The organism is Microbacterium sp. NPDC064584 (assembly GCF_040687315.1).
In the GTDB taxonomy this organism is placed as follows: Bacteria; Actinomycetota; Actinomycetes; order Actinomycetales; family Microbacteriaceae; genus Microbacterium; species Microbacterium lacus.
In genome coordinates this window covers 56,093-166,271 of the sequence record NZ_JBFBMZ010000010.1, presented here as the reverse complement: position 1 = coordinate 166,271, position 110,179 = coordinate 56,093, and the positions used below count along the sequence as shown (strand labels likewise).

General features: G+C 69.6%; 109 protein-coding genes, 1 tRNA gene and 2 pseudogenes (2 of these 112 cut by a window edge). 49 read left to right on the top strand and 63 right to left on the bottom strand.

The genetic code is table 11. The features are described from left to right. Positions 1-47, bottom strand: partial view of a flavin reductase family protein gene (locus AB0P18_RS14500; RefSeq protein ID WP_344054831.1) — the start only. Its footprint begins 529 nt before the window's first position; only the first 47 of its 576 coding nucleotides appear in the window; its start codon is at positions 45-47; its stop codon lies off the left edge, out of view. A 145-nt stretch (positions 48-192) separates the two neighbouring features. Between AB0P18_RS14500 and AB0P18_RS14495 the strand changes: the two genes are divergently transcribed. The 5 genes from AB0P18_RS14495 to AB0P18_RS14475 are packed head-to-tail and all read left to right on the top strand — an operon-like array spanning position 193 to position 3,517. Further along, positions 193-522 (top strand): PadR family transcriptional regulator, encoded by a 330-nt coding sequence (locus AB0P18_RS14495; protein WP_363360614.1) that lies wholly within the window; start codon positions 193-195, stop codon positions 520-522. Position 523: 1 nt separating this feature from the next. Continuing rightward, positions 524-898, top strand: coding sequence for a DUF1048 domain-containing protein (locus AB0P18_RS14490; protein ID WP_344054826.1), 375 nt, complete (start codon positions 524-526; stop codon positions 896-898). After that, complete coding sequence (locus tag AB0P18_RS14485) at positions 898-1,755, top strand: ABC transporter ATP-binding protein (RefSeq protein WP_363360640.1); 858 nt, start codon at positions 898-900, stop codon at positions 1,753-1,755. The genes AB0P18_RS14490 and AB0P18_RS14485 overlap by 1 nt, the downstream gene beginning before the upstream one ends. Then, complete coding sequence (locus tag AB0P18_RS14480) at positions 1,752-2,513, top strand: ABC transporter permease (protein ID WP_363360613.1); 762 nt, start codon at positions 1,752-1,754, stop codon at positions 2,511-2,513. Before AB0P18_RS14485 ends, AB0P18_RS14480 begins: the two co-directional genes overlap by 4 nt. 35 nt (positions 2,514-2,548) lie before the next feature. Further along, positions 2,549-3,517, top strand: coding sequence for a squalene cyclase (locus AB0P18_RS14475; protein ID WP_363360612.1), 969 nt, complete (start codon positions 2,549-2,551; stop codon positions 3,515-3,517). A 19-nt stretch (positions 3,518-3,536) separates the two neighbouring features. On the opposite strand, the gene AB0P18_RS14470 is transcribed toward AB0P18_RS14475, so the two are convergent. Continuing rightward, the gene (locus AB0P18_RS14470; RefSeq protein WP_344054821.1) at positions 3,537-3,902 is read right to left on the bottom strand and encodes a hypothetical protein; all 366 of its coding nucleotides are present in this window, start codon (positions 3,900-3,902) and stop codon (positions 3,537-3,539) included. 83 nt (positions 3,903-3,985) lie between these two features. Here AB0P18_RS14470 and AB0P18_RS14465 point away from each other — a divergent pair, with 83 nt between their 5' ends. Further along, positions 3,986-4,498 carry a 2'-5' RNA ligase family protein gene (locus tag AB0P18_RS14465; protein ID WP_363360611.1) on the top strand — a complete coding sequence of 171 codons (513 nt, stop codon included), beginning with the start codon at positions 3,986-3,988 and terminating at the stop codon, positions 4,496-4,498. 65 nt (positions 4,499-4,563) lie between these two features. Next, positions 4,564-5,052, top strand: a complete 489-nt coding sequence (locus AB0P18_RS14460) for a MarR family transcriptional regulator (RefSeq protein ID WP_344054817.1) — start codon at positions 4,564-4,566, stop codon at positions 5,050-5,052. Here AB0P18_RS14460 and AB0P18_RS14455 read toward each other — a convergent pair. Further along, positions 5,049-5,360 (bottom strand): hypothetical protein, encoded by a 312-nt coding sequence (locus tag AB0P18_RS14455; protein ID WP_363360610.1) that lies wholly within the window; start codon positions 5,358-5,360, stop codon positions 5,049-5,051. The two genes, AB0P18_RS14460 and AB0P18_RS14455, sit on opposite strands and share 4 nt — an antisense overlap. Before the next feature lie 82 nt (positions 5,361-5,442). Between AB0P18_RS14455 and AB0P18_RS14450 the strand changes: the two genes are divergently transcribed. After that, the gene (locus AB0P18_RS14450; RefSeq protein WP_363360609.1) at positions 5,443-5,949 is read left to right on the top strand and encodes a flavodoxin domain-containing protein; all 507 of its coding nucleotides are present in this window, start codon (positions 5,443-5,445) and stop codon (positions 5,947-5,949) included. Between the two features lie 118 nt (positions 5,950-6,067). Then, entirely contained in the window at positions 6,068-6,934 is an 867-nt protein-coding gene (locus AB0P18_RS14445) for a hypothetical protein (RefSeq protein ID WP_363360608.1), read from the top strand. On the opposite strand, the gene AB0P18_RS14440 is transcribed toward AB0P18_RS14445, so the two are convergent. Genes AB0P18_RS14440 through AB0P18_RS14425 form a run of 4 tightly spaced genes read right to left on the bottom strand, consistent with a single transcriptional unit; the run spans position 6,922 to position 9,937 of the window. After that, entirely contained in the window at positions 6,922-7,755 is an 834-nt protein-coding gene (locus AB0P18_RS14440) for a PfkB family carbohydrate kinase (protein ID WP_363360606.1), read from the bottom strand. The genes AB0P18_RS14445 and AB0P18_RS14440 overlap by 13 nt on opposite strands. Beyond that, positions 7,748-8,656, bottom strand: coding sequence for a pseudouridine-5'-phosphate glycosidase (locus tag AB0P18_RS14435; RefSeq protein ID WP_363360605.1), 909 nt, complete (start codon positions 8,654-8,656; stop codon positions 7,748-7,750). Before AB0P18_RS14435 ends, AB0P18_RS14440 begins: the two co-directional genes overlap by 8 nt. A gap of 50 nt (positions 8,657-8,706) precedes the next feature. Continuing rightward, positions 8,707-9,054, bottom strand: a complete 348-nt coding sequence (locus AB0P18_RS14430; RefSeq protein ID WP_344054805.1) for an Lsr2 family protein — start codon at positions 9,052-9,054, stop codon at positions 8,707-8,709. A 28-nt stretch (positions 9,055-9,082) separates the two neighbouring features. Beyond that, positions 9,083-9,937 (bottom strand): LuxR C-terminal-related transcriptional regulator, encoded by an 855-nt coding sequence (locus tag AB0P18_RS14425; protein WP_363360604.1) that lies wholly within the window; start codon positions 9,935-9,937, stop codon positions 9,083-9,085. Positions 9,938-10,054: 117 nt separating this feature from the next. On the opposite strand from AB0P18_RS14425, the gene AB0P18_RS14420 reads away from it, so the two are divergent. The 3 genes from AB0P18_RS14420 (at position 10,055) to AB0P18_RS14410 (ending at position 14,032) form a co-directional block, all read left to right on the top strand. Further along, positions 10,055-11,983 carry an AMP-binding protein gene (locus tag AB0P18_RS14420; RefSeq protein WP_363360603.1) on the top strand — a complete coding sequence of 643 codons (1,929 nt, stop codon included), beginning with the start codon at positions 10,055-10,057 and terminating at the stop codon, positions 11,981-11,983. 76 nt (positions 11,984-12,059) lie between these two features. Further along, positions 12,060-12,410, top strand: coding sequence for a DUF485 domain-containing protein (locus tag AB0P18_RS14415; RefSeq protein ID WP_363360602.1), 351 nt, complete (start codon positions 12,060-12,062; stop codon positions 12,408-12,410). Continuing rightward, a complete protein-coding gene (locus AB0P18_RS14410) occupies positions 12,407-14,032 on the top strand; it encodes a cation acetate symporter (protein ID WP_344054798.1) in 1,626 nt (541 codons plus the stop codon). Before AB0P18_RS14415 ends, AB0P18_RS14410 begins: the two co-directional genes overlap by 4 nt. Positions 14,033-14,093: 61 nt before the next feature. Here AB0P18_RS14410 and AB0P18_RS14405 read toward each other — a convergent pair whose 3' ends face one another. Further along, a complete protein-coding gene (locus tag AB0P18_RS14405; RefSeq protein ID WP_363360601.1) occupies positions 14,094-14,642 on the bottom strand; it encodes a methylated-DNA--[protein]-cysteine S-methyltransferase in 549 nt (182 codons plus the stop codon). 299 nt (positions 14,643-14,941) lie between these two features. Between AB0P18_RS14405 and AB0P18_RS14400 the strand changes: the two genes are divergently transcribed. Together AB0P18_RS14400 and AB0P18_RS14395 are read left to right on the top strand one after the other, a co-directional pair. Beyond that, the gene (locus tag AB0P18_RS14400; RefSeq protein ID WP_363360600.1) at positions 14,942-18,634 is read left to right on the top strand and encodes an AAA family ATPase; all 3,693 of its coding nucleotides are present in this window, start codon (positions 14,942-14,944) and stop codon (positions 18,632-18,634) included. Continuing rightward, positions 18,621-18,830: a hypothetical protein gene (locus tag AB0P18_RS14395; RefSeq protein ID WP_363360599.1), complete on the top strand. Its 210-nt coding sequence runs from the start codon at positions 18,621-18,623 to the stop codon at positions 18,828-18,830. Before AB0P18_RS14400 ends, AB0P18_RS14395 begins: the two co-directional genes overlap by 14 nt. A gap of 22 nt (positions 18,831-18,852) precedes the next feature. Here the strand turns inward: AB0P18_RS14395 and mscL are convergent, their stop codons facing one another. Genes mscL through AB0P18_RS14380 form a run of 3 tightly spaced genes read right to left on the bottom strand, consistent with a single transcriptional unit; the run spans position 18,853 to position 20,224 of the window. Further along, on the bottom strand, positions 18,853-19,275 hold the full coding sequence (gene mscL / locus AB0P18_RS14390; protein WP_344054790.1) for a large conductance mechanosensitive channel protein MscL: 423 nt from the start codon (positions 19,273-19,275) through the stop codon (positions 18,853-18,855). Between the two features lie 33 nt (positions 19,276-19,308). Next, a complete protein-coding gene (locus AB0P18_RS14385) occupies positions 19,309-19,608 on the bottom strand; it encodes an FmdB family zinc ribbon protein (RefSeq protein WP_344054788.1) in 300 nt (99 codons plus the stop codon). Positions 19,609-19,627: 19 nt separating this feature from the next. Next, the gene (locus AB0P18_RS14380) at positions 19,628-20,224 is read right to left on the bottom strand and encodes a 5-formyltetrahydrofolate cyclo-ligase (protein ID WP_344054786.1); all 597 of its coding nucleotides are present in this window, start codon (positions 20,222-20,224) and stop codon (positions 19,628-19,630) included. Positions 20,225-20,320: 96 nt separating this feature from the next. Here AB0P18_RS14380 and galU point away from each other — a divergent pair, with 96 nt between their 5' ends. The 3 genes from galU (at position 20,321) to AB0P18_RS14365 (ending at position 22,808) form a co-directional block, all read left to right on the top strand. After that, complete coding sequence (gene galU / locus AB0P18_RS14375; RefSeq protein WP_363360598.1) at positions 20,321-21,208, top strand: UTP--glucose-1-phosphate uridylyltransferase GalU; 888 nt, start codon at positions 20,321-20,323, stop codon at positions 21,206-21,208. A gap of 23 nt (positions 21,209-21,231) precedes the next feature. Continuing rightward, entirely contained in the window at positions 21,232-21,861 is a 630-nt protein-coding gene (locus tag AB0P18_RS14370) for a GNAT family protein (protein ID WP_344054782.1), read from the top strand. 71 nt (positions 21,862-21,932) lie between these two features. After that, a complete protein-coding gene (locus AB0P18_RS14365) occupies positions 21,933-22,808 on the top strand; it encodes a large exoprotein (protein ID WP_363360597.1) in 876 nt (291 codons plus the stop codon). A gap of 7 nt (positions 22,809-22,815) precedes the next feature. On the opposite strand, the gene AB0P18_RS14360 is transcribed toward AB0P18_RS14365, so the two are convergent. Further along, on the bottom strand, positions 22,816-24,000 hold the full coding sequence (locus AB0P18_RS14360; protein WP_363360596.1) for an amidohydrolase: 1,185 nt from the start codon (positions 23,998-24,000) through the stop codon (positions 22,816-22,818). Positions 24,001-24,082: 82 nt separating this feature from the next. Here AB0P18_RS14360 and AB0P18_RS14355 point away from each other — a divergent pair. Further along, a tRNA-Ala gene (locus AB0P18_RS14355) sits at positions 24,083-24,155 on the top strand. 133 nt (positions 24,156-24,288) lie between these two features. Here the strand turns inward: AB0P18_RS14355 and AB0P18_RS14350 are convergent. Both AB0P18_RS14350 and AB0P18_RS14345 read right to left on the bottom strand, forming a co-directional pair. Next, positions 24,289-25,878: an AMP-binding protein gene (locus AB0P18_RS14350; protein ID WP_363360595.1), complete on the bottom strand. Its 1,590-nt coding sequence runs from the start codon at positions 25,876-25,878 to the stop codon at positions 24,289-24,291. An 83-nt stretch (positions 25,879-25,961) separates the two neighbouring features. Then, a complete protein-coding gene (locus AB0P18_RS14345) occupies positions 25,962-27,032 on the bottom strand; it encodes a Glu/Leu/Phe/Val dehydrogenase dimerization domain-containing protein (RefSeq protein ID WP_363360594.1) in 1,071 nt (356 codons plus the stop codon). A 433-nt stretch (positions 27,033-27,465) separates the two neighbouring features. On the opposite strand from AB0P18_RS14345, the gene AB0P18_RS14340 reads away from it, so the two are divergent. Continuing rightward, positions 27,466-28,323 carry a type IV toxin-antitoxin system AbiEi family antitoxin domain-containing protein gene (locus AB0P18_RS14340; protein ID WP_363360593.1) on the top strand — a complete coding sequence of 286 codons (858 nt, stop codon included), beginning with the start codon at positions 27,466-27,468 and terminating at the stop codon, positions 28,321-28,323. A gap of 161 nt (positions 28,324-28,484) precedes the next feature. Here AB0P18_RS14340 and AB0P18_RS14335 read toward each other — a convergent pair whose 3' ends face one another. Beyond that, entirely contained in the window at positions 28,485-30,365 is a 1,881-nt protein-coding gene (locus AB0P18_RS14335) for a heavy metal translocating P-type ATPase (RefSeq protein WP_363360591.1), read from the bottom strand. A gap of 146 nt (positions 30,366-30,511) precedes the next feature. Between AB0P18_RS14335 and AB0P18_RS14330 the strand changes: the two genes are divergently transcribed. Continuing rightward, on the top strand, positions 30,512-30,988 hold the full coding sequence (locus tag AB0P18_RS14330) for a YbaK/EbsC family protein (RefSeq protein WP_344054768.1): 477 nt from the start codon (positions 30,512-30,514) through the stop codon (positions 30,986-30,988). Here the strand turns inward: AB0P18_RS14330 and AB0P18_RS14325 are convergent. From AB0P18_RS14325 to AB0P18_RS14310, 4 genes are read right to left on the bottom strand one after another with little or no spacing between them, the layout of a single operon-like run. Beyond that, positions 30,967-32,877, bottom strand: a complete 1,911-nt coding sequence (locus AB0P18_RS14325; RefSeq protein ID WP_363360590.1) for a glycogen debranching N-terminal domain-containing protein — start codon at positions 32,875-32,877, stop codon at positions 30,967-30,969. The two genes, AB0P18_RS14330 and AB0P18_RS14325, sit on opposite strands and share 22 nt — an antisense overlap. Then, positions 32,874-33,779: a carbohydrate ABC transporter permease gene (locus AB0P18_RS14320; protein ID WP_363360589.1), complete on the bottom strand. Its 906-nt coding sequence runs from the start codon at positions 33,777-33,779 to the stop codon at positions 32,874-32,876. The genes AB0P18_RS14325 and AB0P18_RS14320 overlap by 4 nt, the downstream gene beginning before the upstream one ends. Continuing rightward, entirely contained in the window at positions 33,776-34,870 is a 1,095-nt protein-coding gene (locus tag AB0P18_RS14315) for a sugar ABC transporter permease (RefSeq protein ID WP_363360588.1), read from the bottom strand. Before AB0P18_RS14315 ends, AB0P18_RS14320 begins: the two co-directional genes overlap by 4 nt. A gap of 2 nt (positions 34,871-34,872) precedes the next feature. Beyond that, on the bottom strand, positions 34,873-36,120 hold the full coding sequence (locus tag AB0P18_RS14310) for an extracellular solute-binding protein (protein WP_363360587.1): 1,248 nt from the start codon (positions 36,118-36,120) through the stop codon (positions 34,873-34,875). Positions 36,121-36,327: 207 nt separating this feature from the next. On the opposite strand from AB0P18_RS14310, the gene AB0P18_RS14305 reads away from it, so the two are divergent. Continuing rightward, complete coding sequence (locus tag AB0P18_RS14305) at positions 36,328-37,341, top strand: LacI family DNA-binding transcriptional regulator (protein WP_344054758.1); 1,014 nt, start codon at positions 36,328-36,330, stop codon at positions 37,339-37,341. 91 nt (positions 37,342-37,432) lie between these two features. Here AB0P18_RS14305 and AB0P18_RS14300 read toward each other — a convergent pair whose 3' ends face one another. Beyond that, positions 37,433-38,206, bottom strand: a complete 774-nt coding sequence (locus tag AB0P18_RS14300; protein ID WP_363360586.1) for an IclR family transcriptional regulator — start codon at positions 38,204-38,206, stop codon at positions 37,433-37,435. Positions 38,207-38,267: 61 nt separating this feature from the next. Here AB0P18_RS14300 and hutH point away from each other — a divergent pair, with 61 nt between their 5' ends. From hutH to hutI, 3 genes are all read left to right on the top strand, one after another. Continuing rightward, positions 38,268-39,887, top strand: coding sequence for a histidine ammonia-lyase (gene hutH / locus AB0P18_RS14295; protein WP_363360585.1), 1,620 nt, complete (start codon positions 38,268-38,270; stop codon positions 39,885-39,887). Positions 39,888-39,952: 65 nt separating this feature from the next. Continuing rightward, complete coding sequence (gene hutU / locus AB0P18_RS14290; RefSeq protein WP_363360584.1) at positions 39,953-41,614, top strand: urocanate hydratase; 1,662 nt, start codon at positions 39,953-39,955, stop codon at positions 41,612-41,614. Between the two features lie 85 nt (positions 41,615-41,699). Then, a complete protein-coding gene (gene hutI / locus AB0P18_RS14285) occupies positions 41,700-42,968 on the top strand; it encodes an imidazolonepropionase (protein WP_363360583.1) in 1,269 nt (422 codons plus the stop codon). A gap of 111 nt (positions 42,969-43,079) precedes the next feature. On the opposite strand, the gene AB0P18_RS14280 is transcribed toward hutI, so the two are convergent. The 5 genes from AB0P18_RS14280 to AB0P18_RS14260 all read right to left on the bottom strand — a co-directional run bounded on the left by AB0P18_RS14280 (position 43,080) and on the right by AB0P18_RS14260 (position 47,403). Next, positions 43,080-43,550, bottom strand: a complete 471-nt coding sequence (locus AB0P18_RS14280; protein WP_363360582.1) for a histidine phosphatase family protein — start codon at positions 43,548-43,550, stop codon at positions 43,080-43,082. After that, complete coding sequence (locus AB0P18_RS14275) at positions 43,547-44,422, bottom strand: arginase family protein (RefSeq protein WP_363360639.1); 876 nt, start codon at positions 44,420-44,422, stop codon at positions 43,547-43,549. The genes AB0P18_RS14280 and AB0P18_RS14275 overlap by 4 nt, the downstream gene beginning before the upstream one ends. A 38-nt stretch (positions 44,423-44,460) precedes the next feature. Then, positions 44,461-44,805, bottom strand: a complete 345-nt coding sequence (locus tag AB0P18_RS14270; RefSeq protein WP_363360581.1) for a gamma-glutamylcyclotransferase family protein — start codon at positions 44,803-44,805, stop codon at positions 44,461-44,463. A gap of 89 nt (positions 44,806-44,894) precedes the next feature. Continuing rightward, positions 44,895-46,166 carry a DUF445 domain-containing protein gene (locus AB0P18_RS14265; protein WP_363360580.1) on the bottom strand — a complete coding sequence of 424 codons (1,272 nt, stop codon included), beginning with the start codon at positions 46,164-46,166 and terminating at the stop codon, positions 44,895-44,897. Positions 46,167-46,230: 64 nt separating this feature from the next. Next, positions 46,231-47,403, bottom strand: a complete 1,173-nt coding sequence (locus AB0P18_RS14260) for an acyl-CoA dehydrogenase family protein (protein WP_363360579.1) — start codon at positions 47,401-47,403, stop codon at positions 46,231-46,233. A 78-nt stretch (positions 47,404-47,481) separates the two neighbouring features. Between AB0P18_RS14260 and AB0P18_RS14255 the strand changes: the two genes are divergently transcribed. After that, positions 47,482-48,480, top strand: coding sequence for a TIGR00341 family protein (locus tag AB0P18_RS14255; protein ID WP_363360578.1), 999 nt, complete (start codon positions 47,482-47,484; stop codon positions 48,478-48,480). 32 nt (positions 48,481-48,512) lie between these two features. Here AB0P18_RS14255 and AB0P18_RS14250 read toward each other — a convergent pair whose 3' ends face one another. Then, positions 48,513-49,271 (bottom strand): alpha/beta hydrolase, encoded by a 759-nt coding sequence (locus AB0P18_RS14250; RefSeq protein ID WP_363360577.1) that lies wholly within the window; start codon positions 49,269-49,271, stop codon positions 48,513-48,515. Positions 49,272-49,326: 55 nt separating this feature from the next. Between AB0P18_RS14250 and AB0P18_RS14245 the strand changes: the two genes are divergently transcribed. Then, on the top strand, positions 49,327-49,731 hold the full coding sequence (locus tag AB0P18_RS14245) for a pilus assembly protein CpaE (protein WP_363360576.1): 405 nt from the start codon (positions 49,327-49,329) through the stop codon (positions 49,729-49,731). 10 nt (positions 49,732-49,741) lie between these two features. Here the strand turns inward: AB0P18_RS14245 and AB0P18_RS14240 are convergent, their stop codons facing one another. Continuing rightward, complete coding sequence (locus AB0P18_RS14240; RefSeq protein ID WP_344054720.1) at positions 49,742-50,947, bottom strand: MFS transporter; 1,206 nt, start codon at positions 50,945-50,947, stop codon at positions 49,742-49,744. A 360-nt stretch (positions 50,948-51,307) separates the two neighbouring features. On the opposite strand from AB0P18_RS14240, the gene nrdH reads away from it, so the two are divergent. From nrdH to AB0P18_RS14200, 8 genes and pseudogenes are all read left to right on the top strand, one after another. Further along, entirely contained in the window at positions 51,308-51,541 is a 234-nt protein-coding gene (gene nrdH, locus AB0P18_RS14235) for a glutaredoxin-like protein NrdH (protein ID WP_344054718.1), read from the top strand. 4 nt (positions 51,542-51,545) lie between these two features. Next, on the top strand, positions 51,546-51,980 hold the full coding sequence (nrdI, locus tag AB0P18_RS14230; protein ID WP_344054716.1) for a class Ib ribonucleoside-diphosphate reductase assembly flavoprotein NrdI: 435 nt from the start codon (positions 51,546-51,548) through the stop codon (positions 51,978-51,980). Then, positions 51,962-54,118, top strand: coding sequence for a class 1b ribonucleoside-diphosphate reductase subunit alpha (nrdE, locus tag AB0P18_RS14225; RefSeq protein ID WP_344054714.1), 2,157 nt, complete (start codon positions 51,962-51,964; stop codon positions 54,116-54,118). Before nrdI ends, nrdE begins: the two co-directional genes overlap by 19 nt. A 35-nt stretch (positions 54,119-54,153) precedes the next feature. Then, positions 54,154-55,128 carry a class 1b ribonucleoside-diphosphate reductase subunit beta gene (gene nrdF, locus AB0P18_RS14220; RefSeq protein WP_344054711.1) on the top strand — a complete coding sequence of 325 codons (975 nt, stop codon included), beginning with the start codon at positions 54,154-54,156 and terminating at the stop codon, positions 55,126-55,128. 364 nt (positions 55,129-55,492) lie between these two features. After that, positions 55,493-56,854, top strand: a complete 1,362-nt coding sequence (locus AB0P18_RS14215; RefSeq protein WP_363360575.1) for a tyrosine-type recombinase/integrase — start codon at positions 55,493-55,495, stop codon at positions 56,852-56,854. Then, the gene (locus tag AB0P18_RS14210) at positions 56,851-57,075 is read left to right on the top strand and encodes a DNA-binding protein (protein WP_363360574.1); all 225 of its coding nucleotides are present in this window, start codon (positions 56,851-56,853) and stop codon (positions 57,073-57,075) included. Before AB0P18_RS14215 ends, AB0P18_RS14210 begins: the two co-directional genes overlap by 4 nt. A gap of 173 nt (positions 57,076-57,248) precedes the next feature. After that, positions 57,249-57,710 (top strand): hypothetical protein, encoded by a 462-nt coding sequence (locus AB0P18_RS14205; RefSeq protein ID WP_363360573.1) that lies wholly within the window; start codon positions 57,249-57,251, stop codon positions 57,708-57,710. Positions 57,711-57,881: 171 nt separating this feature from the next. After that, positions 57,882-58,285, top strand: a pseudogene (locus AB0P18_RS14200) (transposase); the annotation flags it as partial. Between the two features lie 57 nt (positions 58,286-58,342). On the opposite strand, the pseudogene AB0P18_RS14195 reads toward AB0P18_RS14200, so the two are convergent. The 7 genes and pseudogenes from AB0P18_RS14195 to AB0P18_RS14165 form a co-directional block, all read right to left on the bottom strand. Beyond that, positions 58,343-59,380 (bottom strand): annotated as a pseudogene (locus tag AB0P18_RS14195) (FAD-dependent oxidoreductase); the annotation flags it as partial. A gap of 20 nt (positions 59,381-59,400) precedes the next feature. Then, positions 59,401-59,745, bottom strand: coding sequence for a non-heme iron oxygenase ferredoxin subunit (locus tag AB0P18_RS14190; RefSeq protein WP_363360572.1), 345 nt, complete (start codon positions 59,743-59,745; stop codon positions 59,401-59,403). Between the two features lie 111 nt (positions 59,746-59,856). Next, positions 59,857-60,435 carry a TetR/AcrR family transcriptional regulator C-terminal ligand-binding domain-containing protein gene (locus tag AB0P18_RS14185; RefSeq protein WP_363360571.1) on the bottom strand — a complete coding sequence of 193 codons (579 nt, stop codon included), beginning with the start codon at positions 60,433-60,435 and terminating at the stop codon, positions 59,857-59,859. 61 nt (positions 60,436-60,496) lie between these two features. Next, positions 60,497-62,479: an acetoacetate--CoA ligase gene (locus tag AB0P18_RS14180; RefSeq protein WP_363360570.1), complete on the bottom strand. Its 1,983-nt coding sequence runs from the start codon at positions 62,477-62,479 to the stop codon at positions 60,497-60,499. Then, positions 62,476-63,081, bottom strand: a complete 606-nt coding sequence (locus AB0P18_RS14175; RefSeq protein ID WP_076691780.1) for a cupin domain-containing protein — start codon at positions 63,079-63,081, stop codon at positions 62,476-62,478. Before AB0P18_RS14175 ends, AB0P18_RS14180 begins: the two co-directional genes overlap by 4 nt. Positions 63,082-63,084: 3 nt before the next feature. Continuing rightward, positions 63,085-64,092 (bottom strand): fumarylacetoacetate hydrolase family protein, encoded by a 1,008-nt coding sequence (locus AB0P18_RS14170; RefSeq protein WP_363360568.1) that lies wholly within the window; start codon positions 64,090-64,092, stop codon positions 63,085-63,087. A gap of 105 nt (positions 64,093-64,197) precedes the next feature. Then, positions 64,198-65,457, bottom strand: a complete 1,260-nt coding sequence (locus AB0P18_RS14165) for a substrate-binding domain-containing protein (protein WP_076691778.1) — start codon at positions 65,455-65,457, stop codon at positions 64,198-64,200. A 124-nt stretch (positions 65,458-65,581) separates the two neighbouring features. Between AB0P18_RS14165 and AB0P18_RS14160 the strand changes: the two genes are divergently transcribed. From AB0P18_RS14160 to AB0P18_RS14150, 3 genes are read left to right on the top strand one after another with little or no spacing between them, the layout of a single operon-like run. After that, positions 65,582-67,087: a sugar ABC transporter ATP-binding protein gene (locus tag AB0P18_RS14160; protein ID WP_363360567.1), complete on the top strand. Its 1,506-nt coding sequence runs from the start codon at positions 65,582-65,584 to the stop codon at positions 67,085-67,087. Then, positions 67,084-68,043: an ABC transporter permease gene (locus AB0P18_RS14155; protein WP_363360565.1), complete on the top strand. Its 960-nt coding sequence runs from the start codon at positions 67,084-67,086 to the stop codon at positions 68,041-68,043. The genes AB0P18_RS14160 and AB0P18_RS14155 overlap by 4 nt, the downstream gene beginning before the upstream one ends. Beyond that, a complete protein-coding gene (locus AB0P18_RS14150; RefSeq protein ID WP_363360564.1) occupies positions 68,040-69,071 on the top strand; it encodes an ABC transporter permease in 1,032 nt (343 codons plus the stop codon). The genes AB0P18_RS14155 and AB0P18_RS14150 overlap by 4 nt, the downstream gene beginning before the upstream one ends. 45 nt (positions 69,072-69,116) lie before the next feature. Here the strand turns inward: AB0P18_RS14150 and AB0P18_RS14145 are convergent, their stop codons facing one another. The 3 genes from AB0P18_RS14145 to AB0P18_RS14135 all read right to left on the bottom strand — a co-directional run bounded on the left by AB0P18_RS14145 (position 69,117) and on the right by AB0P18_RS14135 (position 72,018). After that, a complete protein-coding gene (locus AB0P18_RS14145) occupies positions 69,117-69,824 on the bottom strand; it encodes an EthD domain-containing protein (protein WP_363360563.1) in 708 nt (235 codons plus the stop codon). Positions 69,825-69,835: 11 nt separating this feature from the next. Further along, complete coding sequence (locus AB0P18_RS14140; protein ID WP_363360562.1) at positions 69,836-71,125, bottom strand: NADH:flavin oxidoreductase; 1,290 nt, start codon at positions 71,123-71,125, stop codon at positions 69,836-69,838. A gap of 74 nt (positions 71,126-71,199) precedes the next feature. Further along, positions 71,200-72,018 (bottom strand): SDR family oxidoreductase, encoded by an 819-nt coding sequence (locus AB0P18_RS14135; RefSeq protein ID WP_363360561.1) that lies wholly within the window; start codon positions 72,016-72,018, stop codon positions 71,200-71,202. Between the two features lie 160 nt (positions 72,019-72,178). On the opposite strand from AB0P18_RS14135, the gene AB0P18_RS14130 reads away from it, so the two are divergent. Then, positions 72,179-73,789, top strand: coding sequence for an FAD-binding oxidoreductase (locus tag AB0P18_RS14130; protein WP_363360560.1), 1,611 nt, complete (start codon positions 72,179-72,181; stop codon positions 73,787-73,789). Between the two features lie 39 nt (positions 73,790-73,828). Here the strand turns inward: AB0P18_RS14130 and AB0P18_RS14125 are convergent, their stop codons facing one another. The 7 genes from AB0P18_RS14125 to AB0P18_RS14095 form a co-directional block, all read right to left on the bottom strand. Beyond that, on the bottom strand, positions 73,829-74,788 hold the full coding sequence (locus AB0P18_RS14125; protein ID WP_363360559.1) for a helix-turn-helix domain-containing protein: 960 nt from the start codon (positions 74,786-74,788) through the stop codon (positions 73,829-73,831). Positions 74,789-74,796: 8 nt separating this feature from the next. Further along, positions 74,797-75,645: an ABC transporter substrate-binding protein gene (locus AB0P18_RS14120; RefSeq protein WP_363360558.1), complete on the bottom strand. Its 849-nt coding sequence runs from the start codon at positions 75,643-75,645 to the stop codon at positions 74,797-74,799. Further along, a complete protein-coding gene (locus AB0P18_RS14115) occupies positions 75,642-76,646 on the bottom strand; it encodes a fumarylacetoacetate hydrolase family protein (RefSeq protein WP_363360557.1) in 1,005 nt (334 codons plus the stop codon). The genes AB0P18_RS14120 and AB0P18_RS14115 overlap by 4 nt, the downstream gene beginning before the upstream one ends. A gap of 12 nt (positions 76,647-76,658) precedes the next feature. After that, positions 76,659-77,600: a VOC family protein gene (locus AB0P18_RS14110; RefSeq protein WP_076691768.1), complete on the bottom strand. Its 942-nt coding sequence runs from the start codon at positions 77,598-77,600 to the stop codon at positions 76,659-76,661. A 9-nt stretch (positions 77,601-77,609) separates the two neighbouring features. Further along, the gene (locus AB0P18_RS14105) at positions 77,610-79,121 is read right to left on the bottom strand and encodes a bifunctional 3-(3-hydroxy-phenyl)propionate/3-hydroxycinnamic acid hydroxylase (RefSeq protein WP_363360556.1); all 1,512 of its coding nucleotides are present in this window, start codon (positions 79,119-79,121) and stop codon (positions 77,610-77,612) included. Positions 79,122-79,241: 120 nt separating this feature from the next. Beyond that, positions 79,242-80,144 (bottom strand): LysR family transcriptional regulator, encoded by a 903-nt coding sequence (locus tag AB0P18_RS14100; protein ID WP_363360555.1) that lies wholly within the window; start codon positions 80,142-80,144, stop codon positions 79,242-79,244. A 59-nt stretch (positions 80,145-80,203) separates the two neighbouring features. Further along, positions 80,204-81,580, bottom strand: a complete 1,377-nt coding sequence (locus AB0P18_RS14095; RefSeq protein ID WP_363360554.1) for an aldehyde dehydrogenase family protein — start codon at positions 81,578-81,580, stop codon at positions 80,204-80,206. 122 nt (positions 81,581-81,702) lie between these two features. Here AB0P18_RS14095 and AB0P18_RS14090 point away from each other — a divergent pair, with 122 nt between their 5' ends. Together AB0P18_RS14090 and AB0P18_RS14085 are read left to right on the top strand one after the other, a co-directional pair. After that, positions 81,703-82,716, top strand: a complete 1,014-nt coding sequence (locus tag AB0P18_RS14090; protein ID WP_363360553.1) for an ornithine cyclodeaminase family protein — start codon at positions 81,703-81,705, stop codon at positions 82,714-82,716. Positions 82,717-82,731: 15 nt separating this feature from the next. Next, the gene (locus tag AB0P18_RS14085; protein WP_363360552.1) at positions 82,732-83,751 is read left to right on the top strand and encodes a dihydrodipicolinate synthase family protein; all 1,020 of its coding nucleotides are present in this window, start codon (positions 82,732-82,734) and stop codon (positions 83,749-83,751) included. Between the two features lie 48 nt (positions 83,752-83,799). Here AB0P18_RS14085 and AB0P18_RS14080 read toward each other — a convergent pair whose 3' ends face one another. After that, positions 83,800-84,201, bottom strand: a complete 402-nt coding sequence (locus AB0P18_RS14080; RefSeq protein WP_363360551.1) for a hotdog fold thioesterase — start codon at positions 84,199-84,201, stop codon at positions 83,800-83,802. 2 nt (positions 84,202-84,203) lie between these two features. Beyond that, positions 84,204-85,949 (bottom strand): acetyl-CoA C-acyltransferase, encoded by a 1,746-nt coding sequence (locus tag AB0P18_RS14075; protein WP_363360550.1) that lies wholly within the window; start codon positions 85,947-85,949, stop codon positions 84,204-84,206. A 580-nt stretch (positions 85,950-86,529) separates the two neighbouring features. Between AB0P18_RS14075 and AB0P18_RS14070 the strand changes: the two genes are divergently transcribed. Next, positions 86,530-87,234, top strand: a complete 705-nt coding sequence (locus AB0P18_RS14070; RefSeq protein ID WP_363360549.1) for a hypothetical protein — start codon at positions 86,530-86,532, stop codon at positions 87,232-87,234. A gap of 9 nt (positions 87,235-87,243) precedes the next feature. On the opposite strand, the gene AB0P18_RS14065 is transcribed toward AB0P18_RS14070, so the two are convergent. Together AB0P18_RS14065 and AB0P18_RS14060 are read right to left on the bottom strand one after the other, a co-directional pair. Continuing rightward, on the bottom strand, positions 87,244-87,600 hold the full coding sequence (locus tag AB0P18_RS14065; RefSeq protein ID WP_344055850.1) for a UBP-type zinc finger domain-containing protein: 357 nt from the start codon (positions 87,598-87,600) through the stop codon (positions 87,244-87,246). Positions 87,601-87,659: 59 nt separating this feature from the next. Then, positions 87,660-90,491 (bottom strand): aminotransferase, encoded by a 2,832-nt coding sequence (locus AB0P18_RS14060; protein WP_363360548.1) that lies wholly within the window; start codon positions 90,489-90,491, stop codon positions 87,660-87,662. A gap of 150 nt (positions 90,492-90,641) precedes the next feature. On the opposite strand from AB0P18_RS14060, the gene AB0P18_RS14055 reads away from it, so the two are divergent. After that, positions 90,642-93,194: an ATP-dependent Clp protease ATP-binding subunit gene (locus tag AB0P18_RS14055; RefSeq protein WP_363360547.1), complete on the top strand. Its 2,553-nt coding sequence runs from the start codon at positions 90,642-90,644 to the stop codon at positions 93,192-93,194. 374 nt (positions 93,195-93,568) lie between these two features. Here the strand turns inward: AB0P18_RS14055 and AB0P18_RS14050 are convergent, their stop codons facing one another. Continuing rightward, the gene (locus AB0P18_RS14050; protein ID WP_363360546.1) at positions 93,569-94,306 is read right to left on the bottom strand and encodes an EI24 domain-containing protein; all 738 of its coding nucleotides are present in this window, start codon (positions 94,304-94,306) and stop codon (positions 93,569-93,571) included. Positions 94,307-94,352: 46 nt separating this feature from the next. Between AB0P18_RS14050 and AB0P18_RS14045 the strand changes: the two genes are divergently transcribed. Continuing rightward, entirely contained in the window at positions 94,353-94,817 is a 465-nt protein-coding gene (locus tag AB0P18_RS14045) for a DUF3817 domain-containing protein (protein ID WP_363360545.1), read from the top strand. A 3-nt stretch (positions 94,818-94,820) separates the two neighbouring features. Here AB0P18_RS14045 and AB0P18_RS14040 read toward each other — a convergent pair whose 3' ends face one another. The 5 genes from AB0P18_RS14040 to AB0P18_RS14020 all read right to left on the bottom strand — a co-directional run bounded on the left by AB0P18_RS14040 (position 94,821) and on the right by AB0P18_RS14020 (position 97,334). Continuing rightward, positions 94,821-95,192, bottom strand: coding sequence for a VOC family protein (locus AB0P18_RS14040; RefSeq protein WP_363360544.1), 372 nt, complete (start codon positions 95,190-95,192; stop codon positions 94,821-94,823). Between the two features lie 66 nt (positions 95,193-95,258). Next, positions 95,259-95,726 carry a heme-binding protein gene (locus AB0P18_RS14035; RefSeq protein WP_363360543.1) on the bottom strand — a complete coding sequence of 156 codons (468 nt, stop codon included), beginning with the start codon at positions 95,724-95,726 and terminating at the stop codon, positions 95,259-95,261. After that, positions 95,723-95,983, bottom strand: coding sequence for a DUF6510 family protein (locus AB0P18_RS14030; protein ID WP_344054695.1), 261 nt, complete (start codon positions 95,981-95,983; stop codon positions 95,723-95,725). Before AB0P18_RS14030 ends, AB0P18_RS14035 begins: the two co-directional genes overlap by 4 nt. After that, positions 95,983-96,747, bottom strand: a complete 765-nt coding sequence (locus tag AB0P18_RS14025) for an FAD-binding oxidoreductase (protein ID WP_363360542.1) — start codon at positions 96,745-96,747, stop codon at positions 95,983-95,985. The genes AB0P18_RS14030 and AB0P18_RS14025 overlap by 1 nt, the downstream gene beginning before the upstream one ends. Then, positions 96,744-97,334: a molybdopterin-dependent oxidoreductase gene (locus AB0P18_RS14020; RefSeq protein WP_344054691.1), complete on the bottom strand. Its 591-nt coding sequence runs from the start codon at positions 97,332-97,334 to the stop codon at positions 96,744-96,746. Before AB0P18_RS14020 ends, AB0P18_RS14025 begins: the two co-directional genes overlap by 4 nt. An 83-nt stretch (positions 97,335-97,417) precedes the next feature. On the opposite strand from AB0P18_RS14020, the gene moaA reads away from it, so the two are divergent. Next, the gene (gene moaA, locus AB0P18_RS14015) at positions 97,418-98,482 is read left to right on the top strand and encodes a GTP 3',8-cyclase MoaA (protein ID WP_344054689.1); all 1,065 of its coding nucleotides are present in this window, start codon (positions 97,418-97,420) and stop codon (positions 98,480-98,482) included. Continuing rightward, entirely contained in the window at positions 98,475-98,720 is a 246-nt protein-coding gene (locus AB0P18_RS14010; RefSeq protein WP_363360541.1) for a MoaD/ThiS family protein, read from the top strand. The genes moaA and AB0P18_RS14010 overlap by 8 nt, the downstream gene beginning before the upstream one ends. 25 nt (positions 98,721-98,745) lie before the next feature. Here the strand turns inward: AB0P18_RS14010 and AB0P18_RS14005 are convergent, their stop codons facing one another. Genes AB0P18_RS14005 through AB0P18_RS13990 form a run of 4 tightly spaced genes read right to left on the bottom strand, consistent with a single transcriptional unit; the run spans position 98,746 to position 102,424 of the window. Further along, positions 98,746-99,162: a molybdenum cofactor biosynthesis protein MoaE gene (locus AB0P18_RS14005; protein ID WP_363360540.1), complete on the bottom strand. Its 417-nt coding sequence runs from the start codon at positions 99,160-99,162 to the stop codon at positions 98,746-98,748. Next, complete coding sequence (moaCB, locus tag AB0P18_RS14000; protein WP_363360539.1) at positions 99,155-100,138, bottom strand: bifunctional molybdenum cofactor biosynthesis protein MoaC/MoaB; 984 nt, start codon at positions 100,136-100,138, stop codon at positions 99,155-99,157. The genes AB0P18_RS14005 and moaCB overlap by 8 nt, the downstream gene beginning before the upstream one ends. Continuing rightward, the gene (gene glp, locus AB0P18_RS13995) at positions 100,135-101,325 is read right to left on the bottom strand and encodes a gephyrin-like molybdotransferase Glp (protein ID WP_363360538.1); all 1,191 of its coding nucleotides are present in this window, start codon (positions 101,323-101,325) and stop codon (positions 100,135-100,137) included. The genes moaCB and glp overlap by 4 nt, the downstream gene beginning before the upstream one ends. A 19-nt stretch (positions 101,326-101,344) precedes the next feature. After that, positions 101,345-102,424: a ThiF family adenylyltransferase gene (locus AB0P18_RS13990; protein WP_363360537.1), complete on the bottom strand. Its 1,080-nt coding sequence runs from the start codon at positions 102,422-102,424 to the stop codon at positions 101,345-101,347. Between the two features lie 75 nt (positions 102,425-102,499). Between AB0P18_RS13990 and AB0P18_RS13985 the strand changes: the two genes are divergently transcribed. The 4 genes from AB0P18_RS13985 to AB0P18_RS13970 are packed head-to-tail and all read left to right on the top strand — an operon-like array spanning position 102,500 to position 105,475. Beyond that, a complete protein-coding gene (locus tag AB0P18_RS13985) occupies positions 102,500-102,901 on the top strand; it encodes a hypothetical protein (RefSeq protein ID WP_363360536.1) in 402 nt (133 codons plus the stop codon). Beyond that, the gene (locus AB0P18_RS13980; protein ID WP_363360535.1) at positions 102,891-103,493 is read left to right on the top strand and encodes a hypothetical protein; all 603 of its coding nucleotides are present in this window, start codon (positions 102,891-102,893) and stop codon (positions 103,491-103,493) included. Before AB0P18_RS13985 ends, AB0P18_RS13980 begins: the two co-directional genes overlap by 11 nt. 16 nt (positions 103,494-103,509) lie before the next feature. After that, positions 103,510-103,920: a hypothetical protein gene (locus AB0P18_RS13975; protein ID WP_363360534.1), complete on the top strand. Its 411-nt coding sequence runs from the start codon at positions 103,510-103,512 to the stop codon at positions 103,918-103,920. 37 nt (positions 103,921-103,957) lie between these two features. Beyond that, entirely contained in the window at positions 103,958-105,475 is a 1,518-nt protein-coding gene (locus tag AB0P18_RS13970) for an ATP-dependent DNA ligase (protein WP_363360533.1), read from the top strand. Between the two features lie 4 nt (positions 105,476-105,479). Here AB0P18_RS13970 and AB0P18_RS13965 read toward each other — a convergent pair whose 3' ends face one another. The 5 genes from AB0P18_RS13965 to AB0P18_RS13945 form a co-directional block, all read right to left on the bottom strand. Then, positions 105,480-106,628 (bottom strand): methyltransferase, encoded by a 1,149-nt coding sequence (locus tag AB0P18_RS13965; protein ID WP_363360532.1) that lies wholly within the window; start codon positions 106,626-106,628, stop codon positions 105,480-105,482. A gap of 104 nt (positions 106,629-106,732) precedes the next feature. Next, positions 106,733-108,001 carry an ABC transporter permease gene (locus AB0P18_RS13960; RefSeq protein WP_363360531.1) on the bottom strand — a complete coding sequence of 423 codons (1,269 nt, stop codon included), beginning with the start codon at positions 107,999-108,001 and terminating at the stop codon, positions 106,733-106,735. Beyond that, entirely contained in the window at positions 107,998-108,801 is an 804-nt protein-coding gene (locus AB0P18_RS13955; RefSeq protein ID WP_363360530.1) for an ATP-binding cassette domain-containing protein, read from the bottom strand. Before AB0P18_RS13955 ends, AB0P18_RS13960 begins: the two co-directional genes overlap by 4 nt. Positions 108,802-108,888: 87 nt before the next feature. After that, positions 108,889-109,971, bottom strand: a complete 1,083-nt coding sequence (locus tag AB0P18_RS13950; RefSeq protein ID WP_363360529.1) for a substrate-binding domain-containing protein — start codon at positions 109,969-109,971, stop codon at positions 108,889-108,891. Between the two features lie 160 nt (positions 109,972-110,131). Continuing rightward, positions 110,132-110,179: the 3' portion of a sugar ABC transporter permease gene (locus AB0P18_RS13945; protein ID WP_363360638.1), read on the bottom strand. 1,131 nt of this gene lie beyond the right edge of the window; 48 of the gene's 1,179 nt are visible here — the last part of the coding sequence; the start codon falls outside the window, past its right edge; the stop codon is at positions 110,132-110,134.

Genomic DNA, 110,179 nt, shown 5'->3' with positions numbered 1-110,179 from the left:
GGAGCGTGGTCGGGATCGTGGGGGCGGCTGGCCGCGGAACCGGTCATGTCTTCGACGCTAATTCACTCCCGAGGCCTGCGGCGTGCGGGCGTGAAACACACCGACACACGCGCCGGTACTCAGTGTTGCGTAGTACCGGTACTCAGTGTTACTTTGTACCGGTAGTCAGCGACACAGGGTAGGTGGGACGGCATGGCCAGTCAGATGACCGAGATGCTCAAGGGCACGCTCGAAGGCATCGTGCTCGCGGTGCTCGCCGATCGGCCCGCATACGGCTACGAGATCACGGCGCGACTCCGCGACGAGGGCTTCACCGACCTCGTCGAGGGGACGGTCTACGCCCTGCTGATCCGCATCGAGCAGCGCGGGTTCGTCGACGTCGAGAAAGTCCCCTCCGAGAAGGGACCGCCCCGAAAGGTCTACTCGCTGAACGCGCACGGACGCGCTCAGCTCACCGAGTTCTGGAAGACGTGGAGCTTCCTCCAGACCCGTATCGATCGGCTCCGCGACAGAGAGGTGTGACATGGCTGCCAAGTGGTTCGAGGTGATCACCGGATCGCTCGATGACAAGAAGGAATGGCGGCGGTACCGAGCCCGTGTGAAGGCGCTTCCCGAGCCGTACCAGACGGCGGCCGCGTCGTTCGAGCGCTACTTCATGTACAACGGCGGCATCGTGGACGGCGACCCGGCCGTCATGATGACGATGCTGCACGACTTCGCCGATCTGTGGGAGCGGGCGGCCGCCGATCAGACGCCGGTCACCGCGATCGTCGGCGAGGATCCGGTGGAGTTCGCCGACGCCTTCGCGGCCGCGTACACCGGCAAGCGGTGGATCGACAAGGAGCGGGCGCGCCTGACCGAGACCATCCGGCGGATCGAAGCGGAGGAAGAGCCGTGATCGCGGATGCCGCCATCCGGGTCCACGGACTGCAGAAGTCCTTCGCAGATGTGGCGGTCCTGCGGAGTGTGGACTTCGAGGTCGCGCGGGGCAGCGTGTTCGCCCTGCTCGGATCGAACGGCGCCGGCAAGACGACCATCATCCGCATCCTCGCGACGCTGCTGGGAGCGGATGCCGGAGTGATCGAGGTGGACGGCATCGACGTGGCGGAGCAGCCCGCCCGCGTTCGCGAGGCGATCAGCCTGACCGGCCAGTTCGCCGCTGTCGACGAGATGCTCACCGGACGCGAGAACCTCGTCCTCGTGGGACGTCTCCGGCACGTCGGCTCGCCGGGCGCGGTCGCCGACGATCTGCTGGAGCGCTTCGCGCTGACGGATGCCGCGCGCCGGCGCGCCGGCACGTACTCCGGCGGCATGCGCCGCCGCCTCGACATCGCGATGAGCTTGATCGGCGATCCTCCGGTGATCTTCCTGGATGAGCCGACGACGGGCCTGGATCCGCAGGCGCGGATCGAGGTGTGGCAGACCGTTCGCCGGCTGGCGGACGCGGGGACCACGGTGCTGCTGACGACGCAGTATCTCGACGAGGCCGAGCACCTGGCCGACCGCATCGCGATCCTCCACGAGGGGCGCATCATCGTCGACGGCACGCTCGCCGAACTGACCGCCCTCCTGCCGCCACCGCAGGTCGAGTACGTCCAGAAGCAGCCGACGCTCGAGGAGATCTTCCTCGCGATCGTCGGTGACCAGGCAGGGGTGTCAAAGCCCGGGGAGATTCCGGCCTCCAGTGACGCGAAGCAGGCCCGACGTGCTGATTCATCCCCGCGCTTTCACCACGAGACGGAGGAAGGGCGATGAGCGCCCACTTCGCCGCCGACACGGCGACCCTCACCGGGCGGTCGCTGCGCCACATCCTGCGCAGCCCTGACACGATCATCACGACCGCGGTCACGCCCGTCGCGATCATGCTCCTGTTCGTCTTCGTCTTCGGAGGGGCGATCGACACCGGCGCCGCGTCCTATATCGACTACATGCTGCCCGGCATCCTGCTCATCACGATCGCGTCCGGCATCGCCTACACCGCCTACCGCCTTTTCATGGATCTGCAGGGCGGCATCTTCGAGCGCTTCCAGTCGATGCCCATCGCGCGCTCGAGCGCGCTGTGGGCGCACGTGCTCACCTCGCTCGTCGCGAACCTCGTCTCGCTCGCGGTCGTCATCGGCGTGGGCTTCGCGGTCGGCTTCCGCACCGGGGCCGGTCCTCTCGCGTGGCTCGCCGCGATCGGCATCCTGATCCTGTTCACGCTGGCCCTCACCTGGCTCGCGGTGATCGCGGGGCTCTCCGCGAAGACGGTCGACGGGGCGAGCGCGTTCTCGTACCCGCTGATCTTCCTGCCGTTCTTGAGCTCGGCGTTCGTGCCCACCGCGTCGATGCCCGGACCGGTGGCGTGGTTCGCCGAGAACCAGCCGGTCACTCCGATCGTCAACACGCTGCGCGCGCTGTTCACCGGGCAGCCGGTCGGGAGCGAGATCTGGGTGGCACTGGCCTGGTGCGTCGGCATCCTGATCGCCGCGTACCTCGTCGCGATGGCGGTGTACCGCCGGCGGCTGCGCTGAGACCGGGTGTCGGCGATGAGGGCTATCGTGCGGCCATGGTGACTGACGCGCGCACACTCGACTGGCTCCTCGACTCCGACCCCGCCCTCCGCTGGCAGGTCGAGCGCGATCTCGCCGGGGCCGACCCCGCGGTCTGGGAGGCGACGCGAGCGCGCGTCGCGTCGGAGGGGTTCGGCGCCCGACTGCTGGCCGAACAGGGCGCCGACGGGCAGTGGGCGGGCGGCGCGTTCTTCCCCGCGGGCTTCTTCGACAGTCCGGAGGCTCAAGAACCCGGGCAGCCGTGGGTCGCGACGACCTGGGTCCTCAAGGACCTGCGCGAGTGGGGGGTGGACGCGTCGGAGCTCGCCGGCACCGCCGAGAAGCTCGCCGCGAACTCGCGGTGGGAGTACGACGACCTGCCGTACTGGGGTGGCGAGGTGGACGTGTGCATCAACTCGTACACGCTGGCGGCCGGCGCGTGGCTCGGGGCCGACGTGTCGCAGCTCGCCGCGTGGTTCCCCGCGCACCGACTCGAAGACGGGGGCTGGAACTGCGAGGCCGAAGAGGGCGACTCGGTGCGCTCGTCGTTCCACTCGACCCTCAACGCGGTGCGCGGAATGCTCGCCTACGAGAAGCTCACCGGCGACACGGGTCTGCGCGAAGCCCGCCACGGCGGTGAGGAGTACCTGCTCTCGCGGCGGCTGATGTTCCGGGCGAGCACCGGGGAGTCCGTGGGCGAGTTCGTGCATCGCTTCGTGTCCCCGAACCGGCACCGGTACAGCGCGCTCGCGGCGCTCGATCACTTCCGCGAGGTGTCTCTCCACGAGGGCACACCGCCCGACGCGCGGCTCGCGGAGGCGATCGAGGTCGTCCGCGCCGCCCGCACGCCCGACGGGCGATGGCTGCAGACGACCCCGCTCGCCGGACGCACCTGGTTCGACGTGGATGTGCCCGAGGGGGAGCCGTCGCGATGGCTCACGCTGCAGGCGACGCGGGTCCTCGAATGGTGGGATGCCGCGACCTGAGGCTCAGTGCGGATGACGGTCACCGGGATCCGCGGTGGCGGCGCGCCGCGAACTCGTCGACCTCGGCACCCCGCGGGCGCAGATCGGGGTACCCCGCGAAGGGGACCGGACCGTGCGCGCGCACGTATGCACCGTGCACCCTCTCGCACGCGTGACGCAGCGTCGTCGCCCAGCCGAGGAGCTCGTCGCCCCACACCGCGCGGTAGCGCGCCACGTCCTCCGGCTGCGGGATGACCGCATCGGACGCCGGGGGAGCGGCATCCGCTCGCCGCGTCCGCACGCGGCGCAACTCGACCCGCCCGTACTCCCGACCCTGCGGGTCGACGAGCCGCCACGTTCCGGTGGGGCCCTCCACCGCGGCGAGGATCGGGTGCCAGTCGGCCATCTCGGTCGGGATTCCCTTTCTCCGGCCGAGGGTGCCAGGCTACTCCCGCGCCTCCGACATCGGGAGGGCTCGGGAGGAGCGGCATGGCCGACGTGGTGAGCATCGAGCTCGTGCTCGATGACGCGACCGACGCGCGCGTCCGGGCCGATTGGCGGGCGCTCGCGGATGCCGGCATGTCGAGCCTCGGAGCGCACACGTCCCCGAGCAATCGCCCGCACCTCACGCTGCTCGCCCGGCCGACCCTCGACGCCCCCCGCGCCGCCTTCGCGCGCGCGGCGGCGACGCTCCCGGTCTCGGTCACGCTCGCCGAACCCGTCGTCTTCGCCCACGGCGACCGCGGGGTGCTGGCCTGGCGCGTCGAGCCGAGCGACGAACTCCGCGCCCTGCACACGGCGGTGCACACCGCCGCGGGATCCGGAGAGGACCTGCCGCACACCGCGGCGGCGGACTGGACACCGCACGTGAGTCTGGCGCGCCGGCTCCGACTGGACGCCCTCCCGGACGCCCTCGCGCTGATCGGGCCGCCGATCGCCGGGACCGGCACCACGCTGCGGCGGTGGGATGCGGCATCCGCCACGATCACCGTGCTGCGCTGAGCGATTTCGCCGACGGACCGCGTCGCCGCGACCCCGGTTCGCGCAGGTGTCGATAGCGTCGTGGTGTGGAGGAACAGGGCCCGGACGAGGTGGATGTGCTCATCGATGCGTGGGCGCGGCGGCTCCCCGACGTCGATGTGACCCCCCTCGAGGTGATGTCGCGACTGCGGCGCGTCTCGATCCGGCTGGGGCGCATCCGCGCCGGCGCGTTCGCGACCGCGGGCCTGGCGTCGTGGGAGTTCGACGTGCTCGCGGCGCTCCGCCGGGCCGACGAGCCGCACGAGTTGAGCCCCGCGCAGCTGATCCAGCGCACGATGATCGGTAGTGCGGCGATGACGAACCGCCTGACGCACCTGGTCGACCGCGGCTATGTCGAGCGGCAGGCGAACCCGCGTGACGGCCGCGGCGTGCTCGTGCGGATCACGGAGGAGGGCATCGTCCGGGTGGATGCCGCGATGACCGAGCTGATCCGCCGTGAAGCCCGCGCGCTCGCCGTGCTGAAGGACGACGAGATCGACGCCCTCGCCCGGATGCTCCGCCCGCTGATGGGCTAGCGCTTCTCGCGCGCGAGAGCGTCCCAGTTCACGTCGATCATGCGAGGCTGCCGCTGCGAGATCCGCGCGCGCAGCACCATGCCGGCGTCCGGCCAGTACCGCCGATCCAGCACGACCTCGGTCCGCAGCGGCTCGGCGTCGATCCCCGGTGCCTGCAGGATCAGGTCCATCTCGCACGTCTGGTAGCGCATCCGCCCGGTCGGCTGCGAGAGCGAGACGATGCGGATCGTGCCGGGCACCGCGTCCGCCATCGGCGAACGCGTCAGGCGTTCGAGGGTTTCCGCCGCGTCCTCTTCCCAGTCCTCCATGGCTCGAGGTTAGCGGTGCAGGACCTTCGGCTCTGGCCGCCGGGCGGCGGCGGGTGTGGCATGGGTTCCGGAGGAGAAGACGATGAGAGCGCTGGTGGTGTACGAATCGCAGTGGGGCAACACGGAGCGGATCGCGAAGACGGTGGCCGATGAGCTCGGCCGGACGATGTCGGTGCAAGTAGTGGAGGCGGAGTCCGCACCCTCCGATGTGGCGGATGCCGACCTCGTGGTCGTCGGAGGTCCCACGCACGGCTTCTCGATGACGAGGCCCTCCACGCGGGAGGCCGCGGTCGCGCAGCACGGGGCTCCGCGGGCGCCGGAGCGCGGCATCCGCGAGTGGATCGCCGCGCTGCCGCACCTGGATCGGCCAGTGGTGGCCGCGACGTTCGACACGCGGGTGGACGCGCCGCGCCTGCCGGGGTCGGCCGCGAAAGCCGCGCGGCACGAACTGCGCACGCTCGGCTTCGACGTGGGCATCAAGGCCAAGACGTTCCGGGTGCACGGATACGAGGGGCCGCTCATCGACGGCGAGCTCGGCCGCGCCGTCGAGTGGGCGCGTTCGCTCGTCGCTGCTCTCCCGAGCCGCTGAGACGACAACTGCGCGTCCAGACCGTGGGCTTCACCCACCCTCTCGACGCGCAGATGTCGTTTCACGGCAACAGCGGGAGACGGCCCGCGCGGGGGCGTGACCGGGCTAGCGTGAGGGTGTGGACGAGGACGCCGCGGAGCTGCAGGCCCTGCGTCGTCGTGCGTACGCTCCGGATGCCGACATCCACGCCGACCCCGATGCGCTCGCCCGGCTCGAGCAGCTCGAAGAGCAGGTGCGCCGCGCGCGCGAAGCCGCCCTGGCAGCGGCGCCCGCCGCGCCCCCCGCGCCCGACACCGCCGCCCGCGCCCCGGACGCCGCCGATCCAGCGGCCGCCGCCGACCCGTCGGACGCCGCCGATCCGGCGGACGCCGCCGATCCGGGGGAGCAGGACCCCCTGTCCCGCCCAGATCCTCCGGATCGGTGGACGGAAGGACCCGAACGGCCACCGCGCCGCCGGCACATCGTGGTGGGGACCGTGCTCGTCGTCGGCGCCCTGATCGTCGCCGGACTCGTGCTCGACCGCACGGCGCCCCCGGACCCGGAGGCGGCCGCGCCGACGCCGAGCCCGCAGCTCGTCCTCCGTGCACAGGACGCGTCCGAGCGTACGCTGCTGGAGATCCCGCTCGACCGTTCGCTCTCGCGCTATGTGCCGCAGCCGGCTCCGCCGACCTTCCCGATCGAGGGGGCGCTGCGGTGGTCGCAGTCTCTCGGCTCGTACTACGGCATGACCGTCTGGCTCGGCCGCGCGGCGCACACCGATCAGCGCTGCCTCCTGCTGGAAGGCATCGACAAGACCTTCTCGCGCTGCGAGCGCGAGGACCGGTTCCTCTCCGGTCTCCTGGACGTCACCGTGCCCTACATCGACATCGCCCCCGAGGACCGCCCGCTCGCGATGTCCCCCGGGCAGGGGATGGTGATCCGGTGGGCGCCCGATGAGGGCGTGCAGATCGCCCTGGACGAGCTCAAGGTCAACTACTTCGGCTGAACGGGCCGCGCCCCGATCATCCCGACCGCCCGGGCAGCGACCGCGGCGCCCTCCCGCGCGGCGGCCACCGCATCCCGGTCCACGCTCCACCGCGCGAGGAACCCCGCGCAGAACGCGTCGCCCGCGCCGGTCGGATCCACCGCGGCCGTGGCGGTGACCGCGGGGACGTGCACGCCGTCGACGATCACTCCGTCCGCCCCCTGCGTCAGCACGAGGGTCGCCGACGGCGGCGCGAACACCAGAGCTTCTGCTTCGGCGGCGCTCGCGATGAGGACGTCGGCTCCGGCGATCACCGCGGCGAATCGGTCCGGACCGAGTGCGTCGATGTAGGCGACCGATCCGGGGCTCACCGACACCGTCGCGCCGGCATCCTTCGCGCGGCCGATGAAGCGCGCGAACGCGCTGCCGTCGGATGCCGCCACGGCGTGTCCCGTCAGGTGCACGTGATCGCCGATCAGGCTGTCGGGGATCGCGTCGAAGTCGAGATCGGCGTTGGCCCCGCGGTCGGTGAGCATCGCGCGTTCGGATCCCTGGACGAGCACGATGATCGCCCCGGTCGGCGTGTCGGAGGGCTGCAGCCGGGCGTCGACCCCGGGCAGGGCCGTCCGGTGACGGTCCACATCGGCCCGGTGGACGGCGCCGACGAACGACACGTCCGCACCGAGCGCCGCCAGCCAGGCCGCCGTGTTCGCCGCCGATCCGCCCGGCACCTGCCGGATCGTGCTGACGGTGTCGGTGTCGGCGCGGATGGGACCCGAGGGGATCACGATCGTGTCGTCGATCACATCCCCGACGACGAGCAGACGCGGTCGGTCACCCACGTGCGGTCCACGCCGTGGCGATGTCGCCGGCGACGCGCACGTTGTTCCGGGCGAGATCGAGGTTGACCTCGAGGCTCCGGCCCCCGGAGAGCTCGACGATGCGCAGCAGCAGGAACGGGGTGACCGCCTTGCCCGTGATGTGTGCGGCATCCGCTTCGGCGAGCGCCTGCGCGAGCACCCGGTCGTGCTCGTCCGGATCCCACGCCTGATCGGCCGGGACGGGGTTCGCCACGACGATGCCCTGGCGGTTGCCGAGGGCGTCCTGCGCCCGCATGATCGCGGCGACCTCGGCGGCGGCATCCACGCGCCAGTCCAGCGTGGAGGCGCTTTCACGCAGCCAGAAACTCGGGAAGACGTCGGTGCCGTACCCGATCACCGGGACGCTCAGACTCTCGAGGCGCTCGAGCGTCGCCGCGATGTCCAGGACGGACTTCACCCCCGCGCTCACGACCGTGATCGGGGTCTGCGCGAGCGTGCCCAGGTCCGCGGACTCGTCGAACGTGTCGGTCGCCCCGCGATGGACGCCGCCGAGGCCGCCGGTCGCGAACACGCGGATGCCGGCGAGCGCGGCCAGATGCGACGTCGCGGCGACCGTCGTCGCCGCGCTGCCGCCGCGCGCCTGGATGATCGGCAGGTCGCGCACGCTCGCCTTCGCGAGATCCTCCTCGGCGATGCGCCGCAGGCCCCTCGCGTGCAGCCCGACGTGCGCGACGCCGTCGAGCACGGCGATCGTCGCAGGTGTGACGCCGCGCTCCCGCAGGATCGTCTCGAACTCCTCGGCGGCGGCGAGATTGCGCGGGCGCGGCAGACCGTGCGAGATGATCGTGGATTCGAGCGCGACGACGGGGGCACCGCGCTCGAGCGCGGCGGAGACCTCTTCGGAGACGACGAGAGCGGACATGCGTTCATCCTCGCACCGGGCATCGGCCCGACGCGCCTCGTCACGTGCTCTCAGTGCGCGGCTTCGTACGCCTCGATGACGGATGCCGGAACCCGGCCCCGCTCCGAGACCTGGTATCCGTTGTCCTTAGCCCACACCCGGATCGCGCTGTAATCCTGTTGCCCGGAGCGGCGACGCGGGCGGGAGGATGCCGCGCTCGCACCGCGGGCGGAGGAGATCGAGCGTCCGGCGGCGACGTACGGGGCGAGAGCGGCGCGCAGCGCCGCGGCGTTCTCGTCGGTCAGGTCGATCTCGTATGCGGTGCCGTCGAGCGAGAACAGCACTGTCTCGCCTTCACCGATCTCGAGGAGGGAGCCGTCGAGGTCGTCGACGAGCTGGTGCACAATTCTTCGGGCCATGAGGGGCAGGATACGCGCTGAACCGGTCTCAGGGGAGGATCCCCGCCCGCCGGGCCTTCATGACCGCGGCATGCCGCGTCGAGGCCTCGAGCTTCCCCATCGCCGACTGCAGGTAGGACTTCACGGTCCCTTCCTTCAGCGCGAGCGCGGAGGCGATCTCGGCGTTCGTGGCGCCGAGCGCGACGCGCGCGAGGACGTCGGTCTCGCGCGGAGACAGCGCGACGCTCGGCGCGGGACCGGTGATCCCGTCGCTCGAGAGCGCCGCGAGCCGCTGCTCGAGCGCGGCGAGGCGCTGACGGACGTCCGGATCGGCGACCGCCGCGGCGATGCTGCGCAGCTCGGCGTAGCTTTCACGCAGCTCTTCTCGGGCGGCGGCATCCAGGCCCGGAGCAGGCGACGCCGCCGGCGCGAACGCGAGGCGGCGCTCCACCTCGTCGCGCACCCGCAGTTCGTTCGCCAGCGCCTCGGCGATGCCGAATGCGGGGCGGGCCATCACGTCGTTCACCGCGGACTGCGCCCATGTCCCGCAGTACAGGACACCCCGCGCGTCGCCGGTCACGACGACGGGGATCGCGAAGAGCGTCGCGACGCCCTCGCCCAGCACCGCGCGGTCGTAGTCGTGCGTGATGTTGCGCGACGTGCGGTAGTCCAGCGCCAGCCGGGGCCGCTTCTCCACGAGCGCACGCCCGCCGAGGCCGCGTTCGGCACGCACCACGAGGCCCTGCAGGTGACGGGTCCGCGTGCCGACCGTCGCGGTCACCTCGACCGCGCCGTCGCGCTCCAGACCGCCGAACGCGAACGGGAACTGCGTCTGGCGGGCGAGGTCCGCGACCGCACGCGCGACGAGCTGGGCGTCGCTGTCGGGGCCGGTCCGCGCTGCCACGCACTACCTACTTCCGGGGGTGACGGCGTCCTCGCCGCTTTTCGTAGCGTCGACCCTACCACCGGGGCGAAGTCGGCCCGATGGCCGAAGGAGCGTCGTTTCGAAGGAGAAACCCTCATGCTCGGATACGCCTCGCAGTGGCGTCGCAGCCTGGATGACCCCGCCGGATTCTGGCGGGAGGCGGCATCCGCCGTGCAGTGGAGTGTCGAGCCCGCCCGTGTGATCGAGCAGGGCGAGGAGTCCTGGACCTGGTTCCCCGACGCCGCTCTCAACATGAGTGCGAACTGCCTCGATCGCCACGTGGATGCCGGACACGGCGAGTCCGTCGCGCTGCGCTACCACTCCGCGATGACCGGGACGCGCAAGGCCTACACGTACTCCGAGCTGCGGGATCGCGTCGCCGTCTTCGCCGGCGCCCTCCGCGACCTCGGCGTCACACGCGGCGACCGCGTGCTGCTGTATCTGCCGATGACGCCCGAAGCGGTCATCGCGATGCTCGCGTGTGCCCGTCTGGGCGCGATCCACGCCGTTGTGTTCGGCGGATTCGCCGCGACCGAGCTCGCGATGCGGATCGCCGACGCCCGCCCGTCGGTCCTGATCACGGCCTCAGGCGGCCTCGAACCGGGCCGGATCGTGGAGTATCTGCCGATCGTGCGGAAGGCCATGGAGGCCGCCCCCGGCATCGTCTCGACGGTCGTCGTCCGCGACCGCGCCGCGGTGCCCGGATCGGCGGCGGACCTGGCGGACGCGGTGGCGGACGTGCGGTTCGTCGACTGGGACGACGTGACCGAGGGGGCGGAGCCGGCGGAGCCCGTGCCCGTCGTGTCGTCCGATCCGCTGTACATCCTGCACACCTCCGGCACGACCGGCGCCCCGAAGGGCATCGTGCGCGACACCGGCGGGTATGCGGTCGCGCTCGCCTGGACGATGCGCCACATCTACGACATCGGCCCCGGCGACACGATGTTCACGGCCTCCGATGTGGGATGGGTGGTCGGGCACTCGTTCATCGTCTACGGACCGCTGCTCGCCGGGGCGACGACGGTGCTCTTCGAAGGCAAGCCGGTCGGCACACCGGATGCCGGGGAGTTCTGGCGCGTCGTGGCCGAGTACGGCGTGAAGACGATGTTCACCGCCCCGACGGCCCTCCGTGCGATCCGCCGCGTCGACCCCGATCTCGAGGAGCTCCCCGCCGGGGCGCTGGACACGCTGCAGACCCTGTTCCTCGCCGGCGAGCGCCTGGACCCCGAGACCTGGCACTGGGCGAACGACGGGCTCGGTGTTCCGGTCGTGGACCACTGGTGGCAGACCGAGACCGGCTGGCCGATCTGCGCGAACCCCGTCGGCGTCGAGAGATTGCCCGGCAAAGCGGGGTCGACCGCGGTCCCGATGCCCGGCTACGACGTCCGCATCCTCGACGGAAAGGGTCGGGACCGCACCGGCACGGAACCGGACGGGTCGAGCCCGGAGGGCAACATCGCCCTCCGGCTGCCGCTGCCGCCGGGCACGCTCCGTGGCGTCTGGGGGAGTCGCGGCCGCTTCCGCGAGGCGTACCTCTCGGCGTTCCCCGGGTTCTACGCGACAGGGGATGCCGGGCACATCGATGCGGACGGCTACGTGTTCGTGATGGGCCGCACCGATGACGTCATCAACGTCGCGGGGCACAGGCTGTCGACCGGATCGCTCGAGGAGGTCCTCACGATGCACCCCGCCGTCGCCGAATGCGCCGTGATCGGCGTGCGCGACGAGCTCAAGGGTCAGCGCGCCGCCGGTTTCGTGACGCTGAAGGCCCACCACCCGATCGCGCACGACGTCCTCGAGCGCGAACTCGTCGCCCTCGTGCGCGAGCACGTCGGTCCGGTCGCCGCCTTCCGCGACGTCACGGTCCTCGACCGGCTGCCCAAGACCCGCTCGGGCAAGATCCTCCGCAAGACCATGCGGCAGATCGTCGACGACGAGCCGTACAAGATCCCCGCCACGATCGAGGACCCGACGGTCCTCGACGACCTGCAGCAGGCGCTCCGGGGCGCTGTCGTGCACCCCTGACCCCCGCCGAGACCGCAAGACGAGACCCCCCGCAGAAACACGAAGACGGCACCACGAAGGCAAGGAGGCCCTCACCATGTCCGAATCATCCACCGACACCGTCCCCCCGGGCGGTGTCGACTACCTCGCCGAGGAATCGGCACCGCGATTCCGGGAACTCAAGCGCAAGCACCGGGGATTCGTCTTCCCGATGTCGATCGCGTTCCTGGTCTGGTACTTCGCGTACGTACTGCTCTCCTCGTTCGCGCCCGAGTTCATGGCGCAGCGCGGGAGCGGCGACATCACCGTCGGCCTCGTCCTCGGGCTCGGCCAGTTCGTCACGACCTTCGGGATCACGATGTGGTACGTCTGGTACGCCAATCACCGGCTCGACCCGATCTCCGCCGAGATCCGTGAGGACCTCGAGCGTCAGGAGGCGAGCGCATGAACGACGTCTTCGCCGCCGTGAAGACCGCCGTGGACACGGTGGAGAACAACCCGATCCTGAACATCTCGATCTTCGCGGCGTTCGTCGCGGTGACGCTGTTCATCGTGATCCGCGCCAGCCGCAACAACAAGACCGCGGCGGACTACTACGCGGCGGGCCGCTCGTTCTCGGGCCCGCAGAACGGGTTCGCGATCTCGGGCGACTACCTCTCGGCCGCGTCGTTCCTCGGCATCACGGGCGCGATCGCGATCAACGGCTACGACGGGTTCCTCTACTCGATCGGGTTCCTGGTCGCGTGGCTGGTCGCGCTGCTGCTGGTCGCCGAGCTCATGCGCAACACCGGCAAATTCACGATGGCCGACGTGCTGTCGTTCCGGCTCAAGCAGGGCCCGGTGCGCATGGCTGCCGCTCTCACGACGCTCGCCGTCTGCCTGTTCTACCTGCTCGCGCAGATGGCCGGGGCCGGCGGACTCGTCTCGCTCCTGCTGGGCATCAACGACCGGCTCGGACAGTCGATCGTCGTGGCGGTCGTGGGTCTGCTGATGATCGTCTACGTGCTCGTCGGAGGGATGAAGGGAACGACCTGGGTGCAGATCGTCAAGGCGTTCCTCCTGATCGGCGGGGCGCTCGTGATGACCGTGTGGGTCCTCGCGATCAACGGATTCAGCCTGAACACCCTGCTGGAGAGCGCGGTGGCGGCATCCGTCACCGATCCGAAGGACGCGATCCTCGGCCCGGGCCTGCAGTACGGCAAGAACCCGTGGGACTTCATCTCCCTCGCGATCGCGCTCGTGCTCGGCACCGCGGGACTCCCGCACGTGCTGATGCGCTTCTACACGGTTCCCACCGCCAAGGAGGCTCGACGGTCGGTGGTGTGGGCGATCTGGCTCATCGGCATCTTCTACCTGCTGACGCTCGTCCTCGGCTACGGCGCGGCGTCGCTCGTCGGACCCGAGACGATCCTCGCCTCGCCCGGCGGCGTCAACTCGGCCGCGCCGCTGCTCGCGCTCGCGCTCGGCGGGCCGTTCCTGCTCGGGTTCATCTCGGCGGTCGCGTTCGCGACGATCCTCGCGGTCGTCGCCGGTCTCACGATCACCGCGGCGGCCTCGTTCGCGCACGACATCTACGCGAACGTCATCAAGAAGGGGAACGTCCCGGCCGACGGCGAGGTCAAGGTCGCCCGGCGAACGGTGATCATCATCGGCATCCTGGCGATCGTCGGCGGCATCGGCGTGCAGGGGCAGAACATCGCGTTCCTCGTCGCGCTCGCGTTCGCCGTGGCGGCCTCGGCGAACCTGCCGACGATCCTGTACTCGCTGTTCTGGCGTCGCTTCACCACGCGCGGTGCGGTGTGGAGCATGTACGGGGGACTCGCCGCGGCGATCATCCTGATCCTGCTGTCGCCCGTCTTCTGGGGCACCGAGACGAGCGTGTTCAAGAACACGGGCGTCGCGATCTGGCCGCTGAACAACCCGGGCATCGTGTCGATCCCGCTCGGGTTCTTCCTCGGCTGGCTGGGCTCTGTCCTCTCGCACCCCGGATCGGAGAACAAGCGGCGCGCGGCCGAGATGGATGTGCGCTCGCTCACCGGCTACGGCGCCGAGAAGGCGACGAACCACTAGGCGGTCCGATCAGCGGCCCCGCGGATCTGCGATCCGCGGGGCCGCGTGGCGCGCGGGCGGCCTACTCGCCCGCGGCCCGCCCGGTCTCGCGCGCGAGCGTCGCGCGCTCGAGCTCGACGAGGTACTCCTTCACCTCCGGGTGCCCGCCGTACTCGCCGAGCGACCCGTCGGCGCGGACGACCCGGTGCACCGGCACCACGATCGAGAACGGCGTCGTCGCGCACGCGGTGCCGACCGCGCGCGCGGCCCGGGGGCTGCCGGCGAGCACGGCGACGTCGCCGTAGCCGGCGGTCTCGCCGTACGGGATGCCGCGCACGGCCTCGAGCGCGGCGCGCGTGAACCCGCGGACCAGGCGCCAGTCCAGCTCGAGGTCGAAGTCGTGCCGCTCGCCGTCGAAGTACTCGTCGAGCTGGCGCGCGGCGGTGGTGAGTCGAGGGTCATCGTCGACATGCTCGAGGACGGTGTGCAGAGCGCGGGAGAGGCGCTCCTGCTCCTGGCCGAGCGGGTCGCGCAGTGGATGCAGCGTCACGAGGCCGGCGTCGGTGCCTGCGATCAGCACGTCGCCGACGGGGGAGGGGTGCAGGAGGAAGCGGATGGGCGCGTCGGTCATGCGCCCATCCTGTCCGCTCCCACCCTCACCTCCCGTGCCCGTGGTGCCCTTCCGTGGACAACCTGCGGCGCTCCGCCCCTGGGGAGGAGCCCCCTGCTCCTTCGCGAGAGGGCAGATCTGTAGGGCGACACGCCGTGGGAACCAAACACTTCTGCCCTCTCGCGGTGAGCAGGGGGAGCGGAAGCGGGCCTGATCAGCGGGCGTGTCGTCCAATCCGACGACACCCGCGCGGGCTCACCGGCGTGCGGGCGCCCGCCGCTTAGTGTGGCGGTGTGTGGCGAGGAGAAGGCAGCGCCGTCATGGGCGCACACGACGACGCGCCGTCGGTGACCCCCGGTGACCTCGGACTCTCGGAACCGGGGGTGAGCGTCATGCACATCGCCGAACCCGAGCGGGACCGCATCCGCGCCCTGGCCGGCGAACTCGGCGGTCCCTCCACCCTGCTGCACTTCGACGATGCGAGCGACGGCGGAATCGAGATCACGAAGGCCCACCCGGGGAGTCTGCCGCAGTTCATCACCGGGCGCTCGACGCTGCTGTCCAACCTCTTCCGCGACGAAGTGGCCCTGCGCAACGCGCGCCTCGCGGCGAAGCGCATCACCGCGAAGAACGTCGAGCTGCGCACCGCGCGCGGCATCGAGCCGGTGAGCCTCGCCGTCGGCCTCGCCTCGTGGCACATAGGCGGGCTGCAGTGCCACGCCCCCGTGCTGCTGCGTCCGCTCGGCATCCGTCGGCACCACTCCGATTTCGAGCTCAAGCTGCACGGCACGTTCACCGTGAACCCCGAGCTCGTGCGCGCGCTGCGCACCCACTTCGGCATCGAGGTCGACGGACGCGCGCTCGCCGCGCTCGCTTACGACGGCGGTGTGTTCAAGCCGCAGCCGGTCATCGACCACCTCCGGGCGCTCGCCGCCGGGATCGACTCGTTCACGGTGCACCCGCGCCTGGTGGTCTCGACGTTCGCCGACGTCGGCGCCGCGATGGCGCGCGACTGCGTGGACCTGGACCACCCGGTCCTCAACGCCCTCGCGGGCCATCACGACGACCGCGAGACCCTCACCCTCCGTCGCGACGAGCCGACGTTCACCAATCCCGACGATCGTCCGCCGGCCTCGGACACCCTTCTTCTCGATGCGGATGCCGAGCAGGAGCGCGTCCTCGCCCGCATCGCCGCCGGCCACTCGCTGGCGGTGCACACGCTTCCGGGAACCGGGGGCACGCAGACCGTCATCAACGCGGTCGGCGCGCTCGTGCGCGACGGCAAGCGCGTGCTGGTCGTCAGCGCCCGCCGCTCCACGCTGGACGGCGTCCGCCACCGCCTCACCGGCATCGGCCTCCCGGGTCTCGCGGTCTCTCCGCGCGATCTGCAGCGCGACCTGATCCGGGCGATCGGGCGCAACGAGAAGGCCACACCACCCAAGGTCGGCGACATCGACGACGCGCTCGTGCGCCTGCGCGGGGTGCTGCGCGACTATCGGGGCGCCGTGACCGCGCGCCACCCCGACCTGGGCGTCTCGGTGCTGGACATCCTGCGCCGGCTCGCCGAGCTGTCCGCCCAGACCCCGACGCCGTCCGCCGCCGCGCGATTCGACATCGACGTGCTCGCCCGCCTCGCCCCGGCACGCACGAAGGCCGCGTCGGCGCTGGCGGCCGCCGCGCGGCTCGGGGAGTTCCGCTTCGGCCCCGACGACTCGCCCTGGTACGGGGTGTCGTTCGCGACGACCGGTGCCGCCCGTGCCGCTCACGCCCTGGCCGGAAAGCTGCATCACCAGGACGTCCCGAACATCCTCGAGCGCGGCTACGAGCTCATCGCCCAGACGCGCATGCGACCGTTCCGCACGGTGAGCGAGCTCGGTGCGTACCTCCGGCTCCTGCAGGGCATCCGCGATTCGCTCGACAAGTTCAGCCCGACGGTGTTCGAGCGGCCGCTCGGCGAGCTCATCCAGGCGCACGGTCCGCGCCGCGATGCCCCCTCGCTCACCGGACCGCAGCGCCGGCGTCTGCGCCACCTCTCCCGCGAGTACGTCCGCCCGGGCGTGCACATCATCGACATGCACGAAGCCCTCGTGCGCGTGCAGCAGCAGCGCACCGAATGGCAGCGTGTCGTCGACGCGGGCGTGATCCCCGCCGTCCCACTCGGACTCGCCGACGTGTACGTCGCGTGGCAGAAAGTGGACGCCGATCTCGCCGAACTGGACGGCGTCGTCGGCCGCGACGGCGCCGACCGCCTCGCGGCGCTCCCCGTCGCCCAGCTCGTCCGCACGCTCGCCGGGCTCGCCGCCGAGTCCGACGTGTTCGACAACCTCGTCGAGCGCGCGACGCTCCGCGGAGAACTGCGGTCACTCGGCCTGGAGCCGCTGCTGGCGGAGCTGTCCGTCCGGCACGTGCCCGAAGAGCTCGTGGGCGCCGAGCTCGAGTTCGCCTGGTGGCAGTCGGCCCTGGAGTACCTGCTGCGCAGCGACCGTGCGCTCCTCGGCGCGAACACATCCGTCGTGGATCGCCTGGAGCGGGACTTCCGGCTCGTCGATGAGGCCCATGCCGCGGCATCCGGTCCGCTGCTGGCCGCCCAGCTGGCCACGCAGTGGCGCATCGGGATCGTCGACGAAGCCGGCGAAGCCGCGGCCCTGAAGACCGCGCTGAAGAACGGCACGTCGACCCCGGCCGACCTCGTCGCCGCCGCCCCCACACTCCTGCGCACACTCGCACCGGTGTGGCTCGCCTCGCCGTACGACGTGCCCGGCATCCCTCTCGAGCTCGCGTTCGACGTCGTCATCATCGCGGATGCCGCAGCGGTGTGCCTGGCAGAAGCCGCGCCCGCGCTGCGCCGCGCCCGTCAGGTCGTCGTCTTCGGCGATCCGGTGACGCAGAAGCCGACGCCGTTCCGGGTGTCCTCCGGGATCCCGGCCGAGGACGACGTACCGGCAGAGCCGTTCGACGACACGAGCGTCTTCGAGCGTCTGGCCGAGCTGTTGCCGGTCGCGACGCTCACCCGCAGCTACCGCGCCGGCGGCGAGGATCTCGCCGAGCTCGTGAACGACGCGTTCTACGGGGGAGAGCTCATCTCGTTCCCGTGGGCGGGGTCCTACCTCGGACGTGGAAGCCTCAGCGTCGACTACGTCGAGGGCGGAACGGGAGCGCCCGACCCGATCAGCGGCGCGGTGGAGAGCCCCGACGCCGAAGTGCAGCGGGTCGTGACGCTCGTGATCGAGCACGCGGTCAATCGCGGGTCCGAGTCGCTCATGGTCGTCACCGCGAGCGCGAAGCACGCCGAACGCGTCCGCGCCGCGGTCGAGGCGGCCTTCGCCGGGCGCTCCGATGTCGCGGACTTCGTCTCGCGCGACACGGCCGAGCCGCTCTCGGTGCTCACGCTGGAGGAATCCGTCGCCGAGAGCCGCGACCGGGTGATCTTCTCCCTCGGATTCGGGCTCACCAAGCACGGCCGGGTCCTGAGTGACTTCGGCGACCTGTCCACCCCCGACGGCGAGCGGCTGCTCACCGTCGGCATGACCCGCGCGCGACGCTCGATGGTGATCGTCTCGTCGATCCGCCCGTCCGCCTTCGACGACGGGCGCCTCGAGCACGGAGCCGCGACCCTCATGTCGATCCTGGGCGGGATCGCTGCGCGGGCGCGCGAGAAGCGCCTCGAGGACCTCGCTGATCCGCTCACCCGGAACCTCGCCCGTGAGCTCCGCCGGCTCGGGGTCTCGGTCGACGTGCACTACCGCGGGCTGCTGCCGCTCGTGGCCCAGCACGGCGGCCGCGCGGTCGTGGCCGAGAGCGACCCCGAGACGATCGGGGAGTCGCTGCGGGAGTCGCTGCGTCTGCGCCCGCAGATCCTCCGCCGGCTCGGCTGGCACTACGTGCGCGTGCACTCGTTCGACCTGTACAGCGATCCGGCCGGCGTCGCGGCGCGGATCGCCGCGATGCTGGGCGTCGCCCCGGAGTCGCCCACGGCCGACACCGAGACGCAGCCGATCGATGTCATCGAGTGAGAAGCCTCCCCGGCAGCGCGTCGAGCGGGTCGCCGGATCCCGGCGCGCCAAGCTGACGCCGGCACCGGGGACGACGAACGAGCCCACCGAAGCGGATGCCGAGGGCTCGGCATCCGCTTCGGCCGAGGCCTCAGGTCCCGGCGCCGTGGGCCCGAACGACGAGCGCTTGCGCCGCGACGTGCCCCCGCACTACTGACGCGAGGGCCGAGACCCCGCGACTACTTGGGTGCGGGGCCGTTCGGTGCGGCGAGCAGATCGCGGATCTGCAGCAGCAGCTCCTGCTCGGTCGGCAGCTCGGACGCTTCTTCTTCGGCGATTCCGGCCTTCGCGGCCGCGCGTTCCTTCACCCGGTTCATCGGGTAGACGAACACGAAGTACACGACGACAGCGACCGCGAGGAAGTTGATGATCGCGCCGATGATCACGCCGATGCCGAAATCGGTCATGCCGCCGCGGACGTTCGGGACGCCGATCACCAGGTCGTTCAGGCTATCGGCCTGGAAGATCAGGGCGATCAGGGGGTTGATGAGCCCGGCGACGATCGCGTTGACGATGCCGGTGAACGCCGCGCCGATGACGACCGCGACGGCCAGGTCGATGACGTTTCCGCGGAGGATGAACTCCTTGAAGCCTTTGATCACGTGATTCTCCTCAGTGTCGCCGGCTTCCGCCGGTCAGGATCCGGTCGATGCCGGCGAGGACTTCGACTCCGACTTCGATGATGCCGAAGGAGCGGGCGCGGTGCCACCCGATGAGCCGGTCGAGGATGAACCCGCGTCGGAGGACTTCGCGGATCCCGCGCGCGAATCGGTGCGGTAGAACCCGGATCCGTTGAAGGTCACACCGATCGAGCCGTACTCCTTGCGCAGCTCTCCGCCGCACTCGGGGCACTCGGTGAGGGTGGGGTCGGCGAAGGACTGCACGGCGTCGAAGCGGTGTCCGCACTGCTTGCAGGCATAGGCGTAGGTCGGCATGGGCTGCTCTTTCGGGCGGTCAGCGCCGCGCGGGTGCGAGGCGAAGGGTCTGAGTGGGGGTGACGACACCCGTCACGGGCTGGTCGTGCACGTCGCGGGGGACCTCGTCGAGGAGTTCGGAGTCGTAGACGACCGCGTAGACCGGCGGGCAGCCCTCCATCGAGCCGATCGTCTTGTCGAAGTAGCCGCGACCCCAGCCGAGCCGCATCCCACTGCGGTCCACGGCTGCCGCGGGGATCACGAGCAGGTCGACGTCGTTCACGGCGATGGGTCCGAGCAGCTCCCCGACCGGCTCGGGCAGTCCGTGCAGCCCCTCGGCGATGTCGAGGTCGGGTGTGGCGACCGACCAGTCCAGCAGGCCGTCGGCACGCGTCACGGGAAGGAGGACCCGGATGCCGCGCCGCACCGCGGCGTCGACGAAGTCGCGGGTCCCCGGCTCCGTCGTCGTGGACAGGAAGCACGACATCGACCGGACGCCGAGCTCGTCGACCAGAGCGTCGAGGCGCTGCGCGATCGCCGCGGCCGCGGCATCCCGCGCATGCTGCGAGAGCAGCTGACGACGCTCGCGCAGCTCGGCGCGCAGGGCGCGCTTGGCGTCGGCGATCTCGTCGGGCATACGTCGATTGTAGGCGCGGATAGCACGGGGTCCGCGTGGGGGCAAGGCGACACGACGCCCATGGGCCTCACATCCGCCTCTCGGTAGAGTCGGACGATGCCCCACAAGCCCTTCAAGGCCGTCATCCCCGCCGCGGGACTCGGCACCCGCTTCCTGCCTGCGACCAAGGCCATGCCCAAAGAGATGCTGCCGGTCGTCGACAAGCCCGCGATCCAGTACGTCGTCGAAGAGGCTGCCGCCGCCGGCATCACGGACATCCTGGTCATCATCGGGCGCAACAAGAACGCCATCTCGAACCACTTCGACTCCGTCCCCGAACTCGAGGTCAAGCTCACCGAGAAGGGCGACGCCGATCGCCTGCAGCGGGTCATGGCATCCAGCGACATGGCCGACATCCACTTCGTGCGTCAGGGCGACCCGAAGGGCCTCGGTCACGCGGTCCTCCGCGCCCGCGCCCACGTCGGGGATTCGCCGTTCGCCGTGATGCTCGGCGACGACCTGATCGACGAGCGCGACGCGCTGCTGACGACGATGCTCGCCGAGCACGAGCGCACCGGCGCCGCGATCGTCGCGCTCATGGAGGTCGACCCCGCCCACATCGGCATGTACGGTGTCGCCGCCGCGGAGCAGACCGATGACCCCGACGTCGTGCGGGTCACCGGGCTCGTCGAGAAGCCGAAGCCCGAGGACGCCCCGTCGAACCTCGCCGTGATCGGCCGCTACGTGCTGAGCCCGGCGATCTTCGACATCCTCGAGCGCACCGAGCCCGGAAAGGGCGGCGAGATCCAGCTGACCGACGCGCTGCAGGAGCTCGCCGCAGACCCGGATGGACCCGGCGTGTACGGCGTCGTGTTCCGTGGCCGTCGGTACGACACCGGCGATAGGGTGGACTACATCAAGGCCATCGTGCAGCTGGCCGTCGACCGTGAGGATCTCGGCCCCGAGCTGCGTCCCTGGTTCAAGGATTTCGCGGCGAAGCTCTGACGCCGCAGGCACGAGGGGGTTGCGTGGACCTGACGACGCCCCGCCGGCACGGAGAAGTCGGCATACGGCTGGTGCGTGCGCGCGATGCCCGCGTGCTGCAGAACGAACTCCTCTCCAACCGTGCCTGGCTGCGGCCATGGGAGGCGACGAGCCCGGACGGGCCGGTGTCCTTCGACATGCGCGCGGGTATCCGCAGACTCCTTCAGCAGTACCGCGACGGCTCCGGCGTGCCCCTCGTGATGGAGTACGCCGGTGAAGTGACCGGGCAGCTCAACGTGTGGGGGATCGCCCGCGGATCCCTCGCGTCGGCGACGATCGGGTATTGGGTGAGCGAGCGGTTCGCGGGACGTGGCATCACCACGACCTCGGTGGCCCTCGCGACGGACGTGTGCTTCGACGAGATGCGCCTGCACCGCATGGAGATCTGCATCCGCCCCGAGAACCAGGCGAGCCTGCGGGTCGTCGAGAAGCTCGGCTTCCGCTACGAAGGCCTGCGCCGGCGGTTCATCCACATCAACGGCGACTGGCGGGATCACTACGCATTCGCCCTCACGCGCGAGGACGTCCCCGAGGGGGTCCTCGCCCGCTGGGTGCAGGGGCGCGCGCCGCAGGATGCGGCGACCGTGCCGCCGAGCGACCGTCTGCGGGCCTGAACCCTATCCGGCATCTCCGACACGCGGCAGGATGCCGGTCCGTCGGCATCCGTTCGCATACCGTTGTCGGCATGGGTGGGCAGGTACTGGGCGGCGGAGTCATCGTGCTCGTCGCGGTGCTCCTGTGGATGGTCTATCTGCTGCCGACGTGGCACAGCAGGCGGCAGTTCGACGCCGCGGAGCGCAACGCGGTGCGTCTGAATCAGGCTCTGCGCGTGCTGGCCGAGACGAGTGAGACCCCCGAAGAGGTCCGTCTCGAACTGAACGCCCGCACCGCGCTGGCGCAGCAGCGCCTCGCTCGCCGCGCCGTGAACGAGCGCACGCAGACCGCGCTCGAACAGGCCCGCATGGACCTCGAGCGGGCGCGCGACGAGCGCGCCGCAGCCAAGGCCGCCCCCGAGGCCCGCCGCGCGCGGGCCCGGCGTCGCACGCGTCTGACCCTCACCGGCTTCGCGGTCGCCGCGCTCGGCCTCGCCGGCTGGGGCGGTTGGCTCGTGGTCTCGACCGGATCGCAGATCGCCCTCTGGAGCGGCGTCGCCGCCGCCGCCGTGTGCGCGCTGCTGCTGCAGAAGATGAACCGGGTCGGAGCGCGGGCCGTGATCCGCGAGAGCGTCGCACCGGTCGCCGTGCGCGCCGAGGCCGCCGTGCAGGACGTCGCGCTGCCGACCGATCGTCGCGGCTGGGCGCCGCGCGAACTGCCCCGGCCGCTCACGGTGTCTGCGGGCTCCCGCGCGTCCGCCGTGCTGGATGCCGCCGCCGCGCGCGAATCGCTGCGGCAGGCGGCCGTCGAGGAAGCCGCACGGCAGCGCGCCGAGGCCCAGCGCCCGCCGTCGATCGCCGTCGCGCGCGCCCGCACCGAGTCCGCCGAGCTCGGTCGCCGCGGTCCCGTGGACGACGCGGAGATCGAAGCGCACGTGCGCCGACTGCTCGCCAGCCGCGCGGGCTGAGCGCGGCTCACGCCGCGTGGAGCACCCGCCCGCCGCCGATCACGAGTGCGCGCGGCGGAGTGCGCACGAGGGCGTCCATCGGGTTCTCGGCGTCGAGCAGCACGATGTCGGCGCGAGAGCCGGCGACCAGATCGTGGGTGCTGCGGCCGACGAAGCGCGCTGCCGAGCGGGTGGCGAGCTCGAGCACCCGGATGAGGTCCTCGTCGCGGACGATGCTCGACGCGCGCGCATACTGCCAGGCGATGCCGAGAAGATCGCCGGTGCCGTAGGGACTCCACAGGTCGCGGATGCCGTCCGTGCCGAAGCCGAACGCGACACCGGCCGCGTCGAGCTCATGCAGCGGCAACTGCGGCAGGCGTAGCGGCGCGACCGTGGTGAGCGTGATGTCGAGTTCTCCCATCGCGGCGAGAAGATCGCGGCGCCGGAGGTCATCGACCTGCGCGAGAGCGAAGCCGTGGGCGATGTTCACCCGACCCTCGCGCCCCAGGGCGCGCGTCCGGTCGATGATCAGATCGAACTGGAACGCGCCCAGCTCGGCGGGATCGTGCAGGTGGATGTCGATCCCGACGTCGTGCTCCGCAGCCAGGCGGAAGATCGCGTCGAGCTGGCCGACGGGGTCGCGGTCGATCGAGGCGGGATCGAGCCCGCCGACGTGATCGGCTCCTGCGCGGGCAGCATCCGCCAGCATGTCGAGAACACCGGGCCGACGAAGGACGCCGTCCTGCGGGAACGCGACGATCTGCACGTCGATCGCGCCGTCGTAGGCGGCCGCGGCTTCGCGGACGGCGTCGATGCCCTCCCGGCCGATGTCGGTGTCGATGTCGACGTGCGTGCGGACGGCGGTGGTGCCGTGGCGGGCGAATTCGCGCAGGACGGCGGCGGTGGTCTCCACGCTCGGGAAGCCCAGCTCGCGGCGCCGGGAGCGCTCGTGGTCGATCCGTCCCTGGATTCCGCCTGCGCCGCCGTACGACTGCCACGGCAGGCCCCACCACGATTTGTCGACGTGAGCGTGCGTGTTGATCAGTCCGGGCAGAGCGAGCAGTCCGCCGCCGTCGACAGCGCCTTCCACGGGCGGACCGGCGGGTGTGATCGCGGTGATCAGACCGCCCGCGATCGCGATGTCGGAGGGGGTGCCGCCCCACGGCCGGACGTTCTGCACAAGGGTCACCGGGTCGAGCGTGGGATGCGGCATACTCCCATCCTGGACCGTCCGCGTGCGGCGCCGCAGCGCGCGGGAAGGCCCCGGAGTGCGTGATAACCTATCGGAGGTTCATGGGCCTGTGGCGCAGCTGGTAGCGCACCTCGTTCGCATCGAGGGGGTCAGGGGTTCGAGTCCCCTCAGGTCCACGTTCTGAAATGCCCCGCCTCGGCGGGGCATTTCGCTTGCCCGGGCCGGCCCCTGCGTTGAGTGTCCACGACGCGCCGTGCACGGCGCGGACGCGACGGCGTGTCCTGGACACTCAGTGGGCGATGCGAAGGATCAGGCCGCGCTCTCCCGGGCGCGGAGATCCTTGCGCAGGATCTTGCCCGACGCGGACTTCGGGATCGCGTCGATGAACTCCACGCGGCGCACCTTCTTGTGGGGCGCGACGTTGTCCGCCACGAACGCCATGACCTCGGCATCCGTGACCCCCGCGTCGGGGGCGGCCACGATGAACGCCTTCGGGATCTCCTGCCGGTCCTCGTCGAGGACGCCGATCACGGCGGCATCCATGATCTTCGGGTGCGACAGCAGCAGCGCCTCGAGCTCGGCCGGGGCGATCTGATAGCCCTTGTACTTGATGAGCTCCTTTACCCGGTCGACGATCGAGAAGTAGCCGCCCTCGTGGTAGACACCGACATCGCCGGTGTGCAGGAACCCGTCGGCGTCCAGGGTCTCGGAGGTCGCGTCGGGCTTGTTGAGATACCCGAGCATGACGTTGGGGCCCCTAACCCAGATCTCGCCCGGCGCGGTCACGCCGTCCGGGCCGAGCTCGGTGATCTCCTCGCCGGTCTCAGTGTCGACCAGCTTGCACTCCTGGTTCGGCAGAAGCGTCCCGACCGAACTCACCGGCACGTCGTCGCGCTGGTAGGGCATCGCGTGCGAGACGGGGCTCAGCTCGCTCATGCCGTAGCCCTGCATCATGCGCGCGTGGATGCGGCGGGCCGCGGCCTCCGCGGTCTCGCCGTCCAGGGGCGCCGCGCCGGAGAAGACCGTGTGGACCGTGGAGATGTCGAACTGGTCGACGATCGGATGCTTGGCCAGGGCGACCGCGATCGGCGGGGCGATGTACAGATACGTGCAGCGGTGCGTCTGGATGTTCGTGAGGAACTCCACCAGATCGAACTTCGGCATCGTGACCAGGCTCGCCCGCTGTCGGAGCGCGAGGTTCAGCAGCACCGTCATGCCGTAGATGTGGAAGAAGGGCAGGACGGCGAGCACCCGGTCGGTGTTCTTCAGATCGATGTTCGAGCGGCACTGCTGCACGTTCGCGACGAGGTTGCGGTGCGTGAGCATGACGCCCTTCGGGACGCCGGTCGTTCCGGAGGAGTAGGGCAGAACCGCGACGTGGGTGGCCGGGTCGAAACTCACCTCGGGCGGCGTGTGCTGCTCCGAGAGCAGCTCACGCAGGTTCGGGTGTCCCTCGGCGCCGTCCAGCACGATCAGATGGTCGGCCGAGATGCCGACCTCGGCCGCCGCACTCTCCGCCTGCGGCAGCAGCGGCGACACCGTGATGAGCCAGGTCGCCCCGGCGTCGCTCAGCTGCTTCTGGATCTCTCCTGCCGTGTAGAGCGAGTTGATCGTGGTGACGGTCGCCCCGAGCCGGAGGATGCCGTGGAACACGGTGGCGAAGGCCGGCACGTTCGGGCAGAGCAATCCGATCACGGTGTCCGTCCCGACGCCCCGCGCGGCCAGGGCACCGGCGAACGCATCCACCTGCGCGCGGAGCGCCCCGTACGTCGTCTCGGCACGGGTCGCCGGGTCGATCAGAGCCGTGGCGGCGGCATCCGCTTCGCTGAGCGACCCGAAGAGGAAGTCGTAGACGCCCACCTCGGGGATCTCGACATCGGGCATGGGGCTTCGGAACATGCGGTCTCCCTCGACGACGCGGTGCTCCCATCCTCGCACCGTGGAGACCGGGTGTCATCGGGTGCGGGACTGCGTCCCGCGATTCAGCCCGCGAAGACGTGCGCGCCGGCCGCCAGGCGCTCGGCGGCGAGACCCTCGGCCGCCTCGAGAGGTGTGACCCTGCGCGTCTCGGCCTCGTCGAAGATGCGACGGACGGTGTCGCCGATCGCGGCGACGCGGTCCATGATCTCTTCACGGGTGCCGAGCTGCTTGGCCTCCAGGTCGAGGTAGATCACACCGCCGGCGTTCACGACGAAGTCGGGTGCATACAGGATGCCGCGCCCGGCGAGCCGGTCGGCGCCGGAGTGATCGGCCAGGGGGTTGTTCGCGGGGCCGCAGACGGCCTTCGCGTCGAGGGCGTCGATGACCTCGTCGGTGAGGAGACCGCCGATGCCGGCCGGGACGAACACGTCGGCCGAGACGAGGTGCTCCTCGCCGGGTGCGATCCACGCGGCATCCAGCTGCGCGGCGAGGTCGCGCTTGGCGGGTTTCACATCGGTGACCGTGAGCTTCGCGCCCTCGGCGCTCAGACGCACAGCGAGGCGGCTGCCGACCTGGCCGAGGCCGGAGATCGTGATGCGACGCCCGGCGACGTCGGACGACCCCGTCACGCGTTCCAGGGTCGCGCGGAGCGACTCGTACACGCCGAGGCTCGTCGGCCCCGCGGGCTCGCCCGATCCGCCGCCGGCCTCGGGCAGACCCACGACATGGCTCGTCCTCTCGCTGACGGTGAGCATGTCCTCGGTCGTCGAGCCCACATCCTCCGCCGTGCGGTACAGGCCACCGAGCGACTCGACGGCGTCGCCGAGGTCGAGGAACGCCGCGCGCCGCCGCTCGGCATCCAACTGCGTGCCGGGCGGGAGTGCGATCACGGACTTGCCGCCTCCGGCATCCAGCCCCGCCGCGGCGTTCTTGAGCGTCATCGCCGCCGAAAGGCGCAGCGCGTCGCCGAGGGCGTCGCTCCAGTGCGGGTAGCTCCACAGGCGCGCGCCGCCGAGGGCGGAGCCGAGCACGGAGGAGTGCAGTGCCACCGCGATGAACAGGCCGCTGCGGCGACCGGTCACGGTCTCGACGCGTTCGTGGCGGAAGTCGGGCAGGGGCAGGGTCGCAGACATGGTCGGTCCTCGTCGATCGGCCGCCGTGGTGCCTCGCCGGGCTCGGTCCTGAGACGCGGGCGCCGGGGAGCACCGTCCTTGTGGGACTCGGCGGGTGCGGGGGATGGGCGGCTTCGCGCATCCGGGTCCATTCGACCACCGGCATCCCGAATGTTCAACGTGCGTCGGTGAAATCGAGCGATCTGCGCAGTGTCCCTCCTCGAAGGCCCTCGCCACCGTGCGTCTCGCACGGTGGCGCGCACGCCGCCCCGTCCCCGGCGACGGCTGGGTGGGGCGGACGGGGCGATTCCGGCCGTCGGATGCCGACTTCAGTCACTGTCAGCAGTCGTTCGGGCCGCGGAACCGTTCCTCCCCAGGCCGCGCCTTCGTCACGGCGTGCACAGAAGCGACCGCGCGCGGTCCACAGCGGCGGCGGTGCGGCCAACCTGACGGGATGTCGACAGACGAGGCCGGTCCGGACAGGCTCTATCGTGCGGTGGATCTCCGCCGGCAGGGATGGAGCAAGCGGGACATCGCGCGCTCGGTGCGGGAGGGCGTCCTCATCAGTGTGCGCCGCGGCGTGTACATGCACGCCGGCGCCGATCGGGACTGCATCCTCGCCGCGCGGAACTCCGGTCGACTCGGCTGCGTGTCGTCGCTGCGACGCGTGGGCGTGTTCGTGCTCCGGAGCGACGAACTGCATGTGCACTTCGAGCGCGGCACGCGCAAGGCAGCCGTCGCGCGCGGCGCGAGCATCTGGCACTGGAGACCGCTCCTGCGGTGTCCGCACCCGCGGACGACCGTCGTGGACGTCATCGATGCCGTCGCGCAGGCCATCGAGTGCCAGCCGCCGCGGGCAGCGATCGCCACGATCGACTCGGCCCTGCAGTTGCGGTTGATCGATGAGGACGACCTCGACGAGATCTTCGCCGGGGTGTCACCTCGACGGCGGGTGCTGCGCCGTTTCGTCGACGGTCGGGCCGAGTCGGGCCCGGAGACGCTCGTGCGGCTGATCGCGCTCATGCTCGGGTTCGAGGTCGAGCTTCAGAAGTGGTTCGCCGGGGTGGGGAGGGTGGATCTGGTGCTTGACGGTTGGCTGGTCGTCGAGTGCGACAGTGCGCAGTTCCATTCCGGGTGGGAGGCGCAGAAGCGCGATCGGCGGCGAGACGTCGCTCTCGCCGCGATGGGGTTGGCATCGCTGCATGTCATCGCCGAGGACATCCTCTATCACCCCGAGCGGGTCGTCGCGTCGTTGCGCGGCATTCGTGAGGCGCGACTCCGGGGGTTCCCCGGCGCTGCCGGCCGCGGCTGAGGCCTGCGGCGTGCCGAAACACTGCTGGCTGTGACGGCTGTCGGCGCGTCGCCGCGCCGGGGGCGACATAGGAACCAGGCAGCAGTGTTTCGGCACGCCGGGGGCGGGAACCGGGGTGAACGGTCACCCGGACTCAGGCCGCTGCAGTCGGCGCCCCGGACTCAGGCCGCTGCGGCCGGCGCCCGGGACTCGGACACCCGCAGACCGGACGCGGGGCCGGTCAGGGCGCGCAGCGCGTACAGGATCGTCGTCAGGTCGACGAGCTCCTGGATCAGCGCGCCGGCGACGGCCGGGATGAGCCCCGTCGTCGCGACGAGCATGAGCGCGATGCTGATCGCGATGCCGATCCAGATCGCCGTATACGCGACCCGCAGCGTGTGCCGTCCGATCGAGACCGCGTCGACGACCTTCGCGAGGGAGTCCTTCAGGATCACGGCATCCGCGGCATCGCCCGCCGCGGTCGCGCCCTTCGCGCCCATCGCGATGCCGATGTCCGCGGCGGCGAGCACCGGGGCGTCGTTCACGCCGTCGCCCACCATCATGACCGGGCGCGGGCGCAGCTGCGCGGCGAGATGCACCTTCTCGGTGGGAAGCAGCTCCGCGTGCACGTCGGTGATGCCGACTTCGTGCGCGATGCTCTCACCGGTCGCGCGGGCATCGCCGGTCAGCATCACGATCCGCTCGACGCCGTGCGCGGCGAGCCATTCGACGACGTCGCGCGACTCCGGACGCACGTCGTCGGCGAGGACGAGCGCGCCCGCGAACCGCCCGTCCACGGCGACGTAGGCGGCGGCCTGCCCGGGCTCGAGCGATGCGCGTTCGGTGTCGGGAGCGAGGGCGGCGATGTACGCGGGCTTGCCGACCACGACCGTGCGGCCACTGATCACCGCGGTCACGCCGTTCGTCGCGACCTCGCGCGCCTCGGTGGCCGCTGCGACACCGAGTCCGCGCTCCCGCGCGGCCCGGCGGATGCCGTCGGCGAGGACATGGCTGGAGTACTGCTCAGCGGATGCCGCCAGTGCGAGCACCTCGTCGGCGTCGAAGCCCGGGGCGGGGCGCACCGCCACCAGGTCCGGTCTTCCCTGCGTGAGCGTGCCGGTCTTGTCGAACGCCGCCGAGCGGACGCGCGCGAGCTGCTCGATCACCGCCCCGCCCTTGATGATGATCCCGGCCTTCGCCGCACGCGAGAGTCCGCCGAGGAAGGCGACCGGCGCCGCGATCAGCAACGGGCACGGAGTCGCGAGCACGAGCACCTCGGCGAATCGCGCCGGGTCGCCGGACAGACCCCATGCGGCACCGGCGATCACGAGCGAGACGGCGGTGAACGGGATCGCGAAGCGGTCGGCGAGTCGCACGACCGGAGCCCGCGACTCCTGCGCGTCGCGGACGAGCGCCACGATCTGCTGGTACTGGCTGTCCGCGCTGCGGCGCACGGCCCGGATGCGCACCGCGCGCGACCCGTTCACCGCGCCGGAGAGCACCTCCTCGCCCGCCGCGCGCGAAACCGGCATGCTCTCGCCGGTGAGCGAGGACTCGTCGAACGTGCCGGACTCCGTGAGCAGAACCCCGTCGACCGGGACGATCTCCGACGGCCGCACCAGCAGGACATCGCCGATGCGGACCTCGTCGGCGGCGGCATCCCGCACCTCGTCGGAGGTCTCCTCCCGGGGGCGCACGATCACGTGGGCGATGCGGGGCGAGCGGTCGAGCAGGGCGGTGAGTTCGCGCTTCGCGCGGCGTCCGGCGTAGTCCTCGAGCGCCTCGCCGCCCGCGAGCATGAGCGCGATGATGAGCGCGGCGACGTACTCGCCGACGGCGAGGGTGGCGACCATCGCGATGACGGCGAGGATGTCGAGACCGACGTGTCCGCGGAGGACGTCGCGGACCATGCCGATCAGGGTCCAGACGATGAAGCCGGAGACGTAGAGGATGGCCAGCCATCGGCCGGCCGCGGTCTGGCCGGCGAGCGAGAGGCCGAGCACCACGAGCCCCACGGCGACGGTGGCCGTGATGGCGGGGTAGCGCGTCAGGACGCGGAGCACGCTCTCAGCCTGGCGCGCGTCGTCCCTGCGCGCCAGCCCGCCCTGCCACTGACGAAAGAGGCCCGAATGCACCGCACGGCGTGTCGCCGGACACGTGTGCCCTTTCGCGGGACCGCAGGACAAGCGCAGGGACCTATCCTGAACGGATGACCGACGCGCTCCCCGCCCGCAGCCGCCTCGTCCACGACGCCCTGCGCGCCGCGGGGATCACGGGCGAGATCGTCGTGCTTCCGGATGCCGCGTCCACGGCGGCCCTCGCCGCCGCGGCGCTCGGCATCGAGGTGGGCGCGATCGCGAACAGCCTGGTGTTCTGGTCCGACGACGCGCCCCTCCTGGTCATGACCAGCGGCGCGCACCGCGTGGACACCGCCGCGCTCGCCGCCCGCACCGGACGGGGGAGCATCCGACGGGCGAGCGCCGAGCAGGTGCGCGAGGCGACCGGTCAGGCGATCGGCGGCGTCGCCCCGACCGGCCACCCGGCGCCGCTGCCCACCCTGATCGACGAGGACCTCGCCGGCTACCCGCAGATCTGGGCCGCGGGCGGCACGCCGCACACCGTCTTCCCGATGACCTTCGATGAACTCGTCGCCCTCACCGGCGGTCAGGTCGTCAAGGTCGACTGAGCGCCCGCGATCTGCGCGGCGGTGATCGCCGCCGCGGCGGACCACGCCTGCGGCCGGCACGCGGCCGGGTAGGGCGTCGGCACCGACGTCTCGGCGGCGGAGTCGCCCGAGTGCAGCTCGGGCATGCGGAACCCGAAGCCCTCCGCGGCCGCGAGCAGCCCGTCCACGACGGTCGCGGCCGCATCGTGCAGCCCCGCGAGCGCCATCCCGCGCGCGATGATCGCCGAGTCGTGGGTCCACACGCTCCCTCCGTGGTAGCTGAGCGGCCAGTATCCGCGCGCGCCCGTGGACATCGTGCGCACGCCGTAGCCGGACAGCATCGACGGGCCGGTCAGCAGGGCCGCGACCTCGGCTTCCTCGTCAGGTTCGAGGATCCCGGTGCCGAGCAGGTGGCCGATGTTGCTCGTGAGGGTGTCCACCGGCTGCTTGTGCCGGTCCAGCGCGATCGCGGGGTAGCGCCCTTCCTCCGTCGTGACCCAGTACGCCTCCGCGAAACGGGCCTTCAGCGTGGTTGCCCACGAGCGGAGCTCCGCCGATCCCGGCTCTCCGAGATGATCGAGCAGGTCCGCCCCGGCGCGCGCCGCCTCGTACGCGTACCCCTGCACTTCGCACAGCGCGATCGGCCCCTCGGCCAGCTCGCCGGAGCGCCATTGGATCGAGTCCCCGGAGTCCTTCCAGCCCTGGTTGGCCAGGCCGTGCCCGGTCTCGTCGATGTAGTCGATGAAGCCGTCGCCGTCGCTGTCGCCGTGATGGAGCAGCCAGTCCAGCGCTCCGCGCAGTGCCGGCAGGAGCGCCCGCACCTCGCCCTCGGGCATCCCGGCCCGCCACGCGTCCGCGAGCAGGCAGACCCACAGCGCCGTCGCGTCGACCGTCCCGTAGTACACCGGCGGCAGGATCACGTCTTCGCCGGGGATCACGAGCGGCTCGCCGCGCAGCTCGTGCAGGATCTTGCCGGGCTGCTCGGCGGTGCCGACATCCGTCCGCGTCCCCTGGAAGCGCGCCAGCACCCGCAGCGTCGACGCCGCCATGCGGTGATCCACCGGCAGGGCGAGGCGCGCGGCCCACAGTGAGTCCCGACCGAACAGCGTCAGGAACCACGGCGCCCCGGCGGCGTAGAACTCCTCGCCGGGCAGGTCGGGCAGCGTGAGCCGGAGCGCGTCCAGATCGCCGAGCGCGGCATCCATCCAGCGCTGCACGCGCGGGTCGCCGCCGACGTGCGGCACCGTCCACGACACCGGTCGGGTCGTCCCGCGCACGACCAGACCCGGGTCGTCCAGTCGCAGGGTCCAGGATGCCGCCACCGCGGCGCGGGGGAGTGCGGTCACCCGCCACCGCAGGGTGATGCCGTCCGCGTCGACCTCCACGCCCGCGTCCGGCGCATCGATCACGAAGGACCGCTCGGCGGCGCGGACGGTGACCGAGCCGGGGGCCTCGGTCACCGCGGTCCACACCTCGGGCCCGGCGATGCCGGCCTTGATCTGCTGCAGCGGCGCGAAGTCGGGTTCGATGCGCACACGGAGTCCGACCTCGACCTGCTCGTCGAGGTGGCTGATCACCGTCAGGGTCTCCTCGACGACGCCGTCCCCGACCACCCGCTCGCGTCGCAGGCGCACCTTCGGGTCGGGGGTCGGATCATCCAGCGCACGCAGCAGGCCGCCGAAGACGACGGCAGACGCGCCGCGCGGTGCGACCGAGATCCACTCGGGACGTGCTGCGTCGACAGTGAGCGCGACCGCCCGGACGTGCCGCACGTCGCCGTGGTACACCCCGTCGATCGCGCTCGCACCGAGGTCGCCGCTGCGCCCCGACCACACCTGGGTGGGGGCGCGCAGCGCGATCACGGCATCGCTCAGCAGGGGCTGGACGGGCGGGCTGGTCGAGTCGGTCATCCCTTGAGGGCTCCTTCTGTGGTGTTCATGATGCGCTTCTGGAAGATGAAGAACATCACGGCGACGGGGATCGTCATGATGGCGGCGGCGGCGAGCTTCAGCGGGAACTGGTTGCCCTGGCTGAGCTGCCCGGACGCGAGCGACGCGACGCCTTTCGTGAGCGTCGTGAGCTCGGGCGACTGCGTGGACACGATGAAGTGACTGAGCTCGTTCCACGACCCCTGGAACGACAGGATGATGATCGTGATGAGCGCCGGGCGCGCCATCGGCAGGACGACGGACCAGAACACGCGGAACGTCCCGGCGCCGTCGATGCGGGCCTGCTCCTCGATCGAGACGGGGATCGACTCGAAGAAGTTCTTCATGATGAACACCCCGGCCGCATCCACCAGGAGCGGCAGGATCATGCCCATGTACGAGTCGTAGATGCCGATCTGATTCAGTACGAGGAATTTCGGGATCAGCAGCACGACGCCGGGCACCGCCATCACCGCGACGACGAGCGCGAAGATCACGCCCCGGCCCCGGAAGGTCAGACGTGCCAGTGCATACCCGGCGAGCGACACGAAGAACACGCGCCCGAGCGTGACGAAGACCGTCACGATCGCGGAGTTCATGAACCAGAGCGGGAAGTCGCTCCGGGTGAACAGCAGCTCGTACGCGGCGAACGAGAAGACCGACGGGATGAGCGCGATCGGGTTGGCCGTCGCCTCGGCATCGGTCTTGAACGACGTCGCCACCTGCACCAGGAACGGGTAGATGTAGATGAGCGCCAGGACGATCAGGGTGAGGTACAGCAGCACCTGCGCGGTGCGAACCCCCGGCGTCCAGCGCCTGCGGCGCGTCGGCGCGGCGGGGGAGACCTCCTGTACGGCGGTCTCGCCGATCGCGGTCGTGGTCATGGCTGCTGTCCCTTCACCTGGTACTGCCGCGCTCGCCGTTTGGAGACCGCCCGCTCGCGCAGCACCCAGCGCTGGAAGATCGTGAACACGATGATGATGACGAACAGGATGAACGCGATCGCCGACCCCTGACCCCACTCCTGCCCGTTGAAGGCGGACTGGTAAGAGAGGAACGCGGGAGTGAGCGTCGTCTTGCCCGGTCCGCCCTGCGTGCCGGTGTAGATCTGGTCGAACACCTGCCAGCAGCCGATCAGGCCCAGCGTCAGAACGGTGAACAGGGTCGGGCGCAACTGGGGCAGGGTGATCCGCCAGAACCGCTGCCAGCCGTTCGCGCCGTCCATCATCGCCGCTTCGCCGAGCTCGGCGCCGACGTTCTGCAACGCCGCGATGAACAGGAGCATCATCGTGCCGCTCGTGGTGAAGATCGCCATCAGGATGAAGGCGCTCATCGCGAAGGAGGGACCCGCGAGCCACTCCCACCAGGAGATCCCGAGGAAGCCGCTCGAGGTGAGCGCCTCCGGTCCGGACGTGATGCCGACCGAGGCGAGGGCGGCGTGGATGATGCCCTCGGGTTCGTTGAACCAGTTCGGTCCGGCGATGCCGACCCAGGACAGCACCTCGTTGATCACACCCGTCGTCGAGAAGAGGAACAGCCACAGCACCGTGATCGCCACCGAGCTCGTCACCGACGGGAAGTAGAAGGCGGTGCGGAAGAACCCGCGCCCGCGGAGGATCGCGCGGCTCACCAGTACCGCGAGGAAGAGGGCGAGCGCGGTCTGCAGGGGCACGACCAGCAGCACGTACCAGGCGTTGTTGCGCAGCGCGATGCCGAAGTTGCGCTCGGCGAGGCCCCCGCCGGTCGTGACGGCCGCGTAGTTGTCGAGGCCGACGAAGCCGACCGAGGGGGAGAGGGGGCTCCCACGTCCGGACCAGTCGGAGAAGCTCACCCACAGCGCCATGAGCACCGGGATGAAGAGGAACACGCCGAGGATGAGGATCACGGGGGCCGTGAAGATCCATCCGGCGACCCCCTCGCCGTGGCGGATCCCGGAGGATGCGCCGCGACGAGGGGTGCGGACCTGGAGGGTCATGGTCAGCCGACCACGGCCTCGAGGTTGGCCTGGACCGAATCGAGGATCTGCTGCGGGTCACCCGTCTTCAGCGACTCCAGCTGCGCGTTGAAGTCGGAGACGACGTCGGCGGCACCCTCCTGGTTCGGCGGGAACTGCGCGTAGTCGGCGCCGGTGAGGAACGCGGCCAGATCGGGGTTGGCCTGCGTCCACGCGTCGGCGGCGGAGGTGATCGACGGCATCGGTCCGAACGCCTCGGAGAAGGCGAGCTGCTGTTCGGTCGAGGTCAGGTACTCGACGAGATCGAGCGCGGCCTGCTGGTTGGGGCTGTCCGCGGCCATTCCCCAGCAGTTGGTGAACTGCAGCGTGCCCTGGCCCGCGGGACCGGCCGGGAGCTCTGCCACGAGGTAGTTGACATCCGGGTAGTCCGCGCTCATCGCGCCGCCGATCCAGTTGCCCTCGATCACCATGGCGGCCAGCTGCTTGCCGAACGCCTCGCCGCCCCAGCCGGCGCCCACGTCCGCGGCGTACGCGAACGTGCCGTCCTCGAGGTGGGACTTGACGTACTCGAGAGCCTCGACGTTCTCGGGGCTGTTCGCCGCCGCCTGGCCGTCGACGACCATGCCGCCACCGGCCTGCGCCATGAACGTTCCGACACGCTGGTACTCGGCGCCGAACGCGAGACCCGCGCGACCGTCGGTGGTGAGGGTCTTGCTGACCGCGGCCAGCTCGTCCCACGTGGTCGGGACGTCCGCCTCGGTGAGGCCCGCCGCCTCCCACAGGTCGGTGTTGATGATGAGCGCGAGGGTGGAGAAGTCCTTCGGTGCGCAGTAGAAGTCGCCGTCGACGGTGAAGTTCTCCACGAGCGACGGGTAGAAGTCGTCCTTGTTGGCGAGCTCGTCGCCATAGGCCACGAGGGAGCCGTTGCCGGCGTACCCGGCGATCGCATCCGTGGACAGGTAGAAGAGGTCCGGCGGCGAGCCGGCGGCGAAGCCCTGCGACAGCTGCTGGGCGAGGTCGTTCGCGACCGACACCTTCGCCTCGACGCCGGAATCCGCCGACCACGCCGCGACGGCGTCCTCCACGGCCTTCGTCTCGGCCTCGCCGCTCGATCCGATCAGGATGTCGAGCGCGTCGTCCGAAGAGGTCAGGCCTCCCTGCGTGTCACCGCTCGAGTCGTCGAAGCCGGAGCCGCCGCATCCGCTGAGGATAAGCGCACCGGCGACGGTGAGCGCACCGGCGCCCGCGATCGCGCGAGTCTTCCTTGTCATGTCTGTCTCCTTCGATAAACACCGCTGTGTGAAGCGCCGCGGGGGGTGACGCGGCCGCCGCGCAGGGTTTGATCGTTCAAACTTTGAACGATCAAATTCCGCCGCTATGAGAAAGTTACGAGCCGGAAACCGTTGCTGTCAACCCTTCGGCCGCTACTGTGACCATGATGATGTGAACGTTCAAGCCGAGACGGAGAGGGGATGCGGATGGCCAAGCCCGCGACGGTCGAAGACGTCGCACGTGTCGCCGGCGTCTCTCGACAGACGGTCTCGAACGTCCTGAACGCGCCGGACATCGTGCGCGAAGAGACCCGGGAGCGCGTGCAGCGCGCGATCTCCGAACTGGCCTACCGCCCGCACGCGGCGGCGCGGCGTCTGCGCACCCGGCGCAGCTCGACGATCGGCATCCATCTCGACCCCTACCTCGGCGGCATCTCCGGGGTGATCCTCGACCGTTTCGTGCACGCCCTCACCGAGCGCGCGAGCGAACGCGGCATGCGGGTGCTCATCTACAGCGCACGCACTGCCGAGGAGGAGATCGAGCGCCTCGCCGACCTGATCGACGGCGCCGAGATCGACGCGGTCGTCGTCACCGGCACGTTCTTCGGAGATCCGCGCACCGGATGGCTCCTCGAGCGCAACGTGCCGTTCGTCTCGTTCGGACGCCCGTGGGGTGGGGAGGACGTCTTCGATTCGGCGCACACCTGGGTGGATGTCGACGGTGCGGCAGGGACGCGTGCGGCGACGCGGTACGCCCTGTCCACGAACGGTCCGCGCGTCGGCTTCTTCGGCTGGCCGCACGGCAGCGGAACCGGCGACGACCGCGAACGCGGCTGGCGCGAGGCGATGACGGATGCCGGGGCCGCCGGCCCCCGGTTCGAATCGGTCGACGGCCTCGCGGCGGCGCGCGAAGTCATGGCCGCGGCGTTCGCGGATCCCTCGGTGCTGCCGGGTCTGGACGCCCTGATCTGCGTGAGCGACGCGCACGCCGTGGGCGCCCACCTCGCCGCCGCCGACGCCGGCCGCCGCGACCTGCCGGTGATCGGCTTCGACAACACCCCCGTCGCGGAGGCGCTCGGCATCTCCAGCATCGAGCAGTCGCCCGAACTCGTCGCCTCCGCCGTGCTCGATCTGCTCATGGGACCGTCGGGGCACTCGGTGACCGCGCCGGCGGCGGCTCCCGAGCACGTGCTCGTGGAGCCGCGTCTGATCGTGCGCTGACGCCGTCCCGGACTCCGACCTCCAGACGACGAATGGTGTCGCGCGTCGCCGTGAGACGAGCGGCCGTTTCGCCGTGCGTCGGAGGGCGTCGTCACCGGCCTCCGATGCGGCGGCCGAGCTCCGCGGCGGACGGCGTGATCGCGGCCGCGACCGTCGCGGCATCCACCGTCGACTCCTCCGGATAGGTGACGGCGATCGCGGCGATCGGCCAGCCGGTGTGATCACACACCGCAACGCCGACTGAGCGCAGCCCGAGCGTGACCTCGCCGTCCTCGGTCGCGTAGCCGTCGGCGCGCACGCGGCGCAGGAGCTCGCGCAGCTCGCCCGGTCGGGCCGGGCCGCGGCCGGTGCGATCGGCGAAGGACGCGGCATCCGGGTACAGCGCGCGCACCTGCTCGCGAGGGAGTGCGGCGAGCATCGCGCGTCCGGTGGCGGTGAGGTGAGCCGGCAGTCGCACACCCACATCGCTCACGAGCGCGGGCCGTCGCGGTGCGCGCTCCTCGACGATGTAGAGCACATCGCGACCGGTCATGACGGCGAGGTGCGCGCTCTCGCCCGTGCGGTCGGCGACCGTCGCGACAAGGCTCCGCCCGAGTCGCGCGAGGGGTTGCTGGCGGGCGAAGCCGCCGGCGAGTTCGAATGCGGCGGTGCCGAGTCCCCAGCGGCGCTCAGCGGGCAGGTGCACCACGAACCCGTGCTCCTCGAGCGTGGCGAGGAGGTGGTAGACGCTCGAGCGCGGGATGCCGAGCCCATCGGCGAGCGTGCGCGCGGCGACCGGACCGCGCTGCCGGGCGAGGTGGGAGAGGATCCGCAGGGTCTGGTCGGCCGCAGGGACTTGCGGCGTACGCGCTGTGTTGTCTGGCATGACAGACACAGGATGCCACGAAACGCTGTCTGCAGCGAGCGTCCGGGTGTGGAATCGAGCCATGACCACCGTCATGGACTCCCGTACCGCCCTCACCGTCGTCGTGGGTGCGGCCCCTCTGCCTCCCGCCGACGTCGTCGCCGTCGCCCGCCACTCCGCGCGCGTCGAGCTCGACCCTGCTGCCCTGCACCGCGTCGCGGCATCCCGCACGCTCGTCGACGGCCTCGCCGATGACCCCGAACCGCACTACGGCATCTCGACCGGCTTCGGCGCTCTTGCGACGACCTTCATCGCCGCCGACCGGCGCGCCCAGCTGCAGGCGAGCCTGATCCGCTCCCACGCGGCCGGCACCGGCGCCGAAGTGGAGCGCGAGGTCGTACGGGCGCTGCAGCTGCTGCGGCTGCAGACGCTCATGACCGCGCACACGGGCGTGCGACCGGTCGTCGTTGAAACCTACGCGGCGATGCTGAACGCCGGGATCACCCCGATCGTCCGCGAGTACGGCTCGCTGGGCTGCTCGGGCGACCTCGCGCCGCTCTCGCACGTCGCCCTCGCAGCGATGGGCGAGGGCGACGTGCGGGATGCCTCCGGGACGCTCGTCCCGGCCGCCGCGGCGCTGGAGGCGGCCGGAATCACGCCGCTCGCGCTGCGCGAGAAGGAGGGCCTCGCGCTCATCAACGGCACCGACGGCATGCTCGGGATGCTGCTCCTCGCGCTCCACGACCTCGGTGTGCTCGTGCGCACCGCCGATGTCGCCGCGGCGATGTCGATCGAGAGCCAGCTCGGCACGGACGCCGTGTTCGCGGCCGATCTGATGGCCCTCCGTCCGCAGACCGGGCAGGCGGCGTCGGCCGCGCGGCTCAGACAGCTCCTCGCCGGGTCGCCGATCGTCGCCTCGCACCGTGACCCGGCCGTGTGCACCCGTGTGCAGGACGCATACTCGCTGCGCTGCTCACCGCAGGTGCACGGAGCGGTGCGCGACACGATCGATCACGCCGCGATGATCGCCGGCCGCGAGCTCGCCTCCGCCGTGGACAATCCGGTGATCACCGACGACGGCCGGGTCGAGTCCAACGGCAACTTCCACGGCGCACCGGTCGCCTACGTGCTCGACTTCCTCGCGATCGCGGTCGCCGACCTCGCTTCGATCTCCGAGCGGCGCACCGACCGGGCCCTGGACCCCGCCCGCAGCCACGGATTGCCGCCGTTCCTCGCGCACGAGGTGGGCGTGGATTCGGGCCTCATGATCGCGCAGTACGCCGCGGCCGGGATCGTGTCCGAGCTCAAGCGGCTCGCGGTTCCGGCATCCGTCGACTCGATCCCGTCCTCGGCGATGCAGGAGGACCACGTCTCGATGGGCTGGGCCGCCGCCCGCAAGCTGCGCCGAGGCGTCGACGGGCTCGCCCGGGTGCTCGCGATCGAGGTGCTCACGGGTGCCCGCGCGATCGATCTGCGCGCGCCCCTGCAGCCCGGGGCGGCGACCGGCGCCGCCCGTGATCTCGTCCGCACCGTCGTGCGCGGACCGGGTCACGACCACTTCCTCTCACCCGACATCGAAGCGGTGACCGATCTCGTGCTCTCGGGCCGGGTCGCGGACGCCGCAGAAGCCGCGGTGGCGGCATCCGGCTCTTCCCTCTCTCCAGATCAGGAGTTTCGGCCGGTACAGGCCGAACAGGCCTGAATCCCTCCTGTCTCAGCCGAAGCTCCTGATCTGGAGCAGCCTCGACCTCCGAAAGGACGCGCATCATGACCACCGCATCCCCTGAAACCCGTGTGATCCGCGCCGCGCGCGGTGCCGAACGGACCGCGAAGAGCTGGGGCGCCGAAGCCGCCAAGCGAATGCTCATGAACAACCTCGACCCCGAGGTCGCCGAGCATCCCGAAGACCTCGTCGTCTACGGCGGCACCGGCAAGGCCGCGCGGTCGTGGGAGGCATACGACGCGATCGTCCGCACCCTCGATGAGCTCGAGCCCGACGAGACGCTGCTCGTGCAGTCGGGCAAGCCGGTCGGCGTGTTCCGCACGCACGAGTGGGCGCCCCGCGTGCTGATCGCGAACTCCAATCTCGTCGGCGACTGGGCGACGTGGCCCGAGTTCCGCCGGCTCGAGCACCTCGGGCTGACGATGTACGGGCAGATGACGGCCGGATCGTGGATCTACATCGGTACGCAGGGCATCCTGCAGGGGACCTACGAGACATTCGCCGCGGTGGCGCGGTCGCTCGGGCGTGACTCGCTCGCCGGCACGCTGACCTTGACCGGCGGATGCGGCGGCATGGGCGGCGCACAGCCGCTCGCGGTGACCCTCAACGGCGGCGCGGTGCTCATCGTCGACGTCGACGAGTCGCGTCTGGCCCGCAGGGTCGACCACGGCTACCTGGACGAGTACACCACCGATCTCGACGCCGCCGTGGAGCGCGTCGTGGCCGCCCGGGCAGCCGGGGAGGCCCTCTCGGTGGGTGTGGTGGGGAACGCGGCGCTCGTGTTCCCCGAGCTGCTGCAGCGCGGCATCCCGATCGACATCGTCACGGACCAGACGAGCGCGCACGACCCGCTCGCGTATCTGCCGGTCGGCGTGTCGGTCGAGGACTGGCGGGCCGAGGCGGAGCGCGACCCGTCAGGGTTCACCGACCGGGCCCGCGGCTCGATGGCGAAGCAGGTCGCGGCGATGGTCGGGTTCCAGGATGCCGGGGCCGCCGTGTTCGACTACGGCAACTCCATTCGCGCAGAGGCGCAGCTGGGCGGCTTCACCCGGGCGTTCGAGTTCCCCGGATTCGTGCCGGCCTACATCCGCCCGCAGTTCGCGGAGGGGCGCGGTCCGTTCCGGTGGGTGGCGCTGTCCGGCGACCCGGAGGACATCCGCAAGACGGACGAAGCGGTGAAGGCGCTCTTCCCCGAGAACGCCGCGCTCGTGCGCTGGCTCGAGAAGGCCGGCGACACCGTGCACTTCGAGGGACTGCCCGCGCGCATCTGCTGGCTCGGCTACCAGGAGCGCCACCTGGCCGGCCTGAAGTTCAACGAGATGGTGGCATCCGGCGAGCTCTCCGGACCGATCGTGATCGGACGCGACCACCTCGACGCCGGCTCGGTCGCCTCGCCGTACCGCGAGACCGAGGCGATGGCCGATGGCTCGGACGCGATCGCCGACTGGCCGCTGCTGAACGCGCTGCTGAACACCGCGTCGGGCGCCTCCTGGGTCTCGATCCACCACGGCGGCGGCGTCGGCATCGGCCGTTCGATCCACGCCGGTCAGGTCACGGTCGCGGACGGCACGGCGCTGGCCGCCGAGAAGCTCGCGCGCGTGCTCGTGAACGACCCCGGCACCGGGGTCATGCGCCACGTGGATGCCGGCTACGACCGTGCCCGCGAGGTGGCGGTGGAGCGCGGCCTGAAGGTGCCGATGCTGTGAACGCCCGGGTCGAGTGTCCACGACGCGCCGTTGCGGCGGCGTGCCGTGCGGCGTGTCGTGGACAGTGGATGCCGGGGGGAGAGCGATGCGCGCGACGCTGATCACGAACATCGGGGAGCTCACGACGAACGTTGCGGCACCCGGGGACGCATGCGGCACGCTGCACGACGCCGCCGTGCTGATCGAAGGCGGCCGCATCGCGTGGGTCGCCCCCGCGTCCGACGCCGCCGGCCTCGCGCTCTCAGACCGCGAAACGGCATCGGACCGCCGAAACGGAGGGGATTTCCCCACATCTCGGCGTGGGGATGCACTCTCGCGGGCCCATGACGTCGAGATCGTGGATGCCGGGGGCCGGGCCGTGCTGCCCGGTTTCGTCGACGCGCACACCCACCTCGTCTTCGGCGGCGACCGTGCCGACGAGTTCGAAGCCCGCATGGCCGGGGTGCCGTATGCCGCGGGCGGCATACGGCGGACGGTCGAGGCCACTCGCGCGGCGCGCGATGACACGTTGCGCCGGCGACTGGCGGGTTTCGTCGACGAACTCCACGCCCAGGGCACGACGACGTTCGAGGTGAAGACGGGCTACGGGCTCACCGTGACGGATGAGGAGCGGCTGGCTCGTCTGGCGGCGGAGGTCACGTCGGAGGTCACGTTCCTCGGAGCGCACGTCGTGCCCGCCGAGTTCGCCGAGCGGCGCGACGAGTACGTCGATCTCGTGTGCGGCCGGATGCTGGACGCCTGCGCCCGGCACAGCCGATGGGTCGACGTCTTCTGCGAGCGTGGCGCCTTCACCCCCGACGAGTCCCGTCGGGTGCTGGCCGCCGGGATCGCGCGGGGTCTCCTGCCCAGGGTGCACGGCAACCAGCTGGGTCACGGGGAGGGCGTTCAGCTCGCGGTAGCGCTCGGCGCGGCATCCGTGGATCACTGCACGTACCTCAGCGACGACGACGTCACCGCGCTCGCCGGCTCCGACACGGTCGCCACCCTGCTGCCCGGCGTCGAGTTCTCGACGCGCCAGCCGTACCCGGACGCGCGCCGACTGCTCGATGCGGGGGTGACCGTCGCTCTTGCGAGCGACTGCAATCCGGGGTCGAGCTTCACGAGCTCGATGCCGCTCATGATCGCGCTCGCCGTCCGCGAGATGGGCATGACGACCGCGGAAGCGGTGTGGGCCGCGACCGCGGGCGGCGCCCGCGCCCTGCGCCGCGACGATGTCGGGGCGATCGCGCCCGGTCTGCGCGCGGATCTGGTGCTGCTCGATGCGCCGACCCGCACGCATCTGGCCTACCGGCCCGGGGTTCCGCTCCTGCGGACGGTGTGGAAGGACGGGGTCGCGGTCACCGCGCGTTCATGACTCCCGCAGAACGCGACGTGGCCGGTCGCTCGGTCGCGTCCTTCCGCGGGACGCGGTCCAAGCCGGACCCGGAATGCGGGAGTTGTGCGCACGCGGTGCGCGGACACTCCCTCAGCGCGGGCTGTCGAACGTCCATTCCGCGGGGTCGACCGCGGCCGCGACGTCCCAGTCGTCCTCCGCCCAGGTGAACGTCGCGATCGCGCACGTCGGCATGTGCGCGATGCCGCCGCCCGACAGGCGCTCGGCGAGCACGGTCATGCCGGGGTCGTGCGCGACGATCATGACCCGCTCCGCCCGCGTCGCGGCGGCGGCGGCGAGGAGCGTCCCCGCCGGGGCGCCGTAGAGCTCCGGCACCAGATCCACGCCGACGTCGAACTGCGCCGCGAAGGCCTCCGCGGTCGTCCGCGCGCGCAGCGCGGTGCTTGAGCGGATCACATCCGGCCGGAATCCGGTCTCGGCCAGCGCACGCGCCATCCGCGGCGCATCCCGCAGTCCTCGGTCGTTCAGCGGCCGGTCGTGATCGTCCAGGCTCGGGTCGCCCCAGTCCGATTTCGCGTGCCGCACCAGCACCAGCCGGATCACGAGCGTCCTCCCACTCCGGCCAGCAGCTCGAGGACGCACAGCGCCGCGAGCCGCACGGTACGCATGTCCGCGGCATCCGCTGTCGCATCGACCTCGACGATGTCCGCCGAGATCACCCGCGCATCGAGTGCCGCGGCGCGCACGAGCGCGCGCAGCTCCCACGCGGAAAGGCCCCCGGGCATGCTCGCGGGGCATCCCGGAGCGACCGAGCGATCGCACACGTCGACATCGACGTCGAGATGGATGCCGCCGCCCCCGACGCCCGCGACCTCGAGCGCTTCGGACATCACATCGGCCACACCGCGTCGACGCACCTGGTCGAGGGTGATCACGGTGATGCCGTGGTCCGCGGCACGGCGGGCGTATGCGGCGGAGTTGGCGAAGTCCGCGATGCCGATCTGCGCGATGCGGTGCGGGTCGAGGCCGTCCTCGATGAGCCGGCGCACGGGAGACCCGTTGGAGACACCGTCGCGGAGGTCGAAGTGCGCGTCGAGCGTGATGAGCCCCCCGGCGCCGGTGCCCTGTGCGACGGCGTAGGTCGCACTGTTGTCCCCGCCGAGGGCGACGACGAGCCGAGCCCGCGCCGCAGCGGTGGCCGCGAGCGCGCGGACCGCGTCCTCTCCCTCCGGCCCGTCGGGTTCGGGCACATCGCCCGCGTCCGCGACGCGCAGTGCGCCGAGATCGATCGGACCGTCCATGAGGGCGGGACTGTAGCGGCGCAGCGCCTCGCGGACGGCGGCGGGTGTCGCGCCGGCTCCCGTCGGCGACAGCGACGTGCGCCACGCGGGCACCCCGATCAGGGCGAGGTCGACGTCGCGGTCATCGAGAGCGGGCCACGAGCCCGCGCGGGGCCAGAGGGGATCGTCATGCAGAGCCACGCTCCGACGCTACCCCCGCGGGAGCGATCCGCTCAGTTCGAGACGTACACCCACGCCGCGCGCCCGCTCCGCAGCCGCACCTGCACCCGGCGGTACAGCGCCACCTCGTACTCGTCCGCGGCGTCCAGTTCGTCCTCCGTCACCCGCAGGACCTTGCCGGTCACCTTGTCCAGCGCGTTCCCGGTCGGTCGCACGACCGGATGGACCGACAGTCCGGACAGGTCGACCACCCGCGGGTCCTCGATCTCCGCGTAGTCGACGGTGTACCCGGGCAGCGCGTCGTCCTCGACGTCGAGAAGTCGGCCGAACGTGTCGAGCTGCACGTCGGGATTCTGCAGGGTGCCATAGCTGAACAGGAGCTGATCGGGAGCTGCCACGGCATCAGGGTACTCCGCGCGACCGTCGTCGCCGAGGGGGTGTGACATTCGGTGACGCAGGGTTCACCGGCCCGAAACCGGCGGTGCCCTCAGCCGAGCAGCGCGTGCGCGATCGAGAAGATCACCAGGCCCGCGAGAGCGCCCACGACGGTGCCGTTCAGGCGGATGTACTGCAGGTCGCGACCGACCATGAGCTCGATCTTCTCGGTCGTCTCGGCGGCGTCCCACCGCTCGACCGTGTCGGTGATGATCGAGGCGATGTCGTGCCGGTAACGGTCCACGAGGAAGACCGCGGCATCGGTGACCCAGCCGTCGACGCGGCGCTGGAGGGCGGCATCCGTCGTGAGTCTCGTGCCGATCTCGGCGAGGGCCTGGGCGATGCGCCGCCGCAGCCCGCTCCCGGGGTCGGCGAGGGAGTCCAGCAGCCCGGCCTTCGCGGTGTTCCACGCCTCGGCGGCGAGTTCGCGCACGCGCGGGCTGTCGAACAGCGTCGCTTTGGTCTCCTCCAGACGTGCCATCGTCACGGGGTCGTGCTGCAGGTTGTCCGACAGACGCGCGAGGTAGCCGTCGATCGCGATGCGGGCCGGATGCCGGGGGTCGGCCTTCACGGCCGCGACGAACTTGACGGCCTCGTTGTAGACCGTGTCATCGACCAGGCGCGAGGCGACCGAGGGGACCCACGCCGGCAGGCGGCGTGAGACGAGTCCGGAGAACGACGCCTGATTGGAGCTCAGCCAGGTGGCGATGCTGTCGATCGCGAGATCGACCGCGCCGTGGTGGGCGCCGGACTCGACGATCCGCCCGAGCCAGCCGCCGAGCGGCGGTCCCCACTCGGGATTGATCAGGTGCTTGCGGGCGAGGTCCTCGATGATGTCGCTGACGTCGTCGTCGCTCAGGGCGCGCAGGATCCCCGCCGCCATGAGCGATCCCTCCGCTCCGACTCGCTCGGCATGCACGGGGACGCTCAGCCATTCGCCGAGCTTCGCCGCGATCGCCGTCTCCTCGAGCTTCGTGCGCACGACGTCGCCACGCAGGAACTCGGTCTCGACGAACTCACCCAGGTTGCGGCCGATCTCGTCCTTGCGGTTCGGGATGATCGCGGTGTGCGGGATCGGGATGCCGAGCGGATGCCGGAACAGCGCGGTCACCGCGAACCAGTCGGCGAGCGCTCCCACCATGCCGCCCTCCGCGAACGCGCGGACGTAGGCGAGCGGCGGGTACTGCTCCTGGAAGGCGAACGCGATCACGAACAGCACCGCCATGAACAGCAGTGCGCCGAGGGCGACGCCCTTCATGAGCCGCAGCCCGCGGCGACGCTCCTGATCTGCCGGACTCAGCAGCGCGGTGGGGGTGCGGGTCATCCCGCCAGCATCGCACGCGGTTCGTGGCGTACGGTCGTGCCGCTCTCAGGAAGACCGCAGCGCGTCAGGGCTGCAGCGGGCCGAGCCACGCGGCCGCGACGGTGGCGTGCGCGGATTCCGGGTCGGACGGGTGGAACTGCCCGGCCAGGACGTCTCGGTACAGCCTGCTGAGTTCGGCGGAGGAGAAGTAGGACGCGCCGCCGGCGACGAGCATCGCCTCGTCCACGACGCGCTTGGCCATCGTCACGGCACGATGCTTGACGCCGGAGAGCAGCGCGAACCACTGCGCACCGTGATCGGCGCTCTCGTCGACGTCGCGGCTGATCGACGCGAGCTCGGGCGGCAGGGCGTCGTACACGAGCGCCATCTCGGCGATGCGCCAGCGGATGTCGGGATCCTGGCTGTAGGGGAGCCCGGTCTTCTTCGACGCGCGAGCGGTCGCCGTCTGCACGGCCAGCTCGAGAGCCCGACGAGCGATCCCGGTGTACACCGAGGCCAGCAGGATCTCGAAGACGCTGAAGATGCCGAACACGAGCGGATCGGGGTTCGGGCCGGGCGCGAGGCGCCGCACGATGCGGTCGGCCGGTGCGAGGGCGCCGTCCAGTCGCGTCGTCCGTGACTGCGTGCCCCGCATGCCCAAGGTGTCCCAGTCGTCCTTGACGCTCAGACGGCCGGCGGCCTCCTCGGCGCGCGGGACGAACGCGTAGACCATGCGCGGTCCGTCCGGTGACGTGGTGTCCAGTCCATGCAGGCCGAGCTGCGTCCACACCGGGGAGAGCGAGGTGAAGATCTTCGTCCCGGTGAAGCCGTATCCGCCGTCCGGCTGGGGCACGGCATCCGTGTCGCTGCCGAGGAGCACGAGATCGTTGCCGGCTTCGCTGATGCCGAAGGCGAAGACCTCACCCGCGACCGCGCCGGTCTGGACGAACCGCAGGTCGTCGATGCCGCGGTCGGCGAGCACCTTCGCGACGCCCGTCCAGACCAGATGCATGTTGATCGCGAGCGCGGTCGCGGGGGCCGCCCCGGCGAGGCGCTGCTGCAGGAGCGATACCTCGGCCAGGCTCAGGCCCGCCCCGCCGAGCGCGCTCGGCACGAGGACAGACAGATATCCCGCCGCGCGGAGGTCGGTGAGGTCGTCGTGCGGGAACGTGTTCTCGCGATCGTGCGCGGCCGCCCGTTCCCGGATGCGGTCCAGCAGGTCGTCGGGAAGGATGCCGGCCGGGTCGAAGTCGCTCACCACACCATTCTCCCGCCGCGACCGGGTCGCGGGCCTCGGCGGCGGTACTCTCGCCGCAGGACGCCGAAGGAGCACGCCATGCCTCGCCTCACCCAGACGCTCATCCCGCCCTCGCAGCGCCAGCCGATCGAGGCGTTGAACGAGGCTCTCGATCTGAGCTACGGCGACAGACTGGGAAAGCGGACGGGCTTCCTGATCATGCTCGTGCTGGCCGCCACGATCGCGATCGCGGGCGTCCTCGCCGACTCGACAGCGACCGTGATCGGAGCCATGATCATCGCGCCGCTCGGCACCCCGATCCTCGGCATCGCGCTCGGGATCGTCACGGGGCATCTGAGTCTCGTGCTGCGCTCGATCCTGTGGGTTCTGCTCGGACTCGCGATCGTCGTCGTGCTGGGACTCGCGTTCAGCCTGTTCGTCGCGACACCGCAGAGCCTGGAGACCAACGCCCAGGTCCTCGGGCGCACGTCGCCCAGTCTGATGGACCTCGTGGCAGCGCTCGCGACCGGATTCGCCGGAGGTTTCGCGATGTGCCGCCGAGACCTCAGCGCCATCCTCCCCGGCGTCGCGATCTCGATCTCGCTCGTTCCGCCGCTGGGCGTGGTCGGCGTCACGGCGGGGCAGGGGCAGTGGGGCGACGCGCTGGGCGCCCTGGTGCTGTTCCTCTCCAATGTCATCGCGCTCGTGATCGCAGGGAGCATCGTCTTCACGATGGGCGGGTACGCGAAGGACCCGAGCTCTTCACCGGTGGCCAACCGGCGCCGGGCCTACATCGTCGTGACGATCCTCGCGCTGATCGTCGCGCTGCCGCTCGCGGCGAACTCGATCGTGACGGTCGCGCTGGCGCGATGGTCGGTCGCGATTCAGCAGACCGCGGTCGCCTGGCTCGAGGACGAAGACGGATCACGCGTGGGCGAGGTGGAGTGGACCGGCACGACCGCGACGATCGACGTGCTGACCGCGGACGGCCGGACGCCGTCGACCGATGACTTCCGGGACCTGCTCGACGCCGCGGTGCCGAGCTTCGTCGGCGTGATCGTCGACGTCGGTCAGGGCGAGGAGATCGTCGTGCGGTGACGCACGCCGATGCCTACGGGACGCGACGCGCGTCAGGCCTCGACGGCCTGCCGCAGCGCGGCGATCGTGGCCTCGGGCTTGTCGCGGTGCGGCGAGTGGCCGGCGCCGGCGACCACCGACATCGTCACGTGCGGATTGCGCAGCACCTCTTCGGCGAGCGGCCCGGTGAAGATCGAGTACACCTTCGGGTCGGACCCGATGACATGCGTCGGCACGGACAGGCGTGATGCGGCATCCCGCACGTCCCACGCCGCGTTCTGCTCGCTGGTCTGCTCGACCGCCCAGCGGCTCGCCTGCTGCGCCGACAGCGCTTTCAGCTCGACATCGTGCGGGTGCCAATGCGGGTGCTCGGCGCGCACGGCCGTTTCGGTCGGGTCTGCGAAGGACCGCTCCTGACTCGCCCGCACGATGTCGCGGTCGCGGGCCGCGAGGTGGATCGCGGGATCCACGAGCACGAGCCGCTCGGTCCACCCCTGATCGGATGCCGCCACCAGGGTGGCCGCGGCGCCGCCGAGCGAGTGGGCGATCACCAGATCCCAGCCGAGACCGTGGGTGGGACGCGTGATGCGGAGGTCGGCCGCGTACGCGTCGATCGAGTAGTCCAGTGCACGCGGCGCGGTGCCGTGCCCGCGCAGGTCGACGGCCTCGGCGAACCACCCGTCATCGGCCAGCGCGACACCGAAGCGCCACATGAGCGGCCCGTTGGATCCGAGGCCGTGCACGAGCAGCGCGCGCCGGTCGGCGGCGGGATCGCCCCAGCGGATGCGGGGCAGGGTGAGGGGAGCGGGCATGCCACCAGCCTACGATCGGGCCTCATCGGTCTCGGCACCGGCGAAGATGGAGGACATGATCTCCACGGAATCCGCGCTCGCCCTGCGTCAGGCGGGGCTCGTGTGGCACCCCCGCTCCGGCGACCGGTTCCAGCTCAACGAGCCGGAGTTCGACGCGGACGTCTTCACCGTGAGTGAGATGACAATCGAGCCGCGGGAGTATCCGACCGGGCAGATCCTGGCGTTCAACGGCACCACGGAGTGGGCGCTGGACTCCGTCGCCCTGGAGGACGCGCTGTGGCTCCCGCACGAGAGCCAGCTGCGCGAGCTGCTGCGCGGCGCCTTCCGCGCGCTCCGGCGGCTCAGTGACACGCACGAGGTGGAGATCGTGGTCGCCGACGAGGTCTTCGTGTTCGAGCACCCCGAACCGGCGGATGCCTATGCGCTCGCCGTGCTGGAGCTTCTGCGCCGCATCGCCTGAGCGCGGTCCGTCACGTGATCGTGCCGACCGGCTCGGTGTCGGGGATCGGACTGGGGTCGCGGTGGCGCAGATCGGGGAAGGCCCGCACGCACGCGACCGAGACGATCGTGCCGACGACGGCGAACCCCGCGGCCGCCGCGTACGCGCCCTGCGGACCGACGCCGTCGATCAGGAAGCCCGCGATCGCCGAGCCGGCGGCGGCGCCGATCAGCTGGCCGGTGCCGATCCAGCCGTAGGCCTCGGCGGTCTCGCTGAACTTGACGCTCGCGCTCGTCATCGCGAACAGGACCGCGAGCGCCGGGGCGATGCCGATGCCCGCCAGGAACAGGGTGCCGCCGATCCAGAAGATGTTGAGCGAGAGCATCGTCAGGCACAGGCCCACCGCGACGATCCCGAGGCGCCGGGCCATCGCCCACCGGCCGATCGGGATGTGGCCGAACGAAAGCCCGCCCGCCAGGCTCCCGACGGAGAAGACCGCCAGCACGAGACCCGCCTCGAGACCGCCGTGGTCGAAGGTCGCGACGACGCCGGCCTCGACCGCGGAGCAGGCGCCGATCAGCAGGAAGCCGACGATCGTGGCCAGCAGCACCTGGGGCTTGGCGAGGACTTTGCCGAGGCTCCGACGGCTGCGGGGGATGCGCACGCGTCCGACTTCGGGGGAGAGGATGAACCACGCGCCGCCGCTGGCGAGGATCACGACGATGAGCAGCAGCGCCTGCACCGTGCCGACCTGGGTGGCGACGACGGTGATCACGACGGGGGCGACGATCCAGATGACCTCCTGGAGCGAGGCGTCGAACGAGAACAGCGGGGTCAGCTGGCGCGAGTTGACCATCTTCGGGTAGATCGTGCGGACCGCCGACTGCACGGGCGGAGTGGACAGGCCCGCGATGAGGCCGAGCACCATGTACACGGGGACGATGGTCTCGAGGAGCGCGATCGCGGTGATCGCGATCGCGCAGATCACGAGGGTCGTCGTCAGGACGCGGCGCATTCCCCACACGCCCATCCAGCGGCTCGTGACCGGACCGGCGATCGCCTGGCCGACCGAGGTGGCGCCCAGGACGAGACCGGCCGCGCCGTACGAGCCGGTGACGTGCTCGATGTGCAGCAGCACCGCCAGGCTCGTCATGCCGTTGGGGAAGCGCGCCGTCAGCTGCGCCGCCATGATGCGCGCCACCCCCGGTGTGCGCAGAAGATCCCGGTAGCCCGCCACCGCTCCACGCTACTCGCGGTGAGGGATGCCGTGCGACACGCCGCGACACGCCCAAGCGCGCATTCCACAGGCGTATCCGATGTCGGGGGCCCGGCGTACCGTGCGGACTGTGGACAGAGGCTCCGCAGGGTCGCGAAAGCGGCGCGATTCAGGCTTTTTCCAGGTTCGCGCGAACGTCGTCGCCTGTGGATGAAACGGTGGAGAACCTGTGTTGTACATGTGGAGAGCGGTGCAAAACTACACGGATGTAACTACTACCCCTTGTGGTGCTATCCAATGTCCGTACCCATATGTAGTATTGGACTCCCGGTGGCGGCCTGCCGGATCAGACACTGAATTTTGAGGGAGAACGGATCACACATGTCGATCACCGTCTACACCAAGCCCTCCTGCGTGCAGTGCACGGCGACCTACCGTGCGCTCGACTCGAAGGGCATCGAATACGACGTCCTCGACCTCTCGCAGGACCCCGCGGCGCTCGAGCAGGTCAAGGCCCTCGGCTACCTGCAGGCGCCGGTCGTCATCACCGATGAGGACCACTGGTCGGGCTTCCGGCCCGACAAGATCGACGAGCTCGCCTCGCGCCTGGCCTGATCCGATGAGCGCGGTCGCGACGAGCGCGCCGCTGCTCGTCTTCTTCTCCAGCACCTCCGGCAACACCGCCCGCTTCATCCAGAAGCTCGGCCTGCCGGCATCCCGGATCCCGCTGCACCCGAACGAACCGCCGCTCGTGATCGACGAGCCGTTCGTTCTGGTCACCCCCACGTACGGGGGTGGCCAGGGTCGCGGCGAGGAGAAAGGGGCGGTGCCCAAACAGGTCGTCCGTTTCCTCAACGACGAGCGCAACAGGCGACACCTCCGCGGGGTCATCTCCGCGGGGAACACGAATTTCGGCGAGTCCTTCTGTCTCGCCGGCGACATCATCAGCCGCAAGTGCGATGTGCCCCACTTGTACCGGCTCGAATTGTTCGGCACACCCGAAGACGTGGATCGCGTGAGCGACGGATTGGATCGATGGTGGCATCTGCAGTGACCGAGGGAACCTTCAAGACGGAGGCCCGCTTCGACGGCATGGATTATCACGCGCTCAACGCGATGCTGAATCTGTACGACGAGAACGGGAACATCCAGTTCGACGCCGACAAGCGCGCCGCACGCGAGTACTTCCTCCAGCACGTGAACCAGAACACGGTGTTCTTCCACTCGCTCAAGGAGCGGCTGGACTACCTGGTCGAGAAGGAGTACTACGAGCCGACCGTGCTCGCGAAGTACCCGTTCGAGTTCATCCAGCAGCTGAACGACTTCGCCTACGGCAAGAAGTTCCGCTTCGAGACGTTCCTCGGTGCGTTCAAGTACTACACGAGCTACACGCTGAAGACCTTCGACGGCAAGCGCTACCTCGAGCGCTTCGAGGACCGTGTCGTGATGACCGCCCTCGCGCTCGCCGACGGCGATGAGAAGCTCGCGACGAACCTCGTCGACGAGATCCTCTCCGGGCGCTTCCAGCCGGCCACACCGACATTCCTCAACGCCGGCAAGGCGCAGCGCGGCGAACTCGTCTCGTGCTTCCTGCTGCGCATCGAAGACAACATGGAGTCGATCTCGCGGGGCATCAACTCCTCGCTGCAGCTGTCCAAGCGCGGCGGCGGCGTCGCGCTGCTCCTGTCGAACATCCGCGAGTCGGGTGCGCCGATCAAGCAGATCGAGAACCAGTCCTCCGGCATCATCCCCGTGATGAAGCTCCTCGAAGACAGCTTCAGCTACGCCAATCAGCTGGGTGCCCGCCAGGGCGCCGGCGCGGTGTACCTCAGCGCCCACCACCCCGACATCCTGCGGTTCCTGGACACCAAGCGCGAGAACGCCGACGAGAAGATCCGCATCAAGACCCTGTCGCTGGGCGTCGTCGTGCCCGACATCACGTTCGAGCTCGCCAAGAACGGCGAGGACATGTACCTCTTCTCGCCGTACGACGTCGAGCGCGTCTACGGCGTGCCGTTCGGCGACATCTCGGTCACCGAGAAGTACCGCGAGATGGTCGACGACGCGCGCATCAAGAAGACCAAGATCAACGCACGCGAGTTCTTCCAGACCCTCGCCGAGATCCAGTTCGAGTCGGGCTACCCGTACATCATGTTCGAGGACACGGTGAACAAGGCCAACCCGATCAAGGGCCGGATCAACATGTCCAACCTGTGCTCGGAGATCCTGCAGGTCAACACTCCGACCACGTACAACGAGGACCTCTCGTACCAGGAGGTCGGCAAGGACATCTCTTGCAACCTGGGTTCGCTCAACATCGCCCTGGCGATGGACGGCGGTGATCTCGCCCGGACGGTGGACACCAGCATCCGTGCCCTCACCGCCGTGAGCGACCAGAGCCACATCGCCTCGGTGCGCTCGATCGAGAGCGGCAACGACCGATCGCACGCGATCGGTCTCGGCCAGATGAACCTGCACGGCTATCTCGCGCGCGAGCACGTCTACTACGGCTCGGAAGAGGGTGTCGATTTCACGAACATCTACTTCTACTCGGTGCTCTTCCACGCGCTCACGGCGTCGAACAAGATCGCGATCGAGCGCGGCGAGGCCTTCGACGGGTTCGCCGACTCGACGTACGCGTCGGGGGAGTTCTTCGACAAGTACATCGAGCAGGAGTGGGTGCCCGCGACCGACAAGGTCAAGGACATGTTCGCCGGTCACCACATCCCCACGCAGGACGACTGGCGAGCGCTGAAGGCGTCGATCCAGGCGCACGGCATCTACAACCAGAACCTGCAGGCCGTCCCGCCGACCGGCTCGATCTCGTACATCAACAACTCCACGAGTTCGATCCACCCGATCGCGGCGAAGATCGAGATCCGCAAGGAAGGCAAGCTCGGTCGCGTCTACTACCCGGCGGCGTTCATGACGAACGACAACCTGGAGTACTACCAGGATGCGTACGAGATCGGCTACGAGAAGGTCATCGACACGTACGCCGCGGCGACGCAGCACGTCGACCAGGGACTGTCGCTCACGCTGTTCTTCAAGGACACCGCCACCACGCGCGACATCAACAAGGCCCAGATCTACGCGTGGCGCAAGGGCATCAAGACGATCTACTACATCCGCCTCCGTCAGATGGCGCTGGAGGGCACCGACATGAGCGAGTGCGTCTCCTGCACGCTGTGACCCGCTGACCCGAATACTGCGAGAAAGACGAAGAGATGAGCGAGAAGCTCCAGCTCCTGAACCAGGTGCAGGCCATCAACTGGAACCGCATCGAGGACGAGAAGGACCTCGAGGTGTGGAACCGCCTCGTGAACAACTTCTGGCTGCCCGAGAAGGTGCCGCTGTCCAATGACATCCAGTCGTGGAACACGCTGACCCCCGACGAGCAGCTGCTCACGATGCGCGTGTTCACCGGCCTCACCCTGCTCGACACGATCCAGGGCACGGTGGGCGCGGTCTCGCTCATCCCGGACGCGATCACCCCGCACGAGGAGTCGGTCTACACGAACATCGCGTTCATGGAGTCCGTGCACGCGAAGAGCTATTCGTCGATCTTCTCGACGCTGTGCTCGACGAAGGAGATCGACGAGGCGTTCCGCTGGTCGGTGGAGAACCCGAATCTGCAGAAGAAGGCGCAGATCGTCATGGACTACTATCGCGGCGACAGCCCGCTCAAGCGCAAGGTGGCCTCCACCCTGCTGGAGAGCTTCCTGTTCTACTCGGGCTTCTACCTGCCGATGCACTGGTCGTCGCGGGCGAAGCTCACCAACACCGCCGATCTCATCCGCCTGATCATCCGCGACGAGGCCGTGCACGGCTACTACATCGGCTACAAGTTCCAGAAGGGTCTCGAGCGGGTCGGTCAGGCCGAGCGCGACGACCTCAAGGACTACACGTTCTCGCTCCTGTACGAGCTCTACGACAACGAGATCCAGTACACGCAGGACCTCTACGACGGCGTCGGCCTGACCGAGGACGTCAAGAAGTTCCTGCACTACAACGCGAACAAGGCCCTGATGAACCTCGGCTACGAAGCGATGTTCCCGGCGACCGTGACGAATGTGAACCCGGCGATCCTCTCGGCGCTCTCGCCGAACGCCGACGAGAACCACGACTTCTTCAGCGGCTCCGGTTCGTCGTACGTCATCGGCAAGGCCGAGGCCACCGAAGACGAGGACTGGGACTTCTAGAAGCCCCCGAACCCACTTCGCCCGCACAGGGCGGCTGACAGGCCCGGACCCGCAGGATTCTGCGGATCCGGGCCTGTTTCGTGCCTTCTCGCGACCGACAGAGGAGGACTGAGTTGGACATGAACGACATTTGCGGATGGCACGCGGGTGGCACGAGCGCACCTCTCCTGGTGAAGCGGGGTGGTCCGCCGGCCGGAGTTCAGTATCGGCGTGCCACTGGCGTCGTGCCACTACGTGCCACAGGCGGCGCCTTCGGGGATGCAAAAGACCTGACGAGAGAAACATTCCACCTGTCGGGTAATCCCAGTGGCACGGAGTGGCACACCTGCCCGCGTGAGTCCACTCAGGGTCACAGGAGGGCACGATGAGCACCACCAGGACGACCGGAAGCGCGGCCGTGAAGCGGGAGGGATGGGGGAGCCTTCGGAAACTCCCCTCAGGTCGCTGGCAGGCCCGCTACCCCGCACCGGACGGCGAGACCTACACCGCGAGAAGTGAGGACGACAAGCCGCTGACCTTCCTCACGAAGACGGATGCCCGCATCTGGCTGGCCGGTGTCCACACCGCGATCGCCCGCCATGAGTGGGAGCCCCCTTCGACGCTCGCGGCGCGCCGTAAAGCGGAAGCCGCCGCCGAGAAGGCTCGGACCATCGGATTCTCCGAATACGCAGGTCGGTGGATCACGATGGTGCGCACGGAGCCGAAGAAGAACGGAAAGCAGCGCGCGCTCGGCACGGTTCGCTCCTACAAAGGAAAGATCGACGGCTATCTGGTTCCCGAGTTCGGTGACCTGCCGATTCGTGAGATCGACGCGGAGCATATCCGGGCGTTGACCCTGCGCCTCGACAGCATCCCGTCGCCTCTGAACCCGAAGTCGAAATTCAACGGTGTCACGCGACCCGTTGTCACCGTGCTGATGATGATCCTTCGACAGGCTGCTCGAGACGGGGTGATCTCGGCGGTGCCGGCGGTGACGCTTCCTCGGCAGGAGACCGTGATCAAGGATGCTGACGCTGACCTCGATGACGACGTTGCGACCCCAGCTCAGGTAGAGGCGCTCTACGACGCGACGCCACAACAGTGGGCCATCATGGTGCTGCTTGCCGCGTGGTGCCAGTTGCGCCGAGCTGAGTGCCTCGGACTGCAGCGCCGCGACATCGATTGGCTCGACGACGGCAGCGCGATCTTGCACGTGCGCCGCCAGTTGAGCGCAAACACCGGCGACTATTCAAGCGAGCTCAAGAGCGAGGCAGGCAGGAGGTCGCTCGCCGTCCCGCGTCTCATGCTCGACCGGCTCAGGGCGCACTTGGGTGACCATGTTGCGGCGGAGGCGAAAGCTCCACTGGTTCCGACGAACCTGCGCGGGAGCGTGCCGCTGTCGAACACGCGCTGGGGATATGTCTGGATGGACAGCCGTGATGCGGTCTCGGGTTTGCCTCCGAGGTTCCGCTTCCATGACCTCCGGCATGCGGGTCTGACGATCTTCGCCCAAGAGGGCGCGACGCTGGCCGAACTCATGCGTCGTGGCGGTCATTCGGACATCCGGGTCGTTCTCCGCTATCAGCACGCGACCTTGGCGCGAGATCGCGAACTCGCCGATCGGATGAGCGATCGCATCGAAGCGAGGTTGCGTTCCGTATCGTCAGACGGCGATGAGTCACAGCTGGACGGAGATGCACACCTATCAGTCAAGGAAAGCATCAGACCACGGGAGGTACTGCCATGACTGCTCGTACTCATCCAGAAGCGCCGCGAGGGTCGCTCGTCTCGCTGGCCGTCGCGGCGGGGGAGTTCGGGGTCTCGATCAAGACGGTCCGACGTCGGATCTCGGATGGGACGGTGCACGGCTATCTCGTCGGCCGGCTCATCCGAGTCGACCTCGACGAACTCCGGCAACGGATGCTCGTGGAGATCCCGACGAGGAACAGAAGGGACGTCACGAAATGAGGGTCGGACGACCGCCGCTCTCGCTCGGCCAGCTCGGCACGATCGCGACGGAACGCATTGACGCTGGGCGATTCCGTGCGTCGGCGCGGCTCCGCACGTGGGATGACGAGGTGCATCGGGTGACTGCGACGGGGGATACCGCCGGCGGTGCCCGAGCCTTGTTGAAGGAGCGGATGACCGAACGACTGCGAACGTCCGAACTCTCCGTGTGGCGCTCGCTGACCTCTCACGATCCGTTCCACGAACTCGTCATCTGTTGGCTCGATGACCTCTGGTCGTTCTCGGATGCCAGCGCGGAAACCTGCGCGACGTGCGAACGCATCGTTCGGACGCAACTCACGCCCGCGTTCGGCAGATTGACGATCGGCGAGATCACCCGTGAACGTATCGAAGACCAGCTGGACATCCCGAGAGCCATGTCGGAGGAGTCCGCCGCAAGCGCATACGCGGTTCTTGACTTGCTGCTGGACTTCGGTGTCGGCGAGGGCGCAATCGAATCAAATCCGATGGAACCGGCGTTGCAATATCGCGCGCACGGTCTCGGCGACCTCGATGATCACCGCAAGGTGGTTCGTGGCCGCATTGAACTTCGTCGCGAAGAGCGCCAGCAGGAAGCTCGGGTTGATGCTGAGTGAGGTCGTCGGTACGCACGCGACACTGTCGTCTCGGCGGACTGCGTGCACACATTCGAGCCGACCGGTGATTCGTGACCGTAGGGCAGAGCGACTCACTCATAAGGGCGTGAGGAACGAATCGGTGACAACTGATCGTTAGTGCTGGGAGGCGCTGACGGGAAGGATGTCATCATGCCCGGTCCCTATCCCCAAGAGTTCCGCGAGGACGTCGTCGCGGTCGCAAGACGCCGCGAGAGCGGCGTCACCATCAAACAGATCGCCACCGACTTCGGTATCAGCGAGGCGACGCTGCAGAACTGGCTCCGCCAGGCCGATGTCGAGGAAGGCAATCGGCCTGGTCAGACCGCGGCGGATGCTGCGGAGGCACGCGAGTTGAAGAAGCGGATCCGCTTGCTCGAGCAGGAGAACGAGGTCCTCAGGCGCGCGGCGGCGTATTTGTCGCAGGCGAACCTGAAACTCGGTGGCTCCCCAAAATGACGTACCCGCTCGTTGCTGAGCTCGCCGACGCGGGGATCCCCGTGACGGTGTCGTGCCGGGTTCTCAAGCTCGCCCGCCAGCCCTACTATCGGTGGCGAAACGAGCCGTCGAGCGGCGCGGACGGTCATCGGGTCATCGAGCGAAACTGCACCGACCAGCTGGTCGCCGACCAGGTGGAACGCAGCGTGATCGCCACGCGTCACCGTCTCGCCGTCACCGGTCATCCGTCCGACGCCCTCGACGTGCACGCCGTACCGGTCGCTCCACCACCACGCCACGCCGCGGGGTTCCGGCTCGTCGCCCACCAGGATGGCCGCGAGCTCGAGGGCGTCCAGCTGAGCGGCTTCCCAATGCTCATGACGACGGCGTAGTTGGCCATCGTGCTCCCGCGCGCGCGCGACGTCTCCGATTGCGTAGATGCCGTCGATGACCCGGTGCTCGTGGTCGACGATGATGCCGTCCTCGACCGGCAGGCCCGCGGACCGGGCCAGCTCCACATTCGGCAGGATGCCCGCCCCGACGACGACAGCGTCGACGCTCAGTCGGGTCCCGTCATCGAGCACCGCCTCTCCGGGCGAACCGGAGATGACCTCCCGCACCGTGCCCACACGGACCTCGACTCCGTTGTCTGCGTGCATCGCGTGTAGGCGGCGAGCTACCGCTTCACCAGCGGCAGGAACGAGAGGGGTCTCCACTGGATCGAGCAGTGTCACCCGGGCCCCGCGGTTGCGCAATGACGAGGTCAGCTCTGCTCCGATGAGCCCTGCCCCCACGACGAGCACGTGGCAGCCCGCTCGGGCGTGCCGGCGGATGCGGACGGCATCATCGAAGGTGCGCAGCGTATGCACCAGCGGGGCGTCGTGTCCGGGAAAAGGAAGCGTGCGCGCGCGTCCGCCCGTCGCGAGGACCAGCGCATCGCCGGTGACGATCGTGCCGTCTTCGAGTTGTGCACCCCCGTCGAGCCCGACGACCGTTCTGCCGGTCAGTACCTGGATGTCCATGTCTTCGAGCTGCGAAGTCGTGGCGAAAGCGATGTTCTCGAGCGCAAAGTCCTCCGCGAGCGCCGCCTTGGACAGCGGGGGCCGGTCGTACATGGCGGGCTCGCGCTCGATCAGGGTGATGCGTCCGGAGAATCCACGACCGCGTAGCGCGTCGGCGAGGGTGTGTCCCGCGAGGCCGCCGCCAACGATCACGACAGACCCGATGCCCGTGGTCACGGCGTCGCAAGCCGAACCGGATTGGGAACGATGACGATCTCCTCACCGTCGACATGGACCTGGTGCGCCGCGACGTCCTCGGTTGCAGGGGCGGAGAGGACCTTGCCGTCGCGCAGGCAGAACCTGCCGGTGTGCGTGGGGCACTCCACCACCCCGCGCTCGATCCAGCCGTCGGCGAGCGAAGCCAGTTCGTGCGAACAGGTGTTGTCCAGCGCGTAGTACTCCCCGTCATCCAAGAAGAGCGCGATGTCATCGACAGTCCCCGTCACGGCCTTCGAGACCACGATGGCTTCGCCATCGACGACGTCTCCCACTTTCGCTGCGACGATGCGTGCGGCCATGTCCTTGCCCCTTTGCAAACGAACCACTATTCGGAACGTATCGTATCGAAAAGGAGACGGGTTGTCGAGCGTTGCCCCGACTCCGCCGTCGTGGTTGATCGCGAAGGAGGGCTACCGCGGAGCCAGGCCCTCGAGGGCGAGATCGAAGCCGGCCCGCATCGTCTCGGGGTCGAAAGAGCCCTCCTTGAAGAGGAGTTTGAAGTAGATCGGGGCGTAGATGTGCTCAGCGATCTCGTCGGGACTCCGGTCGCCCCGGATCGACCCTTCTTCGATCGCTCGCTCGATCACCCGGTTCACGACCTCGCGTCGGGGACGCCAGAACTGAGCCTTGAATTCCTCGAGGGTCGCGGGATCGTACTGGCTCTCGGCCAGGAGTTGGGCCATGAGGCGACCTTCGTGCCCGGCGTACACCGCGGCGAGTGCGACGACATGCTCGCGGAGCGCCTCGAGGGGCGGCAGGTCCTCGCGCATGGAGGTGAGGAGAATGTGGTTCTCCAGGAACGTGTCGATGATGACGGCTGCCTTGTCCGGCCACCAGCGGTAGATCGTCGTCTTGCTGACACCCGCCTCTCGGGCGATGCGTTCGATCGAAAGCTGCTGCACCGACATCGAGCCAGGCTCGCGTTCGTCGAGCAGCTTCATCGTCGACTGAAGGATCGCCTGCCGGCTCTGTTCACTGCGAATGGCCATGTGTCGACTCTAGATCGATCGGATGCGATACGAAACGTACACCATGCGCGTGTCGCGCACCTCAGATGCCTCCCGCTGCGGGAGTGAGTCTCACCCGTGCGAATCGGGCATAGCTCTCCAGCAGACGTGGATCATCGACCGCGCCAAGATCGGCGACATCCTCGAGGTGTGCCCCCTGGATGAGCCGCTTCACCGGCACCTCCAGCTTCTTCCCTGTCTTCGTGTGGGGGATGCCGGCCATCACGATGATGTCGTCCGGGAGGTAGCGTACCGACAGATTGGTGCGGATCGCGGACTCGATCGCCGACCTCGCTTCCGCTGCGTCGATGCCGTCGGCGAGCTTCACGAACAGCGGCATGTAGTAGTCGGTCCCAAGCTCCGCGCCGATGACCAAGGCCTCAGCGACCTGGGGCAGAGCCTCGACCGCTGCATAGATGTCGGCAGAGCCGAGCCGGATCCCATTGCGGTTCAGCGTCGAGTCGGAGCGACCGTGGATGATGACCCCGCGCCGATCGAACTCGACGAAGTCTCCGTGCCGCCAGACCCCCGGGAAGGTCTCGAAATAGCTGGAGCGGTACCGGGCGCAGTCGGAGTCGCCCCAGAAGTACAGGGGCATCGAGGGAATGGGGTCCGTGACCACGAGTTCTCCGCGGCCGAGTGTCGGTGCGCCCTCCTCGCTCCATGACTCGACCCGCACGCCGAGTGCTGCCGCTTGGATGTAGCCGACCCGCACCGGGAGAGTCGGGACTCCGCCGACGAAGATCGATGCGATGTCGGTGCCGCCACTCTGGGAGGTGAGCCAGACATCGCCCACGCTGCGATAGACCCAGCGGAAACCGTCGGCAGACAGGGGCGAGCCGGTGACGGTGATGGTGCGCAACGCGCTCAGGTCATGGTCTCGGCCGGGCTCGAGCTCGGCTTTGGCGCACCCGTGAATGAAGCCGGCGCCCACTCCGAGCACGGCGACGCGTTCGTCGGAGGTGATCTGCCAGACACGGTCGAGAGAGGGGAACGTGGGGTTGCCGTCGACGAGCACGGCAGTCGCTCCGACGCCGAGAGCCGCGATCAGGCCGTTCCAGACGACCCAGCTCGTTGAGGCGACGGTCAGGACGCGGTCTCCCGCGCGGATATCATCATGGATGCTGCACAGCTTGAGTTGTTCGAGCAGAGCGCCCCCGTGTCCGTGCACGATGCCCTTCGGCATCCCCGTGGTGCCCGAGGAGAACAGCACCCACAGCGGGTGGCTGAACTCGACAGCGGCGAATTCGAGCGGACTGGCGGTAGCGGTGGCTGTGGCCCAGTCAACGGACGGTGCGTCCAGGGAGATTGGCTTCGCGTCGGTGTGACCGGTGACCCATACGACGGTCTGGACCGTGGGAAGAGATGCGAAGACCTCGGTGAGATCAGCGCCGCGGTCTCGGTCTCTGCCTCCGAGTCGATAGCCGGGAGTGGCGATCAAGACTTTAGGCTCAAGCTGGCTGAAGCGGGAGATGATCGCGCCCGAGCCGAATTCGGGTGCGCACACCGACCAGATCGCACCGACCGATGCCGTGGCGAGCAAGGCGACGACCGCTTCGCTGACGTTCGGGAGGATGGCCGCCACCCGATCGCCGGCCTCGACGCCGACCGATCGGAGATAGGCCGCGAAGGCGCCGACCCGGGCGCGAAGTTCCGAGAATGAGACTTCGTTGCGCGCACCGTCCTCCGCAAGGGTGATGAGTGCGACTCCGTCGTGCCCCTCCAGAAGGTGCCGGGCGTAGTTGAGCGTGCGTCCGGGGAACCACTGCGTGTGTGGCATGGGGGAGGCAGTGCGAACCGCTCCTGGAGTGCCTCCGAGCCTTACCCCGCAGTACTCCGCCCACAGCGACCAGAACTTCTCCGGCTCATCGACGGACCACTGCCACAAGCCGTCGTATCCATCCTCGGGGTGCACTCCATGACGGCGGACGAAGTCCGAGAACCGCGCGATGTTGGTGGCCGGTTCGAGGTCTGAAGCGAGGTTCCAGATGACCTCGCCTTCGACGGCATCCGGGTCGACGATCATCGCGACGTCCGCAGGGCGAGGTTGCGGCGCTGCTGCGCGATCTCATCGGCCGACATCGGCTCCGTGCCGATGAGGACGAACGCGACACGGGCCACGCGGTCGGTGCGGTTCGACCAGGCGTGGCTGGTCGCCCGCTGGATAGCGACGTCGCCCGCCCTGAGCGTCGCCTCTCCGTCGTCAACGAGAAGCGTGATCTCGCCTTCCAGGACGATGGCGTAGTCGAGGGAGTCCGTGCGGTGGAACCAGAAGTGCTTGCCGTCGGAGTGCTTGGCGCCGTCCGCAGCCTCGGCTCGGCCATCGATCTCGTCGAAGATCGCATCCTTCGCGCCCTCGGGGTACGCGGAGTCGGGGGGGAATTCCGCGATGCGGAACACCGTCTCGCCGGCGCGGGGGAAGGTCGGCACCGGGGATCCCTCACCAACCGGATCGTCGTCGGTGACATGGTCGATCGGATGTCCGCTGAGCCAGGGCACGGCCGCACCGAACCCGGGGATTGTCGGTGAGGAGAAGGTGTTTGGTGCGGTGTCGTCGATGAGGATGACGGCGTGCCCGCGGTCATCATGACCGGTGACGACACGGCGGATCTGGGGCCCGTGGGTCACGTGCTACGCCTCCTCGAACGGGAAGGGCTGAGGTTCCGGCCACCAGGTCGGCGTCTCCTTCTCTGCGGCGATCGGGGAGCGCAGGACGCCGACCCCTTCGAGCTCGAGTTCGAGGACGTCGCCGGGCTGGAGGAACCTCTGCAACTCGGCTCCAGCGCCGAACGCCATCGTTCCAGAGCCGATGAGGTCGCCCGGCTGCAGTCCGTCGAACTGTGACACGTAGGAGACGGTTTCCTCCGGCGTCCAGATGAAGTCCTCGACGCGAGTGTTCGACCACACCTCGCCGTTCACCCGTACCTGGCCTTCGAGACCGATCACCGTGGGGATTTCGTCCAGAGTCACGATCCAGGGCCCGATACCGTAGGCGAAGTCCTTGGAGTGCTGGGCACCCATGCCGATGGGACTCTCCTGCACCTGGACGTCACGCAGGCTCCAGTCGTTGAAGATCGTGATGCCGAAGACGTGGTCGAATGCGTTGTCGGGGGTGACGTTGCGGCCGGGCTTGCCGATGATGTACCCGATCTCGAGCTCGTAGTCGAGCTTCTCGGTGATGCTCGGGTAGGGGATGGTCTCGTTCGTGCCGTACAGCGTCGCCGTGGATCCTTTGAAGAATCCCGGGCGCTCGTACACGGCCCGGCTGGGCAGGGTCTTCATCACGTTGCCGAAGAAGTTCTTGATGTGGCCGTTGAAGGTCAGGCTGTCACGGAGGACCGGAGGCTTGATCGCCGCGCGGAATTGCGCTTGCTCGAGGGGGATCGATGCGTCGTCTGCGGCATTCAGCGCCCGACGAGCGGCGTCGAGGAAGAAGTCCCCGGTGGAGATTCCCATCGTGAGATCGCGGAACGTCGCGTGTGCGAGGTGTCGTGAGCCCTCGACCGTAGCTCCGCCTTTCTGCAGTGCGAGCGCATACGCGCGCTTGAGGTCGATCACGCGCCCGTTCTCGGGTTCTGCAGCGATGACTCGCAGCTCTTCGCCGTCTGGGCCGTTGACTGCGATGCGTCCGAGCTTCATTGGGGGCCTTTCCTTCAGTGCGATCAGGTGAGTGCGATGTGACTTTGGTGGGCGCGGGGTCAGGTGCGGAGCCGCTTGGCGAGCCCGCACCTGACCCTGTGCCGCTTACTCGGGCGACTGCGGGCCGAGCTCGGGGCTGTTGAAGAACTCGGCGATCTGCTCGTCGGTGAAGTAGACGCCGTCCGGCGCGAGGTCGGTGCCGTCTTCGGGAACCCACGAGGGATCGACGATCGACGACAAGTCGTCCGCTGTGACGAGGTACGGCTCCCACACGATGTGGTTCAGCTTCGGGCCGGCGCCGGAAAGCACCTTGACGCCGATCTGCGCCGCGGACTGCGCCATGGGAACCGCAGGTGTCGACGTACCGACGTAGGGGTAGGCGGGGTCAGCCGCCGCCCAAGCCGCGAATCCCTGCGAGGCGCCGATATCGGCGATGGGCGGTACGGGGATGCCGGACTGCTCGAACGCATCGCGGATCGCCCAGCCCATCGTCCCGGCCTGGAGGACGGCATCGACTCCGGCGGGGTTGGTGGCCAGGTACTGGACGACGGCCTGCTGCGCGACCGGCGGCTGGAACATGCCCTGCGCCTGTCCGGCGACGGTCACATCCGGGCACAGGGCGAGAGCCTTCTCGGTGCCGTCCTCCCAGGCGATCTCGTTCGAAATCCCCGGGATGCCGGTGACCTCGAGGATGCTGCCCTCGCCGCCGATGTTCTGGAGCGTGTAGGCCGCGCCGACCATGGCCTGAAGATTGGCGTTGTACGTGACACTGATCGCGTACGGGCTGTCGATCTGCGACACCATCGAAATCACCGGGATGCCGGCATCGTGGGCCTGTGAGACGAGATCGAGAGCTGCCTCAGGTGCGGCGGCGTTGAAGAAGATGATGTCGGGCTTGAGCGAGAGTGCCTGGCCGAACTGCTGCAGCTGCCCGGGCACGTCGGTTGGGTCGTTGGGTGCGACATTGAGCACGACGTCGACCCCGTACGCCTCGAGGGAGTCAGCGAGCGCACCCTGGTAGGCGGCGATGAACGGAGCGGCAGGTGCCTGCCCGACGATCGCCGCAGTGAAGCCCTCGGTCTTGTCGGGCTTCCAGTCGGACCACGCCGACTCCTGGATCTCATAGGGGTAGGCGTTGTACCCGGTTTGGACGTCACTGCTGAATCCCGACAAGAGGTCTCCCGGATCGATTGCACCGATCTGGGGCACCGACCCGCACCCGTCGGCTGCGGGGGTCTGGCCCGCGTCGGGGGTGTTGTCGGGCGTGCTCGACGTCGCCGAGCAGCCCGCGAGGCTGAGAGCTCCGACGGCCGCCAAGGCCGTTGCTGCGACCCTGATCCGGCGGAAGCGAGTGGACTTCACCATGATTGCTACTCCTCTTTGAGCTCGCGCGAAGTTGCGCGACTACAGACTAGACACATTCGATACGATACGTCTAGTTTGGAATAACCAGCGCAGATCTGCGCACGACTCAATGAGGAGCGACGGCATGTCCGAACCCGGGGAGGGCCTCCGGCTGGCCAACGTCAGCAAGCGCTTCGGGGCGACCCGAGCGCTCGTCGACGCGTATCTGCACATCCAGCCGGGCGAGGTGCACACGCTTCTGGGCGAGAACGGCTCGGGCAAGTCGACGCTCGTCAAGATCATCGGCGGTGTGCACCGACCCGACGACGGGGAGTTCACCCTCGACACCGCGGTGGTCGAGCCGCGTGGTCCCCGCCACATGAACACGCTCGGCATCGCCGTGGTCTTCCAAGAGGTGCTCACTGCGGCCAGCCAGTCGGTGCTGGACAACATCTGGCTGGGCTCGGACGGGCTCTTCGCTCGAAACCTCAGCAGGTCGAAGCAGCGCCAGATCGCCGCTGAGACCCTCGGGCGGCTCGTCGACGGCATCGACCTGGATTCCGCCGCCGGGCAGCTGTCGCTCTCGGATCGGCAAGCCGTCTGCATCGTCCGTGCTCTCGTGCGCGAGCCGCGCACTCTGATCCTCGACGAGTCGACCGCCGCCCTCGATGTCCGGACGCGCGATCGACTGTTCGCCGAGATGCGCCGCCTCACAGCTGCGGGTGTCGGCATCCTCTTCATCTCCCACCGCATGGACGAGGTGCAGGAGATATCCGATCGGGTGACCGTGCTGCGCTCCGGCCGCACGATATCCAGCGTCGACCGTGCCGACCTTTCGATCGCGCAGCTCATTGCAGACATGACCGGCACCTCCGGCCACTTCGAGCGCTCGCAGCGAGATCATGCTCTCGGCGATACAACGCTGCGCGCGGGGAAGGTGCGACTGCGTGCCGATGCGGCGCCGATCGATTTCGAGCTGCGTTCCGGCGAGCTCGTCGGACTCGCCGGTCTCGAGGGGCAGGGGCAGGATGCGTTCCTCAAGCGCCTGTCGGGGATCACCGGGGGCGCCGGGATGGTCACGCGCGTCCTCGGCCCCGACATCGATGTGCGTCAGGGCAACGGGGCCAAGCTCGGGGTGGCCTATCTGCCACGGGAGCGCCGGGGCGAGTCGCTGTTCGAGTCGATGTCGATCCGCGAGAACTTCGCGTTGCCGACGCTCCGCCAGGATCGGCGCGGCTTCTTCATCAACGCGAAGCGCATGCGCGAACGGTTCGGCGAGTACGTCTCGTCGCTGGGCATCCGCATCGGCAGCCAGGACAATCCGATCTCGAGCTTGTCGGGGGGCAGCCAGCAGAAGGTGCTCCTGGCGCGCTGGCTGGCCACCGACCCGAAGGTGCTGCTGCTCAATGACCCGACGCGCGGCGTCGACATCATGACCAAGCGCGAGATCTACGCGACGTTGGATCGGCTCTGCGCGAACGGCATGAGTGTCGTCATGCTCTCCAGCGAGGTGGAAGAACTCGTCGAACTCGTCGACAGGGTCCTCGTCTTCCGTGACCAGGAAGTGTTCGCCGAGATCCCGCGGCAGCGGCTGAGCACCGAGGTGGTCGTCGCCGCCTACTTCGGCCAGCGAGCGGAGAGTGCGGCATGAACCGGTTCCTCGATCTCCTGCGGCGTCACTCCTGGGCGTTCGCATTCGTGCTGGCGTTTGTGCTGCTCCTCGCGAACCTGTTGGTGAGCCCGAACTTCCTCTCGCCGGCGCGACTGCCTGCGACCCTCGCGACACTGGCGCCCTTTGTTCTGGTCGGCTTCGCCTCGACGCCGTCGATCCTCTCCGGCGGGATCGACGTGTCGGTGGGTCCGCTCGCCACGTTCATCAACTGCCTGTTCATCGCCGTCCTCCTCCCCTCTGGATTGGGTGACTGGTATGCGGCCATCCCGATCCTCCTCCTCACCGCGGCGGGCATCGGCGCGGTGACCGGAGTGCTTGTGGCCGTCGTCCGGCTGCATCCGGTCGTCGCATCGACCGGTGTGCTGTTCGTCCTGATCGGCCTGTCGATCACGATCTCGAAGTCACCGGTGTCGGCGACCCCCAACTGGTCAGACCCCCTCGCACAGTCCTTCGGCTGGTTCCCCGGAGCGATCGTGACGATCGGCGTCGTCGCGATCGCGTGGTTCTTCCTCAAGCGCACGGCATTCGTCGCGAACCTGCTCGCAACGGGGGAGAGCGACGTGTCGGCGTACGGCTCCGGCGTGAACGTCACCGCTGTGCGGATCCTCGCCTACGCGCTCGGCGGGCTCTTCGCCGGCGTCGCAGGCATCGCACTCTCCGCCCTCCTGCAGTCTTCGCAATCATCGCTCGCGACAACCTATGCGCTCCTCGGCCTCGCCGCCGCGGTGTTGGGCGGCACCGCGCTCGGCGGCGGAAAGGGTGGCCTGCTCGGCACGTTCTTCGGCGCCCTCGTCATCTTCCTGCTGCAGCAGCTGCTCACCGCAGCCGGCGTGCAGCCCAGCCTGATCCAGTTCGCCTATGGCCTCGCCCTCGTCGTCGGCGTCCTCGTCGGAGCGACGCTGCTGAGTTCTCGCCCTGTAAGGAGCCGCGCATGACCGAGCCGACCACAGGCGTCACCCGCACACTCACGCTGCCTCAGGCCGAACCTTCCGGCTGGCCGAAGTTCCGGGCCTGGGCACTGCGCACGCCGTTCGTCCAGGTCGTGGTGCTAGTCGCGCTCTCAGCCCTCCTCGTCGCGACCATCCCCGCCTTCCTCGTGCGACCGCAGGCGGCGATCGCAGTCCTGACGATCGCGGCGCTGCTGGCGCTCGCCTCGATGGGTCAGACCCTCGTCGTGATCATCGGCGGCCTTGACCTCGCCGTCGCCGGATACATCACGTTCGGCGCGATGATCGCCTCCAACGCGACCAGTCGCCTCGGCTGGCCGGTCCCCTTCGCCTTCCTTGTGGTCATGCTCGTGTGCGGAGCAGTCGGCGCGAGCGTCGGCTGGCTCTGCCAGCGCTTCCGCATTCAGCCGCTGGTGATGACGCTCGGCGTGGGGGCGATGCTCACCGGCGGGTCGATGTTCCTCGCCAGCGGCGACTACAACGGGCAGCCACCCGCCGAGCTGCGCGCGCTCGCCCAGCTCAACGGCACGACGTTCGGTCTGCCGTTCCCGCCGGTCATCGCCATCGTCGCGGTGCTCGGTTTAGCGCTGTGGCTCTTCCTGGCCAAGACCGCCTCGGGACGCAGACTCTACGCCACGGGCGTGAACCCCGTCGCGGCGAACTTCGCGCGTGTGCGCACCTCGGTGGTGTGGACTTCGGTGTTCGCGGCATCGGGCGCCCTGGCAGGCCTCGCGGGCATGTTCATCGCTGCGTTCGGAGCGGGGTGGTCTCAGGCGGTGGGCGACCCATATCTGTTCGCAGGGCTGGCGGCCGTCCTGGTGGGCGGCACTACGTTCGGCTCCGTGCACGGCGGATTCACCCGCACCGCACTGGGCGCACTCATCCTCACCGTGCTGTCGACGCTCATCGTGAGCCGTGGGCTCTCCGAGGCGCAGGGCAGGATCGTCTACGGCATCATCATCCTGGCGGTCGTCGCGCTGTATGGCCGCGAGCGTCATGTGCGGGACCGGTTCTGAAACGGCCGGACCACGGCGCGCGAGCCGTGCTGAGAAGGGGGCGGTTCAGGCCAGCGGGATCTCGCGGGTGAGCAGCGCGGCTGATGCCGCCGGGTTCGTGAACCGCAGCTCATCGGGTGCAAGTGTCGAGCGGTAGTACTCGTTTCCGAACTCGGCGCTGAGGGCGTCGAACGAGGCGAAAGTGATCGCGCCCACCCCGTCGTAGAGCCCGCGCACGAGGCGAGAGGTCGCGGATGCCGGGGCCGGAGTGTCTTCGAGACGCAGGAGCCGCTCTTTCGTGTGCGGGCCACCGAGGGCCAGCCGCGAATGCTCGCCGGTCCAGTGTTCGGCGAATTCCTGGAATCGCAAGCGGCGCGCCGCCACCGGCAGGATCAGGACCTTGACCGCGCTCGCGGGGATCGGCTGGTCGGTCTGCCAGATGACTTGCGGGATGCCGCCGATCCCGGTCGGGCGTGCAGCCAGGAGCTCGCGCCTGCGCTGAAGCCAGGCGTCGAACATCGGCGACACGACCCAGTCGGCCGCGCTGTTCTTCTTGTCCCACCAGGTCTCCACGGCAGCATCGAACGGAGCGGTATGTGCGTTCGCGATGGGCGAGGCTCCTGCAAGAGGTGCGTCGAACGCGTAGCGCAGCATCCCCGCCGACGCGGCAGGGTGTTCGCGTTCGAGCTGCGCCCACGCGTCGGTGAACGCAGCGGGAGAGAGATCGCCGCCAGACTTCACGAGGATGACGAGCTTGTAGCCTGCATCCGCCATGACGGGACCTCCTAATGCTTCGGCTTCGGGGCCGCCTTGGCCGCCTTGTCGGCAATCGCCATCAAGAATGCGTTGCCCGCGGCCCAGACGAACATGTTCTGGAGCGGAGTGGCCCGTTTCGCCTCGGGGTCTTCGTGGCCCATCTCGGGGTTCTTGTGGCACGCCACCGGGATATTCGTCATCAGGCGTCGCAGGCAGGAGTTCGCGTGATCGCACCAGACGATCTCGGCCTCGCGCCCTCCGATGACCTTCTTCGCATAATCGGGATCTGCCAGTAGTTGCCGGGCCAGCATTGTGGCGTCGGCGTGGCCGGCGGTGATCGCGTCCGCCGCCTGCTGAGGATCGGGCGTGCTGGACAGGAAGAGCGGGATGCCGCCCACCGCGGCCCGGAACGCCTGCGGCTCGCCGTGCGCCAGCATGTTGCCGGACTGCGACGGCACGTTCTGGCCCATCGATTCGTAATTGCCCTCGGTGAGCGAGATGAAATCCACACCTGCCGTGACGATATGTCGGGCGACCTCGGCGAACCCGTCGGCGCCCTGCCCGCTGGGGAGGTGGTCGTTGACGCTCATGCGGATGCCGACCGGGTAGTCGGGGCCGACCTCGGCGCGTACGGCCGCGACAGCATCGCGGAGGGCGCGTGCGCGGTTCTCAGCGCTTCCGCCGTACTCATCGGTGCGCTGGTTGGCGAGGGGCGAGAGGAACGACGAGTAGAAGTAGCACATGTGCGCGCCGATCTCGACGCCGTCGAAGCCGGCTGCTTTCGCGCGGCGCGCGGCGGAGACCACGTCGGCTTCGACCGCCTTGATATCTGCCGCTGTCGCTGCGTCCGGCGGCGGGGTGACGCGGCCGCCTGGCACGTACACGTGGTCGGGAAAGCCCGTCGCCCCCATCACCACGGGCTTCGCGCTCGCCGCGATGGGATGGGCTCCGTTTCGCGGCACGCCCATTCGGCCGAAGCTCGGGAAGAGCTGTGCGAAGATCGCCGCACCCTCTTCCTGCACCGCGACGACCATGCGAGCGAGGTCGGGAACGAATTCGTCCTTGTCGAATCGGATGTTCGGGAAGAAGGGCGACTCGTTCCATGCGCGCTCGCTCGCTACCGCTCCACCGACGAACACGAGTCCGACGCCCCCCTGGGCGCGTCGTCGGAGGAACGCGATGGACTGGTTGCTCGGTCGTCCGTCGTCGGTCGGTCGCAGGACCGCCATCGGGCCGAGGACGATGCGGTTTTTGATCTCCAGCGAGTTGATTCGCAGGGGCGATCCGAGTACCGCACTCGCACTGGTTTCGGTCTTCATGGACGAACCCTCCTTTGAGTTTCTTCGCATTCTAAATATGCGCTACGCACCGTATCGAACAAGAGGTGCGGCGACTACATCATCGAGCTGGCGCCACCGTCGACGTTCAGGTTCACGCCGGTCACCCATTTCGCCTCGTCGGAGGCCAGATAGAGACCGGCGTACGCCACGGCCAGCGGGTCGCCCGGTCGGCCGTCGATCGTGCGCTCGATCACGGGCATCACCGGTGCGCGGTCGCCGAGCTCCTCGAGCATCGCGAGGACCGGGGGTGTCGCCATGACTCCGGGACTCACGCAATTGACCCGTACTCCGACAGCAACGCCCTCGGCAGCGAGCTGTCGCGTCAGGGCGATCACGGCCCCCTTCGCCGCTGCGTGCGCCGCCTGCGGCAAGGAGCGCACGCCCTGGATCCCGGCGCCCGAGCCGATGTTGACGATCGCTCCGCCGGTCGCCGCGAGGTGGGCCCACGCGACCTGTGACGCGAGCCAGACGAGGTCGAGCTCGTTGCGGAGAGTGAACCGATAGTCCTCGTCGCTCATCTGCCCGAACGGTGCGAAGCGGGGCAGGCTCGCATTGTTGTAGAGGACATCGATCCGCCCATGCCGCTGCACCGCATCGCCGATCCAGCGCTCGATCGCCGGGCGGCTGCCCAGATCGACCGGAGCGGTCCACTCGATCGCATTGCCCTCCGCCTCGACCATGCGAGCCGTCTCCGCCGCGCTCGCGGCGTCGAGGTCGCAGCCCACCACGACAGCGCCCTCGGCGGCGAACAACCGCGCGGTCACGCGCCCCATCCCGCCGCCGATTCCCGTCAGCAGGACGACTTTGCCGTTTAGGCGGGCTTCAGTCATGACGTGTACTCCGATCACCTCGTCGTGTCTCTGACTCGTCATGCAAGCACCCCTGCCCAGGCATGCGGCACCGTCGTGGCGCGGTGGTGCAGTTCGTGCACAGTTCTGTGCCGTGACTGCACGGTCGAGCCCGAAACCACCAGCCGCGGCAAAGGCTGAGCACACATCCCGCATCCAGACCACATCGAAGGAGATGATGACCATGAGCGACACCACCGCGGCCACCCGGCCGCTTCCGCCCGGCGTCCAGGAAGCTGAGCTCGACGACGCGCTTGCGGCGTTCGCCGAGGCGATCGGCGCTGACAAGGTCGCCACCGACCCGGACTCTCTGCAGGACTTCCAGGACCCGTTCCAGGTGCCCGGCGACGCCACCAACCTGCCGTCGGCAGTCGTCAGCCCCACGAGCGTCGAGGACGTGCAGGCGGTTGTCCGCATCGCCAACCAGTTCCGTATCCCGCTGTGGCCCATCAGCCGTGGCAAGAACAACGGCTACGGCGGCGCCGCACCGCAGGTGAGGGGCTCGGTCATGCTGTCCTTCCGCAACATGAACAAGGTCCTCGAGATCAACGAGGAGCTCGGCTACGCCATCGTCGAACCGGGGGTGAGCTGGTTCGATCTGCACGACGCGATCGAGGCTGGCGGTCATGACCTGGTCGCCTCCATCGTCGACATCGGCTGGGGCGGTGTCGTCTCCAACACGCTCGAACACGGGCTCACCTATATGCCGTACTCCATCGACCAGGCGGCGCACTGCGGCTTCGAGGTGGTGCTGCCCGACGGTGACCTGATGCGCACCGGCTCCGGTGCCATGGACGACAACCCCACCTGGCCGCTGTACAAGCGCGGTCTAGGGCCGACGTCCACCGAGCTGTTCATGCAGTCCAACTTCGGCATCGTCACGAAAATGGGCTACTGGCTCATGCCGAAGCCTGAGGTCTACATGCCGCTCTGGCTGCGGCTGTGGGACGACGCACAGATGCCGGCCGTGGTCGACGCGCTGCGCGAGCTGATGCTCGCCGGAACGATCGACATGCGCCCTCAGCTGTCGAACACACTGTGCATCGCGTCCATGCTCACCGCTCGCTCCGACTGGTACGACGGCGAGGGCCCCGTACCCGACGCGATCATCGAGACCATCGGCAAAGAACTCGGCATCGGCCGCTGGATGATGCGATTCGCGCTGTACGGCGACGAAGCGATCGTCGACCACAATTTCGCGAAGCTGAAGGCGCGGTTCCTGCAGATCCCCGGTGTCGAGCTCTGGGGCGAGAAGCACGCGGCAGACGCGTGGGAGACACTGCCGAACCCGCACGAGCGCGTGCAGATCGGCGTGCCGAGCCTCGATCTGTACAAGATGGCCGGCTGGTCGGGCGGCGAGGAAGGCGGCCACGTCGACTTCTCGCCGGTCATTCCGCTGACTTCTCAGCACGCGAAAGCGGCGCAAGACCTGCTGTCCTCGATGTGCGCCGAAGCGGGCCTGGACTACCTCGGCGGGATGCTGCCGATCAACGCGCGGGCGACAACCTTCATCAACGTCATCCCCTTCGACACGAAGAATCCGGCCCAGGTCGACAAGGCCTACAGCGTGGCCAAGCGCATGGTGGCCGAGGCAGGAAAGCGCGGGTACGGCGAGTACCGTGCGCACCTGTCGTTCATGGACCTCGCGGCAGACCAGTTCGGCTTCAACAACCACGCCCTCCGGCGCTTCAACGAGACGATCAAGGACACGCTCGATCCGAACGGCGTCATCGCCCCGGGTAAGTCCGGCATCTGGGGTACCCGGATGCGGCAGGCCGGCTTCCCCCAGTCCTGATGCGCGAGGCGCCCCGTCTGCTCCGGCCGGCGGGGCGCCTCAGGCGGACAGGCGCATGCCGCGGAGTTCTCGCGGCGCACACCCGTACCGGTCGCGGAAGGCCCTGCTGAAACTCGCGGGGTTGCGGTACCCCCATCGCGCAGCCACGACGGCGATGGGAGTGCCGGGCGATTCACGCAGCTCGGCGGTGGCTCCCTCGAGCCTCCGATCGCGAATCCATTCGGACACACCCGAGCCCGAGGCCGCGAACAGCTTGTGAACGTACCGCGTAGACACGAAGTGGGCTCCCGCGAGCCGCTCCGGTCCGAGATCCGGCTCGTGAAGATGCTCGATCGCGTACCGCTGCATACGGGCCAGGAGCGCGCTCGACGGTGCCTGCGTCTCGGAAGGCGTCTCCTCGCCGAAGGCACTGCGCAACAGCGGCAGAATCATCTCCGCTGCGCCCTCGGACTCGATGCCGGAGAGCCCATCGCCCTCCAGAGCTGTGCGGGCGATCCCGGCGAGGAACGGGGTGGCGAGACCGGTGAGTGATGCGCCCGCACGTGCGGGACGCGTGGCGCTGCGCCGCGCGATGCTCTCCGCGCGCACCCCGATGAACCAGCGGGGGACGCTGAAGATGAGCACCTCGAACGCGTCTTGTCCCTCGAAGGTGGAGGGCTTCGAGGTGTCATGGCACGCCATGTCTCCCGGGCGCAGCAGGCAGCTGCGCTCGTCCTGCTCGAGGCGGACGGCTCCTCGCATGAGGAGGTAGAGCAGGATGCTCTCCGGATCTGCGACGGCGATCATCTTCTGTGTGCGCACGACACGGTGCGGGCGACCTTGGATCGCGCCGACGGCGATGGGGCCGACCGCGCCGGACACGAGGCGCGCGTCGAACGACGGGCTCGCGCTCGTGTCGACCTGCATGGGGAAGAAGCGCTCGGCGATCCCGGCAGACCAGTAGTCCGGGCGATCCGAGGGCGCGACGCGGCGGGTGTCGAGCGCCGTCAGGTGAGACATGTGACTCCTCATCGAGTCGGGTGACGTGACACCGCCAGGCGCAGCGGCGCGGGGTCGTGAAGATCTTCGAGCCGGATGCCGGGAGGCATCAGACCGAGTTGGGAACGGATCTCGGCAAGGAGGGTCAGCCCGTCGGGATCGACCTCCAGCGTACGCGGGCGGCTCGCCCAGGTCGCCGCGGCCGCCGCGCCGAAGCCGGCGCGCTCGAGCAGTTCCTCGCCCTCGGCATCCGTCATTCGCTCCCCGGCGTCCACAGCCAGACCGAGCGCGTCCAGATAGGCGGCGAGTTCGTCCGAGCCGACGAGCTCAGACCGGACCACGAGTCCCTGACCGGGAAATGCGGGCAGCGTCTCGGCCACCGTCGCCAGCAGCGTCGCCCCCGCATCGCGCGCCGCCGCATCGAACGGCGGCCCGAGCAGGGTGGCCGCCACATCGCCGCCGAGCAGCGCGTCGAGACGTTCCTTGACACCGCCGACCTCGATGTAGTCGACGGTGACGCCTTCGTGGCCGAGCAGGTACCGTGCCACGAGCGAGAAGCCATTGGTGGCGGCATCCACCCCGAACCCGACTCCCTCGAGATCAGTGAGACGATCCGCCGCGGGTCTCGCGTAGATGCCGAGCGGGGTGGTCGCCTCCACCTGCGCCACGAGCCGCAGGTCGGCTCCGGCCGAAGCCCACGCGTAAAGGTTGTCGATGGAGGTGATCGCGATGTCGATGTCGCCCGCGAGCAGCCCCGTGAGCTGCGCGGGGCTCCCCATAGTGCGGCTCGTTTCGACGCCGATGCCGTCGAGTAGTCCGCACTCTCGCGCAACGATGAGCGGCACCGGCGGCACGAACTGGCTCTGCCGGAGGGTCATGGCCGGCCCGCTTGCCACGGGGGAAGCACGCCGCTCGGACCGCGCACGAGGTTTCGCTGGTCTCCGAGGCCCGTGATGGTCGACTCCACGAGGTCACCGCCTCGCAGGAATCGCTTCCAGTGCGACCCGTTGCCGGCGGGTGACCCGGTGATGAGCACATCGCCCGGCTGCAGGATCGCGACCGACGACGCGTAGCTGAGGAGGGCGGGCACGTCGAACGCGAGATCGTCCGTGGTGGCATCTTGCATGATCTCGCTGTTCAGCCTGAGGAGCATGTGGAACGCCGTCGGGTCGGGCACGAATCGCGCCGGCACAAGCCACGGACCGGTGGGGAAGAACCCGGGCTGATTCTTGGCGCGGAACCAGTCTGTGCCGATCTTCGCCATGTCGTTGCGCGGCACGAGCGATCGGACAGTGAGATCGTTCACGATCGTGTAGCCCGCGACGTAGTCGAGAGCGTCCTCGACTGACACGCGGTGGGTGGTGCGCCCGATCACGACGCCGAGCTCGAGTTCCCAGTCGATATCGGTGCCCACGTCGGGCAGCGGGATGTCGTCATATGCACCCGAGACCGCAGACGGGATACCGGTCCAGACGTACGGGTCACCGGAGCGAACCCGCTCGTCGATTTCCGCCGCCGCTTCGTCTCGCAGCAATTCGGGCGAGGCGCCGTCGGAGCCGAGGCCGTGAGCGACGCTCATCTGGATGATGTGCTCGCGATAATTCGCGCCGGCGGCGATGACCTGGCCGACCGGCTGCACGGGGGGCAGCACGCGTGCGTCGACCGACGTCCGCAATGCTTCGAAGGAGCCCACAGGCTGCGCTCCGCCGACGATGTGCTCCGCAAGCCGGTCCAGGTTCGCGTCCCACTCGGTGAAGAGGTCACCGGTTCGATGGACCGCGGGCAGCACATCACGGATGTCGTAAACGTCGTCACCGACGACGACGACGGGGATCTCGACTCCGTCGAGCTCGAGGGAGGCGATGGCGAACGAATCCACAGGGGCCGCCGATCAGACCGGGGGGGCGACGTACAGGCTCTTGTTGTCCGAGTCGTTGAACATCTCCTTGGTGATGAACTCGTCCATGTCGCCGCCCGTCCCCCACTGGTCGGAGGTCTCTGGTTCCTGGACGTCGTAGATGTGGGGATGCCAGGTATCCTCTTCGATCGTTTCGAGCTCGGTCGTCATCTCCATCGTGTTGCCGTTCGGGTCGACGAAGTAGGTGAACGTATTGTCGCCGGCGCGGTGGCGCCCCGGTCCCCAGATCTTGCGGTAGCCAGCACGGATGATCCGGCCGCTGCCGCGCATGTACTCGTCGATGCCGCGCAGTTCGAAAGACGCGTGCTGGAGCGATGCGTGCGGTCCGCGGGCGATCGCCATCGAATGGTGCTGCGTGCTGCAGCGCATGAAGTAGAACAGGTCGCCGACGTGCGGGTGGTTGAGGGTGTCCGACAGCCGGAAGCCAAGGTTGCGCTCGTACCAGTCACGCATCTTCTCCGGCTCGGCGGAATTGAGGACGACGTGAGACAGGCGCACAGGAATGGACTCCCGCTCCTCGATCTTGCGGTGCTCTCGGACCTCGACATCGGTCGACACCTCGATCGTGCGCCCTTCGAGGTCGAAGAAGCGGAAACCGTACCCCCCGCCCAGTGTCTGCAGGTCGGTGGGCTCGAAGACGAGCTTGACGCCGGTGCTCGCCAGATTGTGCGCCAGGGTGTCCACCGACTCCCGGTCGGCGGCGCCGAATGCGACGAGGTCGAGGCGCTTGTCGGCCGAGCGGCGCACGCGGGTCACGTACTGCTCGGGCGATCCCTCTGCGGCGAAGTAGACGACGTTGCCGTCATCGTGCTGGACGGTCAGACCCCAGTGGTTCTTGTAGAACTCGACCTGCTTGTCGAAGTCCGGGACGGCGATGTCGAAGTGGCGGATATGGGTGATCGGACGGAATGACATTGCGTACTCCTAGCGCGATTCAGAGGTGAGTTGGGCGGCATGTGCGATCGATGGGATGGTCCCGATGAGACGATCCAGTGTGGTCGCGGAGTCGGCGGTGCCGAGGATGTAGTGATCCGGTCGGAGGACCACCGCGGGGGCGCCGACGCGTGTCAGGAGCTGATCCACCTTCGCCGGATCCAGCAACGTGACGGTGTCGTCGTCCTCGTCGAGGGCGACTTTGGTCGCGCGGGGAAGGGCCTCGTATACGGAACGGTTCGCGGCGACCAGGAAGTGGGCGCCCACCATGTCGTCCAGGCGGGTTCCGTCCGCGAGGATCGGCTGTGGTCCGAGGTGGCCGGCGCGCGGGTCGGTGCTCCCCGAGTGCAGGCCAGGCCCGAGCGCCGGGGGCGGCGGGACCGCTGACGCGCCAGGGTTGGCCCTGATGTACTCGTCGCGACCGCGCGCAACATCGGGATCCGTGGTCTGGATGATCACGGCCTGATTGGCGGCCGTCTCCACCCAGGCCGTCGCGTGCGGCTTGCGCTCGTTCTCGTAGGTGTCCAGGAGCGAAGAGTCGGCGATACCGCGGCGTACGAGATCGAGCTTCCAGACGAGGTTGGCGGCATCGCGAATTCCCGCACAGAGGCCCTGGCCGAACAGTGGGGGCGCCTGGTGGGCCGCGTCACCAGCGAGGAAGATGTTGCCGGCTCGCCACCGCTGCGAGATCCGTCCGCGGAAGGTGTAGATCGCCTGGCGGTCGGGCGTGAACTTGTCGGCGGGCAGCACGCCGCGGCTGAGCCGCTCGACCGCGGCCGGAGTGACGATCTCTTCGGGATCGTCGTCGGGCATGAGCATGAACTCCATACGGACGCGGTCGCCGGGGAGCCTCAGCCACAGCGCGGGTCGGGTGTGGCGTCCGAATTGGACCATATCCGCGTCATATCCCGGTGCGTCGACCAGCTGACCGTCGACGACGAGCCACTGAGCGTCCGCTCCGTACTTGTCTGTCGAGATACCGAGCGCGTGCCGGGTCTCGGAGCGCCCGCCGTCGGCGGCGATCGCCCAGCGTGCGCGCGTCGTGGACTCGATCCCGTGAGCATCGACACTGGTCACCTCCACGCCGTCGTCGACGTTCACTACCGACGTCACGCGCACGCCGCAGCGCAGCTCGATGCCGGGGGTGTCCGAGACGACCTCGCGGATCAGGCGCTCGATGTCGGGCTGGTGGAAACTGATGTGGTCGTTCCAGGCCTGCTCGCCGATCCCTCCGGTCGGAGCATGCACCAGGACCTCGCCGGCCTCATTGACGATCTCGACGTCCTTCATCGGAATAACGACCTCTTGAAAGCGCGACGCGATACCCAGGCCCTGCAGCGTGCGCATGGTCTCGCCGTCGAAGTGGACGGCACGGGCGGTGGGCCACAGGTCGGAATCCTTCTCGAATCCGACCGCGGTGAGCCCTGCCCTGCCGCAGAGAGCCAGTGCGGTGGACCCGACGGGGCCTCCCCCGATCACGACGACGTCGACATCGATGCTCACAAACACTCCTTCGTGTTCAGTACGGTTCGTATCGAATGATACTCCTGCCCGTGCCTCTTCAGACTGGCCGCCGGCCCGCCATAAAGGAATGGCGAGAATGGCATAGCCTCTATCGGGAATTCAGATGACCTCGGCCGCGACTCGCGTGAGCACCTGCCGGAGCCAGACGTGTTCCGCGTCGTGTTCGCGGTCAGCCGACCACCAGAAGGCATCGTGGACAGGGTCGAGATCGAGCGGGGGGACGACCGTTCTCAGACGCGGGTGCATCGTCATTGCCAGCGCCGCCATCCCCTCGGGCACGATCGCGACCCGGTCGGTGCCGAGGACCAGCGAGGGCATGACGAAGAAGTGGGGGGTCACTGCAGCGACCGAGATGTCGATGCCGCGGAACTGCAGTTGCGTGCGGGCAGGGTTCATGCCTTCTCTGGCTGCGAGATTCTGGACCCAGGGCCGCGTGAGAAGCTCATCTTTCGTGGGCCGCTCGGCAATCCCTGATGCGCCGTCGACCAGGCAGACCCAGCGCTCGACGGGAATGTCGATGTGCGGGAGATCGAGGATGTACCCGTGCGGCAGGATCACCGCGTCGAGCGCTCGCATCGACTCGGGAAGGCCGTTCACGAGCCGCGCGTCGACCGCGGGGAATTCGAAGCGCACGTTCGGCGCTTCACGCTCGACGATTCGCGTCAGCGCGGGGGCGATCCGCGCCACCGCGTAATCCACCCCTGCGATCGAGAACGAGCGAGTGCTGGTGACCGGGTCGAAGCGCGACTGGAGCCGGAAGATCTGGTCGGTCTCCGCGATCACTTGCGGCAGGGCCAGGAGCAGTCGCTCACCGAGGGGCGTCAGGACGTGCTGGTTGCCCCGGCGGATGAGGAGCACATCTTGGTAGTGGGCGCGCAGACGGGAGAGAAAAGTCGACATCGTCGGCTGCGAGACGTGCAAGCGCGCTGCCGCGCGGGTGACGCTCCGCTCTTCCAGCAGCGCCCGCAGTGGTTTCAACAGGTTGTAATCGCTCGCTGCCATGACGCCGTCTGCCACCCTCCCGCGCGCGAAGCCGTCACGCCGTACGAACTGCAGTCAGGCTATGCCTTCCAGACCGTCTTGAGATTGCAGAACTCACGTTGCCCCACCGCGGCGAGCTCGCGGCCGAACCCGGACCGCTTGATTCCGCCGAAGGGGAGTTCCTGGTACGACACGGTCATTCCGTTGATGAACACGGCGCCCGCGTCGAGACTTGCGACGAACCATTCCTCCTCCTCGGGATCATTCGTCCACACCGCGCTCGAGAGGCCGAAGGTGGTCTGGTTCGCGATGCGGAGTGCGTCCGTGTTGTCCGTTGCCCGATAGAGCGAGGCGACGGGGCCGAAAGTCTCCTCCTGCACGAGTCGGGCGTCGTCGGGCAGATCCGCGATCACCGTCGGCTCGTAGTACCAGCCGGGCCGGTCGGGCACCGAGCCGCCGGCGAGGATCGTCGCGCCCTTGGCGCGGGCGTCTTCCACGAGCTCGATCAGGTCATCGCGCCCTGACTCGGTGGCGAGCGGCCCTACCTCGACGGCAGGGTCGAGGGGGTCGCCCACCCGGAGGGCAGACATCAAGTTCGTGAACTCCGCCGCGAACTCGTCGTAGACGTCGGTATGAACGATGAAGCGTTTGCCGGCGATGCAAGACTGGCCGTTGTTGTTGATGCGGGCGCGGACGGCGGTTGCCGCAGCGGCCTTCACGTCCGCCGAAGCCAGGACGACGAAGGGGTCTGAGCCGCCCAGCTCGAGGACCGTCTTCTTGACGTGATCACCGGCGATCGCCGCCACCGAACGTCCCGCGGGCTCCGAGCCCGTGAGCGTCACCGCCGTGACCCTCGGGTCGGCGATGACAGCGCCGACCTCGGCGCCGCCGATCAGAAGTGCTCGGAACGACCCGAGGGGAAAGCCTGCGCGCTCGAACAGCGTGTCGAGGAAGAGTGCGGACTGCGGCACGTTCGAAGCGTGCTTGAGAAGGCCCGCATTGCCCGCCATGAGCGCGGGTGCCGCGAAGCGGATCACCTGCCACAGGGGGTAGTTCCAGGGCATGACCGCGAGCACGACTCCGAGCGGCTCGTGGCGCGTCCAGGCGCGGGACGCGGACACCGTCGACGGGTCTTCCAGCGAGACCTCGGCGAGGAATTCCTCTGAGTTCTCGGCGTAGAAGCGCATCGCCTTGGCGCACTTGTGCACTTCGGCGACCGACTGCGCGATGGGCTTACCCATTTCGACCGTGATGAGCTCGCCGAGTCCTTCGGCCTGGTCGTCGAGGATCGCTGCGGCAGCCCGCATCCACTCGGCCCGCTCCGCAAAGCTCGTCTTTCGAAGAAGTTCCGCGGCGGACGCCGCCTCGCTGATCCGCTGGTCGACCTCCTCGGGGCTGTGCGGCTCGATGATCATCTCCGTTTTGCCCGTCGCCGGATTCACTGTCGCGATCGCCATAACTTCATCTCCTCGTCGAAATGTGTACCGTTCAGGAGTATAGTCAAAAATAGATACGAAACGTACCGTGCAGAATATGTTCCCCTCGCACGTTCACCACGACGATCACGAAGGAGTGACCTGTGAGCACGGAAGCCGAGCTTCCCGCACGTCTGCCCCTCTTCCTCACCGATGCTGATGTCGCGCAACTGTCCGATCTTCCCCGCGCCATCGCAGCCATTCGCGAGGCCTACTCGGCGCCGGTCGACGACCGACGCAACCCGGGCAGGATCTTCGCCGACAGCTCACGCCAGTGGATGCGCGTCATGCCGTCCGTTCCCGCAAGCGGCAGGCTGTTCGGAGCGAAATCGATCAACGGGTCCTTCGCCGACGGCCTGCGTGTCAGCTACCTGATCTCGCTGTTCGATAAGGACACGGCCGACCTCGTCGCGCTCGTCGACGGCAATCGCGTCACGGGCCTGCGTACCGCGGCGACCACCGCGGTCGGCGCCGAGGTCATCGCACCCAAGCGGCCACTCAAGGTCGGCATCATCGGCTCAGGTTTCGAAGCGCAATCCCACACGATCGCGCTTTCCCTCGTGACCCGATTCGCCTCGGTCGCCGTGTTCAGCCCGACGCAGGCGAACCGAGAGTCCTTCGCAGCGTCGTTCTCACAGAGCCTCGGAGTGCCGGTGGATGCCGTCGACTCGGCCGAGCGCGCCGTCCTTGGCGCAGACCTCGTGCTGTGCGCCGCGCGGTCGCGGGACGAGAGTCCCACACTCCAGGCGGACTGGGTAGGCGAGGACGCCACGGTGGTCTCGATCGGCTCGACGACGCCAGCGCAGCGCGAGCTGCCGGCCGAACTCATTGCGAGGGCATCGCTCGTCGTGGTCGACGGCGTCGAGGAGGTCCTGCACGGCAGCGGGGACATGATCGCCGCACGCGCTGCCGGCGTTGACGTTGAGTCGCTCACCGCATCGCTGAACGATGTGCTGCTCGGCGTGCGCACCGTCGACCTCGAGCGCGGCATCCGGATCTACAAATCCACCGGCGCAGGCCTGCAGGACATCGTCGTCGCCGAGGCTCTCGTCGATCTCGCCCGTCTGCGCGGCATCGGCACCGAGCTGCCCGTCGGCATCGTTACCACCCGCAAGTAAGGAGCAAGAATCCCCATGGTCGATTACACCAAGAGCCAAGCCCGCGAGTGGGCCAAGGAGCACTGGAAGGGCGCCATCGCGGTCACGATTCCCTCCTACTCAGCGGACTTCTCGAGCATCGACGAGAACGCCATCCGGCACGACATCCTCAAGCTCAAGGAGCTCGGCTTCGCCGGGACGCTCCTAGTCACGGAGGTGAACATCACTCCGGAGGAGAATGCGCGGGCGACGGCTGTCGCCCGCGAGGCCGGCGGACCCGACTTCCAACTCTTCTTCCACGCGGCGTTCAACACCCTCGAAGAGAACATCCACGCGCTGGCGCTCGCCGAGAAGGAGGGCGTCGACAGAGTGCTGCTGTCGTACCCGACCGCCTTCTGGCCGACCTCGCTCGACGAGGTGTTCGACTACACGAAGCAGCTTGCTGATTCGACGGATCTCGGCGTGATGCTCTTCGGCCTGCCCGCGTGGGGCTTCGAGCGGATCGACAATGCGGGGATGCCGGTGTCGTGGGTGCGGCACGTGCTCGATGAGATCCCCAACATCGTGGCTATCAAGGCGGAGCAGGGTTACCCCGGCATCGCGGGAATCATGGAGATGTATCACCACTTCCGTGAGGAAGTCATCATCTCGTGCCCCATCGAGGGCGAGACGATTCCGCTCATGTCGGTTCTCGACTTCCAGTTCTCCGGTACGAGCAATTCGAACTGGATGAGCGACTACTACCCCCGCGCCTTCGACCTGGCACGGGCCGGACAATGGGAGGAAGCCATGAAGCTGTGGTGGCAGGTTGCTCCCGCACGCGCGGCGAACACGGCGATCCTTACCGGTTCGGCAGTGGGCACGACCGTCATCAATCGCACCGGCTGGAAGTATCAGGAGTGGCTTGCCGGCTTCAACGGAGGGGCGCTCCGCGCTCCCGCCCCGCGAATCCCCGACCGCCTGATGAAGCAGGCGCGCCAGTCCCTCGTCGCCTCGGGTCTGCCGGTCACCGACCTGCCCGACAGCGAGTTCGTGAAGGGCCGCACGAGGGCATGATGGTGGTCGTCCGGTCCGGTCCCCTCCAGGGGAACCGGACCGGACGCGTCATTGCCGCCGGACCGCTCGCGCGGTTCCGCGGAACAGGGCGATCGTCCGGTCGCCGCTGGTGACATCCACGTCGATCACCACGCGCCGCTCGTCGCGGAAGGACGTCCGTGCGGTGGCAGTCAGAACGTCGCCGGCATTCGTGGGAGCCAGGTATTGGATGGCGGCATCCGCGGTCACGGCGTAGTGCAGGATGCTGTTCGCCGCCATGGCGAAAGCCTGATCGGCTACCGCGAACACCACGCCGCCATGCGTCGAGCGACTTGCGTTGACCTGCTCCGGGCTTACCCTGACCGTGACCACGGCGTTTCCCTCGTGAGCATGCTCGACGTTCAGCCCGAACCAGTCCATCGCGGGCTCGTCGGAGATGAGCGAAAGCACGAAGGGGTCGATCGTGCCCATCCTCATGCCAGCCGCTCGAGCACGAGAGCCATGCCCTGGCCACCGCCGACGCACAGTGTCGCGAGTCCCAGGCGCCCGCCGCGGTCGTGTAACGCGTTGATCAGCGTGCCGACCAGCCGGGTGCCGGTTGCGCCGAACGGGTGGCCGATTGCGATCGCACCGCCATTCACGTTGACGCGTTCCGGATCGAGCCCGAGTTGACGCACCACCGGCACCACTTGCGCGGCGAATGCCTCGTTCAGCTCGATGAGGTCGATGTCGCCGATGCTGAGCTCGAGCCGGGACAGCAGCTTCTGTGTCGCGGTGATCGGCCCCAGGCCCATGATCTCGGGTGAGATCGCCGTCGCTGCCGAACCGAGAATCCGCGCGAGCGGAGTCAGGCCGAGTTCCGAGGCGCGCGAGGCGCTCATCAGGACCGCGGCCGAGGCTCCGTCGTTGAGAGGGCTCGCATTTCCGGCGGTCACTGTGCCGCCCTCTCGGAACACGGGCCGCAAGGCGGCGAGCCCTTCCATCGTGGTCCCGCGACGCGGTCCGTCATCGGCGCTCACGCTGCTTCCGTCGCGGCGTGTGTGGGGGGCGATCTCGCGGTCGAAAAAGCCGGCGTCAATCGCGGCGGCCGCGCGCGCCTGTGAATGCAGCGCCCATTCGTCTTGTTCGTGACGGGTCGTGCCCGTGAGACGGGCGACCAGTTCCGCCGTCTTTCCCATCGAGACGTAGACGTCTGGCGTGAGTCCCTCCGATCGAGGATCGTTCCAATCTTCGTCGGCCGCGAAGATCGCGTCGACGCGGCGGGCAGAAACCTCTGAGCCGGGATAGATGTTCGTAGAGTTCGGGGGAGTCGTGGAAGTCGACTCCATCCCGCCGACGAGGAAGGCGTCGCCGTCTTCCGCGCGAATCGCGCGAGCCGCGCCGGCAATGGCTTGCAGGGAAGAAGCGCAGAAGCGGTTTATCGTTGCGCCCGGCAGGCTGTCGTATCCCGCGTAGACCGCCACACGGCGGGCGGCGTTGTCGCCCTGGGCGCCCTCAGGCAGAGCGGTGCCGAGGTAGAAGTCGTCGAAGGTCGCGGGGTCCGCCGGGGGCATCGATGCGAGCACCGCGCGAACGGCAGTAAGCGCAAGATCCTCCGGTCGTTCACCGGCGAACGAACCCTTCTGCGCCCTGCCGAAGGCGGTCCGCCGGTAGGCCACCACGACGGCATCGTTGGGTGCGATCTCACTGGCCACGGCCGGGGTCCTCTCGCAGGCGAAGAACTTATTAAGTCCGACTCGTATCGTATCGTAATCTGGGACACGACACGTCAGGACCTCTTGGCCGTGGCGATCAGGCGCATGAACGTCTCTGGCAAAAGGAAGGGTCTGGCGTGCGGGGTCCAGCAGCGCCTGGATGCGAAGACCATCCATCATGGGCATCACCGGAATGACCTTGTCATCGGCGCTCAGCTCTTCACTGTCGTGGGTTGTCGCCAGTCGCCCACTGGACAGGTGTGTCCGCATCCGCTCGCGCCGTTGGATGAAGAAATCGTGCGCGGGGTGGTCGGGGTTGGTGGCGGCGACGGTCATGGCGAGCCAGTTCCGCTGCTGCTCGGGGTGGGCGAACTCCTCGCGGAGCACGGAGCTCAGCACCCGCTCCGCAGGTACCTGTGACCCCATGATCTTCCCCGCGAGATCTTCGTCGTCTTCGTTGATCCGCGGCGACGGTTCGGCACCTCGTGTCTGGTGCCGAACAGGCGGCAGCGACGTGCGGCTCATTGGCAATGAATAGGTCAAGGGCTCGAATCTCGTCTCAGTGGAGCGTCGGAACGCAGCGACTTATACCGTGAGGTCGCAGGTTCGATCGCTCGACTCGGGGCAGACGCTCTTGCTGTTCGCGGTCTCCAGACAGGGGGTCAGGGGTTCGAGTCCGGAAGTCGGCGTCAGCTTGCGTGGACATGACGGGATCCCAAGACCTCACAGCTCGCCGCAGAACGCGGTCGTCGGGAATTGGTGGTCGCAGCTTCAATTGGTCACCCTGGGCGTCGATCGCTTACTCGACTATCATTGTTGTAGCGCTACTCGATCGGCGATCCTCGACCGAACTGGTTCTCGCGACGAGTGGCACGCAGATGGCACGACCGTAGATCGGTGCCGCAAGATCCCCGAGATTCCGAGCTTCTTGGCTCAGCGGGCAAGAACTGGGACTTCTAGAAGCCTGCACGACGGCGCCCTCGCACGGATCACCCGATCCGTGTGAGGGCGCCGTCGTGTCGCCGTCCATAGAATGGCCGCGTCGTCGCCGGATGCCGTACTCTCGCGGGCACCGACGTGCGATCACCACGGAAGGACGACGGCGATGACCGACGACAAGAACGGCCCCGGCACCCCGCCGATCACGAAGCCGCCGTACGTGGCGCCCGCGTCGCCGTCGCGAACCCCGACGGCGCCGACCGCGACAGCACCCGCCGGCGTGACCCGCACATCGCTCATCGTGATCGGGGTCGCGATCGTCGTGCTCTCCTTCGTCGCGTCGTTCCTGGGCGCCACGCTGGCGCGCTCGGGTGGGGATGCCGAACCCGCGCCCGTCGCGACCGCCGAGCCGACTGCGTCACCGACGCCGCCCGACACCGGGGCCTACGAGGAGGCACTGAAGGAGATCCTGCCCGCCGGGTCGGCGGTCCGCGCGGGTGCCGGGGCGCCGGCATCCGGGAAGGGCTACGAGGGGGAGGTCTACATCGACCTCTCCACCGCGGATGTGTATCTCTTCCGCGACGGCGACTGGGTGAAGGTCGGCAACATCCGCACGTCCGCCGCGGAGAATCTCACCGGCGAGACGGGCGCGACCGGCGAGACCGGCGAGACGGGTGCGCCGGGGGCTCCGGGCACGCAGGTGCTGCTGGGCGTCGGTGCTCCGACGAACGAGACGTGTCAGAGCGACGGCGACGTCTACATCGACACCGCGACCGTCACGTTCTACGAGTGCGCCGCCGGCGCGTGGACGCCGTCCGGCCCGACCGCTCAGGTGCCTCAGCCGACGCCCACGACCGATTCGAACGGCTGAGCCGCCGGATCATTCGCCGCGGTGGGCCGCCAGGATCTGCTGCCAGTCCGCCGGCACCCGCTCCGCCGGACCGGGAACCGTCTGGCTCACCGGGTGGCTCTCCGGCGGGGCCAGCCGCGGACCCGAGGCCCAGTCGTCCGTCTCGTAGTCCCAGAACCAGTCCTCGCCCGGCTCGAAACTGCGCATGATCCGGTGGCCGGTCGCGCGGTAGTGCTTCGTGGCGTGGGTGCCGAGCGAATCGTCGCAGCATCCGATGTGCCCGCACCGCGCGCATCGCCGCAGGTGCACCCACCAGCTGCCGGTCTGCTCGCACTCGAGGCAGCCGGTGCCGCTCGGTGGGACGGAGGTGTCGATGAAGGACGACAGATCGGTCACGGGATCTCCCTGGTGGTCGTGTGGGCGATGCTATCGGCGGCCGGCTGCCGTCACCAACCGGTCGTCAGCACCCGATCCAGCGCGGCCACGAGCTCGTCGGCGCTGTCGCGGGTGAACACCATCGGCGGCTTGATCTTCAGGATGTTCTGATGATCACCCGTCGGCTGGGCGATCACGCCGAGCTCGCGCAGTCGTGCGCAGATCGCGGCGGTCTCCGCGGTCGCGGGCTCGCCGGATGCCCGCCGGAACTCCGGGCCGAGATAGAAGCCGGAACCGTGCACGGCCGCCAGAATCGGATGCCGCCGCCCGAGCTCCTGCAGGCGCTCCTTCAGGTAGCCGCCGACCTCGCGCGCGTTCCGCTGCAGCTCCTCGTCCCGGATGATGTCGAGCACCGTGAGTCCGACGATGCTCGAGACCGGGCTGCCGCCGGCGGAAGAGAAGAAGTAGCCGCCCGTGCGGTAGCGCTCGGCGATCTCGCGCGTGGTGATCACCGCGCCGAGAGGATGCCCGCTGCCCATCGCCTTCGCGACAGCGATCACGTCGGGGACGACACCCTGCTGCTCGAAGCCCCAGAACCATTCGCCGAGCCGCCCGTATCCGACCTGCACCTCGTCGGCGATCGCGAGCCCACCGTGCGCGCGCACCGCGCGGTAGACGGCGTCCAGGTAGCCGTCGGGCAGCATCACGCCGCCGGCGTTGCCGAACACCGTCTCAGCGATGAAGGCGCCGACAGGGGTGCCTTCGGCAGCGAGCTCCTCCACACGCGCCACGGCATCGGCGGTGTACGCGCCGTCGCCGGTCGGAGCGGGAACCGTGTGCACCCAGTCGGGGCGCGTCTGCAGGGCAGCCGGGTTGTCCGCGATCGAGGTCGAGACGGCATCCGTCAGATAGGTCCAGCCGTGGTACGCCTCGCGCACGGCCAGCACGTCACGGCGCCCCGACCACGCCTGCCCGAGTCGCAACGCGAGATCGACCGCCTCCGATCCGCTGTTGACGAGGAAGACGGTGTCCAGCGGATCGGGCGCGAGGGCGGCGAGGCGCTCGGAGAACTCCACGACCGCCGGGTAGTGGAACCGGGAGTTCGTGTTGAGCAGGCGCCACTGCGCCGCGACCGCCTCCACGAGTCGCGGATGGGCGTGCCCGACCGAGGTGACGTTGTTGAGCGTGTCGAGGTAGACCCGGCCGTCGGTGTCGATGAGGTGCTCGCGCCACCCGCGCACCATCACCGGCGGATCGGCGAAGTAGTGTTCCTGCACGTCGGCGAATGATGCCTCGCGTCGGGCGAGGAGATCGTCGGAGCCCACGGGGGCCGGAGTCAGACCGGGAATGAGCGCGGACGGGTCCGCGACGACCGTGCGCCAGGCGGGGACGAAGGATGCCGGGGCGAAGCGCGGCGCGGAGATCCCGGCGCGGGTCACCTGGATCCAGATCCGGCCCGCGGTCTCGCCGATCGCCTGACCTGCCGCGACCTCGGTGTCGGCGGGAATGATCGCGCGGCATCCGTCGATCGTCACTGCGTGGGTGTCGGTGCGCAGCTCGAGGCCGTCATCGGTCGGATGGACCGTTCCCGGCCACGGAGCGGTGAGCTGCGTCGCGTCCGGGAGCTGCAGCTCGACACCGAGCGCAACGGTCGCGGGCTCGGACGGAGCGCCCGGACGCGAGCGGGTCAGGCGCGCCTCGCCGAACCGTGCGGCGCTCGGGCCGGCGGCGAAGAGCTCGTCCTCGGCCGAATCGCTCAGCCAGCGGCCCTCGTCGAGCAGGGGACTGGTCGGTGACAGGTCGACGATCGAGACGGACGGGGAGCCCGAGAGCAGCGGGGACGACGCGGGAAGGTCGAGAGTCACCGTCTCATGTCCGGTCGCGGCACGCACGAGTGCTGTCGCCACCTCGAGCGGCACGGAGGTCGCCTGGCGCAGGATCTCACGCTCGTGCAGCAGGTTCTCGGCCGCGTACTCGTTCGTCGGATCCGTCGCGATCACGTGGTGGGCGCTGGCCACCAGGACGGCGCCGCGGACGACGACGAGCGGCCAGAGGGCGTCCGCTTCAGCTGAGCTGAGCGGGCGGACGGCGTGATAGGCGGCGATCGCGCTAGTGGCCCGGGCGAGATCCATGCCGTCGTGGTGGAGGAGCGAGGACACGGTGATCGCGAGCTCGCCGACCGTCCACGTGCGGTTCAGGTCGCCGAGGTCGATCACGCCGTCGGGGACGCGCGTGACCGGATCGCCGGCGACGACGTTGTCGTCGGTCAGGTCGCCGTGGATGAACTGCGAGGGGAGGCGGTCGGCGAGCCCGGCCACCACCTGCCATGCCGCGTCGGCGGCTCGGGACAGGCTCTCGCGCAGGTCGGCGTCCGTGACGTATTCGCCAAGCTCGGCGAGGACGCCCGGCGCTTCGCGCAGATCCCACTGGTGCGTCCGCTCAGCGGCGGGGGCCACCAGGTCTCCCAGCGCGACGTCGACCGCGGCCGCCAGTGCCCCGATCTCGCGCACGGCGGCGGGGGAGAGATAGCCGGACAGCGTCTCACCCTCGAGGAACTCCAGGAGGCGGGCCTGCATCGTGACACCCTCCACCACGACGGGGCGGACCGTGGATCCGTCGGCGAACCGCACCGCGCGCGGCGCGCGCACGCCTGCTCGCACGATCGCGTCCGCCGCGGCGGACTGGGCTTCGAGCTCGGCCGCCGTGACACTCGGGTTCGCGATCTTCAGCAGCACCCGCGGCGCGGCGTCCGCCGGGGTGATCAGGAAGTTGCGGTCCTGATGACTGCCGAGCGCCCGCGCCGCGCCGCGCACGCCCCACAGATCGCGCGCGAGGACCGCGGCGGTTTCCTCATCGATCTCGGGCGGGGCCGGCTGGACGAGGGCGTCCGAGGTGTCGGTCATGCGGTGTTCTCCGTCGGTCGGGATGCGACGAGGCTACCGTTCCCGCCGCAGCCGGGAATACGCCGTGCGCCGTGGCGTTCAACTTGATACGAGTTCACTCAACTACCTAGAGTTGATACGTAACGACTCATGTTTCACCCAGGGAGAGAAATGCCCGACGACTTCACCCCGCAGGATGCCGAGAACGGCGCGAGCGCGTTCGACGAGTTCCTGTCGCGCTACCTCGACGGTGAGCGCGCCCGCGCGTCCCGGTCGATCGACCTGACGCGGTTCCTCAGCGCCCGGACGCAGGAGCTCCTGCAGCAGGCGGGAGCCTTCGCCCTCGCCCGCGGGCAGCGCGAACTCGACGCCCTCCACGTGCTGCGCATCCTCGTCGACGAGTCGCCCGCGAAGGACGCCGTCCAGCGCATCGGCGCTGACCCCGCGGCGATCGTCCGTGCGGTCGAACAGCGGCTGCCGCAGGCCTCCGACCCCGCCGACGTCGACGGGGCCGTCGTGACCCCATCGGTGCAGCGGGCGCTGTTCCACGCCTTCCAGGTTGCGCGGTCCTCCGGATCGACCTACCTCGACCCCGAGCACCTCTTCTTCGCGCTCGTCCTCGGGCAGGACACGCCCGCCGGGCAGATCCTCGCGCACGCCGGCGTCACCGCGGACGCACTGCTGCAGGGTGCCCGCGAGACCGTCACCCCGGGTGCCGCGCCCGCATCCGCACCGGAGGCGGAGGATCCGGCATCCGACACGCCCATGCTGGATCGCTTCGGCACCGACCTCACATCCCGCGCTCGTGAGGGTGGGATGGACCCGGTGATCGGACGCGAGGACGAGATCGAGCAGACGATCGAGATCCTCAGCCGCCGCACGAAGAACAACCCTGTCCTCGTCGGCGAGGCCGGTGTCGGCAAGACCGCGATCGTCGAGGGGCTCGCGCAGGCGATCGTCGCCGGCGCCGTGCCTGAGCAGCTACGGGACAAGCGCGTGATCGCACTGGATCTGCCGGCCATGCTCGCGGGCACGCGCTACCGCGGCGACTTCGAAGAGCGCCTCACCAAGACGATGGACGAGGTCGCCACGCGATCCGGCGAGATCATCCTCTTCATCGACGAGGTGCACACCGTCGCCGGCGCCGGAGGTGGCGGCGAGGGGGCGATGGATGCGGGGAACATCCTCAAGCCCCGCCTCGCTCGGGGCGACCTGCACCTCGTGGGCGCCACGACGCTCAAGGAGTACCGCGTGATCGAGAAGGATCCCGCGCTGGAGCGCCGCTTCCAGCCGGTGCGCGTCGGCGAGCCGAGCCTCGAGGACGCCGTGCTGATCCTGCGCGGCCTGCGACCCGCCTATGAGGAGCACCACGGCGTGCGCTTCACCGACGACGCGCTGCGCGCCGCGGTCGAGCTCAGCGACCGCTACCTCACCGAGCGTGTGCTGCCCGACAAGGCGATCGACCTGATCGACCAGGCCGGCGCGCGACTGCGCCTGCGGCTCGGTGTGCAGGTCGACACCCAGGCGCTCGTGGCGCGGCTGGCCGAGCTCGAGGCCGACAAGAACGCGGCGGTGAGCGCGGAGAAGTACGAGGAAGCCTCGCGGATCCGCGACCAGATCACCGAGGTCCAGGCGCGTCTGCAGGAGGCCACCGCCCGCCCGTCCGCGGACGCCGTCGTCGGGGAGCCCGAGATCGCGGCGGTCATCAGCCGGGCGACCGGCATCCCGGCGGCGCGGCTGACCGAGACGGAGCGCGAGCGCCTGGCGACGCTCGAGGACGACCTCCACGCGCGCGTGATCGGGCAGGACGCGGCCGTGACCGCCGTCGCCAAGGCCGTGCGGCGCAATCGCACCGGCATGGGAGACGCGCGCCGTCCCGTCGGCTCGTTCCTGTTCCTCGGCCCGACGGGTGTCGGCAAGACCGAGCTCGCGAAGGCCCTCGCTGCGGACCTGTTCGACGATGAGACCGCCGTGATCCGGTTCGACATGAGCGAGTACGGCGAGCGGCACACCGTCTCTCGTCTGGTCGGTGCCCCTCCCGGATACGTCGGCTACGACGAGGCCGGGCAGCTGACCGAGCGCGTGCGGCGAAACCCCTACTCGATCGTCCTGTTCGACGAGATCGAGAAGGCGCACCCCGACGTGTTCAACCTGCTGCTGCAGGTGCTCGATGACGGGCGCCTGACCGATGGCCAGGGGCGGACGGTGGACTTCCGCAACACCGTGATCGTGATGACCTCCAACATCGGCAGCGAGTTCCTCGCGTCGCGCTCCGGCGCGATCGGCTTCATCGCCGACGGCGGGGGAGCGACCGGGTTCGGCAGTGAGGACGACCTGCGCGTCCGCGTGATGGGTCGGCTCCGCGAAGCGATGCGGCCCGAGTTCCTGAACCGGATCGACGAGATCGTGCTCTTCCGCAAGCTCGAGAAGACGCAGCTGCGCGAGATCGTCCGGCTCATGCTGGGCGCGACGACGCGGCGCCTGAACGCTCGCGAGGTCTCGATCGAGGTGACGGATGCCGCCGTGGACTGGCTGGCCGAGCACGGGTACGAGCCCGAGTACGGCGCGCGGCCGCTGCGCCGGCTGATCCAGCGCGAGGTCGACGACCGGATCGCCGACCTGTTCGTGAGCGGTTCGCTGACCGACGGCGGGGCCGTGACGGTCGATGCGGTCGACGGTGCGCTCGCCGTGCGCTCGGCGGGTGTCCTCGCGACGGCGGCCTGACCCCGGCTGCCCGGGTTCGGGGCGCAGAACGCCCTGTGGGGCGCGATTCTCGCGCCCCACAGGTCGTTTTCGCGCCCCGAATCCGCATGAGCGTGCAGTCGCAGGGCTCGGTGGGCGGCATCCGTCGGCACCGGCAGGACTGGGCGACGGATCGTGTCCACCGAGCGTCAGACCCGTTCACTCGGTGGGCGATATCGGCCGTGTGAGCAACGGTCGAGCGGCGGATGCCGTCCACCGAGCGCGGCGCGCGGCCGGTCCGGCCCCTTCGGCGGAGGGCGCGCCGCTCCCGGCACGTGCACGATGTCGCTGCACGTCTCCTGCCACGTGCCGCGAGCCCTGCCACGTGCCACGAGTCGGGGCACCTGGCCTCAGGGTCAGGGTGCGGGGGCGGGCTCGCGCAGCGAGCGGGCGAGCACGGTCGCTCCGGCGACGGCGGCGGGCATCGTCGCCACGGCGCCGAGCGGGATCAGGAAGCACAGCTGCGTCGCGACGCCGAAGCCCAGCACCCGGGCGCGTCGGCCGCGGAGCAGGGCGCTCCGGGCAGCGCGGTCGAGGCCGCGGGCTTCGAGGGCGCGTGAGGACAGCTCGTCGGCGATCAGCCACCCGGTGAGGGCGACGCCGGTGACGGTGGCGAGCACGCCACCCACCGCGGGGATCAGTCCGATGAGGGCGGCGAGCAGCGCGACCGCCATGCCGCGGACGAACAGCCACAGCGCGTCCGCGACCGAACGCCAGAATCCGGTGCCGCGGTCGATGTCGTCGGGCCCCAGGTCGCGCTCGACCGCTCGCCAGATGCGCTCGTAGAACGGGTCGCCCACGACGAGGGTCAGGGCGGTGAACGAGATCGCCACGAGGACGAGCGCGGCGCCGATCATCGCCGTGCCGATCGCGGCGCGCACGACGATCGCCCACAGTCCCGGCCAGCCGTCGGCGAACGGAGTGACCGCGACCGTGATCCCCGGGAGCGTCGCGGCGAGCGCGACGACGCCCGCGAGGAGAAGGATGCCGACGATCGCGGCCGGCACGAGGCCGAGTGCCATCATCCCGGGCCGGCGGCGCCAGAAGGCGAACCCGCGACCGAGCAGGGCCATGCCCGCGAAAAACTCACGCACCGGCTCAGCCTAGGCTGGAAGCCTCGCCACCCGAACGAGGAGCACCGTGTTCCGGACCCCGCTGAACCTCTTCCGCGTCCTCGCGATCGCCGAGGCGATCTCGTGGACTCTGCTGATCGCGGGGCTGATCCTGCGCGCCGTGGGCGATGTCGCCCTCGCGGTGACGATCGGCGGCGGCATCCACGGGTTCGTCTTCCTGTCCTACGGAGCGACGGCCGTCCTGGTCGCGAAGAATCAGCGCTGGGGCGCGTGGCCGACGATCGTCGCGATCGCGAGCGCGGTGATCCCGTACGCCACGATCCCCACCGAACTCTGGTTGCACCGCACCGGCCGGCTGCAGGGTGACTGGCGTCTCGAGGAGACCGATGACCCGCGCGACACGCGCTGGCACGACCGGCTCATGCGCGCACTGCTGCGCCGCCCGTGGGTCTTGGCGGTGCTGATCGCCGCGGCCGTCGTCCTGCTCTTCACGGTGCTGCTGATCCTCGGTCCGCCCGGCGGCCGCGAGTAGCGCTCACGTGCGCGCCGGCAGCTCCTGGAGTGTCCACGTGTTGCCGTCGGGGTCGGCGAACGTCACGAACCGCCCCCAGGACTGCGGATCGACGTCGGAAGCGTCCACACCCACGGAGCGCAGATGCGCGAGCGCCTCATCGGCGTCCGGCACGACGACCTGAATCGTGTTCTGCTGCCCCGGTTCGAGCCGGATCCCGAGCCCGTCGCCGAACGCGATCGAACAGGCCGACCCCGGCGGCGTCATCTGCACGAATCGCAGCCCCTCGAAGGGCACCTGGTCGTGGTCGGCGTGGAAGTCGATCCGTTCGTAGAACTCCTTCGCCCTATCGACATCGGTCACCGGGACGAAGATGAGCTCGATCCGCCAGTCCATGCTGCCGCCTTCCGTCGGGAGCGCCGTCGCGCCCGGTCAGAGGCTACAGCGGGGCGCCGACACTGCTCAGGCGGAGCGGAAGCGTCGCAGCGTCTCGGCGACGAGCGCGTGATCGACGACGTCCGGCTCGCCGGACATCGTGATCGTGCCGACCACCTCACCGTCGACGAAGATCGGCACTGATCCGCCGTGTGCGCGGAACACGTCGTGGTCGATGTCGGTCCGGTCCGCGAACGGCGTCCCTGCCTCCTCGTGCCGGCGCCGCACGAGCAGCGACGGCTCGCCGAAGCGCTCAGCCACCGCGGCCTTGCCCGCCAGCCACGGATCATTGCCCGGGCCGGTCGTGCCGAGTTTCGCGACGAACACGACATCTCCGCGCAGCACGATCCGCACCGCGAGGTTCGCCCGGTGGTGGCGGATCACCTCCACCCCGAGCAGCCCCAGCGCGACGGCGTCGTCGTTGTCGAAGCGCTCCGGCTCGAAGCGGGGCACCGCCTCCAGATCGGCCACCGTGAACACCGGCAGTGCGGTCATGGTCTGGTCACCTCCAACGCGCTGATGCCCGGCATCCCGAACCACATCCGCCCCGTGTCGCTCTCGACGAACGTCGCGAGGATCGCGTCGCAGTGCGGGCAGCGCACGACGGAACCCATCGCCGACACGTAGACCACGGCGCCCGCGAGGGCTCCGTGCGAACCGCAGCCCGCGCAGCGCGCGTCCGCGGCGGTGGCGTCCCACCCGAGCGCGTCCACGAGCCGGCCCGCCAGCACATTGCCGTCCAGTCTGGTCATCACGATCCTCCGAATCGCTCGGTGCGCACATCCCCGGGCCGGTGCCCGAGCTCGAGCAGCCAATCGGCCACAGTCTCCACGAACGGCGTCGGTCCGCAGACGAAGATCCGTGGGGCGGATGCCGCCGGCACGGTGACCGCCTCGAGCAGGTCCTTCGTGACCCGACCGGCCGGTGCGGGCCAGCCGGACGGCACACGGCGGGTGTAGACGAAATCCAGCGCGAGCCCGGCCGCCCGGAGCGCCGTCAGCTCGGGACGGAAGAACACGTCGTCGGGCGTGCGCACCGAGTACAGCATCCGGAATTCGGTGGCGTCCCCCGCTGCGTCGTGCGCCGACGCCATCGCATAGAGGGGCACGACCCCGGAGCCGCCGGCGATGAGCTGAACCGGTCGCTGCGGCTCGGCGCCGACCGGAGGCCTCCAGACGAAGAACGCACCCAGCGGGCCGTGCAGCTCGACCTGGTCGCCCACCTGCAGATCGTGCACGAGGAACGGCGAGACCTCCCCGGTGGGCACTTCGTCGACCGCCAGCACCACACGGGTCTCCGAGCCGGCCGAGGCGATCGAATACGACCTGGTCGCCTGATAGCCGTCCGCCGCGGTCAGGCGCACGTCGAGGTGCGCGCCCGCGTCGTTGCCGGGCCAGGTGGGGACATCGAGCTCGATGCGCCGCGCGGTCGCGGTCTCGGGACGCGTCGACGCCACCGTCGCGACGTGCCAGGCGGCGCGTGGCGCCGTCGCCGGAATCGACGCGGGGGCACTCACCAGTACCGCTCCTCCTGCCACGGATCGCCGTGCAGGTGGTAGCCGTTCTGCTCCCAGAATCCGGGATCGTCGGTGGGCATGGTCACCAGACCTCGCACCCACTTCGCGCTCTTCCAGAAGTACAAATGCGGTACCAGCAGGCGTGCCGGCCCACCGTGCTCGGGATCGAGGGGCTCACCGTCCGCTTCGAACGCGATCCAGCTCTTGCCGTCCAGCAGATCCTCCAGCGGCACGTTCGTCGTGTATCCGCCGTACGAATGCGCCATCACGTACTCGTGGTCGGTCTCGACGTGCTCCCAGATGCGGTCCAGCGGCACGCCCCGCCACGGCATCTCGAGCTTGGTCCAGTGCGTCACGCAGTGGATATCGGTCGTGATGTCCTCCAGGCCCAGTGCGCGCAGCTCTTCCCAGTTCCAGCGCTGCGTACCGTTCTCGGTGCGCACCGAGAACTCCCACTCCGCCGTGTCGATCTCCGGGGTGGGGCCTGCGGAGAGGACGGGCCAGTCGGAGACGAGGGTCTGACCGGGAGGAAGCCGCGGGTCGCGCTCGCCGCGCCTGCCGGTGAAGCCTCGAGTGATGAACGACATGATGCCCCTTCCCGCCGGAGACGTTCCGCTGTCGATCACCCTAGCCAGGCCGAGGCCCGGGCGGGGACGCATAGGCTGAACTCATGTCGACGCTTCTGGGGATGCCGCGGATCCACCACGACCCCGCGGGCGCTCCCGACACCACGGGTCGACCCGCTACGTCGGCGCTCGTCGACACGTTCGGACGCGTCGCGCACGACCTCCGCATCTCGGTCACCGAGAAGTGCTCCCTGAGGTGCACCTACTGCATGCCGGCCGAAGGGCTGCCGAGCATCCCGAAGGCCGATCTGCTGACCGCGGCCGAGATCGCGCGACTCGTCGGCCTCGCGGGGCGGGAGCTCGGCATCCGAGAGGTGCGCTTCACGGGCGGCGAGCCGCTCACGCGTGCGGATCTCGTGCAGATCGTGGCGCTGTCCTCGGCGGCCGCGCCCGGCATGCCGATGTCGATGACCACGAACGGCATCGGCCTCGACAAGGTCGCTCCGGCGCTCGTGGCGGCCGGGCTCGGCCGCGTGAACATCTCGATCGACACGATCGATCGCGAGCACTTCGCCAGACTCACCCGCCGCGACCGACTGCCCGCGGTCTTCGCCGGCATCGACGGCGCCGTCCGCGCGGGCATGGGACCGATCAAGCTCAACGCGGTGCTCATGCGCGAGACTCTCGAGGACGCCCCCGACCTGCTCGGCTGGGCGATCGAGCGCGGCCTGCGGCTGCGCTTCATCGAGCAGATGCCGCTGGATGCGGACGCCGCGTGGCGCCGGGCGAACATGGTTCCCGCCGCGGAGCTGGTCGAGGTCCTCTCGCGGCGGTTCACGCTCGTCGAGGCCGGACGCGAGGACCCCTCCGCACCGGCGGAGGAGTGGACGGTCGACGGTGGGCCGGCGACCGTCGGCATCATCGCGTCGGTCACGCGCTCCTTCTGCGGGGCCTGCGATCGCACGCGCATCACGGCGGAGGGCACGGTGCGCTCGTGCCTGTTCGGCGACGACGAGACTGATCTGCGGGCGCTGCTGCGCAGCGGAGCCGGTGACGCCGAGATCGCGGACCGCTGGCGCGCGGCGATGTGGGGCAAGCAGGCCGGGCACGGCATCGCCGACCCCGGCTTCGTCCCACCCGAGCGGTCGATGGGCGCGATCGGTGGCTGACGTGCACGTGCGGTACTTCGCGGCCGCCGCGGATGCCGCCGGCCGACGCGAAGAGAGCCTCCAGGTCGACGGTGCCACGGTGGGTGCCCTGCGCGCGGCGTTGCAGGAGCGCTACGGCGAGCCGATGGAGCGCGTGCTGCGCACCGGGTCGATCCTCGTGGACGGGGTGGTCGGCCGCGACCCCGACCGCGCGCTCGGCGCCACGGCTGACGTCCTGCCGCGCTTCTCGGGTGGCTGATCTCCGTTTCAGTATCAGAGGGTCGCTACAGACCCACCCACTCGGTCGTGCCCTCGGCGAGGTGCTGGCGCTTCCAGATCGGCGTGCGCTCTTTGACCAGATCCACGAGCCGGGCGCACACGGCGAACGCGTCCGCGCGGTGCGGGGAGGCGACGGCAGCGACCAGCGCGACGTCGCCGATCGTGAGGGCCCCGACCCGGTGGATCGCGGCGACGCGCAGCCCTGACTCCTGCGCGATCTCCCGGCACACCTCCGCGAGGAACTCCTCCGCCTGCGGGTGCGCCTCGTAGTCGAGCGCGTTCACCGCGGCGCCGTGGTCGTGATCGCGCACGACCCCCTCGAAGACCACGAGCGCTCCGTCCTGGGGTGTCGAGACGAACGCCTCGGCGGCCGCGCGGTCGATCGGGTCCGCCGTGATCGCGGCGAGGAAAGGCTCACTCATGTCCGCCCCCGGCGATCTGGTCGAACACGTGCGCCAGGAGCGGCTCGAGCACGGACAGCCCGTCACGGACACCGCCCGAGGACCCCGGCAGATCGACGATGAGCGTGCGCCCGGACAGCCCCGCCGTCGCCCGGCTGAGCGCTGCGGTCGGGACCTTGTCGCGCCCCGCGGCGCGGATCGCCTCCGCGATGCCGGGCAGCTCGAGATCGAGCAGGGCGCGCGTCGCCTCGGGGGTGCGATCCTGGGGGTGCAGGCCCGTGCCGCCCGTCACGAGCACGAGGTCGGGCGCGGCATCCACGAGTCCGCGGAGTCCGCGTGCGACATCGGCGTCCGCCACGACGACGGGCTCGCCCGCGTCGAACCCGCGCTCGCGCAGCCAGCCTGTGATGAGCGGTCCGGTCGTGTCGGTGCGTGCTCCGGCCGCAGCGCCGGTGGAGGAGACGAGCACCGCGGCCGTGCGGCCGGTGCCGATCGGATGCCGCTCCTCGGCATCCGTCGACGAATCGGCGTCGCGCGTCCACTGCCCGTTCTTGCCGCCCGACTTGCTCACGAGTCGGATCTCGCCGAGCACGACCCGCGGGTCCACCGCCTTGACCATGTCGTGGAGGGTGAGGCCCGCGATCGCGACCGCGGTGAGGGCCTCCATCTCCACCCCGGTGCGCGCGGTGACCGACACGGTCGCCTCGATCAGGACGGACGCGTCCTCGAAGGTGAAGTCGATGTTCACGGAGTCCAGCGGCAGGAGGTGGGCGAGCGGGATCAGCTCGCTGGTGCGCTTCGCACCCGCGATCCCCGCGATCCGGGCCGTGGCCAGCACGTCCGCCTTCGGCAGGTCGTCGGCGCGGATGAGCGCGATGACCTCTGCGGTCGTGCGCAGCCGGCCTGCCGCGCGGGCGACTCTGCGCGTGACCGCTTTCGCGCCGACGTCGATCATGCGGGCGCGGCCGTCCTCGTCGAGGTGGGTGAGGGAACTCATAGCTCCACGGTAGCCACGCTCGCGCCGGTCGGGAGCGCGGCGACGTCGGCCGGCACGTCGATCAGCACGTCCGCGGCGGCGAGCGCCGCGACCAGATGGGAGCCCGGCCCGGCGACGGTCTGCACGGCGCCGTCCGCGGTGAGCCGTCCGCGGAGGAACTGCCGACGACCCGGAGTGGACGTGAGCGCGGCGGCGAGCGGCCGCGCAGCGCGGACTGCGGGCGGCATCCCCGCGATCTCCCGCAGGAGCGGCGCGAGGAAGAGCGCGAAGCTCAGCTGGCTGCTCACGGGGTTGCCGGGGAAGCACACGACCGGCACGTCCCGATAGCGCCCGTGCGCCTGCGGCCCGCCGGGCTGCATGTCCACCGTCCCGACGGTCGCGCCGAGGGGCTCCAGCAGCTGCCGGACCGGCTCGTGGGCGCCCATCGAGATGCCGCCGCTCGTGATGACGAACTCGGCGCCGCGCGCGACCGCCTGATCGAGCACGCGCGCAAGGCGGCCGGGCTCGTCGCCGACGAGTTCGAGCGCGACCACCTCCGCGCCCAGGTCGGCCGCAGCGCTCGCGAGGGCGATCCCGTTCGCGTCGGGCAACCGGCCGCTGCCGAGGGGGTTCCCGGGGGCGACGAGCTCGTCGCCGGTGCTGATCACTGCGACGCGCACGCGCGAGCGCACGGCCACTTCGCTGAGGTTCGCCGCCGCGAGCGCGGCCAGGTGGCGCGGGGCGAGGCGTCGCCCGGCCGGAAGCAGCGCCGCGCCGCGGGGCAGGTCGGACCCGGCCTCCCGGACGAACTCGCCGATGGCGCGACCGCGCTGGATCTCGATGCCGCCGCCGACGCGCCGCGTGTCCTCCACCGGGACGACCGCGTCCGCACCCGACGGGACCGGCGCGCCGGTCATGATCGCGACGGCGGTCCCCGGCCGCAGAGGCTCCGGGTCGATCGCGCCGGCGGCGATCTCGCCGGCCAGCGGCAGTGTGACGGGCGCGTCCGACACATCGGCGGCCCGCACGGCGAACCCGTCCATCTGCGAGTTGCGGAAGGTCGGCAGGTCGATCGGGCTGCGCACCTCCTCCGCCGTCACCCGGCCGGCGGCCATCGCGATCGGGGAGAGCTCGGCGGGACGTTCGCCGAGCGAGGCGAGCAGGTCGCGGATGATGCGAGCGTATTCCTCGACGGGAATGCGATTCATGACGTTCCTCTCGGACGATTCAGTACCGGGGGAGGGTGGGGTCCACCGTGCGCGACCACGCGTCGATGCCCCCGGCGAGATGCCGGGCGCGGGTGAAGCCGGCCGCCCGCAGGCGGTCGAGCGCGCGTGCGGAGCGGACCCCGAGGTGGCAGTAGACGACGATCGCCTCCTCGCGGTCGAGCTCACCGAGCCGGTCCTCCAACTCGCCGAGGGGGATCAGCACGGCTCCCGGCAGGGCGGCGAGGGCGAATTCGTGCGGCTCCCGTACATCCAGCAGCACGGGAGCGTCGCTCGCGAGCAAAGCGGTGAGCTCACGCGCCGTGACCGCCGAATCGGATGCCGCACCCGTCGCCGGCGCGGGGGGAGCGGCATCCCGCGTCGGATCACGCTGGTACGCCAGTTCCTGCGTCGTGCCCGTCAGGCCGTCGAAGAGGAGGACCCGGCCGATCAGCGGGTCGCCGAGGCCCGTGAGGAGCTTGAGCGCCTCCGTCGCCATGAGTCCCCCGGTCACGGTGCAGACGGAGGGCAGGATGCCGGCGGTCTCGCACGTGTCGGCCTCCGCATCGGGGCCGTCCGGGAAGAGGTCGCGGTAATCCGTGCCGCCCCACGCGACACCGACCTGGCCCGACCAGCGCAGCGCGGAACCCCACACGAGCGGAATGCCGGCGGCGATCGCGGCGTCGTTCGCGGCGAAGCGGGTCTGGACCGTGTCCGATCCGTCGATCAGAAGGTCCGCGTCTTCGAGCAGCGCCGCGGCCGTGGCGGCGGTGAACAGGTCGCGACGGGGGAGAACCGTCGTGTCGGGGGACAGCGCGCGGAGGGTGTCCGCGGCGGAGTCGGCCTTCGGGCGGCCGAGGTCGGCGGGGGTGTGCAGCAGCTGGCGGTGCAGGTTCGTCTCGTCGACCAGATCGTCGTCGATCACGGTGATCGTCCCGACGCCGGCGGCGGCGATCACCGGGAGAACGGCGCTGCCGAGACCTCCGGCGCCGATCACCACGACCCGGGCCGCTGCGAGCCGCGCCTGTGCGGCCTCGCCGAACCCGGGCAGGATCCGCTGACGGGCGAAGCGGGTCGCGCGCGGGTCGGGGGAGGTGGCCATCCGGCGATTCTCGCACCTCCCGCGGCGGAGGGGCGCGCGCGCCGACCGCGGTGATCCGTCGGGTAGCGTCGAGGGATGACCGCGACCTCCCCCCTCGCGCGCGCCGCACGGTTCGCGCTCGCGGGTATCCTCGCCGCCGCGGGGGCCTCGCATCTGACCTGGGGGCGTCGCGGGTATCGGATCGTCGTGCCCGACTGGGCGGTGCGCGCGACCTCGATGGACAAGGACGCGATCGTCGTCGCCTCCGGAGCCGTCGAACTCGTGCTCGCGGGCGCGCTCGTCGCCCTGCCGCGGGAGCGCCGCACGATCGGCGTGCTGGTCGCGGCGTTCTTCGTCGCCGTGTTCCCGGGCAACGTCCACCAATGGCAGACCGGGCGCTCCGCACCGGGCCTGCGCACCGACCGCGCCCGCTTCGTCCGGCTGTTGCTGCAGCCGGTCCTGATCGCCTGGGCGATCTGGAGTACCCGTGGCCGCTGAATCCCGACTCACCCACCGGATCTTCGGCTACCCCGGTTCGGAGCGTCTCGTGGTGCTGATCGGTACGGGCGTCGGCGTCGCGATGGATCCGCTTCCCGCCGAGACCGCGGCGCGGAAGGTCACGGTCCTCGCGGTCGCCCTCGGCGAGGCGACGATGCTCGATCCGGGCGGGTACGGCGGCGAGACCCCCGCAGAGCAGACCGCCGACTGGCTCGTCGCCCTCACCCGGCAGACGCTCGCGGCGATGGAACCGACTGCCGCCCAGTCCGCCGGCGTCGTCGTGTACGGCCCGGCGATGGACGTCGCCGTGCGGGCAGCCGCTCTCCTGGGCGAGGAGGTCGACCGACTGGCACTCGTCGCCGTCGCGACCCCCGAGCAGCCCTTGGACCGCGACGACCTGGGCGAGCTCATCGGGCGCATCACCGCGGAGGCGCTGATCATCAACGACGACTCCGCCGCGGAATCGGCGTCATGGTACGCCGAGCGCCTCGCCTCAGCGCGGGTCGAGCTCGTCGCGGAGTCTCCTCCGCTGCCCTTGTCGGCGGTGTGGGGACGCGCGCTGTCGCACGTCGCGCCGCATGCGGGCCGATGAGCGGCAGACTGGTCCCATGACGACGACACCCCGCTCCACGCCCCTGCGCACGGCCGCCCGCTGGCTGCTCGGGGGTGCCATGGTGTTCGCCGGTCTCTCGCACCTGTTCTGGGCGCGACGGGAGTTCCAGGCTCAGGTGCCGGATTGGACCGGCAAAGTCCTCGACAAGGACGCCGTCGTGGTCGCCTCCGGCGTCGTCGAGGTCATGCTCGGGGGCGCTCTCGTCGCGCTGCCGCGTGAGCGCAGCCGCGTCGGTGCGATCCTCGCCGCCTTCTTCGTGGCGATCTTCCCCGGAAATCTCGAGCAGTACACGAAGGGCAAGAACGGCTTCGGTCTGACGGATGACCGCACGCGCCTGATCCGACTGTTCTTCCAGCCCGCGCTCGTCGCGGTCGCCCTCTGGAGCACGCGCGAACCCCGGCGCTGACACGCTCGATGTCGACGGCCCCTGCGAAGATGAGCGGATGCTGCTGCACGAGCTCGTGGTGACCACCGACGCCGTGACTGCGACGAGCTCGCGTCTGGCGAAGGTCGCGGCGCTGGCCGGTCTGCTCCGGCTCCTCGAGCCGGCCGAGATCGTCCCGGCGGTCGGCTTCCTGCTCGCGAGCCCGCGCCAGCAGACGCTCGGCGTGGGGTGGAAGACCCTGTCCGCCGTCTCCTCCGCGCACGCCGCGAGCCCGGTCCTCACGGTCGGAGAGGTCGACGAGGCATTCGATGCGCTCGCCTCGGCGGCCGGACCGGGCTCGGTCGCGACCCGACGCGCCGTCCTCGAGGACCTGGCCGGGCGTGCCACCGCGGCCGAATGGGACCTGCTGACCCGCATCATGCGCGGCGAACTGCGCACCGGCGCGCTGGAGGGCGTCCTGGTCGACGCGATCGCTCGGGCAGCCGGCGATCCCGTTTCCACGGTGCGACGGGCGGCGATGCTGTCGGGTGATCTCGGTGAGACCGCACGTCTCGCGCTCACCGGCGCCGACCTCGAGGCGGTGGGTCTGCGGGTGGGGCGGCCGGTGCTGCCGATGCTGGCCTCCACCGCGGGGTCGCCGACCGAAGCCCTCGCGAATGTGGCCGGCCCGGCATCCGTCGAATTCAAGCTCGACGGCGCCCGCATCCAGGTGCATCGGCAGGGTGAGGACGTGAAGGTCTTCACGCGCAACCTCGCCGACATCACGCGCCGCGTGCCCGAGATCGTCGAGGCGGTGCGGTCGATGCCGGTGGACGAGGCGATCCTCGATGGCGAGACGCTCTCGCTCGACGAGGACGGCGCGCCGCGCGCGTTCCAGGACACGATGGCGCGGTTCGGCTCCGAGGCGGTGAGCGACACGGCGCTCCGACCGTGGTTCTTCGACGTGCTGCACGTCGACGGACGCGACCTGATCGACGAGCCGCTGCACGTGCGACTGACCGAGCTGGAGCGCATCGCCGGGCCGTGGCGGGTCCCCGGCATCGTGACGGATGATCCCCAAGCTGCTGAACAGCTCTCCCGCGACGCGCTCGCCGCGGCGCACGAGGGCGTCGTGGTGAAGGCCGTCGACTCGGTGTACGCCGCGGGCCGCCGCGGCAAGAGCTGGGTGAAGGTCAAGCCGGTGCTCACGTACGACCTCGTCGTGCTGGGCGTGGAGTGGGGGTCCGGCCGCCGCGCGGGCCAGCTGTCGAACCTCCATCTCGGCGCGCGCGACGAGGACGGCGAATTCGGGCCCGCGGGCGGATACGTCATGGTGGGCAAGACCTTCAAGGGCCTGACCGATGAGCTGCTGCGCTGGCAGACCGCGCACTTCCCGACGATCGAGACCTCCCGCGACGGCTACGCGCTGTACGTGCGGCCCGAGACGGTCGTCGAGATCGCGATCGACGGGGTGCAGCGCTCGCCGCGGTATCCGGGCGGGCTCGCACTGCGATTCGCGCGGGTGAAGGGGTATCGGCCCGACAAGGCCGCCGGCGAGGCCGACACGATCCAGACGCTGCGGGCGCTGCTGCGCTGACGGCTCAGCGCGCCGTGGACACCGTCACGGTGAACTTGGCGTTGCGCGCCACCTGACGGGTGGGGCCGACCAGCCGCTCGAGCGCCGGTCGGTGCTGCTGCGCCGAGTTCCAGACCGCCCACAGCTCGCCGCCGGGAACGAGGACACGGCCGGCGTCCGCGAACAGCGGATCGGCGACCCCGCCGCGCGGCACAGCAGCGCCGGCATGGAACGGCGGATTCAGCACGATGAGCCGTGCGCTCCGCGACGACTGCATCGACAAACCCAGATCGCGCACGACCTCCACGCGGTCGGCCAGCCCGTTCGCCGCGACCGTGGCGCGGGCGGAGGCGACCGCAGCGGCGGAGCGATCCGTCGCGATCACGGGGAGCGACGGGTGCCGCGCAGCGAGCCACGTCGCGAGGACGCCCGTGCCGCATGCGAGGTCGATCACGGAACCTTCGGGCGGTCGCGGTTCGGCGAGCGGGTCGGCCGCGGTGAGCTGCTCGAGCAGGAACCGCGTGCCGATGTCGACCGCGGTGCCGGCGAACGCGCCGCCGAACGCGCATACGGCGAGCGGCCGGCTCAGCCCCGCGACGGCATGGTCGGCTCGCCGGGGCTGCGGGTCGGATCCGCCGAGCGGGGATCGCGCGATGAGGACACGGGACTTCTGCCGGGCGTGCGAGACGTCGAGTCGCGCGAAAGACCGCCGCAGCACGTCGTTCATCCCGAGGCTCATGTGCTTGATGCGTCCGCCCGCGAAGACGACGACATCGGGGGTGGCGTGCGCGGCGATCAGCGCCGCGACATCCTCGAGCGCGTCGAGGGCGCGGGGGAGGCGCAGAAGCACGACCCGGGCGTCGGCGACGAGGTCGGCATCCAGCGGCATCGCGCGCAGGTGCCCGCCCAAGCCCGCGGACTCGGCGTTCGCCGCGATCGCGCGCTCACCGGCGAGCGAGTCCTGATGCACGCGGATACCGGTGGCACCGGCATCCGCTGCCCCCAGGGTGAGCGCGCCGTACTCGTCGCCGATCACGACGATGCGGCCGGGCCCCGCCGCATTCCGCTCCGCCGCGGACTCGTCGAGGAGGAGACGGTCTGCCGCGTCCGACGCGGTCAGGTCCGGGGCGTCGGTGTCGGGGAAGCGCCGCAGGGCGTCGGGGGAGTAGGGCACCCCGCAAGTCTGGCCCACCTGCTCCTGCGCGAAAGGGCAGTTATGTCGGGCTGACACGGCGTGTCGCCCTACATAACTGCCCTCTCGCGAGCGGCGGTGCCGGGTCAGACCCGCATCGCACCGCCGGAGCGCAGCCGGGACAGCGCGTCGACGGTCGCGGCGAGGATCAGCACGCCACCGGTGACCAGCAGGTTGACGCCCGCCGGGAGGTTGAGCAGACCCAGGCCGTTCGTGATCACGGCGATCACGAGCGCACCGATCGCGGCGTGCATGAGCCGGCCGCGTCCGCCGAAGAGGCTGACGCCACCGACGACAGCCGCCGCCACACCGCTCAGCACGATGTCACGACCGACCGTCGCGTCCACCGATCCGACACGGGCGACGCTGAAGAGCATCGCCGCGACCGCGAGGGAGGAACAGATCACGAACGCCCACCACTTGATCCAGCGCACCTTGACGCCGGAGCGGCGCGCGGCCTCGGCGTTGCCGCCGATCGCGTAGACGTAGCGGCCGAACTTCGTGCGATCCAGGGCGAACGTTCCGATCCAGAGGATCAGCAGCACGACGGGCACGATGATCGGGACGCCGGCCACCTCGTTGACGGACTGCCCGCGGTTCTGGTTCAGCACGAACACGAAGATGCCGCCGAGCACCGCGATCACCGCGAGCTTGATGAACACGAGCGAGATCGCCCGGTTCGGGACGCCGGCCTTCGTGCGACGGGCGCGGTCCCAGAAGGACGTTCCGGCCGAGATCGCGAGGATGACGACGAGCATGACCCAGCCCGCCCAGACCGGCAGGTTGCCGTTCTGCAGCGCGATCAGCTCGGGGACCTCGATGCGGAACAGGCCACCGGGGCCGATGATCACGAGCGCGAGTCCCTGGTAACCCAGGAACAGGCCCAGGGTCACGACGAACGACGGGATGCCGACCCTCGCGACGAAGAAACCGATCAGCGCACCGGTGAGGAAGCCGAAACCGAAACCGGCCAGGAGCGCGATCGGCCACGGGATGCCGAACTGGGCGTTCAGCACGACGAACAGTGCCATGCCCACGCCGCCGGTGACACCGGCGGACAGGTCGATCTCGCCGAGCAGCAGCACGAACACCAGGGCCATGCCGAGGACGACGAGCGGAGCGGCCTGGTTCAGCAGGTTCGCGAAATTGCGCTCGGTGAGGAAGAACGGGCTCAGGATCGTGAAGAGCAGGCTCAGCACGATGAGTCCGCCGACGGCGGGGAGGGCGCCCATGTCGCCACCGCGGACGCGCTGCCACCACGCCCTGATCTGGTCGCCGAGGCCGCCTTCGACACCGCTGCCGATCAGGTCGCTGGCGACCGGGTTGGGGGCCGCGTTGGTCGTGGTGCCGCTCACTCTGCGCCTCCGGTGCTGATGTTGGTGGTGCCGATGAGCTCCACGCCCATCGTCTTGGTACCCGTGATGTAGCCGACGACGTCGTCGCGGGTGGTGTCGGCGACGTTGATCTGCGCGACCATCTGGCCGAGGTACAGCACAGCGATGTCGTCGGCCACCTCGAACACGTCGGCCAGGTTGTGGCTGATGATCACGACGGCGACGCCCTGCTCGGACAGCCGCTTGACGAGGTTGAGGACCTGCTCGGTCTGGGCGACACCCAGGGCGGCCGTGGGCTCGTCGAGGATGACCACGCGGGCCTTCTTGAGCACCGCGCGGGCGATCGCGACGGTCTGACGCTGGCCGCCGGAGAGAGAGGAGACCTTCTGGCGGACCGACTTCACGGTGCGCACCGACAGGCCGCGCAGCGTGTCGGAGGCCTCCTTCTCCATCCGTCCCTCGTCGAACGTTCCGAACGTGAGCTCCTCGCGACCGAGGAACATGTTCTGCACGATGTCGAGGTTGTCGCACAGCGCGAGGTCCTGGTAGACGACCTCGATGCCGAGGGCGGCGGCATCGCGCGGAGCGTTCAGGTCGCGGTGCTGCCCATCGATGAGCACCTCGCCTTCGTCGTAGGGCTGGACGCCGGCGAGCCCCTTGATCAGGGTCGACTTTCCGGCGCCGTTGTCGCCGACCAGGGCGGTGACCTTGCCGGGATAGACCTTCAGGTCCACCCCTTTCAGGACGCTCACCGGGCCGAACGACTTCTTGACGCCGACCAGTTGGATGATCGGCTCATTCGAGGGAACAGTGTCTGACATGCTCGCTTCCTTGCGGGTTCGGGGAGGTACGCGTCGAGGACGCCGCGCTGTTTCGGGCGCGGCGCCCTCGATGCGGGTGACTCGTGCTTACGGTGCGACGACGCCGTACTGCTCGCACGCGGCGGCGACGTCGGGGGTGCAGACATCGTCGTAGGCGGCGTCACCGGCGGCGACGACGTCCTTGACCTGCTCCGGGCCGACCAGGACCGGCGTGACCTGGATGTACGGCGTACCGTCGTCCAGCTTCGCGTCCGCGGTGACGTCCTCGCCGCTCAGCAGAGCGATCGCGACGTCGACGGCAGCCGTGGCCTCATCCGCGACCGGCTTGTAGACCGTGGCGGTCTGCCAGCCGAGCAGGATGTTCTGCAGACCGGCGACGTTCGCGTCCTGGCCCGAGACCGCAACACCCTTGAGGTTGTTGTCCTGGAGGACCTTGATGACACCGGCGGCGTTCGTGTCGTTGGCCGCCCACACGCCGTCGACCTGACCGCCGAGCGAGGTCAGCGCCTGCTCGAAGTTGGTCTGCGACTTGGCCTGGTCCCAGGCCCCCGGGGGTTCGGCAGCCGGAACGATACCGGCGGCTTCCATGACCTCGACCGCGCCGTCGTGGAACATCGCGGCGTTTCCGTCCGTCGGGTCTCCACCGATGTAGACGACCTTCGCGGCGGCCGGGTCGACGCCCTTGGCCTCGAGGCCGTCGAGCACCGTCTGGCCCTGCAGGCGGCCGACCTCGACGTTGTCGAAGGACACGTAGTAGTCCGCGCCCGAGAAGGGACGGTCGTACGCGATCACCGGGATGCCCTCGGCCTTGGCCTTGGTGGCCACGGCCTCCGCGGCGCCCTGGTAGTCCACGAGCAGCATCACGCCGCAGCCCTGGGTGAGCTGCTGGTCGGCGATCGTCGAGTACTTGTTGACGTCACCCTGAGCGTTCTGGATGTCGACCTCGAAGCCGGCGCCCTCCAGACCCTCCTGGAGGTACTTGCGGTCGAAGTTCTCCCAGCGCGGCGAGGACGCCGCGTCCGGAAGGATGACGCACGCGCGGCCCGCTGCGTCGCCTCCACCCGCGCTGCTCTCGCTGGGCGTGCCGCCGCTCGAGCCGGAACACCCGGCCAGGAGCAGCGCGGCAGCACCCGTGAGGGCGGCCACGGAGAGGATTGAAGACTTCTTCATCTTTCGCCTTTCGTCTTTGAATATGCGTACGCCGGACCCCCAGGGGAACGGACGCGTTCGTCGCTAACAGCGATACTCCTGGCATCCGTCCTTGGCGTCAAGACATGAACGTAACGCTTTTGCAACGGCACTTTCGGATTCGCGCCGTGAACGCATAACGTCAGGCGCGACCGACGGCGGTGCGCTTCCTGCGGGACAGCGAGTCGAC

What these genes read in the sequence shown, in the direction of transcription:
- AB0P18_RS14495 (WP_363360614.1), top strand. Translation starts at nt 193, where the DNA reads ATGGCCAGTCAGATGACCGAGATGCTCAAGGGCACGCTCGAAGGCATC.
- AB0P18_RS14490 (WP_344054826.1), top strand. Translation starts at nt 524, where the DNA reads ATGGCTGCCAAGTGGTTCGAGGTGATCACCGGATCGCTCGATGACAAG.
- AB0P18_RS14480 (WP_363360613.1), top strand. Translation starts at nt 1,752, where the DNA reads ATGAGCGCCCACTTCGCCGCCGACACGGCGACCCTCACCGGGCGGTCG.
- AB0P18_RS14475 (WP_363360612.1), top strand. Translation starts at nt 2,549, where the DNA reads ATGGTGACTGACGCGCGCACACTCGACTGGCTCCTCGACTCCGACCCC.
- AB0P18_RS14470 (WP_344054821.1), bottom strand. Translation starts at nt 3,902, where the DNA reads ATGGCCGACTGGCACCCGATCCTCGCCGCGGTGGAGGGCCCCACCGGA.
- AB0P18_RS14465 (WP_363360611.1), top strand. Translation starts at nt 3,986, where the DNA reads ATGGCCGACGTGGTGAGCATCGAGCTCGTGCTCGATGACGCGACCGAC.
- AB0P18_RS14455 (WP_363360610.1), bottom strand. Translation starts at nt 5,360, where the DNA reads ATGGAGGACTGGGAAGAGGACGCGGCGGAAACCCTCGAACGCCTGACG.
- AB0P18_RS14450 (WP_363360609.1), top strand. Translation starts at nt 5,443, where the DNA reads ATGAGAGCGCTGGTGGTGTACGAATCGCAGTGGGGCAACACGGAGCGG.
- AB0P18_RS14435 (WP_363360605.1), bottom strand. Translation starts at nt 8,656, where the DNA reads ATGTCCGCTCTCGTCGTCTCCGAAGAGGTCTCCGCCGCGCTCGAGCGC.
- AB0P18_RS14430 (WP_344054805.1), bottom strand. Translation starts at nt 9,054, where the DNA reads ATGGCCCGAAGAATTGTGCACCAGCTCGTCGACGACCTCGACGGCTCC.
- AB0P18_RS14420 (WP_363360603.1), top strand. Translation starts at nt 10,055, where the DNA reads ATGCTCGGATACGCCTCGCAGTGGCGTCGCAGCCTGGATGACCCCGCC.
- AB0P18_RS14415 (WP_363360602.1), top strand. Translation starts at nt 12,060, where the DNA reads ATGTCCGAATCATCCACCGACACCGTCCCCCCGGGCGGTGTCGACTAC.
- AB0P18_RS14410 (WP_344054798.1), top strand. Translation starts at nt 12,407, where the DNA reads ATGAACGACGTCTTCGCCGCCGTGAAGACCGCCGTGGACACGGTGGAG.
- AB0P18_RS14405 (WP_363360601.1), bottom strand. Translation starts at nt 14,642, where the DNA reads ATGACCGACGCGCCCATCCGCTTCCTCCTGCACCCCTCCCCCGTCGGC.
- AB0P18_RS14400 (WP_363360600.1), top strand. Translation starts at nt 14,942, where the DNA reads ATGGGCGCACACGACGACGCGCCGTCGGTGACCCCCGGTGACCTCGGA.
- AB0P18_RS14395 (WP_363360599.1), top strand. Translation starts at nt 18,621, where the DNA reads ATGTCATCGAGTGAGAAGCCTCCCCGGCAGCGCGTCGAGCGGGTCGCC.
- AB0P18_RS14385 (WP_344054788.1), bottom strand. Translation starts at nt 19,608, where the DNA reads ATGCCGACCTACGCCTATGCCTGCAAGCAGTGCGGACACCGCTTCGAC.
- AB0P18_RS14380 (WP_344054786.1), bottom strand. Translation starts at nt 20,224, where the DNA reads ATGCCCGACGAGATCGCCGACGCCAAGCGCGCCCTGCGCGCCGAGCTG.
- galU (WP_363360598.1), top strand. Translation starts at nt 20,321, where the DNA reads ATGCCCCACAAGCCCTTCAAGGCCGTCATCCCCGCCGCGGGACTCGGC.
- AB0P18_RS14365 (WP_363360597.1), top strand. Translation starts at nt 21,933, where the DNA reads ATGGGTGGGCAGGTACTGGGCGGCGGAGTCATCGTGCTCGTCGCGGTG.
- AB0P18_RS14360 (WP_363360596.1), bottom strand. Translation starts at nt 24,000, where the DNA reads ATGCCGCATCCCACGCTCGACCCGGTGACCCTTGTGCAGAACGTCCGG.
- AB0P18_RS14350 (WP_363360595.1), bottom strand. Translation starts at nt 25,878, where the DNA reads ATGTTCCGAAGCCCCATGCCCGATGTCGAGATCCCCGAGGTGGGCGTC.
- AB0P18_RS14345 (WP_363360594.1), bottom strand. Translation starts at nt 27,032, where the DNA reads ATGTCTGCGACCCTGCCCCTGCCCGACTTCCGCCACGAACGCGTCGAG.
- AB0P18_RS14340 (WP_363360593.1), top strand. Translation starts at nt 27,466, where the DNA reads ATGTCGACAGACGAGGCCGGTCCGGACAGGCTCTATCGTGCGGTGGAT.
- AB0P18_RS14330 (WP_344054768.1), top strand. Translation starts at nt 30,512, where the DNA reads ATGACCGACGCGCTCCCCGCCCGCAGCCGCCTCGTCCACGACGCCCTG.
- AB0P18_RS14325 (WP_363360590.1), bottom strand. Translation starts at nt 32,877, where the DNA reads ATGACCGACTCGACCAGCCCGCCCGTCCAGCCCCTGCTGAGCGATGCC.
- AB0P18_RS14320 (WP_363360589.1), bottom strand. Translation starts at nt 33,779, where the DNA reads ATGACCACGACCGCGATCGGCGAGACCGCCGTACAGGAGGTCTCCCCC.
- AB0P18_RS14315 (WP_363360588.1), bottom strand. Translation starts at nt 34,870, where the DNA reads ATGACCCTCCAGGTCCGCACCCCTCGTCGCGGCGCATCCTCCGGGATC.
- AB0P18_RS14310 (WP_363360587.1), bottom strand. Translation starts at nt 36,120, where the DNA reads ATGACAAGGAAGACTCGCGCGATCGCGGGCGCCGGTGCGCTCACCGTC.
- AB0P18_RS14305 (WP_344054758.1), top strand. Translation starts at nt 36,328, where the DNA reads ATGGCCAAGCCCGCGACGGTCGAAGACGTCGCACGTGTCGCCGGCGTC.
- AB0P18_RS14300 (WP_363360586.1), bottom strand. Translation starts at nt 38,206, where the DNA reads ATGCCAGACAACACAGCGCGTACGCCGCAAGTCCCTGCGGCCGACCAG.
- hutH (WP_363360585.1), top strand. Translation starts at nt 38,268, where the DNA reads ATGACCACCGTCATGGACTCCCGTACCGCCCTCACCGTCGTCGTGGGT.
- hutU (WP_363360584.1), top strand. Translation starts at nt 39,953, where the DNA reads ATGACCACCGCATCCCCTGAAACCCGTGTGATCCGCGCCGCGCGCGGT.
- hutI (WP_363360583.1), top strand. Translation starts at nt 41,700, where the DNA reads ATGCGCGCGACGCTGATCACGAACATCGGGGAGCTCACGACGAACGTT.
- AB0P18_RS14265 (WP_363360580.1), bottom strand. Translation starts at nt 46,166, where the DNA reads ATGACCCGCACCCCCACCGCGCTGCTGAGTCCGGCAGATCAGGAGCGT.
- AB0P18_RS14255 (WP_363360578.1), top strand. Translation starts at nt 47,482, where the DNA reads ATGCCTCGCCTCACCCAGACGCTCATCCCGCCCTCGCAGCGCCAGCCG.
- AB0P18_RS14250 (WP_363360577.1), bottom strand. Translation starts at nt 49,271, where the DNA reads ATGCCCGCTCCCCTCACCCTGCCCCGCATCCGCTGGGGCGATCCCGCC.
- AB0P18_RS14245 (WP_363360576.1), top strand. Translation starts at nt 49,327, where the DNA reads ATGATCTCCACGGAATCCGCGCTCGCCCTGCGTCAGGCGGGGCTCGTG.
- nrdH (WP_344054718.1), top strand. Translation starts at nt 51,308, where the DNA reads ATGTCGATCACCGTCTACACCAAGCCCTCCTGCGTGCAGTGCACGGCG.
- nrdI (WP_344054716.1), top strand. Translation starts at nt 51,546, where the DNA reads ATGAGCGCGGTCGCGACGAGCGCGCCGCTGCTCGTCTTCTTCTCCAGC.
- nrdE (WP_344054714.1), top strand. Translation starts at nt 51,962, where the DNA reads ATGGTGGCATCTGCAGTGACCGAGGGAACCTTCAAGACGGAGGCCCGC.
- nrdF (WP_344054711.1), top strand. Translation starts at nt 54,154, where the DNA reads ATGAGCGAGAAGCTCCAGCTCCTGAACCAGGTGCAGGCCATCAACTGG.
- AB0P18_RS14215 (WP_363360575.1), top strand. Translation starts at nt 55,493, where the DNA reads ATGAGCACCACCAGGACGACCGGAAGCGCGGCCGTGAAGCGGGAGGGA.
- AB0P18_RS14210 (WP_363360574.1), top strand. Translation starts at nt 56,851, where the DNA reads ATGACTGCTCGTACTCATCCAGAAGCGCCGCGAGGGTCGCTCGTCTCG.
- AB0P18_RS14205 (WP_363360573.1), top strand. Translation starts at nt 57,249, where the DNA reads ATGACCGAACGACTGCGAACGTCCGAACTCTCCGTGTGGCGCTCGCTG.
- AB0P18_RS14190 (WP_363360572.1), bottom strand. Translation starts at nt 59,745, where the DNA reads ATGGCCGCACGCATCGTCGCAGCGAAAGTGGGAGACGTCGTCGATGGC.
- AB0P18_RS14185 (WP_363360571.1), bottom strand. Translation starts at nt 60,435, where the DNA reads ATGGCCATTCGCAGTGAACAGAGCCGGCAGGCGATCCTTCAGTCGACG.
- AB0P18_RS14180 (WP_363360570.1), bottom strand. Translation starts at nt 62,479, where the DNA reads ATGATCGTCGACCCGGATGCCGTCGAAGGCGAGGTCATCTGGAACCTC.
- AB0P18_RS14170 (WP_363360568.1), bottom strand. Translation starts at nt 64,092, where the DNA reads ATGAAGCTCGGACGCATCGCAGTCAACGGCCCAGACGGCGAAGAGCTG.
- AB0P18_RS14165 (WP_076691778.1), bottom strand. Translation starts at nt 65,457, where the DNA reads ATGGTGAAGTCCACTCGCTTCCGCCGGATCAGGGTCGCAGCAACGGCC.
- AB0P18_RS14160 (WP_363360567.1), top strand. Translation starts at nt 65,582, where the DNA reads ATGTCCGAACCCGGGGAGGGCCTCCGGCTGGCCAACGTCAGCAAGCGC.
- AB0P18_RS14155 (WP_363360565.1), top strand. Translation starts at nt 67,084, where the DNA reads ATGAACCGGTTCCTCGATCTCCTGCGGCGTCACTCCTGGGCGTTCGCA.
- AB0P18_RS14150 (WP_363360564.1), top strand. Translation starts at nt 68,040, where the DNA reads ATGACCGAGCCGACCACAGGCGTCACCCGCACACTCACGCTGCCTCAG.
- AB0P18_RS14145 (WP_363360563.1), bottom strand. Translation starts at nt 69,824, where the DNA reads ATGGCGGATGCAGGCTACAAGCTCGTCATCCTCGTGAAGTCTGGCGGC.
- AB0P18_RS14140 (WP_363360562.1), bottom strand. Translation starts at nt 71,125, where the DNA reads ATGAAGACCGAAACCAGTGCGAGTGCGGTACTCGGATCGCCCCTGCGA.
- AB0P18_RS14135 (WP_363360561.1), bottom strand. Translation starts at nt 72,018, where the DNA reads ATGACGAGTCAGAGACACGACGAGGTGATCGGAGTACACGTCATGACT.
- AB0P18_RS14130 (WP_363360560.1), top strand. Translation starts at nt 72,179, where the DNA reads ATGAGCGACACCACCGCGGCCACCCGGCCGCTTCCGCCCGGCGTCCAG.
- AB0P18_RS14125 (WP_363360559.1), bottom strand. Translation starts at nt 74,788, where the DNA reads ATGTCTCACCTGACGGCGCTCGACACCCGCCGCGTCGCGCCCTCGGAT.
- AB0P18_RS14120 (WP_363360558.1), bottom strand. Translation starts at nt 75,645, where the DNA reads ATGACCCTCCGGCAGAGCCAGTTCGTGCCGCCGGTGCCGCTCATCGTT.
- AB0P18_RS14110 (WP_076691768.1), bottom strand. Translation starts at nt 77,600, where the DNA reads ATGTCATTCCGTCCGATCACCCATATCCGCCACTTCGACATCGCCGTC.
- AB0P18_RS14100 (WP_363360555.1), bottom strand. Translation starts at nt 80,144, where the DNA reads ATGGCAGCGAGCGATTACAACCTGTTGAAACCACTGCGGGCGCTGCTG.
- AB0P18_RS14095 (WP_363360554.1), bottom strand. Translation starts at nt 81,580, where the DNA reads ATGGCGATCGCGACAGTGAATCCGGCGACGGGCAAAACGGAGATGATC.
- AB0P18_RS14085 (WP_363360552.1), top strand. Translation starts at nt 82,732, where the DNA reads ATGGTCGATTACACCAAGAGCCAAGCCCGCGAGTGGGCCAAGGAGCAC.
- AB0P18_RS14080 (WP_363360551.1), bottom strand. Translation starts at nt 84,201, where the DNA reads ATGGGCACGATCGACCCCTTCGTGCTTTCGCTCATCTCCGACGAGCCC.
- AB0P18_RS14075 (WP_363360550.1), bottom strand. Translation starts at nt 85,949, where the DNA reads ATGAGCCGCACGTCGCTGCCGCCTGTTCGGCACCAGACACGAGGTGCC.
- AB0P18_RS14070 (WP_363360549.1), top strand. Translation starts at nt 86,530, where the DNA reads ATGACCGACGACAAGAACGGCCCCGGCACCCCGCCGATCACGAAGCCG.
- AB0P18_RS14060 (WP_363360548.1), bottom strand. Translation starts at nt 90,491, where the DNA reads ATGACCGACACCTCGGACGCCCTCGTCCAGCCGGCCCCGCCCGAGATC.
- AB0P18_RS14055 (WP_363360547.1), top strand. Translation starts at nt 90,642, where the DNA reads ATGCCCGACGACTTCACCCCGCAGGATGCCGAGAACGGCGCGAGCGCG.
- AB0P18_RS14040 (WP_363360544.1), bottom strand. Translation starts at nt 95,192, where the DNA reads ATGGACTGGCGGATCGAGCTCATCTTCGTCCCGGTGACCGATGTCGAT.
- AB0P18_RS14035 (WP_363360543.1), bottom strand. Translation starts at nt 95,726, where the DNA reads ATGACCGCACTGCCGGTGTTCACGGTGGCCGATCTGGAGGCGGTGCCC.
- AB0P18_RS14030 (WP_344054695.1), bottom strand. Translation starts at nt 95,983, where the DNA reads ATGACCAGACTGGACGGCAATGTGCTGGCGGGCCGGCTCGTGGACGCG.
- AB0P18_RS14020 (WP_344054691.1), bottom strand. Translation starts at nt 97,334, where the DNA reads ATGTCGTTCATCACTCGAGGCTTCACCGGCAGGCGCGGCGAGCGCGAC.
- moaA (WP_344054689.1), top strand. Translation starts at nt 97,418, where the DNA reads ATGTCGACGCTTCTGGGGATGCCGCGGATCCACCACGACCCCGCGGGC.
- AB0P18_RS14005 (WP_363360540.1), bottom strand. Translation starts at nt 99,162, where the DNA reads ATGAGTGAGCCTTTCCTCGCCGCGATCACGGCGGACCCGATCGACCGC.
- moaCB (WP_363360539.1), bottom strand. Translation starts at nt 100,138, where the DNA reads ATGAGTTCCCTCACCCACCTCGACGAGGACGGCCGCGCCCGCATGATC.
- glp (WP_363360538.1), bottom strand. Translation starts at nt 101,325, where the DNA reads ATGAATCGCATTCCCGTCGAGGAATACGCTCGCATCATCCGCGACCTG.
- AB0P18_RS13990 (WP_363360537.1), bottom strand. Translation starts at nt 102,424, where the DNA reads ATGGCCACCTCCCCCGACCCGCGCGCGACCCGCTTCGCCCGTCAGCGG.
- AB0P18_RS13985 (WP_363360536.1), top strand. Translation starts at nt 102,500, where the DNA reads ATGACCGCGACCTCCCCCCTCGCGCGCGCCGCACGGTTCGCGCTCGCG.
- AB0P18_RS13975 (WP_363360534.1), top strand. Translation starts at nt 103,510, where the DNA reads ATGACGACGACACCCCGCTCCACGCCCCTGCGCACGGCCGCCCGCTGG.
- AB0P18_RS13970 (WP_363360533.1), top strand. Translation starts at nt 103,958, where the DNA reads ATGCTGCTGCACGAGCTCGTGGTGACCACCGACGCCGTGACTGCGACG.
- AB0P18_RS13955 (WP_363360530.1), bottom strand. Translation starts at nt 108,801, where the DNA reads ATGTCAGACACTGTTCCCTCGAATGAGCCGATCATCCAACTGGTCGGC.
- AB0P18_RS13950 (WP_363360529.1), bottom strand. Translation starts at nt 109,971, where the DNA reads ATGAAGAAGTCTTCAATCCTCTCCGTGGCCGCCCTCACGGGTGCTGCC.